Raw genomic sequence first — 115,343 nt, 5'->3', positions numbered from 1 at the left:
GAGTTCGCGGTCATCGGCGCCGTCATTCTGATCGGCGTCATCGCGGACGAGCTGGCCAAGCGCTACGCGGCGGCGCGGCGCAAGGTGGTTGGCTCGTGAGCGCCTGAGCACGCGGGCCTCACGCCGCCGAGAACACCGCGTCGACACGATGCGTAATGCGCATCGTCGCGGTCCTCGCCTGGAGCCCGGCATGGCGGGGCGCGAGGGCGCGTTGTTCGCGTGCTAAGCTGAAAAATTGCCGGCGTTCCACGCGGCGCAGGAGCGAGCAGAGCGCAGGGGGCCGCTGTAGCGGATCGCCTGCACCACGTGGAAACATCAATCAAGTCGCTGGCTTACGGCAGCCGTGGAGAGCCCTCACGCGGCGGCTGCCCGGGTGGAAAGGGGATGGCGTGATGCGGAACCGGATTTCTTGTGTTGCTATAATTTTTCATCTGACGCTGGGGCTCGCGGGCTGTGCTGTCGGCGCGGACGAGGCCTCGTTCGAGGCGTCGGCCGTCCCGTTCGAACAGGGCGGCGAGGCGCCGGCGAGCGATCTGAGAGCCGCCGGCGCCGGCCTCAGCGCCGCGGGCGCAGGGGCAGCGTCGGTGTGGGGGCCTGCCGAGAAGTCGTTCCTCGGCACGTCGACGACCTCGGCCTCGCGGGTTTACTTCACCGGGTACCGGGGCATCGTGTCCGAGGTGTTCTATCCGGTGCTCGACACGGTCAACACCGTCGACCTGCAGTTCATGGTGGGCGATACGGCCAAGACCTTCGTCGACGAGGAGAAGCAGCAGAGCTACACCGTCACCCAGCCGGACAAGCGCTCCATGCGGTGGCAGGCGGTCACCAGCAACAGCGCCCACAACTGGCGGATCACCAAGAGCATCTTCACCGACCCGGGGCGCAACGCGCTGATCCAGCGCGTCCAGTTCGACGCGCTGAACGGCAGGAACGTCACCCAGTTCAACCTCTACCTGCTCCACAACCCGGCCATGGATAACTCCGGGGGCGGCGACACGTCGAAGACCGTGACCGCGGGCGGGCGCACGATGCTCGTCGCCTCGGAGAACAGCCGCTTCTCGGCGCTCGCCGCCTCGCAACCGTGGAAGACGCTGACGAGCGGCGGCCTGCCGATGGTGTCGAGCGGCTTCGTCGGCGAGACCGACGGCTGGACCGACCTGCTCGGCGGCACCTCCGACAAGACGATGAGCTGGCGCAACGACCTCGCGAGCGGCGGCAACGTGGCGCAGATGGGCTGGGTCGACCTCGGCGCGAGCGCCGTCACCAGCGTCTCGTTCGACGTGGTGCTCGCCTTCGGCACCACCGAGGCGGAGGCGACGACCACCGCGAACGCGACGCTCGGCAGCAACCTGACCACCCTGCGAACGACCTACGACAGCGGGTGGAACGGCTACGCGAGCGGGCTCAACAACCAGGGCGGCACCGCCGACGACCAGTATTACCTCGCGGCGATGTCGCTGAAGACGATCCAGGACAAATCGAACGGCGCCATGATCGCCGGGATGGGCACGCCGTGGGGCGAGAGCAACGGCGACGCCAACAACGGCGGGTATCACCTGGTCTGGCCGCGCGATCTGTTCAAGTTCGCCAGCGCGCTGGTGACGGCCGGGGACACGGCGACCGCGACCTCGGTGGTCAATTACCTGTTCAACACGCTCCAGCAGTCGAGCGACTGCGGGATCGCCGAGTACAACGCGCCGAGCTGCCCGCAGGGCTACAGCCGCGTCGGCCGCTTCCCGCAGAACGCCTGGGTCAGCGGGTGGCAGTACTGGCAGGGCACGCAGATGGATGAGCAGGCGATGCCGATCATCCTCGCCTGGCGCCTCGGCCCGTCGGTGTACAATCCGCTGTGGTCGAAGATCAAGAAGACCGCCGACTACGTCGTCAACACCGGCCCCTGGACGCAGCAGGAGCGCTGGGAGGAGAACTCCGGGTACTCGCCGTCGACCATCGCCGCCGAGATCGCCGGCCTCGTCTGCGCCGCCGCGATCGCGCGCGACAACGGCGACACGACGAGCGCGGCCCGCTACATGGCCGCCGCCGACTACTGGCAGCAGAGCGTCGACCGCTGGACGTTCACGAACACCGGCTATCATGGCGACGGCAAGTATTACATCCGCATCAACCCGTCGGCGCGGGGTAACACCGGAACCGGGCCGCAGGTGTATAACCCAGTGTCCGGGCCGGACGCGGCGATCTCGTTCACGAACGGCAACGGCGGCGGCACGCACGACCAGCGCTACATCGTCGACGGCGGATTCCTCGAGCTCGTGCGGATGGGGGTGAAGCGCGCGGACGATCCGTCGATCCTCGCGACGCTGCCGGAGTACGACAGTATCCTGAAGCGAAACATCGCCGGCAAAGGCGACGCGTGGTTCCGCTACAACTACGATGGATACGGCGAGAAGAACGACGGCACCAACTTCGACGGCACGGGCGGCCGGGGCCGGCTGTGGCCCATCTTCACCGCCGAGCGCGGCATGTTCAAGATCGCCACCACGGGTGTCGGCGCCGACGGCAATCCGTTCCTGACCGCGGTGAAGGCGTTCTCGACGCCGCAGGGCTTCATCCCGGAGCAGGTGTGGAGCGAGACGACGAACGTCACCGGCTGGATCGTCGACAAGCCGGCGAACGCCACGGCGGGCACCCCGACGAGGTCGATGAGCCCGCTGAACTGGGCCATGGGCGAGTACATCAGCCTGCTGGCGTCGATCCGCGCGGGCAAGGTCGTCGACGTCCCGTCGGTGGTCTGCAGCCGCTACAACGCCTGCGTCGTGCCGCCCGCGTCCGGCCAGGCGAGCGTCGTGTTCAACGTGAACGCGAGCACCGTGGTTGGCCAGTACATGTACGTCACCGGCAACACCGCGGCGCTGGGCAGCTGGAATACCGATCTCGGCATCCCGGTCGATCCGCGCAGCTACCCGGTGTGGACGAACCGCGTCAATCTGCCGGCCAGCAGCGCCCTGCAGTACAAGTACTACCGCAAGAACGACAATGGCTCCGTCACCTGGGAGAACCTGCCCGGCGGGGGCAATCGCACGCTGAGCACCCCGGCGTCCGGCGGGACGCTCACGCGAAACGACACCGTGAGCTGGTAAGGCCAGGAGGTGCGGGCGATACCCCTCAGGGCTGCATGAGCCCGCGGATCACCTGCTCTGCCTGCTCGACGAGCGCCGCCACGAGCTCGGCCGCCGGCCGCGGCCTGGCGAGGGCGGCGCTCTGCCCGGCCCAGAGCGACAGGGTATCCTCGCGCCCCGCCGCCGCCGCGGCCCGGCGGATCGGCTGCGTGAGCCAGTTCTGGACCGGGTACTCCGGGATCTCGTGCTCGTGCGGCGTCAAGGCGTCGACGAACGCGTTGGGGATGCCCCGCGCGGTGCGGCCGGAGAACACGCGGGTGAGCACGGTCGTGCGCGCGCGCGGCGAGGCCAGCGCGCCGCGGTGGCCGGCGCTCGCCCCCGACTCCTCGCAGGCGAGGAACGCCGTCCCGATCTGCACCCCGCCGGCGCCGAGCGCGAGCGCCGCCGCGACGCCGCGGCCGTCGGCGATGCCGCCCGCGGCGACCACCGGGGCCCGCACCGCGTCCACCACCTGCGGGACGAGCGACAGCGTGCCGACCAGCGACTCCCGCACGGGCCGCAGGAACGCGCCCCGATGTCCGCCCGCGTCGCTGCCCGAGGCGACGATGACGTCGACGCCGGCCTGGTCGAGCGCGATCGCCTCGTCGACGGTGGTGGCGGTGCCGATGACGGCGATCCCCCGCGCCTTCGCCCCCTCGATGACCGAGGCGGGCGGGACCCCCATGACGAAGCTCAGGGCTTGCGGCCTCGCCTCGAGCGCGGCCTCGACCTGCTCCTCGAAGCGCGGGGCGAACGCGCTGGGCACCTCGGGGTCGGGCAGATCGAGCTGCCGCAGCATGGGGCGCAGGCGCGCCACGTGCCGCTCGAGCTCCGCCGCGTCGATGGTGGCGGGCTCGCCGGGCTGGGGCACCCAGAGGTTCACCGCGAACGGGTGCGGCGTGAGCCGCCGGAGCTCGGGGACGAGGTCGCCGATCTGCGATGGCGTCAGGGCGTGCGCCCCGAAGGAGCCGAGCCCGCCGGCGTTCGAGACGGCGGCCGCGAGGGCGGTGGTGGACAGGCCGCCCCCGAAGGGGCCCTGGATGATCGGGAGACGGAGGCCGAGCTGTCGGGTGAGGCGGGTATCGGTCCACATGGCAGCACTCTAGGTGGGGCAGAGGGTCGAGGCGTCAATCGGGCACTCCAGCGTGCGGAGCCACGCGGCGGCGAGCGCGTCGACCGCGGCGGCGCCGGCGCTGTCCGTCGCTGCCTTGATGACGTCGATGAGGTCCTGCGTTCGCGCTGCGGTCCCCACGTTCGCCCTGTAGAAGTCGCCGAGGGCCTGGTCGAGCGCGTCGACGCCGATGGCGCCGGCCACCTCGCGGAAGAAGAACGCGCCCTTCATGTAGGGCACGGACGACCAGAGCGGATCGTTCAGGATGTCGATCTCGTTGCAGGTGTCCGGCAGCGCGATGGTGTTCCTGGCGCCCGCGGGGTCGCAGACGTCCTTGAGATCGCACTCGTACGCGGGCCAGACCTCCACGCCGAGCTCCTCGAGCGCGCGGGCGGCCAGGTACGAGGCGGTGCCTTCGGAGAGGACGAAGTCCTCCCAGCAGGCGATGCGCACGCCGTTGCCGAACCAGCCGTGGGCGGCCTCGTGCGCGTTGACCTCCTCGCGGTCGAGGGAGCCGCTCGAGAGGTGCCAGAAGGGGTGATGTTCCATGCCGCCGTAGTCTCCGCCGCCCCAGTCGGCCGAGACGGTCCCCACGCGGTCTCCGAAGGGGTAGGGGCCATAGGTGGTCTCCAGGAAGTCGACGACGTCGACGAGGTGCTCCGTGCCGATCGCGGCGTCGACCTCCTGGTCGGGCAGGTGCCACACGCTGACCCGGGTGCCGGCGGTCGTGGCGCCGAGCTCCAGCTCGGTGAACGCGGCGACGGCGATCGCGGGCATGTACGAGGGCGCGTCGGTGGGAATGGTCTCCGGATAGATCGCGGTCATGCCCTCCGGCACCCCGGTCACGCGCATCGTGAACCGCACGCCGTCGGCAGGATCGGATTTGCACGGAAAGAGGTTGCCGCAGAAGTAGGGCCAGAGGAACGACACCCCCGCATCCGGCATCCACCCGTCGAAGCCGTCGTGGGGCTTGAACGCATAATCGATGATGACGGTGGCGTCGCTCCCGGTCGACGGCACGCCGACGTGGAGCGCGCCGGCGCCCACGGCGTAGTCGAGGTCGCCCGATGGAGCCGCGACCGACACGATGTCGAGGTCGCCGATCTCGAACGACGCGGCCGTGCTGTCCGACGCGGCGAGCACGATGGTCGCCCTGCCCGCGAGGCTGGCGAGGTCGAGCTCGAGGGCCGTCGAGAGGATGTCGCGCGTCCAGTCCTCGGCAGCATGGACGCCGCCGGAGCCGCCGGAGCCGCCGTCCGAGCCGCCGGAGCCGCCAGTACCGCCGCCGCCGGAGCCGCCGCCGGAGCCGCCAGTACCGCCGCCGCCGCCGGAGCCGCCAGTACCGCCGCCGCCGGAGCCGCCGGAGCCGCCAGTACCGCCGCCGCCGCCGGAGCCGCCAGTACCGCCGCCGCCGGAGCCGCCGTCCGAGCCGCCCGAACCGCCGTCGCCACCCGAGCCGCCGTCGCCGCCCGAACCGCCGTCGCCACCCGAGCCGCCGTCGCCGCCCGAACCGCCGTCGCCACCCGAGCCGCCGTCGCCGCCCGCGGTGCTCGAGCTGCTCGTCGCGCCAGCGCCGCCATCACCGCCGCTGCCGGCGCCGTCGTCGTCGCCGCAGGCCGCCGTCGTCGCGAGGGTCGCCGAGGTCACGATCCATAACCAGAGGGGAGTGCGCCGCATGCTTTCGCTCCTGGAGCAGGAGCGCGCATGCTAGGCGACCGCGAATCGCGCTCGAAGAAAGCTGCGTCGATTCAGCTCCTCTCGACCGAAAGCGGCAGCGTGAAGAACACCCGCGTTCCCCGGCCGAGCTCGCTCTCCACGCCGATCGTGCCGCCGTGGCGCTCGACGAGGTTCTTGCAGATCGAGAGGCCGAGCCCGGTGCTCTTCTCGCCGCCCGTCGTCCGGGTGCTCGTCCTCCGGAACTTGCGGAACAGGCCGTTGATCTCCTCCGGACGGATGCCGAGGCCCTGATCCTCGATCACCACCTCGACCGCCTGGCCGAGCCGCCGCGCGCGCACCGTCACCGTCGTGCCCGGATGAGAGAACTTGAAGGCGTTGCTGAGCAGGTTGCTCAAGACCTGCTCGATCCGCTCGGCGTCGCAGCGGACGGGCGGGAGATCGGCGGGCGCGTCGACGACCAGGGCGATCCCCTTGCGGCGGGCGCCGTGCTCGTTCAGCGATATCGCCGCCGCGATGAGGCCGCGCAGGTCGGCGTCCTGCAGGCGAAGCGCGACGTTCCCGTGCTCGAGCGTCGTGATGTCGAGCAGATCCTCGAGCAGCTGCAGCGCGAACTCGGCGTTGGCCTGGATCTTCGAAAGGTGGCGCCGCGCGTCCTCGCGCCCGGCGGAGGCGCCCCCGAGCTGCATCGTCGAGAACCACTGGATCGCCGCGATCGGATTGCGCAGATCGTGCGCGGCGATGCCCACGAGCTCATGGCTCCGCTGGCTCTGCTCGGCGAGCCGCTGGTTCTCCCGGCGGAGCACCTCGGCCCTCGCCTCGAGGCGATCGAGGCGCCGATTGCGGTCGCAGAGCCGATCGTGCTGGGCGAACGCGTCCCGCACGACGGCGGCGAGCGCCGGCGGATCCCACGGCTTGGAGATGAACCGGTACACGCCGCCGTCGTTGATGGCCTGGATCGCCGCATTCGTGTCCGCATAGGCCGTCATGAGGAGCCGGACGGTCTCCGGAAACTCGGCCTTCACCGCCGCGTAGAGCTCCGTGCCGGTCATGCCCGGCATCCGCTGATCGCTCAGGACGACGGGGATGGCCCGCGCGCGCAGGAGCGCATAACCCTCTTCGGCGCTCTCCGCGGTGAGGACCTCGTAGTCGCGCCGGAGCTCGCGGCGGAGCGCCTTCAGGGTCTCGCGCTCATCGTCGACGATGAGCAGGGCGCGGCGCTCGCCGGGCGCTCTCGTCATCGATCGAGCTCCTTCGGCAGCGTGATCGTGAACGTGCTCCCGGCCCCCGGGGTCGAGCGGACCGAGAGCGTGCCCCCGTGCTGATCCACGACGATCTTGTGCGAGATCGTGAGGCCGAGCCCCGTGCCCTGCCCGACAGGCTTTGTCGTGAAGAACGGATCGAAGATCCTGCCGAGGACGTCATCGGTCATCCCGGCGCCGTTGTCCTCGAACTCGAGGGCGATCTGGCGCCCTTCGTCCCGCGCGCGGATCGCGATGCGGCCGTTCCCCGGGCCGCGGCACTCGACCGCCTGGGCGGCGTTGATGAGCAGGTTCAGGAACACCTGGCTGAGCTCCGCCGGCTTGCACCGCACCTTCGGCAGGTCGGCCCACGCCACCATCACCTGGACGCCGCCGCCCCTCAGCGCTGGGCCCGCGATCGCGAGCGTGCTCTCCAGGCTCTCCCTCAGGTCGGAGCGCTCCACCTCCGCATGGTCGAGCCGCGCGAAGGTCCTGAGATCCTCGACGATCTTCTGCACGCGCGCGAGGCCGCCCAGGGTGCCTTTCACGAGATCGCCCGCGTCCTCGCGGAGAAATTCGAGGTCGGCGTCCTCGCGGAGCGCCTCGGCGACGCTCGCCACGTCGTCCGGGCGCCCGCGGAGGGCGGCCGCCTCGAGCGCCTCGTAGGCGGCGAACAGCCGCCCGAGCGACGCTCCCAGGGTGTGCACGTTGCTGCGGACGAAGGCGAGGGGGTTGTTGATCTCGTGGGCCACGCCGGCGGCGAGCTTGCCGAGGGCGTTCATCTTCTCCGAGTGGACGAGCATCGATTGCGTGGCGCGCAGCTGCCCGAGCGACCTCTCGAGCGCCTTCTGCTCGGACACGAGCCGCCGCTGGAGGCTCGTGATCCGCGAGTTGAGCGCGGACACCTCGGCGACCACACGCTCGAGCTCGACGACGTCGAACTCGGCGAGGATCAGCAGCGCATCGCCGAGCCGCCACACCTCCCCGCGGACGCTGTGCGCGATCGAGCGGAGATCCCCGAAGTGCAGGATACCGCGGTGGACCGGCGCGTCGCCGCCGCGCCCCGCCGCCGCGAGCTGCGCAAAGCTCGGGCTGACGAGGCGGGCCGGCTCTCCCGCGCTTCCGAGCAGCCTGCGCATGCCGCGGTTCGCGAGCCGGGGCGCGCCGTCCGTCGCGAACACGCCCACCGCCAGCGCGGTGGAGTCCATGAGGAAGGAGCCGGCGAGCTCTGCGAGCCTGCCGTCGAGCTGCCCTGTCGCCGGCAGGGCCAATCGCCGCTTTTCTTCGTTATCTCCTGTGCTTCGCGGCTCGCGCGGTGCCATCGGACTCCGGGCCTCACCTTCGATTCCGGCGGGGACGACCTGTTTTTGGCAGGCCGGCGCGAAGGTCGCTAGACGAAACGCACCGCTGGCGCCGTCGCTCGCCCGCGCCTTCGGGATCGGCGCGCGGATGCGCCGGGCAGGGTCATGCGCCGCGCGCGGCGAGGAGCTGCTCCGCCGCGCGGACGGCCCCCTCTGCGGTCGGCGCCGAGCCGTCGGCGCCGACCTGCCTCCAGAGGTCGGGAGCGGCGCAGAACGGCCGGCCGCCGACCAGGACGACGACCCCCTTGCACCGCTCGTCGCGGCGCGCGGCGGCGATGAGATCGCCGACGCTGGCGAGGTGCTCGCCGAGCGCGGCCGAGACGGCGAGGACGTCGGCCTCGCTGCGGACGACCTCGTCAATCACGTCCTGGGCCGGCGTGCTGGCCCCGAGATAGAAGGTGTCCCACCCCGCCATCTCGAAGAAATCGGCGACGAAGCGCGCGCCGATCTCGTGGAGGTTGCCGTCCACCGCGGTGGCCACGAGCCGCAGGCCGGCGCGATCGGAGCTCGGGACGAGCGGATAAAGCTGATTGATGACCATCTGGGTGACCGCCGTGCAGTAGTGCTCCTCGGCGATGCTGAGCTGATGGAGCTGCCAGAGCCGGCCCACCTCGTACTGGCACGGCTGCAGGACGTGAACATAGATGTCCCTGATGGGCGTGCTCGCCTTGACCGCCTCCCGGATGAGCTTCACGGCCCGGCGCCGGTCCCGCTGGAGGAGCGCGTCGAGGTAGCCGCACGCGAGCACGCCGAGCGGGGCCTCGGGCCGGACGAAGCTGGGAGGCTCGACGTGCGCCGAGGTGAGCCGAAGGGTCGCCGCGGACAGGTACCTCCGCGGCGCCTCGGCGAGGTGCTCCGGCAGCGCGATCGCGAGGACGTCGCCGAGCGCGCCGAGGTGGCCCACGAGCTCGGCGGGGTCGAGGCCGAAGCCGACCAGCAGCGCCTGCGCCCACTCCGCGTACGCCCCGAAGAGCTCGGGCGACGCCACCTCGACGGCCGCGGCGAGCTGCGCGAGGTGGCGCCGGGCGTCCTCCAGGCAGCGGGCGCGCCGCTCGCCGTGGGCGAGCGCGTCCCCCGGCCGCCGCGCGTAGCTGAGCGCCACGCTCAGCGCGGCGATGCGCGCCGCCGACATGCGGAGCGCCTCCGCCGCCGAGGCGGCCTCGCCGGGCGCGGGGCCGGCCGGCGGGATGGCCGCCAGCGCGGCCGGCGTCACGAGGGGCGCGTCGTCGAGGCGCCGCCGGCCGGCGGCGAGGACGTCCTGCGCCAGCGCGGCGAGCGCCGGGTCGAGCTGCTCGCCGATGCTCTCGCGGAGCGCGTCCAGCGCGGCGGCGAGCGCGCTCCGGGGCACGCCGAGCCCCTCGAGGAACACCGCCGCGAAGGCGCAGCGTTCGCCGAGCTCCTCGCCGCCCCCGGCGCGCAGCGCCGCCGCGAGCGCGTCGATGTGCGCGCCGAGGTCCAGGCGGCACCGCGCGAGGGCCTCGCGGGCGCCGGGGGAGGGCTGCGCGGCCGCCGCGCCCCGCAGGCGCGCGAGCGCGGCGGCCATCAGCGCTTCGCGGGAGGCGAGGAGTCGATCGGCCGCCCTGTCGCGCTCTGCGATCACCATATCGACCCATCTTGCGACGCGCGCTCGCCGGCGCACGCCCCGTATCGCACGAGCCCGCCCGGGGCGTTCCGGCGGGCGGCGGGCGCGGTCGCTCTCGCGCCGGCTGCCCGCCGGGCTTGAGCGGGCGTCCCGCTTCAAGGTACGGTATCTCCCGCATCGCGACGAAGCGTCGTTGCGCGGGCGCGGGAGCTGAAGAACGATGTCGATCTCCTTGGTGCGGAACAGCTACGGCAAATCGAGGGTGCGGCTCGTCAAGGTCCGCCGCGCGGACGGGCGGCACGAGCTCACCGACATCGACGTCGACATCGAGCTCGAGGGCGATTTCGACGACGCCTACACGCGGGGCGACAACAGCAAGGTGCTGCCCACGGACACGATGAAGAACACCGTGTACGCCCTCGCCAAGGGCCACCCGGTCGAGCCGATCGAGGACTTCGGCGTCCTGCTCGCCGAGCACTTCCTCGGAAAGGCCCATACCCGGCGGGCGCGCGTCGCCATCGCGGAGAACGTCTGGTCGCGCATCGACGCGGGCGGCGCGCCGCACCGGCACGCCTTCCTCCGCGCCGGGGCCGAGCGGCGGACCGCCGAGATCACGGCGGCGTCCGGCGGGGTCGAGATCGTGTCAGGCATCGCGGATCTGCTCGTCCTGAAGACCGGCGGCTCGGCGTTCTCGGGCTTCCCCCGCGACCAGTACACGACGCTCAAGGAGACGGACGACCGCATCCTCTCCACGCTCATCCTGGCGCGATGGCGCGCGGCGGCCCGCGACGAGGCCCCCACGGCGACGTGGGAGCGCGCCCGCCGCGCCCTGCTCGAGACGTTCGCCGAGCAACACAGCCTCTCGGTGCAGCACACCATGCACGCGCTCGGGGAGGCCGTGCTCGCGGCCTGCCCGGCCGTCGACGAGCTGAGCCTCTCGCTGCCGAACAAGCATTGCCTGCTCGTCGATCTCTCGCGCTTCGGGCTCGGCAACGACAACGAGATCTTCGTCCCCGTGGACGAGCCGCACGGGCTCATCCATGCCACGATGAAGCGCGGTGGATGACCGGCGCGCAGGGGGGCTATCCTCTCGCGCCCGATGGCTCGCGAAGCACCGCCCCCCGCCGCAGCGCCGGCCGACGAAGCCGCGCCGGCCGACGACGACGGCGCGTTCCTCCGCCGCATCCGGAGCCACCCGCTCCGCCGCTTCTTCGGCCCTCCGCGCGCGTACCTGCTGACGCGCTTCGTCCTGCTCCGCCTGCTCGGCTTCGTCTACTTCATCGCGTTCTTCTCGCTCGCCCGGCAGCTCGGCCCGCTCCTCGGCCCGGACGGGCTCCTGCCGGCGGACCGGTTCCTCGAGCGCCTCCTCGCCGTGACCGGCTCGCCCGGCGCCGCGTTCCGCCGGCTCCCCACGCTCTTCCTGTGGCTCGGCGCCTCCGAGGGCGTCCTCCTCGCCGCCGCGTGGGCCGGCGTCGCGCTGTCGCTCGCCGTGTGCGCCGGCGTCACCAACGCGATCGTGCAGCTCGCGCTGTGGGCGCTTTACCTCTCGTTCGTGCACATCGGGCAGGTCTTCTACGGTTACGGCTGGGAGCACCAGCTCGCCGAGACCGGCTTTCTGGCCATCTTCCTCTGTCCCGCGCGCGGCTTCCGCCCGTTCCGGTCGCCGCCGCCGCCGGTCGTGGTGATCTGGCTCTTCCGCTGGCTCATCTTCCGGATCATGCTCGGCGCCGGCCTCATCAAGCTCCGGGGCGACCCGTGCTGGCGCGACCTCTCGTGCCTTGTCTATCATTACGAGACGCAGCCGGTGCCGAGCCCGCTGAGCTATTACCTTCACCAGCTCCCGCGGCCGGCGCACGCGCTCGGCGTGCTGTTCAATCACCTCGTCGAGCTGGTCGTCCCCTGGTTCGCGTTCGGCCCCCGCCGCGCCCGGCACGCCGCCGGCGCGCTCCTCGTGCTCTTCCAGGTCCTGCTCATCGCGAGCGGCAACCTCTCCTTCCTCAACTGGCTCACCATCGTCCCGGCGCTCGCCTGCTTCGACGACGGCGCCCTCGGCCGGCTCTTCCCGGCGCGGCTCAGGGAGCGCGCCGCGGCCCTCTCCGAGCATCGCTCGCCGTCGCGCGCGCACCGCGCCGCCGCCGCCGTGCTCGCGGTCCTGGTGCTCTGCCTCAGCGTGAGCCCGGTCATGAACCTGCTCTCGCCGCGGCAGGCGATGAACGCCACGTTCGACAGCTTCGGTCTGGTGAACACCTACGGTGCGTTCGGCAGCGTCGGCCGCGAGCGCTACGAGGTGATCCTGGAGGGCACGAGCGACGAGGCGCTCGGGGAGGGGACGCGATGGCTCGAATACGAGCTGCCGTGCAAGCCGGGCGACGTGCGACGGCGCCCGTGCGTCATCACACCGTATCATTATCGCCTCGACTGGCAGATCTGGTTCGCCGCCTTCGGGAGCTACGAGAGCGAGCCGTGGCTCGTCCACTTCGTCTACAAGCTCCTCACGGGCGACCCGGGCGCGCAGCGCCTGCTCGGGACGAACCCGTTTCCCGGCGCGCCGCCCCGGTACATCCGCGCCGAGCTCTATCGGTACAGCTTCACCCGCATCGGCGACGGCAGCGGCGCGTGGTGGCGCCGCGAGCGCGTCGGAGAGTACCTGCCGCCGCTGTCCGCCGACGACCCGGCGCTGCGCCGCTTCCTCGCCGCGCACGGATGGCTGCGGCTGCCTGCCTCCCGCGCGGCCGCGCCCGCGAAGGATGGCAGGAGCGGAGTCGAGGACACCCCGTAATCCTTCGGAGCGCGCGCTCGTCGCGCCGCGCGCCGGCGCTCCCCCGGAGAGCAGCCCGGCGCCCGCGCGCGGTCGGATTTCTGGCGCGCTCGTGATCAAGGCGCCGCAGCGCGGGCATTCTGGGGATCGCGGTCCAGGTTTCGGCGCGGTGGCGCGGAGAGACACGATGGCTTCGGCGTGAGTGCAATTTTCTTGGCCCGAGTCGCCGAGATGGCGCGGTGCGATCTGCTGCGTTGACGCGGCCAGTCAATCGAGCCGATCGGGCCGCATCGAGGCAGGCTTTGAATCGCCGCTCGTGCTAGCGGTGAAGTCCGTCATCGATGATTTTACGACAAGCGCCGATCGAGCCTTGGGCGCCAGTTTCCGGATCCATCGTTGGCCGGAACAGCGCTTGACGCGTGCCGAAGCTTCACCGTAGGTTGTGAACGACGGTAGGAGGCCACGGTATGGCTGACTCAAGGTGTCGTCGCTGGCGAGGCTGTCTCGCGGCCACCGCGACGCTCGCGCTGACGCTCGCGGCCGGGTGCGACGGGAGGATCGGAGCGGCGGGCGCCGGGGACGGGGAGGACGTCCCCGGGTCCGGACAAGGCGGCCCGCAGGCGTGCGCGGGGACCGAGCGGCTCCTCGCGCCGCAGCGGCGCCTGACGCGATTCGAATACAACAACACGGTTCGAGATCTGCTCGGAACGTCGCTTACCCCTGCCGATCAATTCCCGGTGGACGAGGTCGCCGGCGGGTTCAACAACAACGCCTCGGTGCTGACGATATCGTCGCTGCACGCCGAGAAGTACCTGCTGGCCGCCGAGCAGCTCGCGGCCGAGGCCGTGGCGGGCGATCTGTCGAAGCTATTGCCGTGCGACCCGGCCGCCGTCGCGGGCCAGGCCGAGGCGGAGGCGGCGTGCGCGCGGAAGTTCATCGACACCTTCGGCCGCCGCGCGTTCCGCCGGCCGCTCGCGCCGCAGGACGTCGACCGGCTGATGCGCGCCTACGACGCGGGGCGCACGGGCGGGTCGCTGCGCGAGGGGATCGAGGTGGTCCTCCGGGCCGTGCTGCAGTCGCCGAAGTTCCTGTTCCGCCTGGAGCTGCGCCACGATCTCGACGACTCGGCGCCGAAGGTGCGCCTCGATCCGTACGAGATGGCGTCCCGCCTCTCCTACCTCGTCTGGGCGTCGGGGCCCGACGACGAGCTGCTCGCGGCCGCCGAGGCCGGCTTGCTCGAGACCCGCGAACAGCTCGCCGAGCGAACCCGCGAAATGCTCGAGAGCCCGCGGGCGCGCCTGGCCATTGCGGAATTTTACAAGCAATGGCTCAACCTCGGGAGGCTCCAGACCATCGTGAAGGAGAAGAGCGCCTTCCCCGGGTTCGACGATGAGCTCGTCGCGGGGATGCGCGCCGAGACGCCCGCGTTCATCGAGCACGTGCTGTGGTCGGGGGATCGAAAGCTGTCGAGCCTGCTCACGCTGCCCGTCGGCTTCGCCACCGAGCCGGTCGCCGAGCTGTACGGCGTGTCGGTCCCGCCCGGCACGACCACGCCCCAGCTCGTCGAGCTCCCGCCCGAGCAGCGCGCCGGGCTGCTCACGCAGCCTGCGTTCCTGGCCGTCCATGCGCACCCGGATCAGACGTCTCCGGTCCTGCGCGGCAAGGCGATCCGGCAGAAGTTCCTGTGTTACGATCCGCCGCCGCCCCCGGACAACGTCGACCTCACGCCGCCTACGAGCGAGGAGGGCGCCACGGCGCGCGAGCGGTTCCAGCAGCACTCCTCCGACCAGTCGTGCGCCGGCTGCCATCAGCTGATGGATCCCATCGGCTTCGCGTTCGAGAACTTCGATGCTGTCGGCGCCTACCGCACCGAGGAGGGCGGGCAGGTGATCGACAGCTCCGGCGAGATCTTCCGGTCCGCGGACGTGGATGGCCCGTTCGTCGGCGTCCGCGAGCTGGCGGAGCGGCTCGCCGGGAGCGAGCAGGTCCGCGAGTGCATCGCGACCCAGTGGTTCCGCTACGCGGCGGGTCGCTTCGAGACGGACGGCGACGGCTGCTCGCTCGACCAGCTGCGCGGCGGGTTCGACGCCTCCGAGGGCGATCTCGTGGAGCTCATCGTGGCCACCACGCAGACCGAGGCGTTCATGTTCCGCAGCGCGATCGCGGCAGAGGAGGAGTGAGATGAGACAGCGAATGATCTCGAGGCGGCGGATGCTCCAGGGCGCGCTGGCGGCGACGGCGACGATCCCGCTGCTCAACTCCGAGCTGGCCCGCGGGGACGAGACCACCGCGCCCAAGCGCTTCGTGGTGTTCTACACGCCGAACGGCACGCTCGAGTCGCAATGGATGCCCCAGGGCACCGAGACCAACTTCACGCTGAGCCCGCTCTTGCAGCCGCTCTCGCCGTACAAGGCGAAGCTGCTCCCGCTGCGCGGGATCAACATGAACGTCGTGGTCAACTCCAACATCGGCTCCGAGCACGCGCGGGGCATCGGCGGCCTGCTCACCGGGCGGGCGCTGCTCCGGGGCAATTTCCGGAGCTTCAACTCGAACAACGCCGGCTGGTCGTCGGGGATCTCGCTCGACCAGCACATCGCGAACAAGCTGAAGCCGCCGACGCTGTTTCGCACCCTGGAGCTCGGCGTCCAGGTCCGCGACGCGGAGGTGCGCGGCCGGCTCTGCTACGCCGGGCCCGACCAGCCGATCCCGCCGCGCGAGGATCCCTACGACACGTTCCAGCAGCTCTTCGGGGCCTCGGTGCCGGGCCAGGGCCAGGGCAGCTCCGACGCGCTCGATCGGCTCCGCGCGCAGCGGCGGACCGTGTTCGACATCCTGCGCGAGGACATCGCCGACGTGCGGCCCCGCATCGGCCGGGAAGATCGCGTCAAGCTCGACGCGCACCTGCAGTCGATCCAGGACATCGAGGCGCGCCTGGCCGGCGGCGGCTCGTCGAGCGGCGGCGGCCCGACCGCGAGCTGCCAGGGCCCGTCGCTCGGCGCTCGCATCGACCTCTCGGACGACGCGAACATGCCTGCCATCGGCAAGCTCCAGATGGATATGGCGGCCGCGGCGCTCGCGTGCGACCTCACCCGGATCTGCACGATCCAGTGGTCGTACGCCGAGAGCGAGCACCTCTATCCGTTCCTCGATCTCCAGGGGAACCACCACGCCATCTCCCACCAGTGGGACGCCGCGGGCAAGGCGCAGTACTCGAAGATCCACACGTGGTTCGCCGAGCAGCTCGCCTACTTGCTCGGCAAGCTCGACTCGTACGCGGAAGGGGATCGCACGCTCCTCGACAACACCGTCGTCCTGTGGGTCACCGAGATCAGCGAGTCGACGCAGCACGCGCTCACGAACATGCCGTTCCTGCTCGCCGGCAGCGCGGGTGGGGCCTTCCGCACCGGCCGCTTCGTGGATTACCTGGCGAACGGCGGCTCTCCCCGCCAGCACAACGATCTGCTGGTCTCGATCGCCAACGCGATGGGGACCGACGACACGACCTTCGGCGACCCCCAGTTCAGCACCGGGCCGCTCCCCGGCCTCACCTGACCGCGCCTCGCCGGCGGGACATACCCTCCCCGTAGCGTCGCGATCTGCCTCGGTCGCGGGCGTGCCTCGCCGGCGCCGCGCCCTCTCAGGTCTTGCATTTTTGCCGCCACCGCTTGCAGTTTCCGGGCGTTGTCTTGCGCCGTTGCAAGAACCATCCTGGGCTCATGGACAACGCATCGCCCGCCCCCAGCTCCTCTTCTCAGCTCCATGTCGTGCTCGGCGCCGGCCAGATCGGCCCGCGCGTCGCGGAGCTCCTGCTCGCGCGCGGCCATCGCGTGCGCCTGGTGCAGCGCACCCGCCGCGCTCCGGAGCGGCCGGGGCTCACGTCGGTGTGCGGCGACATCACCGAGCTCGCCTTCGCCGAGGAGGCCACGCGCGGCGCCAGCGTGGTCTACGATTGCATGAACCCGCCTTACCATCTCTGGCCCGCGCAGCTCTTGCCCATCGCGCGGGGCGCCGTGCACGGCGCGAGCAAGGCGGGCGCGAAGCTCGTGGCGCTCGATTGCCTCTACATGTACGGCGTGCCCGACGGGCCCATGCGCGAGGGCTCGCCGCGCCGCCCGTGCAGCAAGAAGGGCGCGCTGCGCGTCGACCTCGAGGAGATGCGCCTCGGGGCCCAGCGTCGCGGCGACGTGCGCGTCGCCATCGGGCGCGCCAGCGACTTCTTCGGCGCCAACGTGCCGCTGTCCGCCTGGGGCGAGCGCTTCTATACGCGCGCGCTCGCCGGAAAGGCCGTGGAATGCATGGGCGATCCCGACATGCCCCACTCCTATACATACGTGGAGGACGTGGCGCGCGGCCTCGTGACGCTGGGCGAGCGGGAAGAGGCCATGGGCCACATCTGGCACCTGCCGACGGCGCCCGCCGAGAGCACGCGCGCGCTCGCGCGGCGCCTCGGCCGCGCGCTCGGGGTCGAGGTGAAGGTCGCGCGGCTCCCGCGCCTCGTGCTGCGCGCGGTCGGCCTGTTCTCGCCGTTCGTGCGCGAGGCCGTCGAGATGGCGTACCAGTGGGACGTGCCTTATGTCATCGACGACACGCGATTCCGCGAGACCTTCGGCGTGTCGGCGACTCCCGTGGAGCGGCAGGTCGCGGACGTCGCGGCCTGGGCCCGGAACAGGTACGAGCTCGCCGCCCCGAGCGCCGCGGCGGGGATTCCGGCGCGCGCGCGCTGATCGGCCGGCGCGAGCGGCCGAGATCGCCGAGGCTGGCTGTTCGCACGAGAGCGGAACATCCCAGCGCTGCCACCGCGCGCGCGAGGGCCTTGACAAGCCCGGTTGAAGGCCTGGAGATGGTGCTCTTTCTGGAGGGCATCATGCGTCTCGATTCCTTGTCTCCGATGGTGTGCCTGCTGGTCGCGGGGGTCGGCCTCGCGGCCTGCGATGCCGGTACGGCCGAGGGCGCCGGGAGCGCGACACCCGGGGACGGCGTCACCTCGGGGGTCGGCGCCTCCGGCGCCTCCGGCGGCGGCGGCGCGCCCGGCAGCGGCGGCGCGCCCGGCGGCGGCGTCACCTCGGGGGTCGGCGCCCCTTCCGGCGGTGGGCCCGGAGACGGCGGCGCGCCCGGCGACGGCGGGTCTGCCGGCGAGGGCGGTGGCCCGGAGCCGCTCCCGCCGGTCGGGCCCCTGGTCAACGGCATTCAGTGGGCCGACACCTCGGGCAACCCCATCCAGGCGCACGGGGGCGGGGTGATCAAGGTGGGCTCCTATTACTACTGGTTCGGCGAGAACCGGAACCCGAACGGGACGTTCTATGCCGTGTCCGCTTACCGGTCGTCGGACCTGCGGCGCTGGGAGTTCAGGAACCATGTGCTGACCATGGACTCCGACGAGGACCTCGACCCGGCCAACATCGAGCGCCCGAAGGTGGTCTACAACGCCTCCACGGGCAAATACGTGATGTGGATGCACTGGGAGAACGGGGTGAACTACGGCGAGGCCCGGGCCGCGGTCGCGAGCTCGAGCACCGTGGACGGCGACTACACGTATCACGGCAGCTTCCGGCCGCTCGCGGGCACCGGGGTGACCGACCACGGCAAGCCCGGGTACATGTCCCGGGACTGCGGCCTCTTCGTCGACGAGGACGGCAAGGGCTACTTCATCTCGGCGTCGAACGAGAACTACGATCTCAACCTCTACGCGCTGACCCCCGACTACCTGGCCGTCGACCGGCTGGCGGCCGTGCTCTTCCCCGGCGGACACCGGGAGGCGCCGGCGCTTTTCAAGCGGAACGGCGTCTATTTCCTGCTGACCTCCGGGGCCACGGGCTGGGACCCCAATCAGGCCAAGTACGCGACGTCCCGCTCGCTCGAGCGCGGCTGGTCGACGATGACCAACGTCGCCGACGGCACGACCTACCACTCGCAGTCGACGTACGTGCTCCCGGTCCAGGGGAGCGCGGGGACGGCCTATCTGTACATGGGGGATCGCTGGGCGGGCGCCTGGGGCGGGCGGGTCAACGACTCGACCTATGTCTGGCAACCGATCTCGTTCCCCTCGGACACGACCATGAGCATGAGCTGGAACAACACGCTGACCATCGACACGACGGTGGGGAGCGTCACCGGGGCGACGAACCGCTTCAAGCTCATGAACGAGAAGAGCGGCAAGGTGATGACGGTCGCGGGCGCGTCGTCCGAGGACGGGGCCGCGGTGGTCCAGAGCGCGGACGACGGCGGAGACAACCAGAAGTGGAGCCTCAACTACAACGGCGCGGGCTACTTCCGGCTGACCAACGTCAAGAGCGGCAAGGTGCTGGACGTCCCCGACGAGTCGAAGAGCGACGGGATCGCGCTGAAGCAATGGACGGACCACGACGGCGACAACCAGGCGTGGCTCTTCATCGATCTGGGCGGCGGCGACTTCCAGATCAGGAACAAGAACAGCGGCAAGCTGGTCGGGGTCGTCCAGGGCTCGACCGAGGACGCTGCCGCGATCGAGCAGCGGGGGAGCAGCGGCGGCGAGGAGCAGCGGTGGCAGCTCGTCGTGGCGAATTGACGGCGAATCGACGGCGAATCGACGGGCGGGTGACCGGCGTCAGACCAGGATCGCGATGACGCCGGCGCCGATGAGCGCGGCAGCCCACGCCCGATCGAGGTTGAACCAGGCCGTGCGGAGGATCGCGACGCCGAGCCTGTGATAGACCACGAGCGCGACCGCCGCGGCCGCCGCCATCATGGCGGCCGTGTGCACGAGGACGGCGGCGAGGTAGCCCGCGGGGCTCGTCAGCGACAGGCCAGCTGCGTTGTGACACCCGGCGCCATGGCACGGCGCCGGGTTGTCAGCGCCGAGCAGGAAGACCGGGAGCAGCATGAGCCCGGCGCCGTGCGCGGTAGCCATCAGGAAGGACCACCAGGTCAGATCGCGGAAGCCGACGCGCATGCCGACCCACCTCGGGTGGCGCGGCCTCACGAGCTTGAGCGCGCCGAACGCGACGAGCGCGATCGCCGTGAACCAGCGGAGCGCCGCGGCGGGCACGCTCGCGAGCCCGAGCCCGAGCAGCGCGACCGTGAGCCCGATCGAGGCGGCGTGGCCGATCGCGATCGGCACGAGCGCCCGCCGCACCGCGCGGCCGCTCTTCTCCTGCAGGCCGAGCGCGACCGCGAACAGCCAGCCCATGCCCGGGTTGATGCCATGATAAGCGCCGAGGAGCGCCAGCGTGAGCCAGGGCGTCATGGCGAGCTAGGGATAGCAGAACGAATCCGACGACGCGTCGCCCCCCTCGAGCCGCACCTGGTGCGGGCGCAAGGGGCCGAAGTCGACGAAGAACTCGGGGTCGAGCGCGATGCCGCCGCCTTGGGCCGCGTCGACCTTGGCCATCCAGCCGCCGACGCCTTCGGGATAGAACTGCTCGTCCCACGAGGCGTAGAGCGAGTTCGTGAAGTAGATGCGCCGCCCGTCGCGGCTCACCTCGACCATCTGCGGCCCGCCGCGCAGCGGCCCGGAGCGGCGGTGCGCCGCCCTGCGGACCACGCCCCCGAGGTGCACCGAGCCGGTCAGCTTCGGGTGGAACGGGTCCGACACGTCGTACTGGCGGAGCTCGCCCGTGCCCCAGCAAGACACGTAGAGGAACCGGTCGTCGAGGGAGAGGTTGATGTCGGTGATGAGGGGCGGGACGGCCTTGAAGCCCTTGAGCAGCGGCGGCAAGAGATCGGGATCCGCCGGCTCGGCCGGCACCTCGATGACCTTGCGGATCGCCCACCGGTCGCCGTCGCGATGCCAGAGCCAGACCGAGGCGGAGAGGTCCTTGACGCTCACGACGACGCCGACGAAGCCATAGGCCTTGGTCGGGTCGTGCGCGGGGCGGAGCTCCAGCGCCATCTGGTGCTCGTCGCCGAGATCCAGCGCCTGGAGGTGCTTCCGCTTCCGGAGATCCCAGACATGGATCTTGTGGCCGTATTTCTTGCCGAGCAGGAGCTCCGGATTCACGCCGTCCTCGATCATCTTCGGCGTCCCCCACTCGCTCGTCAGCAGCGTGTCGTGGCCGAGGTGCCACCAGAAGTCGTAGTGGAGGAACTGCGGCCCGCGGTCGATCTCCCAGCGGCCGAGCACGTCGAAGCTCTCGCAGTCGAGCACGAAGATGCCCCCTGGCCCTTCGCCCTGGGGGTTGCCGAGCGCGCTCACGTAGATGCCGTCGGGCCCGCAGTGCAGCGTGTGCGGGCGCGAGTAGCCGGCCCGCTTCGCGATCTCCTCGGCCCGGACCGTGTGGACGAGCTCGGGGCGGCGCGGGTCCGGCTTGACGTCGAAGACGAAGATGTTCGACGAGCGGAGCGCGGGGAGCAGGAGGAAGCGGCGCTCCACGTGGGGGTGCGGCGCGTAAGGGCACAGCGAGGCGCTGCACGCGTTCCAGCCCGAGTGGTGGAGCTCGTCGCCGTAAGTCGGCAGCTCGTTGACCGAGACGAGGGTGCCATACGCGGGCGATCTCGGGTCGAGGTCGACGACCGTGAGCGCGTCGTGGCGGAGGCTGCCCGGGCGCTTCAGCGCGGCGCCCGCGTCGAGCGCCGTCACGTAGGCCAGCCGCTCGGGCGGCGCATCCATCGCCAGGCGCGGCGAAGGGTAGAAGGTGGGATCCGGACGAAAGCGCATGCGCTGCGTCTCCTTGGGTGCTGGGCGTTCGCGTGTTTTCCGGGGCGCCGCCGCCGTTCCCGGCGCGCGACGCTCGCGGCGTGAGGCGGTGATGGACGGTTCGTTGCCGGGTCGATGCGCTTCGTCCCACACGGCGGCGCTGCGCATCGGCGTGGACCCGATCGGAGCGTGGACGTGCGTCCGTTATAACAGACACCGCGGGCGGGATCTACGGTCGCGGTGAGTTTCCGGCGGCGCCAGGGCCCCGGGTCGGCGGCGAGGTGGCGCGGGGCGCGCTACGAGCGCGCGCGGCTGCGGCGCGCGAGCGCGAGGCCTGCGAGCGCCGCGGCGAGCGCGGCGGCGCCGCCGGCAGAGCCCGCCGGGCCCGAGGTGCTGCACCCCGCCCCGGCCGGCGCGATGTCGGCGCCGGTGTCCGTATCGACGTCGCCGAGCAGCTCGGCGCCGTCGGCCGACGCCGGCAGCGCGTCGGGCTCGTGCAGATCCCGAGCCCACACCGTCGCGTCGAGCGCCTCTCGCTCGGCGAACGACGTGGACAGCACCTCGCGCTCGCCGACGCCCTCGCCCCGCGCGAGCTCCTCGATCCCCGTCGCGGCGAGCCGCGCGGCGGCGCTGGCAGGGGTCGAGACCTGGAACAGCGTGTTGCCGATGGTCACATACCAGCTCCCGTCGAGCCAGCGGCCGTGCCCGAGCTCGGTGCTGATCGGCTCGGGGGCTCCCCCCGGCCGGCCGATATAGCGCTTGCCTTCGTACAGGAACAGGACCTCGCCGGCGTCGCTGATGCCGTCGTGGCCGACCCGGAGCTTCGCCTGGTCGAACCGGCTCGACTTCGGGAAATCGCTGATCTGGTGCTGCTCGCCGTCGGGGGTCCGCAGCCAGATCTGGTTGGCGTCGCCATCGCTCTTCAGGAAGGCGGCGTAGCCCGCGTGCGCCAGCAGCCCGGCCGAGGTGTTGGTGAGCGAGTCGCCGAGGAACACCTCCTCACCCTCTGCGGTGTAGAGATAGCTCGAGCTCGTCATTCCGTCCCACCACCGGCCGACGACGTTCGTTCCGTCGGTGATCGGCCGCTGCAGGTTGCCCGCGTGATCCCCGAGGAGCGCGTTGCCCGGCCCGACGATCGACGCGCTCTCGTAGGTGCCGAAGAAGACGCCGCCCGAGGCCGGGATGTCGGCCTGGAACGGCGATCGGCTCCCCGGGTTGTACCAGAGGGTCCGGTTCGTGCCCGTCGACAGCGAGTGCTCGTGCGCCCAGTCGTCGTTGTACGATGTCCACACGGCCGTATTGCCGTTCACGGCGTCGAGGCGCGGCGTTATCGTCGCGCTCGCGATCTGGCGCCGGACGCCATCGACCCAGGAGAGAATGTAGCCGGTCGCCGACTGGTACACGGACCCCGACGGCGTGAGCGCCCCGTAGACGGCGCCGAGCTGGGGGGCCGCCCATTCCGGGATGGCCTCGACCCACGTGATCTGGTGGGTGTTGCGATCGAAGATCCCGATGCGCCGGAGGTAATCCAGGAAGAGGAACCGCGTGGCGTCGAAATCGAGGATGGTGCCGGGAGCGCGCTGGACGGCGGTGAGCCTCGGGCTGCGGTCGACATGGATGGGGCCGACCGTCCTGGTGACGCCGGGGCCGACGCCGACGTTCGCCGAGACCGTGAGCGTGTACGTCTTGCCCGATGGGAGCCAGTAGCCACTCCCGCCATTGTCCTCCTTGACGTAGAGCCGTCCCGGCACGGGCTGCGGGTAGGGCGACCGCACGTCGTTGTAGAACTGGTAGCTTCCGCTCGGGCTGTCGAACCGCGCCGAGAGCTCCTTGCACTCGTAGGGCGGCGTCGGGATGCACTTCGCTTCGAAGCGCCAGCCGGCCGTGAGGGTGTCGTGCGGCAGCACGTTCCACGCCACGGTCGGGGGCGCATACTGGTGCACGATGCCCTCATCGCTCGCCCCCTCGCCGAACGTGTCGTACGCGTTGACCGTCACGACATAAGGGCCGTAGGGGAGCTCGCTGCCGAGCTCGCCAAGCTCGAATGCGCCCTCGTAGTAGCCGTCTCCCGTCGGCGTGAGCTCGATGGTGAGGCCCTCGAACTCCGCCTCCACATAGTAGATTTCGTCGAGGGACGACGCTTCGACGCGCACCGGGATCGTGCCGCCCTCGATGATCTCGTTGTGCGGGTGGACGATGTTGACCGTGACGGCGGCGTCAGCGGCCTGCGCCGCGAGGAGCACGGTAAGAGCAACGGCTGTGCCAGTATGCCGGTCGTAAGTTCTCATAGATCCTCCATATTTCTGGGACTTTGGTGCGCCCGCAGTTTCTAGCATTCACCCCCGTCGGCGTCCGGATGATGCTTCGCGGCGTGCGTGTGGGCGTGCGGCGGAGCGCCCGCGCGCCATCGTTGCGAGCGGACGTCGGCGAACGACGCGGAATCCCGTCATCGAGCGTTCATTCTCGACGTCAGCCGCGGCCGAACGCGCGCAACCTGAGGGAGTTGGTGAGCACCGACACGCTCGACAGCGACATCGCCGCGCTCGCGAGGACGGGCGAGAGGAGCCACCCGGTGAGCGGGTACAGGAGGCCCGCCGCGACAGGGATGCCGAGCACGTTGTAGATGAACGCCCAGAAGAGGTTCTGGCGGATCGTGCGCAGCGTGGCGCGCGCGAGCCCGAGCGCCACCGGCAGGCCGGCGATCCCGCCGCGGAGCAGCGCCACGTCGGCGGACGCGACCGCGACGTCCGCGCCGCTGCCGAGCGCGATCCCCACGTCCGCGCCGGCGAGCGCGGGCGCGTCGTTGATGCCGTCGCCGACCATGGCCACCCGGCGGCCGGCGGCCCGCTGCTCGCGGACGATCCTCGCCTTGTCCTCCGGCCTCACCTCCGCGAACACCGCGCGGATGCCGAGCTCCTCGGCGACGGCGCGCGCGGCGCCCGCCCGATCGCCGGTCACCATGGCCACCTCGACGCCGAGCTGCCGCAGGGCCGCGACGGCGCGGCGCGCCTCCTCGGTGGGCCGGTCGGCGACCGCCACGAGCCCCGCGAGCCGCCCGTCGACGGCCACGAACGACGGCGTGCGGCCCTGCGCGGCGAGCCGCTCGGCCTCGGCCTCCAGCGCGCCCGTGTCGATGCCCGCCCGGCGCAGCCACGCCGCGGTGCCGGCGCGCACGAGGCGTCCCGCGGCGCGCGCCTCGATGCCGTGGCCGATCTCCGCGCGGAAATCCGAGGCCGCCGGGAGGCCCACGCCGCGGCCGCGCGCGCCCTCGACGATCGCCCGCGCCACCGGGTGCTCGCTCTCGAGCTCCGCGGCCGCGGCGAGGCCGAGGAGCTCCGCCTCGCCGTGGCCCGCGAGGGCAACGACGTCGGTGAGCTCGGGCCGCCCCGAGGTGAGCGTCCCGGTCTTGTCGAGCAGCACCGTGTCGACGCGGCTCGCCGCCTCGAGCGCCGCGCCGCCCTTGACGAGGACGCCGAGCTCCGCGCCGCGCCCCGTCCCGACGGCCACGGCCGCCGGCGTGGCCAGGCCGAGCGCGCACGGGCAGGCGATCACGAGCACCGCGACGAACCGCTCGATCGCCGCGGCGAGGCCCGCCGCGGTCGGATCGACCGCGAGCCACGCGACGAAGGCGAGCGACGCGACGGCGGCGACGACGGGGACGAAGACGCCGCTCACCACGTCGGCGAGGCGGGCGATCGGCGCGCGCGACCCCTGCGCCTGCTCCACGGCCTCGACGATGCGCGCGAGCGCGGTGTCCGCGCCGGTCTTGGTGACGCGGAAGGTGAGGGCGCCGCTCTGGTTGAGCGTCCCGCCGAGCACGGCCGAGCCCGCGGTCTTGTCGACGGGCATGCTCTCGCCGGTGAGCATCGATTCGTCGACCGCGGACGCGCCGCGGACCACCTCGCCGTCGGTCGCGATGCGCTCGCCGGGCCGCACCAGCACGAGGTCGCCGGGCGCGAGCGCGGCGGCGGGCACCTCGTCCTCGGCGTCGCCGCGGAGGCGCCGCGCGGTCTTCGGCTGCAGCGCCACGAGCCCGCGCACGGCGTCGGCGAGCCGCTTCCGCGCGCGCGTCTCGAGCAGCCTGCCGATCAGCACGAAGGTGACGATCGCGGCCGCGGCCTCGAAGTAGACGGGCGGCAGGTGGCCGTGCTCGGCGTGCGGGAAGAGGCCGGGCGCCACGACCGCGGCGGTCGAGTAGAGCCAGGCGGCGCCGGCCCCGAGGCTCACGAGGGTGTTCATGTCGGCGGCGCGGTGCCGGAGCGCGCCGAAGGCCAGGCGGAAGAACCGGCGCCCCGGCCCGAGGACCACGACCGTGGCGAGCGCGAGCGAGAGCCAGCGCCCGAAGGCGCCGTCGAGCGCCGGGATCGCGCCGTGGGACATGGCCACGGCGAGCAGGGGGGCCGTGAACGCGGCGGCGATCGCGACGTCGCGCCGGAGCGCGCGCCGCTCCCGCTGCTCGGCCGCGTCCATGGCGGCGGCGCGCTCGGAGGCGGCCGGGTGCGAACGCGGCGCCGGAGCGGCCGCGGCGGCCGCGCGGGCGGCGGCGTCGGCGGATGCTGCGGTGTCGCCGGCGTCGGCGGGCGCTGAGGGGGCGCCGTCGACGGCGGAGGCGTCGGGCACCTCGGGCACCTCGTAGCCCGCCTCCTCGATGGCGTGGGCCAGCGCGGCCGGCGTGGTCGTCTGCGCGTCGTAGGCGATCGTCGCCCGCTGGGTCACGAGGTTGACCGTCGCCTCCGCGACGCCGGGCGTCGCGCGCAGCGCCTTCTCCACGCGGCGTACGCACGCCGCGCAGGTCATGCCCTGCACCGGGAGGTCCATCCGGGCGCGCTGCTCCACGGTCGCGGCGTTCGCTCCGGGCGCGGCCGTCGCCCGGGTCGGCTCCGCGAGCTGGGGGTTCGTCGTCATGGCCTCTCCATTCCGCGAGCGCGCGGCTCGCCTCCCGTCCGCCTGCGCAGGCGCAGCCGCTCCGGCCACGCTATCTACCCCGGAACGACCGGTACGGCTCCCGCGGCGCAGGGCCGAAGCCGCTCCGGCCGCGCCGAGCGGTGGCCGGCCGCGGGAGGTGCTACGCCCGCGGGCGCCATGCAGCAGATCCTTCCGGCGCTCGGGGTGAGCGTGGTCGTGTTCATCTCGACGAACATCGACGACATCCTCCTGCTGTCGGCCTTCTTCGCGGACTCCCGTTTCACCCCCCGCCAGGTCGTCGCCGGCCAGTTCCTCGGCATGGCGGCGCTCGTCCTGGCGAGCGTCGCGTGCGCGCTGCTCGCCGTCCGCGTGCCGGACGGGTGGATCGGCCTGCTCGGCCTTGCACCCCTCGCGCTCGGCCTGCGGGGCCTCTGGGCGCTCCGGCGGGGCCCCGGGGCCGGCGACGACGGCGACGGGAAGCCGCCCGGCGGCGCGGCGCGGTTCAAGGCGCTCGCGGTGGCGAGCGTGACCCTCGCGAACGGCGGGGACAACCTCGGCGCCTACATCCCGCTGTTCTCGAGCACCCCGGGGCACGTCCCGCTCCACGCGGCCGTGTTCGCGGTCATGACCGGCGCCTTCTGCGCGCTCGGCCACCTCCTCGTCCACCACCCGGTCCTGGGCAGCCGCATCCGGCGCCACGGCCGGGCGGCGCTGCCGTTCGTCCTGATCGGCCTGGGGCTCTGGATCCTGTCCGACGCCCTCGCGCTCGCCCGTCCAGCGGGCCCAGCGGGTTGACCGGCCGGCGGGGGCGGGCGCTCGTTGCCTGCGCCGGGCTGCACCTGCCGCCTGCTGCAGCCAGCACCCGGGCGCCGGGAGCGCCTCTGCCGCCGCCCGCCGCGCTCGCCGCCCACCGCGCGCGGGGGTCCCCGCACCCCCGCGGAAATCACCGCCCTCCGAGGCGGCGCTCGCCCACGCCTCGGCCCGCGCTGCGCGTGGCGCGATGCCTGCTTGAGAGCGCGCGGCGGCGGCAGGGCGCCATCCCCCCGTCCACCTCGCCCGCCGTCGAGTGTGACCACCATGTTTCAAGCAAGAATCGAATCATCCGTGACCACGCACGATCGCGAGCGCACAGGAGGCCACCTTGCCGGTCGCGCGATTTGACGCCGCAGGCAAGCTCGCCGTCGACGAGGCGCTCGCGCGCGGCGAGGCGGTCGTCCTGCCCACCCCGTCGCCGCTGGCCTACGTGGTCGCGGGGACGACGGCCGCGGCCGTGAACCGCGCGCGGGGCCGACCTCACAACCACCCCGTCGCCGCGTGGGAGCCGCGCCTCGACCGGCTCGCGCCGCACCTCGCGCTCGACGAGGCGGAGCGCCGCCGCCTCGGCTGGCTGCTCGCGGTCGAGCGCGTGACCGCCCTCGTGCCGCAGGCCCGCGACGTCGCCGCGCCGAGCTGGCTCGAGCCCGCCGCGAGCTACGGCATGGCGCTCCTCTTCGGCGTCACGTGGGAGCCCATCGCCTGGCTGCTCGAGCGCCACGCGCCGCTCTTCGTGAGCAGCGCCAACCGCGCCGGCGCGCTGCCCGCGGTCGACCTGCGGCAGGCCGTCGCCGCCTTCGGCCCCGAGGTGTGGGTGCTCGACGGCGACGCGCTGCGCGAGCGCGCGCGGCCGCACGCGTCCACGACGACGCTCCGCTTCGTCCCCGGTCGCGGCTGGGAGATGCACCGGCGCGGCATCCAGGACTCCCTCCGCGCGAACGCCGGGGGCAGCGACTACCTCGCGGACGTCCTGGCCCGCGCCGACGCCGCCCTCTTCCGGAGACCGTTCCCCCGGCGACAGGACGGACGCGCAGGGCGCCAGGCGCGGCGCTCGCCGCCAGCGGACCGCGACGGCCCGGTGCGCCTTCACGGTCCCAGGGGCCGTCGCCCGAGGCATCACGCAGCGTAGCTCGGCCGCCCAGCGGCGCGCCGCAGGAAGCCCTGGCAGGACGGTTCTGCGGGGGCGATCTGTCGCGATCCGTCGGGTCGAATGTGCGGTGCCCAACCATCACCCGCCAGTCCTCCCACCCCCGCTTCGGGCCGAGCCGTTCACATGTGATTCGCACTCGTTAACACGTGATTTTGCATGACGAGGTTTGGACGGGGCGGTACTCGAGGTTTGGACGGCGCAGTACTCGAGGTTTGGACGGCGCAGTACTCGAGGTTTGGACGGCGCAGTACTCGAGGTTTGGACGGCGCAGTATTCGAGGTTTGGACGGCGCAGTATTCGAGGTTTGGACGGCGCAGTACTCGAGGTTTGGACGGCGCAGTACTCGAGGTTTGGACGGCGCAGCACCAGGAGGGCCGCGGTCGAGTTGCACTCCGCCGTTACCAGGCGCGCACCACCGCAAGGATACCGCACCCTTCCACGACGCCCCGTACGAGCCATCGCCCGAGGAGATATATCGTCATGACAACGCTTCCCAAGAATCGCCATGCCATGTTCGGCTCGATCCTCGCCATCGCCACCGTGGGCCTCTTCGCGCTCGGTTCCGGGTGCAGCACGGCCCCGTCCGACTCCGCCGGCGCGGAGGAGGTCGGCGAGGCTGATGAGGACCTCTCCATCCTCCAGTGCCTGCTCTACGAGATCAACGGCAAGACCACCATCTGCCACGCCACCAACTCGACGACGCACCCGTACACGGTCGTCAAGACCAGCGTGGCGGCCTGCATCGCCGCGCACTCGCTGCACTCCGACGACTACATCGCCGTCGGCGACCCGACCTGCCAGGGCGGCGGCTGTCTGCCCCAGGGCGCCCCCTGCGACGCCACGCTGCCCTGTTGCAGCGGCGCGACGTGCGTGCTCGGCCTCTGTCTCCCGATCTGCAACCCGACCACGTGCGAGGCCCAGGGCGCGACCTGCGGCACCATCCCCGACGGCTGCGGCGATACGCTGAACTGCGGCTCCTGCACCGACCCCGAGACCTGCGGCGGCGGCGGCACGGCCAACGTCTGCGGCTGTACGCCGACCACGTGCGAGGCCCAGGGCGCGAACTGCGGCACCATCCCCGACGGCTGCGGCGGCACGCTGAGCTGCGGCGCGCCCTGCGGCCCCGTCTGCCCCTGCGCCGGGAACCCCGCCTGGGAGGCCGCGCTGGACGGGACGATCGTGAACGACGGACGGTGCACGAATTACTCCTTCCCCGCTCCCTGCCACACTTCGGGCAGCTTTTCCTGGGCAGTCTCCGACGAGGGCACGTCGGTCGTGGAGTTCATGGCCGGAACGGCGCCGGGGCCGGAGGGAGACGAAACCTTCTGTGGTGTGCAGGTGATGAACGTGAGCAGCCAATTCCCCGGTAATTGCAGCGGGGGTGCCTTCCCCGTCATGATGACGAACATCACTGCGGCGGAGGCCGCGTCGTGCAGGGCCGATATCGCGAACTTCGCGGCGGCCCAGAGCGTCACCTGCAACTGAGCCTCCATCTCCCACCTTCCAGGCGCGCCGCCCTCCTCGGGCGGCGCGCGCTGCCCGCGGCAACGTCGAGCGCCTCGTACTCGGGGATCAGCGCCCGCTCGACCCGGCGGACGTGGGCGCGGCCGAAGGGATCGAGCGGCGTGCCGCGCAGGCGGCGAAGCATGCGGAGCACCACGAGCAGCGCGACTGCCCAGACGCCGAGCGAGATCTCGCCGCGCATGCCCAGCGCCCGCAGGGCCGGCGGATACGCACCGGGTCCGCTTGCCTGACGAGCACCGCGACTTCGTCCTCCACATCGCCGACGGCGGCGCGGGCCCGAGCTACGGCCTGGCCCCTCGCGACGCCTGGACGCCGGACGCGCGGGAGGGACACCGCCGGGGATCACCGCCCGAAATGGCGCTTCGGTTCCTCCCCCGACTTCCGCAGCACCACGATCTTCCCCGTCGGTGTCCCCACGGTCTTCACGAAGGCGGCACGCTGTTGCCCGAGGACCCGGCTCGCCTCGGCGAGCTCCTCTTCGGCGCGCTGCCCCTTGACCAGAAGCACCATCCCGTCGGGCCGCACGAAGGGCACCGTCAGGGGGATCAGCACGACCAGGCGCCCCACCGCGCGCGCCGTCACCGCGTCGAACGCGCCGCGGAGATCGCCCTTGCCGAGCTGCTCGGCGCGCTCGGCGCGCACCGACACGTTGGTGAGCCCGAGGCCCGCGGCCACCGCGACGAGGAACGAAGCCTTCTTCTGCGTCGACTCCACCAGGGTCACCTCCAGATCGGGCCGGGCGATGGCGAGCGGAAGGCCGGGGAGGCCCCCGCCCGAGCCGATGTCGGCGAGGCTCGCCCCCGCGCTCAGCTCCTCCAGGAGAGGCACGAGCGTGAGCGAATCGAGGATGTGCTTCTCCCAGCCCTCGACCGGATCCGTGATCGCGGTGAGGTTCATCAGCTCGTTCATCGCGAGCAGGCGCGCGAGGTAATCGCCGAGCTTGGCGATCACCGCGGCGTCGAGGGTGACGCCGATCGCCGCGAGGCGCTCCGCGAAGCCCTCCGGAGGCGTGAGCGGAGCGGGGGCCGGCAGCGGGAGAGGGGCGCGTTCTTCAGGGATCATGGGGGTCCGTACACCCTAGCAAGCTCCCGCTTGGCGTTCGCGTCATCGATGGACGGGATGAGCACGTCGCTCCGCTGCGTGAGGCGAAAAGGGCACCCGACCGGGGGGCCACCGGGGGGCTGAAGCGAAAAGGGCACCCGACCGGGGGGCCACCGGGGCGCTGAAGCGAAAAGGGCACCCGACCGGGGGGCCACCGGGGGGCTGAAGCGAAAAGGGCAACGGTGGAGCGGTTCGGGGCAACGGTGGAGCGGTTCGGGGCAGCGGTGGAGCGGTTCGGGGCAGCGGTGGAGCGGTTCGGGGCAGCGGTGGAGCGGTTCGGGGCAGCGGTGGAGCGGTTCGGGGCAGCGGTGGAGCGGTTCGGGGCAGCGGTGGAGCGGTTCGGCGCCGGCGCGTTCACGAAACGCGCGGCGCCGCCCCCGGCGGAGCCTCCCGTTCAGGCGCACGAGGCGACCGCGAACCGCAGCCGCTCCACCCCGCTGCTCGACGCCGTCTATGACTCGGTCGCCGTGACCCCGTGCCGGCGCAGGAGCTCCCGCAGGTAGTTCCGGTCCATCCGGCCGGCGCGCGCGGCGTGGGAGAGGTTCCCCCCGTTGGCCCGGATCAGCGCCCTCACGTACGCCCGCTCCCAGCGCGCCACCGTGCGCTCCTTGGCCTGGCGGAACGAGAGCTCGAGGTCGTCCGGCCGGAGCGCCTGATCGTCGTCGCCGACCTCCCGCGCCGCGGCGCAGCCCTCTCCGATCGCGGGATCGCCGGTCAGCACGGCGCGCTCCACCGCGCTGCGCAGCTCGCGGACGTTGCCGGGCCAGTCGTGGTGGAGCAGCCGCTCCACGAGATCTGCCGGCGGATCCACCTTGTCGGCGAACTGCCGGTAGTAGTGCGCGACGAGCAGCGGGATGTCGTCCCGCCGCTCGCGCAGCGGCGGCACCCGGAGCCGGACCACGTTGAGCCGGTAGAACAGGTCCGAGCGGAAGGTGCCGCGGTTCACCTCCTGCCGGAGATCGCGGTTCGTGGCCGCGATGATCCGCACGTCGAGCGGGACGGTATCGAGGCTGCCGATGCGGCGGATCGAGCGCTCCTCGAGGGCGCGCAGCAGCTTCGGCTGGAGGTCGAGCCGGAGCTCGCCGATCTCGTCGAGCAGCACCGTGCCCCCGCGCGCCGCCTCGAAGGCGCCGGCGCGCGCCTGGTGCGCCCCCGTGAACGCGCCCTTCATGTACCCGAACAGCTCGGCCTCGATGAGCGTGGGCGGGATCGCGCCGCAGTCGATGACCACGAACGGCCCGCCCGCGCGCGGGCTCTTCTGGTGGATCACCTCGGCGAGCAGCCCCTTGCCGGACCCGGTCTCGCCCTCGAGGAGCACCGTGGCGTCCGCCGCGGCGATCCGCGGGACCATCGCGAAGAGCCGGCGCATGGCCGTGCTCTGCCCCAGCACCCGCCCGGAGAGCTCCGCGTCCCCGAGCGGCTCGTGGACCTCGTCGGGCAGGTGATCGAAGCGCAGCGACGTCTGGCCCACGCCGAACGTGGCGCCCGGGGTCAGGTACGCCGCCTCCACGCGGAAGCCCCCGAGCAGGACGCCGTTCGTGCTGCCGAGATCGCGCAGCTGATAGCCCTTGGGGGTCGCGGCGATGGCGCAGTGATGGCGCGACACCGACGGATCGGTGAGCACCAGGTGATTGCCGGCCGCGGTGCCGATCGCGAGCTCCGGCGCGTCGGCCACGTGCGAAGCGCCCTGATCCGGGCCGCTCACCACCTGCACGCTGAATCTGCCGAACGTCACCTCGCGCGGGTGGACCTTCAGCACGGTGGTCGCGTCCTCGCCTGGTGTGGGTATCGCAGTGCGGATCACACGCACCACCTTACCATGTCAAACGCGGCCCGAGCGGTGTCCCGGACATCGCATCTGCGGTGCAGACGCGGGCACGCAGCTGCTGATGGCTCTCGCAGGCAGCACCCGAGATGGACTTTTCCGGCGCGGTGCCGGAGCGCGCCGCTACCGCGCTGCGGTGGGCTCGGCCCCGGCGAGGACCAGCATCGTCCCCTCGAGCGCCAGCGGCCCGGCGACGATCCCGAGGCCTGCGACGACCTCGGGCGAGGCGAACACGCCCGCCTGCGCCCCTTCGGGCGCCCAGCCGCCGACCTCCGCGAGCTCGCCGCCGAGCAGCTCCCCCGAGGGGCCGAGGAGCAGCTCCCCCGTGTGGAGGCACAGGCGCACCTGCACCCTGGGATCGCGCCCGGGGCGGCCCTCGAGCCGCCGGAAGATCCGGAGCGCGGCGTCCACGGCGCGGCGGCGCGCCTCCGCGTCGGCGTCGGCGGGGCGCTCGGCGGTGAAGAGCAGGCTGCTGCCGGTCTCGGCCCCGGGCGACAGCCCGGCCTCGGTGAGCTCGGCGGCCACGAACGGCAGGATCGCCTCCAGATCCGCGAGCAGGCGATCGTCCGGCGCGTCGAGCGCCTCGGGCGCGGCGCCCACCTCGGCGTAGACCGCCACCCCGGGGCGCGCGCGCGCCCCGCTCGGCGCGTCGCTCGCGCCGCGCGAGGCCTCGAGCGCGCCGCGGAACTCCTCGAGGAACGCGCCGGGGCTCGGGGGGCGCGCCGCGGGATCCTTGGCGAGCGCGCGGAGGATGACCTCGTCGAAGCCCGGCGAGAGCCGCGCCTTCGCGCTCGGGCGCGGCGGGCTCGCGAACAGGTGCAGCTGGCGCAGGAGCGCGCCGATGTCCCCGCTGAAGAGCGGCTCGCCGACGAGCATGCGGTAGGTGAGGGCGCCGAGCGCGTAGACGTCCGCCCGGACGTCGACCGGCTGGCCGAGGAGCTGCTCGGGGGCGACGCTCGAGGGGCTCCCGAGGACCTCGCGCGAGGAGGTCAGCGACGGCCCGGGCGCGTCGAGCAGCTTGGCCACCCCGAAGTCGAGCAGGACGACGCGGCGGCGGTCACCGTCCTCCTCGAGGAAGACGTTCGACGCCTTGAGGTCGCGGTGCACGACGGCCTGCGCGTGCGCGGCCTCGAGCGCGTCGCAGAGCGGCTCCAGCACCGCGAGGGCCTCCTCGGGCGACAGCCGGCCGCGCGACCGCAGGTGCTGATCCAGGCTGACCCCGGCGAGCAGCTCCATGACGTAGTAAGGCCGCCCGTCCTCGAGCTGCCCCTGCTCGAAGACCCGGACGATGCCGGGGTGCTCCAGCCGCCGGACCGTCTCCACCTCTCGCTGGAAGCGGATCACAACGTCCGGCTGCGCGCTGAGCTCCGGGTGCAGCACCTTCACGGCCGCCGCCGTGCCGCGGTCCGCGTGCCGGGCGCGGTAGATCACGCTGAAGCCGCCCGCGCCGAGCGGGCCCTCGATCACCCAGTCGCCCGCCCGCTCCCCGGGCAGCAGGGCGTCCAGCACGAGGCCGGCGAGCGCCGCCGCCGGGGGGCGCGTGGCCGTGGCGGTCGGCGTCATCGGCGTGAACGTGATCGGCGCGGCCGGCGCGGCGGGTTCGGCCGAAGCCGGCTGCGCGGTCCGGACCGTGCGCTCGCTGGGGATCCCCGCGCTGGGGACGGTGTCGGGCTCTTCGCTCACCATGGACCGGCCGAGCGACGGTACCATAAGCGGCTGCGGCGAGCTGACGGCTCTCCGCCGGCCCCAGGGAGCAACGACGTGTCCCGCTGCCCACAGTGCCACCGCCGGCTCCCCCCGGCGGGGGCTTGCCCTCGAGACGGCGGGACGGCGCCGCCGTCGGCCGAGCGCACGCCCGCGCCGGGGCCGCCGCGCGTCCCGGGCTTCCAGGTCGGCGGCTTGCTGGGGCAGGGCGGCTTCTCCGCCGTGTGGTCCGCGCGGCGCGAGGCGGACGGCCTCCCCGTCGCCCTCAAGGTCGGCCGTTCCCCCCGGCCGACGGTCCAGGCGCGGTTCCGGCGCGAGGCGGGCGCGCTCCGGCTCATCGGTCCGCCGCACGTCCCGCGGGTCCACGCCGAGGGGCGGCTCGACGACGGCCGCCCCTGGTTCGCCATGGATCTCGTCCCCGGCGAGACGCTCGCCGAGGCGCTCGCGGCGCTGCCCGGGCCTCCCGAGCCGGCCTGGGCGGCGGCGCGCGGGGCCGCGCTGCTCGACGCGCTCGCGGCCGCGCACGCGCGGGGCGTCGTCCACCGGGACCTCAAGCCGGAGAACGTGATCCTCACGCCGCGGCGCGCGGGCGCCGCGGCGGGCGCGGCGCGCGCGGTGCTGCTCGACCTCGGCCTGGCGCGGCCCGCCGGGGCGCCCCACGACGACGACATCGAGATCACGCGCGGGGGCACGGTCGTCGGCACGCCCGAGTACATGGCGCCCGAGCAGCTCCGCGCGGAGGCCGACCTCGACGAGCGCGCGGATCTCTACGCCTTCGGCGCGATCCTGTTCGAGCTGCTCACCCTCAGGCCGCCGTTCGTGGGGGACACGGGCGCGGTGGAGCACGGGCACCTCACGTTGCGCCCGCCGCGGCCGGGAGAGCTCGCGCCGGTCCCCGAGGCCCTCGAGGAGCTCGTGCTCTCGTGCCTCGCCAAGGATCCCGGCCGCCGGCCTCCGAGCGCGGCCGCGCTCCGCCGCGCGCTCGACGAGGCCTGCGCGCTCGGCGCCGCCGCCGCCGAGCCCGGCGCGGCGGCGGAGCCCGGCGCCGCCGCGGAGCCCGGCGCCGCCGCGATCGCGGAGCCCGGCGCCGCCGCCGACGCGGCCGCGATCGCGGAGCGCGGCGCCGCCGCTGCCGCGGAGCCGACCTCGCGGCCCGCGATCGCGCCGGGGCCGCCCTCCGGCCGCGGAGGCGGCAGGCTCATCGCCGAGGGGCTCCAGCCGGCCGTCGTGCTTGTCGCGGAGACCGGCGCCGCCACGCCGGTCGTGGTCGCCGCGCTCGCGAGCCGCAGGGGGATCTGCGTCCGCCAGCGCCGGCGCCGCTACACCGCCGTCTTCTCGGCCCACGACGCCGAGGACCCGGTTCGGCTCGCGCTCGCCGCCGCGCGGGAGCTCGTCGAGCGGCACGGCGCCCGCGCCGCGCTCCACCTCGCGGGCGTCATCATCCGTCCGCGCGACAAGGCCCCGCCCGCCGTCTACGGCGCGGCCGTGGATCGCCCGGAGACCTGGATCCCTGCGGATCCCTGGTCGGGCGTCGCGCTCACCGAGGAGTTCGAGCGCGCCCTCGCCGAGGCCGAGGCGACCATGACCCCCACCTCGCCGCAGGGCGCGCCGGCGGCGGAGCTCGAGGCGCCGCCGCCGACCACGGTGGGGCGGGGCGACGTCGTCGCGGCGCTCGAGGCGAGCGCCGCCGCGGCGTTCAGCGGCGTCTGTCCCGCGCTCGTCACGGTGCTCGGCGACGACGGCCTCGGCAAGAGCCGGGTCGCGGCCGAGGCGGCCGCCGTGGCGCGGCACCTCCGCCCCGGCGCCGCGGCGCTCGTCGTGCGCGCGGCGCAGCCCCTGCCGGGCGAGGCGAGCAAGGACACCGCGGCGATCCTGCGCTTCGCGCTCGCCGCGCCCGCGGCCGCGCCGGCCGATCCTCGGGCCTTCTGCGAGGCGCGGCTCGGCCCGGAGATCGGCGCCTCGACCTTCGCGTCCGTGGCCGCGGCGCTCGGGTGGTCGCGCCCCGGTGCCGCGCCCGTCGCGACGCCGCACCACCTCGCGCGGGCGATCGCCGAGGGGCTGCGCCGCCGCGCGCGCCGCGCCCCCGTCGCGGTGATCGTGGACGACGCGCAGTGGGCGGACGTCCCCGTGCTCGACGCGCTCGAGGTCGCGACGCTCGACGGCGCCGGGGTGGCGCTCTGGGCGGCGGTCATCGCGCACCCGCGCTTCGAGCGTTTCCGCCCCGCGTGGGGCGCGCGCACGCAGCGCGCCGACCGGGTGACGCTCGCCCCGCTCGACGAGGCCGCCGCGGCGGACCTCGCGGCGCAGCTGCTCCTGCCGGCCGCGTACCCGCCCGCCGACGTGCTCCGGGGGCTCGCCCGCTGGGCCGGCGGCAACCCGGGTTGCCTCGCCGCGATCATCCGGTCGCTCAAGCAGGCCGGCCTCGTGCGCCGCCGCCCCGGGGGCGGCGACTACTGCGTCGAGGCGGCGGAGCTCGACGGCCTGCCGGTCTCTCCGGCATGGCAGTGGCTGGCGATGCGGCAGCTCGGGGGGCTGCCGCAGGAGGTCGCCGCGCTCGCGCGGCTCTGCGCCGTGCTCGGCGAGTCGTTCACGCGGGCCGAGCTGGAGTGGGTGCAGGACGCCGTGGATCGCGCCGGAGGCGCCGGGACGCCGGTCGACGCCGGGTACGGGCTCGGCGTGCTCGTCGAGCAGGGCATCATCGGGCGCCGCGCGCGGGGTGACGGCGAGCCCGCCGCGCACGGCGAGGGCGACGGTCGCCGCGCGCGGGGTGATGGCGAGCGGTGGTGGTTCCAGAGCGGCCTCTTTCGCGACGCGGTGTACGAGACGCTCGATCCCGAGCACCGCGCGCAGATCCACCGGCACGCGCTCGCCTTCTGGCGGGCGCGCGTCGAGCGGGGGCTCCCTCCCGCGTCCTCGGCGGCCCCGCGGGCCGACCCGGCCGCGCCGCCCCCGGAGCTCGCGGCGCAGCCGGGGCCGGAGGAGCTCGAGCCGCTCGCCCGGCACGCGGGCGCGTGCGGGGCGGGGGAGGAGGCGGCCGAGGCGCACCTCCGGCTCGGGGATCTCGCGTTCGCGCGGCACCGGCACGTCGAGGCGGAGCGCTGCTACACCGCCGCGCTCAAGCTCGCCGGCGAGGGCGATCGCCGCCGGCGCGCGCTCGCGCTGGCCGGCCGCGGCCGGATCCGTTACCGGCTCCACCTCATCGAGGAGGCCCTGGCCGACCTCTCCGCCGCGCTCGAGCTCGCGGACGACGAGCTCCGCGCCGACGTCCTGCTCGAGGAGGCCACGGCGCTCGACTGGACGGGCGCCTACGAGGCGTCGTCGCGGCGGGTCGAGCTGGCGCGGCCGCTCGTGGCGCGCGCGGGCTCGCCGCGGCTCTCGGCGCGCCTCTGCGTGGCCGAGGGGCGCACGCGCCTCAGGCGTGGCGAGGTCGCGGAGGCGATCGCGCTCCTCTCGGAGGGGGCGTCGCTGGCGGAGTCGGCGGGCGACGAGGAGGGCCGGATCATCGCGCTCGTGCTGCTGTCGACCGAGCTCGCGCACGCGGGCCGCTTCGCCGAGGCGGAGCGGCGGGCCGAGGACGCGATCTCGCTCTGCGAGCGGGCCGAGGATCTGCCGCACCTCTGCGTCGCGATCATGAACCGCGTCGTGCTCTGGGCGCTGAAGAAGGATCTCCCGCGCGCGACCGCGGATCTCCGGCGCGCGATCGCGCTCGCGCGGGAGATCGGCAACCCGTGGCTGGAGCGCGTCGCCACGTACAACGTCGCCGAGCTGCTCTACTGGAGCGATCAGCAGGACGAGGCGCTCTCGCTGGCGCGCCGCGCGCACACGCTCGAGCGGCGGTTCGTGGATCGCCCCGTGCCCGAGTGCTCGCTGCTGCTCGCGCGCATCCTCGCGGCGCGGGGCGAGCTCGGCGAGGCGCGGCGCCTCCTCGCGTGGATCGCCGCGTCGTGCCCGCCGGAGCCGTCCGCGAAGGCGGCGCACGGCTGCTACCTGATGCTGCGCTGCCTGCTCTCGGACGGCGGCGACGGCGTCGCGCCGCGCGACCTGCTCGGCGGCCTCGACGAGGCGGAGCTCGAGGCCGGCCCGTTCCAGTTCGCCGACGAGCTCCTCGAGGTCCTCTACTGGCGCGGCCGTGCGGCATTCCGCCACGGTGCTGTCGAGGTCGCTGTCGCGAGCCTGAGCAGGGCCCGCGCGCTGCTCTCGGAGCATCCGGCCTGGCGCTCGCGGTTCGACGGGCTCGCGCTCCGGCTCGACGCGTCGCAGGCCGCCGCGAGCCGCTGCTGATCGCGCCGCGCACCTCGCGGCTGAGCCCGGTTGCGGCGATCGCGGCGCGAGGACCGCCGGAGCGGACGACCGGCCGGCCGCGGCCGCGGATCAGGAATTGCTTAGGAGTGGCCGCTGAACCGGGTGTGATGCGCACGCACGTGCGCCTTAACTGGAGGATGGGGTCATGCTTCGCGTAAGGATCGATGCTGCCGGGGTGATCGGTTTCTGCGTGCTCGCGGTCGGGTGCGGAGCGGCGCCGGCCGACGACGCCGAGTCGGTCCTCGTCGCGGAGCAGGAGATCATCGTGATGAACGGCCTCGAGCCGGCCTATTTCTGGAAGCCGTCGACGCAGCAGGCGCTGCGGGCGCTCGCGCGGGCGCCGCTCCCGGACGGGCTGGACGGCGGTGGGGCGGCGCTCCTCGCGAGCGAGCAGGGCAGGCATCTTGTGGAGCGCGTGGTCGCCTGCGCCCTGCCTGCGGGGGCGGCGGTGGAGGCGCGCTTCGAGCGGTCGTTCGCCGGGTGGATCGGGCTCGCGCCGTCGTGGGCCACGTCACCGCTCTCGGACGGCGCGTCGCGGCGCTGGATGACGGCGTGCCTGCTGCAGTCGCTGAACGCGCTGGGGGCGCATATCGCCGTGCACCTGACCGGCGGCCACCCGGGGCTCGCCGACGCGTCGGACGGCGATGCGTCGGAGTACACGGTCCGGGACGCGATCATGTTCGGCGATCTCTTCGAGCCGGCCCACCCGACCGCGTTCGCCTGCGCCGACAACGCGCTGATCGACGACTGCGGTGTGGCGCTGAGCGCGAAGACCCTCGCGCGCGTCTGCGGGCAATCGCCCTCGTGCGGGCTCACCCTCCTCGGCCATTGCGATGCGGTCTGCGACCGGGACGACGCGGGCGCGCCGACCTGCTGGGCCCGCCGGAGCGGGGTTTACCCGGAGTCGATCGCCTCGCGCCTGGAGCCTCTCGTCGCGCTCTCCTCGGGGGGCCTGACATGCGGTGTCCTGGGGCTGGTCTCCGGGCTGCTCTAGGATGCTAGAACGCCGAACACGTTGAAGTTCGGCGACATCGATTCATGGGAAGAGGGCCGCGAGGGCGCGAGGGACGCGCGTCCGCCGCGCCCCCGGAAGGCGCCCCCGGCCCCCCGGAAAGGCGGCGGCTTCCGCCGGTGTCGGATCGATCTACCCTATGGCGCTGGACAGTATTGGGGCCTTGAGGCGCAGAGCCGATCCGTGAGACTTTCTGTGGGGGAGGCCCTAAGATGCGACGATCCAGACAGACCTGGTCCGGCGGCTTCGGTCGACCAATCGACTGTTGGTCGGGCCGAGCGGCGTGCCGGCTCGAGATGGAGGCATAGGAGCGCCATGAACGTTTTGGATTCTCCCTTCCCGCTGGGCTGGTATGCCGCGGGCTCGCACGAGAGCTTCTGGGGGCACGGCAACACCTACATGTTGATCCCCTACGATCAGCTTCCTGAGCTCGAGCAGCACCATTGGGATGGCTCGTTTCGGTGGCTCCCTGCCCCGCCTGAACGCGACACGGTTTTGGGCGTTCACGAGGAGAGCTGCGAAAAACAGCTAGATCTCAGCCAACTGTACGGGGAGGCACAGCAGGCAGGGATCAGGATTCCTGATGCCTTCGCCACGTTCCTGACGACGCCGGAGATTCATCGTCGAGTTCCGACGTGCACAGCGTGTTATCTCGAACTGTCCACGCGCCTCCTTGAACCTCCGAGCAACCAGCCGGGCCGCCTGCTTCGGTTCATGAACGACCAGCAGGCGTGTGTATTATGGTACCTGTACCTCCCGCCGGACGATGTGCCTGCCGTCGTCGCCGGAATGCCCGAATGGCTCGATGACGCCTCTGAAGGCTCGCTCGATGACGACGACGGCGTCGTATTCGAGCAGCTTGTGTTGTGCGCTCCAGACTTCGAGACCTTCATCTATCGCTTCTGGATCGAGAACGCGATTTGGTACGCGCTGGTCGAGCGAAGGCCGCTGACGAGCGCGCAGAGCGCATACCTCGACGCGGTTCAACGTGCCCGGCGGCAATCGAGGGCGTGACCCTGCTCCGTTGCGCGCAGGATGCAGCACCGTGCTGGGCCCGCCCAGCAGGGGCTTGTGGCCGACGGGTGGATGCGCTTCGCGCCCTTGCCCGCGGCACAGCCTCGAATCGTTGGGCCGTCGCGCCGTGGCGCGGGGAGTGGTCGCCGCCGCCTCCGCCATGGCGCCGCCACCCCCTGATCTGACCCTCTCCACGGGTTTTCCCGTCGTTTCGTGCCGGCATGGGGCGTGCTCGAGGCCGAGCGTCATGCCGACGCTCGAGCACAACGCCCTCGTCGAGATGTTCCGTGACCAGCCGGCGCTCGCGCCCCGCTTGCTCGCGACGCTCTTCCACGTCGAGGTGCCGGCGCACGCCTCCGCCGCGGTGGTCGAGTCGTCGCTCGACCAGCTCATCCCCGTGGAGTTCCGCGCTGACCTGGTGCTCGAGCTCCGGGACGCGAGCGGCGCGCTCGTGCTGGCGATCGTCATCGAGGTCCAGCGCGACATGGATCCGAACAAGAAGTTTTCGTGGCCGACGTATGTCACGGTCGTGCGCGCCAAGAGGCGCTGCCGCACGGTCGTGCTCGTGGTCGCGCCGGACGCCGGCGTCGCTGCCTGGGCGGCGGAGAGCATCGACCTCGGCCTGGGCCTCGGCCACGTCGAGCCGCTGGTGCTGGGCCCGGCCGTCGTCCCCGAGATCACCGATCCAGCCGACGCGGCGGCGGACACCGAGCTCGCCGTGCTCTCGGCGGTGGCGCACGGCAACGGGCCGAACGGGCTCGCCGTCGTCCAGGCGGCGCTCGTTGCCGTCGGCCAGCTCGACCAGGAGCACGCGATGGTCTACTTTCAGCTCATCTGGAACGCGTTGCGTGAGCCGATGCGGCAGGCTCTGGAGGCGTTGGTCATGGAACGACAGATCGAAGGCGAGGCGACTTTCCCCCCGTTCGTGAGGCAGCTCATCGATCGCGGCAAGCTCGAGGGCATCCGTGAGGGCAAGCTCGAGGGCATCCGTGAGGGCAAGAGGGATACGCTGCTGCGGCTGCTCGCGCGTGCGGGGATCGGGCTCACCGCGAACGAGAGCGCGCGCATCCAGGCATGCACCGACATCGCGACCCTCGACCGCTGGATCGATAACGTCCTTGGTGCGAAGACCGCCGCCGAAGTGCTCTCTTGACGGTGGACGGATGCGTCCCGACAAAGGCGATGAGTCACCGCTGATTATTGCCAGGCCGTTATACCTCGGGAGGTGATGGGCGTGGCTCGTCGAATGTCACCGGAAAGACAACGCGAGTGGCAACACAGCGTTCGGTTCTGGCTCCCGCAGCAGCGCGGCATCTCCCCCGCGCACCTGTCGAGCGCCGCTACGCTGGCTCCTCCTCCAGCGCCTGCGTGATGGTGACCCCCGCCTCCCGATAAGGAGCGAGCGCCTCCTTCGACACCCCGCGCTCGGTGAAGAGCCACGTCAGCTCGCCCAGCGGGGCGACCACGTACGGAGACACCGTGCCGAGCTTGTCCGCGGTCGCCAGCGCGACGACCTCCGCCGAGGCCTCGACCATCGCCCGCTTCACGTACGACTCGTCCAGATCCACCGTGGTGATGCCGAACGTCGGATCCAGCGTGCACACGCCGAGATAGCAGAGGTCCGCCCGGATCTGCCGCACCCCCGCGATGGTCACCGCGTCCGCGGCGGCCAGCGGATCCTTCCGCATGCGCCCGCCGAGCAGCACCACCTCGACGCGCGGGTGCTCGGACAGCGCGATCGCCACAGGAGGGCTGTTGGTGACGACCGTCGCCTCGAGATCGCGCGGCAGGTGGCGCGCCACGGCCACGTTCGTCGTGCCGCTGTCGATGAACACCACCTGACCCTTCTTGATCAACGTGGCCGCCGCCCGCGCGAGCTCGTCCTTCACGCGCGGCTGCTGCCGCTCGCGCGCAGGGAAGCTCGGGTTCACCCTGGCGAGCGGCAGGCCGCCGCCGTGCACCCGCTGCAGCAGCCCCTCGTTCGCCATCTCGCGCAGATCGCGCCGGATCGTGTCCTCCGAGACGCCGAACGCACGGCTCAACTCGGCCGCCACCACCTTCCCATCGCGTTCCAGTACGGCGAGAATATGCCGCCGCCGTTCGGCGACCATGAGCCCGGAGCTGTCTGCGTTGTTTTGCACGTTTGTTCCTATTTGTGCACGAACTTGCTTGCGAAGGCCGCGCCCGCCTGCAAGATTCTTCCTTGATGTTCACGAAATTGCACGAAGATTCTGGAACGCTTCCTGCTCACCCGGCCGCCTGCTGGACGGCCTTCCTCGATCAGCGCAGCGCCCGCGCCCCGTCCGGCCCGGCGCGGAGGGGGCCGTGATGCTCGCGTCCCCAGCACCCGACGGCGACATCGCGCGCGCCCGGCGCGCCGTCTCCGTGATGTTCGTGGCGAACGGCGTCGCCTTCGCCTCCTGGGCCGCGCGCGTCCCCGCGGTGCGCGAGCGGCTCGCGCTGCGCGACAGCGCGCTCGGCCTCGCCCTGCTGGGCGTCGCCGTCGGCGCGATGCTGGCCTTTCGCGCCGCCGGGCCGCTCATCGCCCGCTTCGGCAGCCGGCGCGTCACCCGCGTCTCGGCCGTGCTCCTCTGCGCGGCGCTGCCCCTGCCCGCGCTCGCGCCCTCCTTCGCCGCGCTCGTCGCCGCGCTCCTGCTGCTCGGCGCCAGCAACGGCCTCATGGACGTCGCCATGAACGCGCAGGCCGTCGAGGTCGAGCGGCGCCACCGCGGGCCGATCCTCGCCTCGTTCCACGGCATGTTCAGCCTCGGCGGCCTGATCGGCGCGTCCCTCGGCGCGCTCGCGGCGGACCGGGCGCTGTCCCCCGCGGCGCACCTCTTCGCGGTCGCCGCCGTCCTCGCCGTTGCCGTCACCGCCGCGGGCGGGGCGCTCTCGGCCGACGCGCGCCCCGAGGCCCCGGCCGCGGCGGCCGCGGGCGCCCCCGCGGAGCGCCGCTCGACCCGGCTCCTCCTGCTCGGCCTCATCGCGTTCTGCTCCTCCATCGGCGAGGGCGCGATGGCCAACTGGTCGGCGGTCTACCTCCGCGACGAGCTCCACACCACCGCGGCCGTGGCCGCGACCGGCTACGCCGTGTTCTCGCTGGCGATGCTCCTCGGGCGGTTCTCCGGGGACGGGCTGACGCAGCGGTTCGGCCCCGAGCGGCTCGTTCGCGCGGCCGCGCTCGTCGTCGCGGCCGGGCTGGGCGCGGCGCTGCTCGTCAACGTCCCGATCGCCCTGCTGGTGGGCTTCGGGTGCGTGGGCGCCGGCCTGTCCGTCGTGGTGCCGCTCGTCTTCCGCGCCGGGGCGAGCGCCCCCGGCGTGGCGCCGGGGAGGGCGCTTTCGACGCTCGCCACCCTGTCCTACGGCGGCTTCCTCGTCGGGCCGCCGGCGATCGGCCTCCTCGCCGATCTCCTCACCCTGCGCGGCGGGCTCGTCCTCGTCGTGGCGCTGGTCCTCGTGATCGTCGCCCTGGCCCCGGCGGTGGCCCGCGGCTCCGCCGCCGGCGCGCCCGCGGCGTGCCCGCCCGCGGCGTGCCCGCCCGCGCTCAGGGCCCACTGACGCGGGCGCCGTCGCCGCGGGCCGGAGCGCCCGGCCGGAGCGCCGGACCGGCGCTCGACGGCGCGCCGCCGCTCAGCGCTTGCGCCACACCGTCGCCAGCCACGGCTGCTGCTCGCGCGGCCGGCCCGCGGGGCGGTAGTAATGCTCGATCTCCTCGAACCCGGCGGCGCTCACGTGCTCCCGCCACCGCTCCAGCGACCAATAACAGCCGTAGCGGTCGCCCGACCACCCCTCGCGATCGTCGCCGCGCGGGTTCGAGCTGAAGAGCACGCCGCGCGGGCGGAGCGCGGCGTGGAGCTCGCGGAGCACGCGCGGCAGCTCGCGGCTCGGCACGTGGAACAGCGACGCGTTCGCGAAGATCCCGTCGAAGCGCTCGGCCCCGAGATCGAGGCGCAAAAAATCCTGGTGGAGCACCTCGCACCCCGCGTGCTGCCGCGCCATCTCGACGAACCGCGCCGATCCGTCGAGCCCGACCGGGATGTGCCCCGCGGCGCGGAACGCCGCGAGGTCGCGCCCGGGGCCGCAGCCGAGATCGAGGATCGTGAACGGGCCCGCCCCCTCCAGCGCCGTGAAGAGCGCCGCGCGGTTCTGCGAGACGTCGTGGTCCCGCGTGCCCTCCCAGAACGACAGGGCGTGATCGTCGTAGTGACCCAGGGTCCTCGCGGTGAGCCGGGAGAGGTCGTCCTCGCGCATGGCGGCAGTGTGCGCCGGGCGGGCCGCGCCGCAAGGCGGGGGGCGTCCCGTCAGGGGGCGTCGAGCCAGGCCTCGAGCGCCGCAGCGAACGCGGCCGGGGCGTCGAGCATCAGCCAGTGGCTGGTCCCCGGCAGCACGACGGACGTCAGCGCGGGCCGCAGCACGTGCAGGCTCAGCGGCCACGCGTTCGACGGGGCGAGGATGGCGTGGGCGCGGGCGCCCGGGGCCGCGAGGTAGCGGTCCAGCGCGCTTGCGGCTTCGAACTCGAGCAGGTGGCGGGACATGTCGAGCATCTGGTCGTGCGGCACGGCGGCGGCGCGCGAAAGCACCGTCTCCCGCGTCGCGGGCGTGCTGCCCGCGAGCGCCTCGTCGAAGGTGGCCACGGCGGTGTCCCGCCAGCCGTCCGACTCGAGCGCGGCGATGTAAGGCGTGAAATGCTGCGCCTTGCCGGCCGCCGGGACCTGCGAGAAGTCGCGGGGCGGGTCCGCGAGCACGAGACGCGCGACCCGCTCCGGATGGGAGGCCGCGGCGGCGAGCGCCACGAGCGCGCCGTAGCTGTGGCCGACGAGCGCCACGCGGGGGAGCGCCAGGGCGTCGAGGACCGCGAGCACGTCGGCCGCGCATGCGGAAGGAGCGTAGTCCGCGTGGGCGGGGGGCTCGGACGCGCCGTGTCCCCGGAGATCGATGGCCACGGCGCGGCGCCGGCCGGAGGCGTGCGCGAGCGGCGCCTCCCAGAAGCCGGCGTGGGCGACCATCCCGTGCACGAGCACGAGCGGCAGCGCCTCTCGCGAGGGATCCGCGAAAGCGACGGGACGAGCGCCCGCGGGGGAATCGGCGCCCACGGCGGGATGATCGACGACGTGGAGCGCGCCCGCAGGGCCCGCGACGGTCAGGGAACGCATGTGCGTCGGCTACCTCGGTGTGTGCGGCCGCGTGACGGCGACGCGAGGGCGGAGCGTAGGCGAGGGGCTCGTCCGAAGCAACGCCGCGGCCCTCCGGGTGCCTTCCGATTGACGGCGCCGGAGGGCCCATCGGATAAGCAGGGCCATGAAGAACGAAGCGGCATGGCGAGAGACGAAGTTCGTCCGGCGGGGCGGCAGGCTGCGCGCGTCGACCGACCTGCGGGAAGTCATCATGGGCTCCCGCCTGACCGGGGACTGCATCGCGAGGCTCTACGACGAGTACCTGCCCCGGTACGCGCACGGCGCCGCGGCGGACCTCGGTTGCGGGACGGTGCCGCTGTACGGGGCCTACCGGAGCCATGTCTCGTCCGTGATCTGCGTGGACTGGAGCAATTCGGCGTTCGAGACGCCGCACCTCGACTTCGAGTGCGATCTGAACGGCGCGCTGCCGCTGGAGGATGCCTCCCTCGATACGTTGATCCTGTCCGACGTGCTCGAGCACATCGCGCGGCCGGAATCGCTCTGGGCGGAGATGGCGCGGATCTTACGCCCTGGCGGCGTCGCCTTCGTGAACACGCCGTTCTTCTACTGGCTGCACGGAGAGCCCTACGACTACTACCGGTACACCGAGTTCGCGCACCGTCGTTTGGCAGAGCAGGCCGGGTTCGAGGTGCTCGTGATGGAGCGCATCGGCGGGCTGGTGGAGGTGGCGTGCGACGTCTTCGCGAAGAGCGCCTCCGCCGTCCCCGTGGTGGGGAATCCGATCGCGGCGCTGGCGCAGGGCGTGGTCAGCGCGTGGTCCCGGTCGTCGCCCGGCCGGAAGGTCGCGCACTGGAGCGGCAGGAAGTTCCCCTTGGGGTACTTCCTCGTCGCGCGCCGCCTCCCCGCGCCGCCGCAGGCCTAGGGAACGCCGAGATCTTGTTCTCTTCTTGGCGTCCTTGGCGGTTCATTTCTCGGTCGATCGACGAGACGGTGGTCTAGGCCTCGGCGCGGTGGAGCTCCTGCACGAGCGCGGCGAGCCCCGGCGGCGACGACGTGAAGTGGATGCGCACCACGTCGTCGGCGCGCGGGTCGAGCTCGATCACCTTCGCGTGCAGCTCGCCGCCGAGCTGCTCGGCGAGCGCGACGGACGGGTGGAGCTGGAGGTTCGTGAACGGCGCGGGCCGCGGGTGCAGCCGCAGCACGGCGCCGAAGGGGGAGAGCCCGAGGATGAACGCGGACTGCGGCTCGCCCTCGACGCGCTTGCCCGCGAGGCGCGCGCACACGACCGGCAGCGGCGACGAGAGCGCGAGGATCTCGACGCGCCGCTCGGGCAGGTAGAGCCGCTCGGGGTTGTCGAGGCCGAGGAGCTCGTGGACGAGCACGCGGTTCGAGAACCCCTTGACGGCCAGCGCGTGGCTCTGGCCGAGCAGGAGGCCGGCGCCGGCGGCCCGGCGCGTGGTGTCCGCGATGAGGATCTGGCGGCCCACCGTGCACGACTCGATGCGGGACGTCAGGTTCACCTGCGAGCCGACCACGCCGTATTTCGTGCGCGCCTCGGAGCCGATGTTGCCGACGACCACCGGGCCGGTGTTGAGCGCGATGCCCATCTGGAGCGTCGGCAGCCCCTCCGCGCTGTTCTTCTCGTTCACCGCGTCCATCGCGATCTGCATCTCGAGCGCGCAGGCGACCGCCCGGCGGGTGTCGTCGCCCGTGGCGAACGGCGCGCCGAAGAGCGCGAGGATCGCGTCGCCGATGAACTCGATGACCGTGCCGCCGCGCGCGATGATGATGCGCGCCATCTCGCCGAGGTAGCCGTTCAGGAGGCGCATCACGACCTCGGGCGGCATGTTCTCGGTCATCGTGGTGAAGCTGCGCAGGTCGGTCATCATGATGGTGACCTCGCGCTCCTCGCCGCCGAGGAGCTGGGCCTCGGGCGAGGAGAGCAGGCGGTTCACCACGTCGTCGCTCAGGTAGCGGCCGAACGTCTTGCGGATGAACTCGCTCTTGACCGACAGCTCCGCGGCGAGCTGCGACAGCTGCTCGCGCGAGCGCTTCAGCGTGAGCTGCGTGTCGAGGCGCCCGAGCAGGATGTCGAAGTCGATGGGCTTCGTCACGTGGTCGTTGGCGCCGAGCTTGAGCGACTCGACGACGTCCTCGCTCGCCCCCCGCGTGGTCACCATGATCACGGGCAGCTCCGCCGCCGACCGGCTCTGGCGCAGGGCGGAGAGCACGCCGAGGCCGCTGATGCCGGGCATGTTCACGTCGAGCAGCACGGCGTCGAAGCGCTCGCGCGCGGCGAGCCCGAGCGCGCGCGGCCCGTCCTCGGCGGCGACGGCGCGGTAGCCGTTGTTCTGCAGCACGCGGCAGAGCACGTCGCGGTTGCCCCGGCTGTCGTCGACCACGAGGATCGCGCCGCGCCCGCCGCCCTCGATCTCCGTGTGGAGCGCGGGCTCCTCGCGCGGGGAGGCGACGTTGACGTTCACGCTCGAGGGCGCGTCCTCCTCGCCGTTCTCCATCGCCTGCACGATGCCGAGCAGCTTTCGCGAGGCGAGCTCGATGTTGCGGATGTCCTCGATGTGCTGCGGCGCGACCTTGCCCTGCAGCGACGCGACGAGCAGCCGCGTGTAGCCGAGGATCTGGTTGATGGGCGTGTACGGGTCGTGCCCGCCGCCGTGCGGCTCGTGGAGCCGCTGCGGCTCGCGCGCCGCCGCCGGGCGGGCGGCCGGCTGGGGGGAAGGCGGCTGGGGCGAAGACGGCGAGGCGGGCGTGATGCGCCTGCCCGGCGACGAGGCCGGCGCGTGCCCGCGGCCCCCGTCCTCGTGGCGCGACAGCTCCGGCACGCGCGAGCTCGGCGGCTCGGGCGGCTGGGTCGCGGGCATGGTGGGCGGCCCCTCCGGCGGGTCCCACCGGTCGAACGGATCCTGCAAGGTGTGGCCGCTGCGCGCCGAGGCCGGGCCGAGCGGCCGATCGCGCCAGCGCGCGTCCGGCGAGGGGTGGCCGCCGTGCACCGCGCCCGTGGCGCTCGGCCGATCGCGCCGCACGCGCGCGTCGGTCGGGAAGTGGCTGCCGCGCGCCGGGGCGGCGGCCGGGTGCTGCGGGGGCGGGAGGGTGCTGCCGCCCCGGTTCGACGCCGGTGCCGGCGGCAGGCAGCTGCTGTTGTTGCGCGCCGGGGGCGGAGCCGGCGGCACGTAGCTTCCGCTGGTGTTGCCGCGCGACGGGATCGTCTCCGGCGGGGTCCCTCGCGACGACACTGGGCTGACCGGTGCCTTTTTGTTCGCGTCCTTGTCGGAGGGGGATCGGGTCATAGCTACGGCGATTCTACGCCTGCGCGCGTCCTGGCAACGATGGATGACACCTGGGCTTCAATTTTTATCGCACCTCGACACCGTGATCCACGGCGGGTGGATTTCCTCCGCCGGCGCAACGCGCGCGCTCCGAGGGCGTCCGGGCTGTCCTGGTGAACTCTTTCAGTGAGCCGGCATCCCGAAACCGAGAGAGGTGTTGGCCACCTCCCGGCTCAACTGGCCTGTCGCAGCGCGTGATCCTGGGCGCGGGCGCCGCGCCGGGCCGCGGGACCGGGCCAGTGGCCTCGCGGCCCCCAAAGGCGGCTTCGAGCGCGCCGCGCGCCACGTCGACGACACGCACGTCTCGGACGCCGAGCGCCCCATCGGAGTCGCTCGTTCCCCGCGACTCCTGCGCTGCATGACCGACGCGAGCGCCGCCGGTCGCGCGGCCTGGAGGCGATTCCCCTCGTGGTCTCTGCGCGATCCATCATGGCATCTCGAAGCCAAATGAAAGACTTTTTTTGAAGTCAAGCGTCTCCTGTCCTCCCGCGAGCCTCGCTTGCGGCTGCTGGGCGTCCGGGGGCGAGGGTCGTCGCCGCGGGGCGCGGGCGGCGGGCGAGCGCTGCAGTGTCGAGCGCCGTCCCGGCGAGCTCATCGTGCACGACGAGGTGAGCCGATGCGTGAAACCGCGGCGGATCGCGGGCCATGGCCGCACGACACCCATGTTCGTACCCTGCTTCCCCACCTGATCATCGGGTGGCGCACACGCGCGCGGGCAGGCGAAAGGCGGCGCGCGAAATTTCTCCGATCGCGCCTGCGCCATGTGGAGTAGCATCGCTCAACTCGTCGACGAAGGGGCAACATGCATAAGGCACGCAAGAACCTCACCCATTTCACGATGGATGGCTTCCACGGCTTCCGGAGCCGTTTTGATGACGTGAAGCTGGCGCAGGAGCTTCTGGAGGAGGTGCCCGGCGTGCTCCGGCTGAAGCCGGTGATGCCTCCCTTCATCCTCCCGTATTACAACGGCGTCGTGGCCGAGGACTGCGGCATCAGCGCCTTCGTGCTGCTGCTCGGGGGCCACCTCACGATCCACACCTTCAGCTTCCGCGAGTGCTTCTTCGCGGATCTGGTGTACCCGGGGGCCTTCGATCCCCAGCGCGTCCAGATGATGCTCCAGACGACGCTCCCGTGCCGCAGCGTGTTCACGCAGACGGTCGATCGCGGCGAGGGCGGAGATCTCGTGGAGCGCCGGGGGCACGAGGTGGTGAGCCCCGAGGCCGACTTCGGGCCCCACCTCTTCCTGCAGTTCAGCCCGTACCGCGGGCCCACGTCGCTGGACGCGCTCTTCGACATCTTCGATCACCTGCCCTCGAAGATCGGGATGACGCCGATCATGCGGCCCTTCGTGGTGAAGACCGCGACGAAGGACGGGGTGCCGGTGATCAGCGCGATGGTGATGATCGCCGAGTCGCACATCACGCTGCACATCTTCCCCGACAGCGACGAGGCGTTCTTCGATCTGTTCAGCTGCAAGTTCTTCGACGTGGAGCCGGTCGTGCGGGTGCTGGCCGAGCAGTTCGGCGGCAACGTGACCGAGCAGGTGCTCGTCCCCCGCGGCCAGCGCTACCTGCAGCTCAGGACCGAGCGCCCGCACGTGATGAGCCACGTGAACCAGTGGCTCGCCGCCTCGCACCCCGGCGTCTACGCGCGGATGCCGGGCGACGGGGGGCCGCTCGGGCCGAAGCCTTCGAAGGGCTGAGCCGAGGATAGGCCGCCCGGGCGCGAGCGCGGCGGTCTGGGCGCCAAGCGAAGCAAAAGGCAAGATTTCGACCGGAGGAGCGATATTTGCGCTCCTCTGCGCCCATGCGCCGACATCGGTGCATGCCCGATGCCCGTCCATGCCGTTAACCCCGCATTATCGCGCGGGAATCCTCGGTTGCCTCGGTTGCCTCGGGGTTGGAAGCGCGGCGGTGACTACGAGCGAGGCGCCGCGGGAGAGCACTTGTTTCTCTTGCGGAGCGTAGGAAGGCGTCGTAGTGATCTAGGTACGCGAGTTTTGGGCTAGAGCTGACACGAACCACCGGCTCTAGCTTCTTTGAGAAGGAGTAGCAGAGGTATGCCCCTGCACACCGGACAGATGGTGACCCCTGCGCTGCGGCTCGTACGCATCCTCCGGCGGGGCGGGATGGGGAGCATCTGGGTCGCCGAGCGCCTCCCGCTGAAGGCGCAGGTGGCCGTGAAGTTCATGTCGCCCGAGTTCGCGGACGACCCGGGCTACGTGGAGCGGTTCCGGCGAGAGGCGGTCGCGGCCGCGCAGATCACGAGCCCGCACGTCGCCCAGGTCCTCGATCACGGGCTCACGGCCGAGGGCATGCCGTACATCGCGATGGAGCTGCTCCGCGGCGAGGACCTCCGGGCCCGCATCCGCCGCCTGGGCCGGCTGCCGCTCGGCGAGGTGGCGCGCATCGTGACGCAGACGGCGAAGGCGCTGAGGCAGGCGCACCGGCTCGGCATCATCCACCGCGACATCAAGCCGGACAACCTGTTCCTGACCGAGGTGGACGGGGAGACCTTCGTCAAGGTGCTCGACTTCGGGATCGCCCGGCGGGCCCGGGACATGCGCGTCACCTCGACCGGGAACGTCGTTGGGACGCCGCTCTACATGAGCCCCGAGCAGCTCATCAGCTCGAAGGACCTCGATTTCCGCGCGGATCTCTGGTCGCTCGGCGTCGTCGCCTACCACGCGATCACCGGGCAGGCCCCGTTCGCCGGGGATTCGCTCGCGGCGCTGACGCTGCTCGTGCACACCGCCAAGTTCAAGCCGCCGAGCGCGCTCCGGCCCGAGGTGCCCCCCGCCCTCGACGACTGGATGCGCCAGGCGCTGCAGCTCGACCCGAGCGCGCGCTTCGGGTCCGCCAAGGAGATGGCCGACGCGCTGGATCGGGCGCTCTCGCCGCGCAAGCGCGGCGCCGAGGCGTGGGCCACGACCGGCGACTCGGGCGTGGAGAGCCCGATCACGATGCGCGTCGCGAGCGCGCCGGACACCGCGGTCACCCGGCGCCACCCCGCGCCGGCGCCCCCGGCGTTCGCGGTGGCGGAGACGGATCCTTGTGAGGCCGACGTCCCCGATCGCACGACGACGGTCATGATGACGACCTCGAGCCGCAAGAAGCTCAGGCCGCCCTCGGTGCGGCTCGCCACGGCCGCCGCCCTCGGCGCGATGCTCGCCGGCGCCGGCGTGTTCCTCGGCGCCCGCTACGGCGCGCCCGTGGCCGACGACGCCGCGCTCGCCGCCGTCGCCTCCCGCAGCGCCGCGTTGACCGGCCCGACCGAGGCGACGCTCCTCGCCAGCGTCGTGGAGACGCAGCGGCAGCTGCGCGCTCCGGAGATCCCGGAGCCCGCCCCGGCCACCGCCGCGGCGGCCCAGCCCGACGCCGCGCCGGCGATCGAGGCGACCCGACCGGCCGCGAAGAAGCCCGCCGCGCGCCCCGCGCGGACCCCGGGGCGGGCCAAGCCTGCCCCGTCGACGGGGCGGGTCAACCGGCGCATCAAGCCCTTCCCGCGCAACGACATCGCCATGCACCGATAGAGCGCCGATCACGTTGATCGCCCATCAGCGCGCGCGCAGCGCGTCCGCGGTCGCCTGGTCCGCAGGGAAGAACGACTCGACCGCGAGCTCGGACAGGGTGACGTCGACCGGCGTGCCGAAGACCATCGTCGTGCTGAGGAAGCTCAGGACGCCGTGCTCCGTCCGGAGCCTGAGCGGGACCGCGATCGCCACCGGGCTCGGCTCGCGGCCGGGCTCCGGGCGCCGCGCGCCCTCGGGCGGCGGCGGATAGCGGCTGAGATCCTCGAGGAGCTTCACCAGGACGGGGTCGGCGCTCACCTCGATCTGGCGGCGCAGGCGGGCGAGGAGGTGCGCGCGCCACTCGGCGGCGTTCTCGATGCGCGGCGCGAGGCCCTGGGGGTGCAAGCTCAGGTGCAGCACATTGATCGGGGGCCGGAGCAGGGCAGGGGCGGCGCCGGCCAGCAGCGGGCCGATCGCGCCGTTCGCGGCGACGAGGGTCCAGTGCCGATCGATGGCGACCGCCGGATAGGGCTCGTGGCCCGCGAGCACGAGATCGACCGCCCTGCGGGCCGCCGCGAGCGCGGGATCGTCGAGGCTGCGCTCGGGATAGAGCGGCGCGAACCCCGCGGCCACGAGGAGCTGGTTGCGGTCGCGCAGGGGCACGTCGAGGCGCTCCGCCAGGTGGAGCACCATCTCGCGGCTCGGCTGCGCGCGGCCGGTCTCGAGGAAGCTCAGGTGGCGCGTCGAGATGTCGGCCTGGCACGCGAGCTCCAGCTGGCTCATGCGGCGACGCTGGCGCCACTCGCGCAAGAGACCCCCGATCGGTGGATGGGCGCTCATCATCGAGGGCGACCCTAGCACGCCGGAAAATGACGCCCATTACCTGGGAGGTAATCGACCCCGGTCCCGGCGCCGCGCATCGTAGGCCGTGTCGGAGCACGACTCTCAGCGAAAGGAACTCGCCATGTCGTTCATGACCTCTCCTCGTTTCCTGCGCCGCGCCCTCCTCGCCGATGCCATCGTCAGCGGCGCCACTGGCCTGCTCATGGTCGCAGCCGCGGCGCCGCTCGCCGGCCTCACCGGCCTCCCCGAGGCGCTGTTCCGCTGGGCCGGAGCGAGCCTGCTGCCGTTCGCGGGCCTCGTGGCCTGGCTCGGCACGCGGGAGAAGCCGGCCCGCGGGGCGGTCCTCGCCGTCGTCGTCACGAACGCGCTCTGGGTCATCGACAGCGTGCTCCTCCTCGCGCTCGGGTGGTTCGAGCCGACGGCGCTCGGCTACGCGTTCGTCGCGGTGCAGGCGCTCGCCGTGGCGCTCTTCGCCGAGGCGCAGGCGATCGGGCTGCGCCGCGCGCAGGCGCTGGCCTGAGCGGCAGGGCGAGCACGTGTCGAGGAGCGCGAGGGCGGCGCGCTTGCGCGTCGAGGTGGCCCGGGGGGCGCGCGTTACTTGCCCTTCTCGGCCGCGATGGCGGCCTGCACGGCGGGCCGGGCGCCGACGCGGTCCTTGAACCGGCCGAGGACGGGCCAGGCGCCGAGATCGACGCCGGCGAACTTCGTCCAGGTGAGCACGGTGAAGAGGTAGCCGTCCGCCACCGTGAACTGCTCGCCGAGGAGGTACGTGGCGCCGTCGAGCCGCTGCGCCACGTAGCCGAAGCGCCGGCCCAGGGTTGCCCGCGCCGCGCTCTTCTGCTCGTCGGGAAGCCTCGGCTTGAAGAGGGGCGCGAACTGCTTGTGCAGCTCGGTGCCGATGAAGTTGAGCCACTCCTGGAGCCGGTAGCGACCGAGGGTGCCTGCAGGCGGCGCGAGCCCGGACTCGGGCCTCCGATCGGCGATGTACTGGATGATCGCCGGCCCCTCGGTGAGCACCTCGCCGCTCTCGATCTCGAGCGCGGGGACGTAGCCCTTGGGGTTGATCAGGGTGAAGTCGGCGCCCGATCTCGTCTTCTTCGTGCCGAGGTGGACGCGCTCGAGGTCGAACTCCAGGCCAGCCTCGCGCAGCGCGATGTGGGGAGACAGCGAGCACGTGCCGGGGCTGAAATAGAGCTTCATCGGGGCCTCCGTGACGAGGGGGGCGTCAGCGCGGCGGCTCCGGGCCGCTGCGCGGGGCGGGGTCGGTCAGCGGATCGGCGTAGACGCCGGGGGTGGAGTCGGGGATGAGCGTCGCGCCGACCGTGCGCGCGTAGAACTCGGCGGGCCCGACGCCGCCGATGATGCCGTACGCATAGCCCATCTGCGCGAGGCCGTGCAGCGAGGCGAGGAGCAGCGCCTTGCCGACCCCCCGGCCGCGCTCGCTGTCGGCGACGCCGGTCGGGCCGAAGAAGCCGCGGCGGGTGCACTCGTAGGCGGAGAAGCCGATGACCTCGCCGCCGCGGATGGCGAGATAGACGCTGACGGGCTTGTTCGCGTAACCGACGCTGATCTCATCGGCCCAGTACGTCGTGAAGTGCTGCTCGACGAACCGCCGGACGCGCGTGATCTCGTAAGGCGCCGCCCGCCGGACGACCACGGAGGCCCGCCGCATGGCCTCGAGCGCCGGTTCGAGCGGCGGCAGCTTGAGCAGATTGACGAGCATGTCGGACATGGGCCCTCCCGAGCGACGAGATGACGAGCGCGGAGAGCGGCCCGGAAAGCGGGCCCGCTCCGGCCGGCGTTCTACCAGGATCGGGGCGAGCAGGCGATGCGACGGCGCGCGCCCCGCGCTGCGGCGGGGCGCGCGGGCCGCGCTCGCTACTTCAACGTGTCGGGATCGACGCCGAGCTCCCTGAGCTTCTCCGCCAGCCGCGCCGCCCGCTGCTCGGCGGACTTGGCCCGCTCAGCGAGCTCCTTGCCCGCCGGCACGAGCTCGCCCTCGCGGGTGAAGAAGCGGAGCTGCCCCTGCTCGACGCCCAGGAACAGCTCGAGCTGCGCGCTCCAGAGGCGGCCCGAGGCGTCGGGAGAGAGCGGCTCGTACTGCCCGTCGACGAGGTGGAAACCCGAGAGCTCGAGCGTCTCCGGATGGAACCAGAAGTAGTCCGGCGTCCGGAAGACGTCCTGGTACGTCTGCTTCTTGAGGCCGCGATCGATGCTCTCGGTGCTGTCCGAGAGCACCTCCACGATCACGTTCGGATACCGGCCGTCCTCCTCCCAGACGACCCAGCTCTTGCGCGGCCTCCGCTCGGTGCCGAGCACGACGAAGAAATCCGGACCCCGGAAGTGCTCGGACTTGAGCTGACGAGGGCTGAAGTAGATCGTCAGGTTGCCGGCCGCGAAGAAATCCGTCCGCTCCTTCCAGAAGAGCTCCAGGCTCTCGAGCAGCAGGAGCATCTGGACGAGGTGGACGTAGCTCTCCATGGGCGGCTCGTTGCTGTACAGATCGCCCGGAGGAGCGACGACGTTCGGGTCGACGATCTCCGCCGGCATCGAGAAGGCCAGGGACGTCATGCCTCCAGCCTGCCGGAGGATCCACACCGCAGCAAGGTCCGTGGCGCCTCTTCACGAGCCGATCGGGCTCACGGATCTGGGGCATCGCTCATTTCGAAATCGGCATCCGGCCGCGTCCCCGTCGGGCGCCCGCGTCCGTCCTGCCCGCCGCGCGCAGCGCTCGCCGCCGCCGCGCGCCGCCCGCCCGGCAGCGCCGCGCCCGGCAGCGCCGCTCAGCGCGGCGGCGCGTCCGGCGTCGAAGGCCACGACCCCGCCTGCCCGGCGACGAGCAGCCGCGCTTCGGGCGCCCTCCAGTCGCGCGCGCCCGTGAACCGGAGCGCCAGCGTGCCGTCCGGGCGCACGAGGAACGTGTCGGGCAGCGTCGAGACCCCGAGCCGCCGCCCGAGGGCGGGCGAGCCGGCCCGCGCGACCTCGGGCGGCACCTCGCCGTCGAAGAAGGCGCGCACGACCTCCCAGCTCTCGTCGACGCTCACGGCCACGAGCTCGACGCCTCCGTCCCGCCGGAGCTCCCGGCCGAGATCGAGCAGGGCGGGGAGCTCGGCGCGGCACGGCGCGCACCACGTCGCCCAGAGGTGGAGCAGCACGGCCCGGCCGCGCAGCGCGCTCAGGCGAAGCTCGCTGCCGTCCGGCCGCGTGAGGACCTCGTCCGGCGCCAGCTCGGCCCCGGAGAGCTGCTCGTGCGCGAAGGGGCGCCCCGGCCGCCCCGCGTCGCGGCGGTGCTCCACCGCCCAGTAAAGGCCCACCGCGAGCGCCTGGAGGAGCATCAGGACGCCGGCGGCGCGGGAGGCAGCGCGGAGGTGCGGGTGCGCGCCCATGGGCCTACTCCGCGGCCGGCGGCAGGGCCGCCGCGGCGCCCGGCGGGGAGCCGGCGGCGCCCGGCGCGGCGAGAGGGCCCGGGGCGGCCGCCGCCCCCGCGCGCGCCGTGCCCACGACGCTGTAGAGCACCGGCAGGACGAGCAGCGTGAGCAGCGTGGAGGAGATCACGCCGCCGATCACGACCGTCGCCAGAGGGCGCTGGACCTCGGCGCCGACGCCCGTGTTCAGCGCCATCGGCACGAAGCCGAGCGACGCGACGAGCGCCGTCATCAGGACCGGACGGAGGCGCCGCTCGGCCGCGAGCTCAATGGCCGCCGGCACCGGCATCCCGGCCGCGGTGAGCTGCCGGATGGTGGAGACGAGCACCATGTCGCCGAGCACCGCGACGCCCGACAGCGCCACGAACCCGACGCCGGCGGAGATGCTGAACGGCAGGTCGCGAAGCCAGAGCGCGACGACGCCGCCGATCGCGGCGAACGGGACGCCCGTGAAGACGCGGACCGCGTCGAGCAGCCGCCCGTACGTGAGGTAGAGCAGGAGCAGGATCAGCCCCAGCGCCGCCGGCACCACGACGAGCAGCCGCGCCTGCGCCCGCTCGAGGTGCTCGAACTGCCCGCCGAAGCGGACGTAGTAGCCGGGCGGCAGCTCGACCTCCCGATCGAGCCGCGCGCGCGCCTCCTCGACGTAGGTGCCCACGTCGCGGCCCCGGACGTTCGCCTGCACGACGATCCGGCGCTTCGCCCACTCGCGGTTGATCGCGGCCGGCCCCTCGGTCGTGCGGATCTTCGCGAGCCGCGCGAGCGGGATGCGCTCGCCGCCGGCCGACGTGACCAGGATGCGGCCGATCGACGCGGGGTCCTCCCGGTAGCGATCGTCGATGCGCAGCGTCACGGGGAAGCGGCGCTCGCCCTCCTGGAGCTGCCCCACCTCGCGCGCGCCGAGCGCCTCGACGACATCCAGGACGTCGGCGGCCGCGATGCCGTGCCGGGCGATGGCGGCCCGGTCGACCTGGATCTCGAGCACGGGCTGCCCCGTGACCTGCTCGGTCACGACGTCCGCGGCGCCGGGGATCTTCTTGAGGACGGCCTCGATCTCGCGCGCCTTCTGCTTCAGCGTGTCGAAGTCGTCGCCGAACAGCTTCACCCCCAGATCGGCCCGGATCCCGGCGACCATCTCGTTGACCCGCATCTCGATCGGCTGCGTGTAGATGACGCGCATGCCCGGCATCCCCGCGAGCTCCGACTCCATCGCCTGGACGAGCTCGTCCTGCGTCGCGGCGCGCTTCCATGCCTCTCGCGGCTTCAGCGTGATGAACACGTCGGACAGCTCGAGCCCCATCGGGTCCGTCGCCACCTCCGCGGTGCCCGTGCGGGTCCAGACGCGCTCGATCTCGTCCGGGAATCGCTCGAGCAGGACCCGCTCGAGCCGGGTGCCGTAGCGGATCGACTCGCCCGCCGAGACCCCCGAGAGCCGCACGGTGTTGGCGACGATGGTGCCCTCGCGGAGCCGCGGCACGAACTCGGCGCCGAGCCGCGTCGCGAGGAAGACCGCGTTGCCGAGGAGCAGCACGGCGCCGGCGAGCACCGCCCAGCGCCACCGCAGCGCGAGCTGCAGCACGGGCCGGTAGGCCCGCTTGAGGAGGCGCACGAGCGCGTTCTCGCGCTCCTTCATGCGGCGCGGCAGGAGCAGGCTCGCGAGCACCGGCATGAGCGTGAGCGACAGGATCATCGAGCCGACGAGCGCGAAGATGACGGTGAGCGCCATCGGCCGGAACAGCTTCCCCTCCGCCCCCTCGAGGGCGAGGATCGGCAGGTAGACGATCATGATGATGAGCTCGCCGAACATGGTCGGCTTGCGCACCTCGATCGACGCGTCGCGCACCACGTCCGTCGCGCTCCGGTCGCTCGCGTCCTCCGAGAGCCGCCGGACCGAGTTCTCGACCATGATCACCGAGCTGTCGACGACGAGGCCGAAGTCGATCGCGCCGAGGCTCATCAGGCTCCCGGCCACGCCGGCGCGCAGCATCAGATCGAACGCGAAGAGCATCGACAGCGGGATGGCCGAGGCCACGATCAGCCCTGCGCGGAGGTTGCCGAGGAAGGCGAAGAGCACCGCGACCACGAGGAGCGCGCCCTCGAGCAGGTTCCTCCTTACGGTGCCGAGCACCTTGTCGATGAGCTCGGTGCGATCGTAGACGACCGCGACGTCGACCCCGGCCGGGAGGCTCTTCTCGACCTCCGCAAGGCGCGCCTTGAGCCGGGTCGTGACGTCATGGCTGTTCTCGCCCATCAGCATGAAGCCGAGGCCGAGCACGACCTCGCCCTGGCCGTCCGCGGTGACCGCGCCCCGCCGGATCTCGCGCCCCTCGACCACCCGGGCGACGTCGCGCACGCGGATGGGCGCCCCGCCCCTGGCGGCGACCACGATGTCCTCGATGTCGCTCACGCGCGTGGCGATGCCGATGCCCTGGATGAGGCTGGACTCGCCGGCCTGGTCCAGGGTGCCCCCACCCACGTTGGCGTTGTTGCGCTCCAGCGCCTCGGAGAGGTCGTGGAGCGAGAGCCCCCGCGCCGTGAGCTCCGCGGGGTCGACGAGGACCTGGATCTGCCGCTCGTCGCCGCCCCAGGCGTTGACCTCGGCCACGCCGCGCACCGAGCGGAGCTGCGGCGCGATGACCCAGTCGTGGACCGTGCGCAGCTCGCTCAGCGACTTGCCCTTGCCGGTGACCACGTAGTGGAACACCTCGCCGAGCCCGGTGGCGACCGGGCCGAGCTCGGGGCGGTCGATGCCCGGCGGCAGCGCCACGGTCTGAAGGCGTTCCATGACGACCTGGCGGGCCAGGTAGATGTCCGTGTCGTCCTCGAACCGGGCCGTGACCTGGGAGAGGCCGAAGCGGGACAGCGAGCGGACCTCCTCGAGCCTGGGCAGCCCCGAGATCGCCTGCTCGACGGGCGCCGTGATCTGGCGCTCGATCTCGACGGGCGAGAGGGCAGGGGCGACGGTGTTGATCTGCACCTGCACCGGCGTCGTGTCCGGGAAGGCGTCGATCGGCAGGCGGCGGAACGCGAGGATGCCCGCCAGGGAGAGGCCGATCGAGGCCAGGATCACGAGCAGCCGGTGGCGGAGCGACCACGCGATGACGGCGTTCAGCATGATCGCGCCTCAGTCCTCGCCGCAGCAGCCGGCGCCGATGCTCTCCTTGAGGGTCTCGGTCTTGAGCAGGAAGCTCCCCTCGGTCGCGACCTCCTCGCCCGGGCGCACGCCCTTCGTCACCTCGACGAGATCGCCCTCGATCGCCCCGATCTCGACCCGCCGCGCCTCGAACTGGTCGTCGGCGAGCCGCACGAACACGAGCTTCACCGTCTTCGCGCGCTGGACGGCGGCGCGGGGCACCATGACCGCGGCGCGCGCCGGGGCGAGGATGCGCGCCCGGCCGAACATGTTGGCCCGCAGCGCGCCGCCCGGGTTCGCGAGCGGGACGCGCGCCTTGGCCGTGCGCGTCGCCGGATCGATGGCCGGCGCCACGTACGTGATCTCCCCCTTGAGCTCGCGCCCCTCGAGGCCGTCGACCTCGACGACCACCGGCTGCTTCAGCGAGACGGCCGGGAGCTCGGTCTCCGGCACGTCGAGCTCGGCCCACATGCTCGAGACGTCGACCACCTCGAACAGGGTCTCCTCGACGCCGACGAGCCGGCCCACGGTCGCCCTGCGCTGGGTCACGACGCCGGCGAGCGGGGTCGTGAGCGTGTAGCCCCCGCTCCCGCCCGCGCTCGCGCCCACGACGGCCAGGGAGGCCGCGAGCGAGGCGCGCTCGGCGCGGGCGGCGTCGAGCTCCTGCTGCGCGACGAGGACGCTCTTGCGCGCGGCGAGCCCTTCCTTCTCGAGCTGCTCCTCGCGCTTCAGGTTCTCCTCGGCGACCTTGAGGCGCGCCACCGCGCCGGCCAGCCGCGATCGATCCGCCCCCACGTCGGCGCTGTCGATGACGGCGAGCGGCGCGCCCTGCTTGACCTCCGAGCCCACGTCCACGAAGAGCTTCTGGACGACGCCCGGCGCGCGCGCGTTGAGCTCGGCGACCTTGAGCGCGTCGTAGGCGATCCGGGCGGTGACGGGGATCCCTCCGCCGCCCTGCCGCTCGACGGCCCTCGCCGTGAGGATGCCGGCGAGCCGGGCCGTGTCCTTGGTCTTGAGCTTGACCTTGGTCCCGTCGGCGGGCGCGCCGTCGCTCGGCACGTCGGCCGCCGGCTTGCCGCCGCGCTCGGGGTGGCAGAGGGGGCAGATGGACTCCGGGAGCTCGTGCTCCTCGCACCAGTCCCCCTTCGCCTGGAAGACCGGGGCGAGCTTCGGATTGCACTTCGTGCAGAGCGCCGCGAGCACGCCGTGCTCCTTGCACAGCGCGCCCTCGGCGACATGCCCCGCCGCGGGCTTCGCGCCGGCCTTCGCCTGCTCCTCGGCCGGAGCGGCGTTGTCGGCCTCCCGGCGCCCGCACGCCGCCCCGCACGAAAGGAGCGCGGCGAGGATCAGGACCAGGGCGGCGTGGGCGTGGGTGCGGCCGGCCATGTCAGCTTTCTTTCGGCGGTCTCACGATCTTGAGATCGGGGTTGCACTTCAGGCACTGCGACTCGGGCAGGCCGTGCTCGGCGCACCAGTCGCCGGTGGCCTTGAAGGCCGGGATCAGCTCCGGGTTGCAGCGGCTGCACTGCGACTCGGGCACGCCGTGCTCTCCGCACCAGTCCTCGTGGGAGCCGGGCTTCACGTCCTTCGGCGCGTGCGCCGCGTTCGCGGGCGCCTGCGCGGCCCCGGCCGCCTGCTCGGTCGCGCCCTTTCCGGCGCCCGGCGCCTCCTTGGAGCACGCGGCGCCGCCGAGGGCGAGGGCGCCGATCACGAGCGAGATGAGATGGATCTTCATGCGTTTCTCCGCCTGATCTTCGTACTGCCGCTCAGCGCGCGCCGCCGCTCCCGCGCGTCGCTGGGGCCAACCCGGCCCCGCGTACGCGCGCTCTGCCGCCGGGGAGCGAGGCAGCTGCCTGGGGCGCCGGAGCACGTGCCGGCGGAGCGTACCATGGGATGTTCGGCGCGGCGATCCTGCTGTGGCCGCGGGCGCCGCGACGCTAGCGCCACGCCGCTCGGATCCCGCTGCTGGGTCCGACGTGGAGAAGTTGAACCACAGAGGGCACGGAGGGCACAGAGGGGAGAAGATAGGGATTCATTTCTGGGACTCCGTGACTCCGTGGCTATTCCATTCATGACATCGGGGACGAGCCTGGGCGGCGCGGTGCTGGCAATTCGCTCCTCGACTCCTCACCTCGAAACATCCTTCGCAAGGTCCCCTGCGCCCGGGCCTCGTGACGGCGGTCGGGTGGATAGACGCGATCAGACTCATCAACGCCGTCACTGCGCGCCTGCAGCGCTCCGAGCTGCAGGCGCGGCGCTCGGCGGACCCTGGCGCAAAGCCCTGGATCAATCCGTCGAGGGTGCCAAGGGTGCGAGAAGACCAGCGAATTTCGAAATTTCCTGCCTCGCGGTGCTCTGCGCGCCCTGGCGCCGCCACGTAAAGATTCTTCTCCAGACGTCCTGATCGCCTCGGCGTTCCTCGGACGGCTCGTATCCTCGCGGTCCAGCCACCGCGCCGGAGGACCAGCCAGCCTGGATTTCTGAAGCCGCTGGGGCACGCGACGACCTGGTCGCTGGCGGATCCATTTGGCCGCGTTAACGTTCTCATTTCGAACGAGGCTCAAGCAGTTCAATCTCACGGGCGGTAGAGCCCGTTTGAGCTTCGGTTGATGTCGGATATTGCGCTACCCAACATCACCTAAAAATGCGGTTGTTGTGACTTCGGAATAGTCACGTCGGCTCGCAAAACACCGCGAAACGCAGGTTCGGCTTGACGGGCTAGCCAACATGAAACAATAACTATCCTCGTCGCAGTGCCTGACCGAACACGGACCGAGCCCACTCGCTCCGTGGACCTCGAGAGCGAGATTCACCGGAGGGCAACCGCGGCAGTGCCTCGGCAGCCTTCACCGCGCGGCGAGCGCACCCGATCAACGAAGGGCAGCGTCGAGCTGTATACAGATCGGCTTTTTACCTGGTTAACATAATTAGGAGAATCACATGAGATTCGCATCCAGGCAATTCTTGCTTGCCGCCGCGACGGGCCTTCTCGCCGTGTCCTGCGTCGGCCTGGCGGAGGACTACGAGGACGAGGAAGGCGGCGCGCTCGACGAGGGCCTCACGATCGACCCGAGCGCGGCCTACACGCTGGTCGGCGTGCAGAGCAACAAGTGCGTGGAGATCCGCGGCGGGAGCACGGCGAGCTCGGCGGCCGCGCAGATCGCCTCGTGCCGCAGCGGCGACACGAGCCAGCAGTTTCGGGTGGAGTCTGCGGGGAGCAACTACTACCGGCTGCGCAACGTGAAGAGCGGACTCTGCCTCGGGGTCAACGGCTCGTCGACATCGAACGGCGCCACCATCGTCCAGTCCAGCTGCGGCAACGCCACGAGCCAGCAATTTTCTATCGCGGACGTCTCCTCGACCGTCCAGCGGCTCACGAACCGCGCCAGCAACAAGGTGCTCGACGTCATGGGGCGGTCGACGTCGGACGGGGCGAGCCTCCAGCAGTGGGGCTGGGCCAACGGAGACAACCAGAAGTTCTCGCTCAAGTCGGTGGGGGGCTCCTCGAGCTCCTCGAGCTCGACGACGACGTCGAGCTCCTCCAGCTCGTCGAGCTCGTCGAGCTCGTCGACCACGGGGACCGGCGGCGCGGGCGGCGCTGGGGGCGCGGGCGGCGCGGGCGGCACCGGCGGTGCCGGGGGGACCGGCGGCGGCGGCGCCGGCGGTTCGGGCGACCTCGGCGTCGCCCCGACGTCCGGCTGCGGGCTCGGCTACAGCCAGCTCCCGAACGGCAAGGGCGGCGTCAACGTCGAGCCCGTCTGCCTCCCGAAAGAGATGAACTTCAACATGGCCGCGTCGCTGGAAGCCTTCAAGACGACGGTCTATCCGCTGCTGCAGACCAACTGCTCGGGCTGCCACAGCTCGACGGGCAAGGCCCAGGCGCCCCTCCACTCCGACGTCGATCCGGCGCTGGCCCACGAGTACGCGCTCACGCGCGTGAACTTCAAGAAGCCGGCGGACTCCAAGCTCGTCGTCCGGATGGGCATCGACCGGCACAACTGCTTCGGATCGAGCTGCAGGGACGCGAACACGCAGATGCTCGCCGCCGTCACGGCGTGGGCCAACGCCGTCGCGCCGAGCCTGCCGACGACCCCGCGCCCCGTCGCGGCCGGCGAGCAGGTCACCGAGGCCCAGGTCAAGTCGTGGATCGCGACGGACAAGGCCACCATCCCCGCGGCGGACGCGGAGTTCATCAAGTACGCCTCGCTGCACGAGATCCACAACAAGGGCGCCTCGGCGGAGGAGATGAACGTGGCCCGCGTCGGCCTGTCGAAGGCGCTGAACTCGACGGCGCGCTGGGCTCCCAGGATCGTGAACCCGGTCGACATCAACGGAAAGGGCATCGTCTACCGCTTCGATACCCGCAGCTACTGGGGCTACAACAAGGGCGTCACGAAGCTCCACTTCGGCGGGTCGGACGACGATGTCTTCTTCGGGAGGACCAGCGTCAACTACCTGGGCGAGCCGGTCGGCTCCGACGTCACCTTCCGGGAGAAGTACCGGTACACGTCGGACGTCCAGGTGGATCCGAGCTTCGCGCGGCTGGTCTGGGGGCGCGTCCTCGCCGGCAACGTGGAGGGCGCGACGGACGGCGGCGTGCTGCCGCCCTACGTCGACGGCTTCAAGACGGATTACATCGAGGCGAGCCAGCTCGTCTACACGCTGACCCGTCCGGACGTCTACAACGCGATCATGGCGATCCCCTGGTATGCGCACGACCTCGAGACCGAGCTCGGCGTCATCAAGGACCAGGGGATGAAGTCGTACGAATACATGCTCACGAAACAGGCCATCACGGTCGACTCCCGCATGTACTTCAGGGCCAAGACGCGGCGCGGCGGGTACTACTGGAAGACCTGGGACGTCTTCACCGGGCAGCTCGACGGCGGCGTGAACACGATCGAGCAGGCGTGGGAGACGGGCCAGATCCGGTTCCCCTTCTGGGCGCACCCGATCCCGAAGTTCATCAGCGGGACCGGCATCGGCGGCTCGGCGAACAACTGGAGCTTCATCGCGACGCTGGCTCAGCCGCAGGGCACCGAGCCGCCGGGGTGCGATGGGCAGCCGAGCTACGCGGGCGGCGGCTACGTGAACTGCCGCTACTACACCGGGACCGACGGGCTGCAGCAGTCGGCGGAGGAGGTCATCTGGGATCTGCCGAACGGCCTGCAGGGGTACTCGCTGTGGGGCGGCTTCAACCAGCGCCGCGTGGACGCCTTCGTCAACATCGTGCGTGATCCGCGCATCCAGCGGAACGCGACGGACGCGCAGATCAACAGCAACGTGGGCTTCGCCACCCAGGATCGCCGCCTGAACACCGGCAGCTCCTGCATCGGCTGCCACGCGGACGGCATGAACCGCGGCAACAACGATCTGCGCGACTGGCTGGACGCCGGCGGCGAGCGCCTGCCGAAGGGCGAGCACGGGGTCGACGGGTGGATCAACGACACGGCGGTCGTGTCGCAGGTCAAGGAGCTGTACCCGCCCTCGAGCGTCATGCGGTCGCGCATGGAGGACGACCGCCGCGTCTTCCTCGCGGCGATGGCGAAGATCAAGAGCGAGATGGTCCTCGGCGCGGACAAGAACGTGTACGTGGAGCCGACGATCTGGACCATCGAGTGGGCGCAGAACTTCTACAAGTACGCGCCGACCCGCTCCAACTGACGCAGCGCCAGGCTCTGTCGGACGGCCGCCGCCCGGCGGCTCGTCCGGCAGGGCCCAGCCCGCCCCCCCGCTGCATCCCTGGCAGGACTTCGGGCGGGCGGAGCTAGAGCGTCAGGTCGGGCTCGATCCTGTGCCGGGTCGCCAGCTCGTAGTCATACGCATACCCCAGCAGGCGGGGCTCGCTCCAGAGGGGGCCGACGAAGATCAAGCCGAAGGGGGCCCCGTTCTCGTACTGGCCAGCAGGCACGACGACCCCGGGCAAACCGGCGATGTTGATCGTCGACTCCGTGGTCGCCGCGTAGGTGTCCGTGCTGAAGAGCTCCGGGTTCACCTCGTAGGTCTGCGGAAACGCCAGGGCATCCAGATCGTGCTCGGCCATCACGGCGTCGAAGACGCTCAGGTACTGGCCCCGAAGGGCCCAGAAGCTCGATAGATCGGGCGGAGCCTCCGGGTGAAGCAGCGAATCCGCGAGGACGGGGAGCTTCTCGACGTACCAGAACAGCGGGCCGCCGTCCTCTTGAAACGGAGATACCCCCGTGATGAGCGAGAGCTCGTCGATCGAGCCGACCACGCCCCCGTCGAACGTCAATCCCTCGAGATATCGCTGAAAGTCATGGGCGAGCGACTCCGTTCCTCGCATGTCGTAGGGCTCGCCGGGCAAGGCCAGCTCGGCGAAGCCGCTGCCGGCGAACGGATCGTCGACGACCGTCGCGCCCTGGCGCTCGAGCTCCAGGGTGGCGCGCGCGTAGAGATCCTGCGTCTCCGGCGACAGGGCACTGAGGCGAAAGCCCGGGCCGTACAGCCCGATCCGCTTCCCGCAGAGGGCGGTCTTGCTGAGCTCGCTCGTGTACCCGTGCGGGGGCAGCCGGCCATCGGAGGCGCTCGTCTTGGGGTCCTCCGGGCTGTAGCCGGCGAGCACGTCCATCACCAGGGCGGCGTCGAGCACCGTCTTCGCGATCGGCCCTGCGACGTCCCTCGTGCTGGCGGCCAGCGGCACGATGCCCGCCGTCGGGACCAGGGCGAACGTCGGCTTGACGCCGACGAGGCTCTGCGCTGCCGCGGGGTTCTGGATCGAGCCCCCCGTCTCCTCCGCGAGGCCCAGCACCGCGAAGCTGGCGGCCACCGCCGTGGCGGTCCCGCTGCTGCTCGCGCCGGGCGAAAGGTCCCTGTCGACGGCGTTGTACGTGGGACCTGCCCAGCTGCTGTTGGCCCGGGTCCCGTCGTCGCTGAAGGCCGGGATGTTGGTCTTCCCGAGGATGATGGCGCCCGCTCGAATCAGCCGCTCGACGACGACGGCGTTCTCGATCGGGAACAGATCGACGCCGCCTGCCTCGGAGCTGAGGGGCGCCCAGCCCGCCGTCGACGGCAGTCCGACGACGTCCATCGATTCCTTGATGACCACGGGGATCCCCGCCAGCGGGCCGAGCGGCTCGCCGTTCCGCCGCTTCCTGTCGATCGCGCGCGCCGCTTCGAGCGCGCCCGGGTTCAAGGAGGTGAAGGCGTTGTAGGACGGCTCGTACTGCTCGATCCTGTCGAGGTAGGCCTGGGTCAGCGCCTCTGCCGTGTAACGCCTGCTCCTGTACGCCTTCCGGATCTTCGAGATCGTGAGCTCGGTCACGTCGATGTGGTGGGCGCGGACGGGGCCCGCCGCCGCGTCGGCGGCGCCAGGGGCCCCCAGGACGACCCCAAGCAACATGGCGGCGATCCGCTCGCCGCCTGGACGTTTGTGCTTCTTCATGAAGAATCGCTCGCTCTCGCTTCGAGACGCAGGTTCGGCGTCAATTGATGATGGCCGGATCCTCGATCGTGAAACACTCGACCGACGACGCCGCGTATTTGATCGCGTTGTACCAGAACTGCGAGATCTGGAAGACCTGCGACGCCGATCGCTCGTAGCAGGGGCTGTTCGGGTCCGTGTACATCTGGGGATTGAGGCACGCCGCCGTCCCGAGCCACTGGCCCGAATAGGTCACCCACTCGTCGCCATAGGCGACGACGTGGCCTTTGCCGACCTCCTTGTGCACCGCGAAGTTGTTCGTGCCGTCGGTGCAGTCGACGGTCGCTGTCGTCGATTTGATCGAGCGCGCGATGTAGGCGCCGACGCTCCGGATGTCCTTGCCGATCGGCGTGTCCTGGTTCCAGGTGCCCACGCTCCCGGGGAGGGGGCCGCCGAGCGGCACCGGGCCGCCCCAACAGTTGCAGTTCGCGCAACCGGTCCGCGCAGGATCGAGCACGCCGTCGGCGTTGAACTGGATGTCCGTGAATGAAAGCAGCTGGTTGGTCGCCGTGACGTCGTGGATCGTGCACCCCTGTCCATTGCACTGATAGCCGCTCAGCGCGATGAGACCACCTCCGCCGTTGACCCAGTCCTCGAGCGCCTTCACCTCGTCAGGCGTGAACTGCCATGGCTGCCCGTCGTCGTTCTGCGCGCCCTTCGTCACCATCCACTGGAGGAGGATCACGTCGTACTTGGCGAGGAACTCCGGCGTGAGCGTGGGCTTCTCCCTGTTGTAGTTGTCGACCTGGGCCGTGCTCTGCGTGTTGAGCCAGTTCTGGAGCGCCGTGGTGCTGTCGCTGCTGCACGGGCCCCAGACGCCTTCATGGCCGATCGACGCGATGCTGATGCAGGTGCAGTTGCCCGCGTCATCGCAGGTCGTCTGATGCCCGGCGTCAGCCGGCGGCCCGCCGCCCGGACCCGAGCTCGTCAGCCCGATGTCGCCGCCAAAGTCGTCGCCGCTGCTGCTGCTGCTCCCGGCGCCGGCGCCGGTCGCGCTCTGCCCGCCCTCGCCATTTACCGTGGTGTTGCCGTTGCCGTCGCCGCTCGCCGAACAAGCGATGACGGGCAGCCAGAAGGCTGCGAGCGCGGCGCAGAAGCGAGTCACGAAACGAAGTCTTGTCATGATCCACAGACTATCATTCCCGAGACGGGCCGGAGGTCTGAAAGAGTAAGGAAGCCCTCTGCCCGCAGGCGCAACAGGGGCCTCGACCCCGCCGCGCCAGCCCCCCGGCGCGACAGATCCGGCGTGAGCGCTGTCCCTTCCTCTACCGGCCGGAGTTGAATATCAGCAGCGACACGAACAGGCCTATCGGCCTGCGCGGCGCGTCAGACGAAGAGTTGCGCGCGGGTGGTGCGGGTGAAAGAAATCGACGCGAGAGGAACGGTCGGAGCGCGTGCTCGCCATCTCTACGCAGATGGGGCCGAGAGGGGCCGGGGAGAATTGAATTCAGCCCGTAGGCTGCCGAGAGGGTCCGGGAGAATTGAAATGAATCCCGACGCCGCCCCGCGGCGGGACGCTGGCCGCCCGCCTGGTCGAAACGCGCGCGAGGGCGCCCCGCGTATAGCGCCAATAAGTTAATAATTTCAATTGCTTGCGACGCTCCCAGGGCCGCCGCGGCCCGCGCCGGGTTCCGGGGGCGCCGCCGCAGCCTACACTGCCGTCGCATGTCCCCCGCATCGCCCACGCCGCCCGCCGGGGCCGACGCGCTCGCGCTGGTCGAGCGCGCCCGAGAGCTCGCGGCGCTCGTGCTCGCGCCGGCGGCGAACGCCACGGATCAGGCCGATAGCGTCCCGCGCGAGCACCTCCGCGCGCTCGCGGACGCCGGTCTCCTCGGGATCGCGACGCCCGCGCGCTACGGCGGCCTCGGGGCGCCCGCGCGGGTCGCGCGCGAGGTCCTGGAGATCCTCGCCGGCGCCTGCGGGGTGACCGCGTTCGTCCAGATGCAGCACGCCACCGCCGCGTGCCCGCTCATCGCGCGCGGCGACAACGAGGCGCTCAAGGAGCGCGCCCTGCCTCGCCTGGCCTCCGGCGAGCGCCTCTGCACCGTGGGCTTCTCCCACGTCCGCCGCCCGGGCCCGCCGATGGTCCGGATCGAGCCCGACGGCGACCACGTCCGCCTCCACGGCACCGTGCCGTGGTTGACCGGCCACGGGATCGCCGACGACGCGGTCATCGCCGGTACGCTCCCCGACGGCCGCCTGATGTACGTGCTGACGCCGCTCTCGGCCGGCGACTCCATCGAGCCGTCGCCGCCGCTCCGCCTCAGCGCGATGAACGCCTCGGCCACGGTGTCGCTGACGCTGCGCGCGCTGCGCGTCGGCCCCGAGCAGGTGATCGCCACCGTGACGCGCGAGCAGCAGGCCGCTCGCGACGTGGCGGGCCTGCTGACGCCGGCGGCGCTGTCCCTGGGCGCGGCCGGCGCCGCCGCCGCCCTGCTCGCGTCGCTGGCCGAGCGCCGCGGCGACGCGCAGCTGGCCGGCGCCGCGCGGGCGCTCGAGGACGAGCGGGAGGCCGCCCGCGCCGAGGTGAACGCATGGGCGGACCGGCCGGAGGCGGAGGGCTACGCCGAGCACGCGGTCCGCGCCCGCGCCTGGTGCGTCGAGCTTGGCGTCCGCGCCGCGCACGCGGCGGTCGCCGCGACCGGCGGCAGCGCGAACCGCCTCGACCACGCCGCGCAGCGCCTCTTCCGCGAGGCGATGCTCTACTCGCTCACGGCCCAGACGCGCGATCTGCAGGCGGAGACGGTGCAGCGGCTGCTCGGCCGCGGTCGCGGGGCGACGGACGGCGCGCGGCCGTGAGGGCGGGGCCCGCCCGGCGGCCCGCCCGGCGCTCTACGCCGGTTCCTGGGGAGCCGCGCGATCATCGACGTGGTCCGCGCCGCCCGCGGCGTACGCGCCGACGAACTCCCGCAGCTTCCGGGTCTGGTAGCCGCGCGCGAGCGCCGTGAGCTGCTCGATCCAGGGCGTGAGCCGCGGATCGTGCAGCCTGAGCCGCTCCGCCTCGTCCAGGATCCTGTGGACGAGCCCCTTGCTCGCGAGCGCCGACAGCGTGGCCAGGTCTTCGGCCGAGGGCGGCGTGAGGCGCCCGCCGTCGCCGTCCGTGGTCCGCTCGGCCGGCGAGCCCTGCGCGGGCGCCTCGTCGCGGCGGAGCCACTCGATGCCCAGGAGGCGCGATATCTTGTCGAGGAGCGCGCTCGCCTGGACGGGCTTGGGGAGGAAGTCATCGCAGCCGGCAGCGGCGCACTTCTGCTGCTCGGCCTCGGAGACGCTCGCCGACGAGGCCAGGATGACGACGCCCCGGAGCTCGGGCATGCGCTTGAGGCGGCGCGTGGCCTCGCAGCCGTCCATGCCCCGCATGTACACGTCCATCAGGATGAGCGCCGGCGCGCGCTGGGCGGCCATGCGCAGCGCCGCCTCGCCGCCGTCGGCTTCGCACAGCTCGAAGCCGAGCGGGCCGAGGAGCCCGCGCACCACCGCGCGATTCTGGGGGTTGTCGTCGACGATGAGGATCGTGCGGCGCTCCCCCCGATAGCCGACGATCGCGTCCCACCTCCGGGCCTCGCCCGGGCTCGCCGCCTGCTCCGCCGGTCGCGCCTCGGCGAGCGGGAGCGTCACGGTGAACGCGCTGCCCGCGCCGACCTCGCTCTGCACCTCGATCGCCCCGCCGAGCTGCTCCACGAGCTTCTTCGTGATGGCGAGGCCGAGCCCGGTGCCCTCGCTCCTCGCGCCCTGCTCGCCCACCTGCTCGAAGGGCTCGAAGATGCGCGACAGGTGCTCCGCGGCGATCCCAGGACCGGTGTCCTCGACGCGGAAGCGCACCATCCGCCCCGCAGGGACGCTCTCCTCCAGCACCTCGACCCGGAAGAGCACGCGTCCACGCTCGGTGAACTTGATGGCATTGCCGAGGAGGTTCAAGAGCACCTGCGTCAGCCGCTTCTCGTCGGCGCGGACGGCCTCGAGCGCTGGGCCGCGCAGCTCGTGGGTGAACGCGATCCCCTTCGCCTCGGCGCGCACCCGGCACAGATCGACGACCATCTGCACGAGCGCAGGCAACCGGACCACCGTCACGACGGCGTCCATCTTGCCCGCCTCGATCTTGGCCAGCTGCAGCAGGTCGTTGATGAGCGAGAGCAGGTGGTGGCTCGATTTGTGGATGACGCTCAGCCCATCCCGCCACGCCGGCGGGAGCTCGGGCGTCCGCTCCAGGATCTGCGCGTAGCCGATGATCCCGTTGAGCGGCGTGCGCAGCTCGTGGCTCATGCTGGAGAGGAAGTCGCTCTTGGCCTGGCTGGCGCGCTCCGCCGCCTCCTTGGCGACGCGGAGCTCGGCGGTGCGCTCCTTGATCTTGGCCTCGAGGTCCCGGTAGAGGAGGGCGTTCTCCACGGCGATCGCGGCCTGCGCGGCGAGCATCGACAGGAGCTCGACCCGCCGCTCGGGGAACGCCGCGGGGACCTCGCGGTGCTCGAGGTAGAGCACGCCGAGGAGGCGCCCTCGATGCGAGAGCGGCAGCGAGAGGAGCGAGAGGACGGGGTGCGCGGCGACGTATGGATCGGCGGCGAAGCGCGCGTCGGCGCGGGCGTCGTCGGCCACGACCGGCTCGCTCGTGCGCGCGACGTAGTTCACGACCGTCCTCGCGACATCCGCGCACTGCGAGAGCGGCTCGGACAGGCCCGTCTCGATCCGGCCTCCGTGCACCGAGAGCCGCGCCACCACCGAGAGCTCCTCGCCTTCGCCCAGCAAGAGGGCGCCGCGCTGCGCCCCGGCGCTCTCCAGCACGAGCTCCATCAGCCGGCCGACGACCCGCTCGGGGTCGAGCTCGCTCGACAGCGCCCGCGCCGCGCGCACCGCGGTGTTCACGTCGAGCTGCGCGCCGCCGGCGACGCCGGTGGTGGTCAGCGTGGAGACGCCCGTCGCGAGGCGGCGCTCCGCGGCCGAGAGCTGGGCCGGCGCGCGCAGCAGGGCGGGCCACCGCGCCTCCAGGTGGGCGACCACGGCGTGCGCGCCCCAGCGGAGATAGGCGTCCCGGGCCTCGCGCAGGTACAGCGCGCCGATGCGGCGCCTGCCCGCCTCCAGGTGGAACTCGGCGCAGAGCTGGGCGGCGAGGGCCTCGATGTGCAGGAAGCGCTGCCCGCGCGCGAGCTCGATGGCCTCGTCGTACCTGGCCATGGCCTCGTCGGTCTTGCCGTGCACGCGGGCGTGCTCCGCCTCGAGGAGGCGCAGCTTGTGCAGGAAGTTGTCGGCGCTCCCCTCGGCGAAATACCGGAGGCGCGCGAGGCCTTGCTCGATGTGATCGCGGAGCCTGGCCCGCTCCTCCGCGTCCGTGACCTCCGGCCAGCACCTCGCGGCCGCGAGCGCGAGCCAGAGGGGCACGTCGGTCACCGGCGGAAAGCCGAAGATGGACATGCGGAACTGCTCGGCCTCCCGAGCCCGCGAGAGCGCCATCGGATACGCGCCGGCGGCGAGGAACAGGTGGGCCTCGAGGATGCGCGCGAGCTCGGCCGCCATCACGTCCCCGTCGGCCAGGAGGGAGCGGGACCCTCGTGAAAACGGCTCTTCCGAGCGGAGCCTCGCCGCGCCGTCCGCGGTCGACAGGAGGCCGCACCACGAGGCGGCCGCCTCGAAATAGTGGGTCCCGAGCGCGGTCCCCGCGCGCTGCATCAGCCCCCAGCGGGCCGCGCGGTGCGCCTCGATCTGGCCGAGCGGCTGGCCGCGCCACACCCGGTAATAGAACAGGTCGCCTTCGAGCCCCCAGCTCGCCCCCTGGAACGAGCCGACCTTCAGGCCGGTCGCGCAGGTCCGCTCGAAGATGGGCGCCATCTCGTCCGCGGGGCGGGCGTAGGCCGTGTACTGGCCCTCGAAGGACAGGCACTCTGCCAGGAAGGGGGACGCCACGCGCTCGGCCGCGCGCACGCCCGGCCCGACCCAGCTCGCGGCGCGACGATAGAGCCCGGTGGTGAGCGACCAGACGTTGGCGAAACAGACGATGATGAAGGGGGAGACCGGCGTGAGCACGCCTTGCCGCCGCACGCGGAGCACGGCGCGGACGATCACGAGCGCGGACAGGATCGGCTGGCCGCCGATTGCCGCGCAGACCATCAGGTGCATCGTCAGCGCGTCGACGAGCACGTGCGCCGGCGATGGATCGGAGGGCATCCGGTCGAACGCCTCCGCATCGCCCTCGAACCATCGATCCAGCTCGGCGGACTCCTCGAGGAGCGCGGCGCGGCGGGCGTCGTCGGTGTCCGGAAACACGATGTCCTGCTCCGCGAGCGCGGCGAGCCCCAGCTCCACCCCGCGCGCGAACTGGCCTGCTGCCTGGATGCAGCGGACGCGGAGCTCGTGCACCGAGAGCCTGGCGAGCGCCGGCAAGGGCATCGCGAGCAGCCGCACGGACCGCGCCTCGACGTCGTCGAACTCCCGCATCAGAAAGGCGGCCTCGAGGCGCTCCAGCGCGAGCTCTGCCGACAGCGCGGGGTGCTCGCGCCACGCGTCGTCGCCGAGCAAGGCCTGCCCCGCCTCGGCGAGGCTGGCGAGGAGCCGGTGCGAGCTCGCCGCCTTCGCGGCGCGCGCGGCCTCGAGGTTCAGGCGCGCGAGCGACTCGCGCTCGTCCGCGGCGTCCATCCGCGCCGAGCCCAGGTTCAGGTGCCGCACGAGCTCCAGGAGCTGCTGCGGTGTGCCGCCCTGCGCCCGGTGCCGCGCCCAGAGCCGCCGGCCGATCTCCAGGTGCGCCAGGACGCGCTGCTCCGGCGAGGCGCGCTCGTAGCTCGCCTGTTGCACGCGGTCGTGCAAGAAGCGGTATTCCGCGTCCAGCGCGCCCTCTCCGCTCTGCCCCAGCGCCTGCGCGGTCCGGTAGGCTCCGTCGACCGGCACGAGGAGCTCCTCCTGCAGCGCGGGCCACAGCGCCCCGGTCACCCGGGCGCGCTCCCACCCGCTGAGCCGCTCCAGATCGTGGAGGTGGAACGTGTGCCCCGCGCACGCCGCGAGCCCGAGGAGCTGCTGGGTCGCCTCGGGCATCTCGAGCACCTTGTCGGTCAGGAAGGCCACGACGTTGTCGGTGATCTGCGCCTGCGCCAGATCCTTTCGATCCCAGCGCCACGCGCCGCTCTCCGGGTCCCGGACCACCTTGCCCTGCTTGTGCAGCGAGAGCAGCAGTTGCTCCATGAAGAACGGGTTTCCTCGGGTCTTGTGCCACAGCGCCCGCGCGAGCGGCTCGACCCGCGTCGCCTCGCCGTCGAGCGCCCGCGCCGCCCACGCCAGCACGTGCTCTTCCGACAGGGGGCGCACCGACATCCTCGACACCCGCGCTCCGCTCTCTTCCACCGACGAGACGAGCCTCCACAGCGGGTGCTCGGGGGGCGCCTCGTTGTCGCGGTAGGCCGCGATCACCAGGAGATCTCTGCGCTCCGCGTCGGTGAGCAGCGTCTTCAGGATCTCCAGCGTGGCGCTGTCGGCCCATTGCATGTCGTCGAGGAAGATCACGAGCGGCGCGTTCGGCGCCGTGACCGCCCGCACGAAGTCGAGCCAGGTGATCCGCTGGCGGGCGAGCACCTGATCGCCCTGCACCGGCGGCACCGGCGCGAGCTTGCCCATGATCCGGTCGAGCTCCGGCACCACGTCGGCGATGAGCCGCGCGTTCTCCCCGACGTCGGCCTCGATTCGCGCCTGCCATGCGCGGAGCACCGGCTTCGGGCTCGCCAGCCACTGCTGCATGAGCGCCCCGAATGCTTGCGCCATGGCCGCGTACGGCGTCGACCGCGCGAGCTGGTCGTGCTTGCCGGAGATCAAGAGGCCGCGCCCTCGGGCCGCGATGTCCCCGTAGACGGTGCGCACCAGCGCCGTCTTGCCGATGCCGGACGGACCGCCGAGGAGGACGAGCTCCGCCGCGCCCTCGGCGGCGCGGGCGAAGCACGCGCCGAGGAGCTCGCGCTCGCGCTCTCGTCCGACGAGGACGTCGGGCAGCCGCAGCTTGCGCGAGAAATCCCTGCTTCCGAGCGGGAATCGCTCCACCGTGCCGCGCTCGCGCCACAGGTGGAGCGCGCGCTCCAGGTCTTCCGCTGCGCCCCGGGCCGTCTGGTATCGCCGGTCGGGGTTCTTCGCCAGGAGCCTTCCCGCGATCGCCGCGAGGCCCGGGGGCACCTCCGGGGCGACCTCGTCGAGGGCGGGCGGCTCTCTGGCCAGGTGCGCGTGCACCAGCGAGAGGGGGTCGCGGTCGGTGAACGGCAGCCGGCCCGAGAGCGCCTCGAAGAGGGTCACGCCGAGCGAGTACAGGTCGGTGCGCGCGTCGATCGCCCGCGCCGTGCGGCCCGTCTGCTCCGGCGACATATACGCGAGCGTCCCCTCGAGCCCTTCGGGGATGCTCGCCGCCGTCGCCTCCAGCGGCAGCGACGAGGCGATTCCGAAGTCGAGCAGCTTGACCTGCGAGTACGTCGCATCGACCAGCACGTTCTGGGGTTTGACGTCCTTGTGCGTCACCCCCGCCGCGTGCACGGCCTCGAGGACCCGCGCGAGGAGCGCGCCGAGCCTCAGCCCCGCCTCCACCGGCAAGCGCCCTCGCTCGGCGAGGACGCGATCCAGCGACCGGAGGCCGGGGTCCTCGAGCGCCAGCCCGACCGTGCCGCCCTGCTCCAGGAGCTCCCGCGCCCGCGGTATCCCGGGCACCGCCCCGAGCTGCGTCAGGATCTGATGCTCGTGCAGGAGGCGCCCCGTCACGCGCGAGCTCGGCTCGGGCGCCGCAGGGAGCTTGAGCACCACCCTGTCGCCCGAGGGGCGATGGACCGCGCGGCACACGCGGGTCTCGGTCCCTTCGTGCAGCACCTCCCCCACGGCGTAGTCTCTGAGATCCATCCCGGTTCAGCTCCTCTTCGGGTCCGGCGGAGATGCCGGGGAACGACGATTCATCCGGACGTCAGAGCTCGCCCTCGCGCCGGCGACGGCCGCGCGTCCGCAGCGCGTGCTCCACGCCCGACTGCAGGGTGGCCTTCGTCACGACGTGATCGAGGTGCAGGTCGAGCCGCACGAGCGTCTGCGCCGCCTCGGCGCGGATGCCGGTGACGACCGTTCGCGTGCCGAGCAGCGACAGCGCCGTCGCCGCCTGCACGAGCATGCGCGCGACCGTCTCATCTACCGATCTGACGCCGGTGATGTCAATGATGAGGTGGTCCGCCCCGCGCTCGCTCGCGCCGTGCAGCGCGGTCTCGACCGCTTGCCTGGCGCGCTCGACGTCGACCGTGCCGACGAGGGGCATCACGAGGATGCCATCGATGATCGGGATGAGCGGGGCGGAGAGCTCGAGGAGCCGCTCCCGCTGGGCCGCGATGATCTGATCTTGCAGCGCGGCCCTCGCCGCTTCGGCGCGCTCGCTCTGGAGCAGCTGGTCGGAGAGCCGAGCGTTCGTGTCGCGCAGCGTTTGCACGGCCTCCGCCAGCGCCTCCTCGGCCCTGACGCGCTCCCGGATCTCCTCCGAGAGCCTCCGATTCTGCTCCTCGATGGCCCGCGTCGCGCGCCGGAGGGAGATCTGCGTGTGCACCCGCGCGAGGAGCTCGGTCTTCTCGAACGGCTTGGTCACGTAGTCCACGGCGCCCACGCGGAAGCCCTGGATCCTGAACTTCGCTTCGGCGAGCGCCGTCATGAAGATGACGGGAATGCTCCGCGTCGCCGGGTCGGCCTTGATCCGCTGGCACGTCTCGAACCCGCTGAGGCCGGGCATCAGCGCGTCGAGCAAGATGAGATCCGGCAGAGTCAGGCCGGCCAGCTCGATCGCCTCCTCGCCGTCGCACGCGACGGCGACCTCCAGCCCATCGGAGATGAGCGCGTCCGACAGCACGTTGAGGTTGTCCGCGCTGTCGTCCACGATGAGGACGAGCCCGGTGGGCCGAGATTCTTGCGCTTGCATAGGTGTCTGCCAGTCTCAGGAGGCCCGAAGGCGCCTCCCGGGCTTGGCCGGCGTGTCCCGCCGGGCGGCGAGCGAGCAGGCGCACGCGCGGTGAGCTGGCATCTCTGTCACGGAAGGCGTCACGGAAGGCATCCCTCTGGCATCGTAACGTTCGTACCATGGGATGGCCGGCGTTAACACGTCTTTTGTAGGCGGTAGAGGAAAGGGGGTAGGCTGAGTCACACCGGGCGTCCTATCATTGACGTAGGCAGTATGCGCGTACGCACGTACGCGCACGCCGGCGCGCTTGCTGGCTGACCTCGGCGCAGTCCGTGTCGAGGCGGTTCGGACGCCCAGCGCGGCGCCATGGCTGTCGCGTGTGGCCGCTGCAAATCGACCTATTGCCGCCGCAGCCGCCTATCGACCTCGGAGGCGGCCCGCTCCCATGGGACAACGCCTCGCAGCTCGCCGCCTTCTTGGTCAAGCTCGATCCGGACGGGGACCACCTCTTCAGCCGCGGACATCTCTCCGGGGACGACAGGACGATCGCTCTGCGAGACATCGCGGTAGGCGAGGCGGGCAACTCCGCTGCGATGCTCGCCTACCCGGGCTTCTTCGACGTTCGCATCGATTTGATGACATACAATGCGGCGGGCGATTCCATGTGGAGCTTCTCCCATCGGACGGTCCAGGGCGCAGGCGGGGTCGCCATGGACAGCGCCGGTAATGTCCTGGTGGCCATGGGGCGCGCCGAGGGCGAAGAATCATGTTGGTTCCGGAGCGGCGCTCTGGCGCCGCACGTTCACGGACGCGATCACCGCGTTTGGAGAGCTGACGATCGATCACGACGACGGTGTCGCGCTCGTCGGCGCCTTCCTGGGTACGGTCGACTTCGGCGCCGGCCCGCTCACCGCTGAACGCACACACGGCTTTGTGACGCTCTTCGCTCCCTGACGTACGCGATCGCGCGTACGCCAAGGGCGCCGGCCGCCGATGTCCGCGAGCTTCCGCCACGCCGGGCCGGCGCTCGCTTGCGCCATCCCAGCCCGCGCCGCCCGGCCAACCTGGGTCGGTTCGCGCAACCTGGGTCGGTTCGCGGCACCGCGGGACGGCTCGCCCGCAGCGCGGGCGCACCCCTCCGCTGCACACTTCCAGCCTGACCAAGCTGGCGACCCGCGAGCCCCGCGCATCCCGAGAAAGCGTGGACTTCGAGCGCGCGCCGAGGAGCCCTCCAGGCAGACCAGACGCCGCTCGGCCGGGGGAGGGAGGGCAGGGTGAGCGAAAGGGCGCGCTTCTTGACGAAGTGGGTTAGAGTGCGCCCCATGCCTGATTTCGCCAAGCTCGCCGCCGCGTGCACGATGGCCCGCGGCCTCGCCATGGACGCCGTCCACGCCTGCTCCTCCGGTCACCTCGGCCTGCCGCTCGGGGCCGCCGAGATCGGGGCCGCTCTCTATGGCGACCTCCTCCGTCACGACCCGAGCGAACCGCACTGGCTGAACCGCGACCGCTTCGTCCTGTCCGCCGGCCACGGCAGCATGTTCCTGTACGCCTGGCTGCACCTCTCGGGCTACCCGGTGTCCATCGACGACATCCGCCGCTTCCGGCAGTGGGAGTCGAAGACGCCCGGCCATCCGGAGTACCACTACACCGAGGGCGTCGAGGCGACGACGGGCCCGCTCGGTCAGGGCGTGGGCAACGCGGTGGGGCACGCGGTGGCCGCCAAGATGATGGCCGCCCGCTACAATACCCAGGAGCACACGATCTTCGACCACACCGTCTGGTGCCTCGCCGGCGACGGCTGCCTCCAGGAGGGCGTGGCCGCCGAGGCGGCCGCCTTCGCGGGGCACTTCAAGCTCGACAACCTGATCCTCATCTACGACGCCAACGACGTCACCCTCGACGCGATGGCCGCCAAGACCCAGAGCGAGGACACGGCCAAGCGCTTCGAGGCCTACGGCTTCGAGGTGCTCCACATCGAGCAGGGCAACGATCTGCAGGCCGTCCACCGGGTGCTCAGCCAGGCGCGGGCGTCGAAGAGCGGCAAGCCGAAGTTCGTCGTGGCCCACACCCTGATCGGCAAGGGGATCCCCGAGGTCGCCGGCACGCAGAAGGCGCACGGCGAGGGCGGCGCCAAGTTCGTGGACCAGGCGCGCAAGAACCTGGGGCTGCCGCCGGAGCACTTCTACGTGAGCGAGGAGGTCAAGCAGTTCTTCGCGAAGCGCAAGGAAGAGCTCGGCAAGGTGCGCGCGGCGTGGGAGTCGACCTTCCAGGCCTGGCGCGCGAAGAACCCGGAGCTCGCGCAGAAGCTCGACGAGGGCACCTCGAGGAAGGTGCCCGCCGATCTCGACGCGCGCGTCCCCGCCTTCGCCGCCGGCACCAAGGTCGCCACGCGCAAGGCCGGCGAGACCGTGCTGCAGGCCGTCGCCGAGGCGGTGCCCGCGCTCATCGGGTCGAGCGCGGATCTCTACGGCTCGACGTTCAACTACATCGCGTCGAGCACCGACTTCGATCCGGAGCACCCCGGCGGCCGGAACATCCGCGCGGGCATCCGCGAGCACGGCATGGGGGCGATCCTGAACGGCATCGCTTACCACGGCGGCCTGCGCCCGAGCGGCGCCACGTTCCTCGTGTTCGCGGACTACCTGCGGCCGAGCATCCGCCTGGCCGCGCTGTCGCACCTGCCGGTCATCTACATCTTCACGCACGACTCGGTGGGCGTGGGCGAGGACGGGCCGACGCACCAGCCCGTCGAGACCGTCGCCGGGCTGCGCGCCATCGTCGATCTCGACGTCATCCGGCCGGCGGACGCCGAGGAGACGGCCGGCGCCTGGATCGCCGCGCTGGAGCGCACCGACGGGCCGACGGTCCTCGCGCTCACGCGGCAGGCCGTCCCGATGCTGCCGGGCGACGCCGCCCTGAAGCGCGAGGGCGTCCGGCGCGGCGCCTACGTCCTCGTCAAGGAGACGGCGGCGCTCGAGACGATCATCATCGCGACGGGCAGCGAGGTGCAGCACGCGGTCGAGGCCGCCAAGCGGATCGGCCCCGGCGTCCGCGTCGTCTCCATGCCGTGCGTCGAGCGGTTCGCGCGCCAGGACCGCGGCTACCGCGAGGCCGTGCTGCCCGCGGCGTGCACCCGGCGCGTGTCCATCGAGGCCGGCGTCACCTTCGGCTGGCACCAGTGGGTGGGCTCCAAGGGGCTCGCCCTCGGCATCGACCGCTACGGCACGAGCGCCCCCGGCGACATCGTGATGGACCGGCTGGGCATGAACCCGCAGGCCGTCGTGCAGGCGGTGCAGGACCTCGTGCCCTGAGGCTCGGAAGAGCCGCCCGCCCATACGCCGAGGACGTCGGGGAGCAGCGCGCTCCCGGCGTCCTTGGCGCCCTTTCCGCCGCTGTTCCGGCGGGCGCCGGCCGGCTATAGTCCGCCGCGGTGCGCTGCCGGCTCTGCGCTTCACCGCTCGCCTATATCCATGGCCACGCCGCGTGCGTGAACGGCCGCTGCCCGATGTTCGGCGCCAACCAGGCCGAGTGCTGCAGCGGCGAGACCGCGGAGAGCTGCCCTGCCGCGGCCGACGACGGCGCTGCGCCACGGTCGCCCGCCGGCAGGCCGGGAGGGCGCGCGCCGTGACGCGGGCCGCTCGATCGACGAGAGCCTTGGCGACGAGAGCGCTGGCGACGAGAGCGCTGGACGCCGCGCGCCGCGGAGCTACATGCCGCCCGTGCCGTCGGGCGACCTGATCTCGCAGCTCCTGGCCCTCTTCGCGGTGCTCGGGGTCGGCGTGCTGCTGCGCGCGCTCGGCCGCGGCGGCCAGGCGGACGCGGCCGCGCTGAACCGGCTCGTCATCGACGTGACCACGCCGGCGCTGATCGTCTCCGTGCTGCGTCGCTCCGGCATCGGCCACGGCGCGTGGGGCGCCGTCGCCGCCTCGGCGATCGCGCTCTTCGCGTGCGCCCTGGCGGGCATCGCGGTCGCGCGCGCCCTCGGGCTCCCGCGCGCCGCGCAGGGCGCCGCGGGCCTCGTCGGCAGCTTCTCCAACACCGGGTTCCTCGGCGTGCCCGTCGTGCTCGCCCTCTACGGGCGGGCGGGCGACGCGGCGGGGACCGCGATCCTCGTCGACAGCATCGTCACGACGCTGATGCTCTGGACCTTCGGCGTCGCGCTCGCCGCGCGCATGGGCGCGGGCGGCGACGCGGACGCGCGGAGCTTGCTCCGGGTGATCCTGCACCCCAACGTGCTGTCGATCGCCGCCGGGCTCGCGCTCTACGCGCTGCCGATCCCCTTGCCGACGTGGGTGGAGCGCGCGCTCGACGCGCTCGGGAGCGCGACCCCGACGCTCGTGTTCCTCGCGCTCGGCCTGAGCCTCGACCTGCGCTCGCTGCGCGGCCGCGTGCGGCCGCTCGTCGCCGTCGCCGCGGTGAAGCTGCTCGTCGCCCCGGCGGTCGCGCTCGGCGCCGCGGTCGCGCTCGGCCTCCGGCGGCCGGTGTCCGAGGTGGCGGTGCTGCAGTCGGCCATGCCGACCTCCATGGTGTCCGTGATCGTCGCGGCGCGGTACGGCTGCGACGGCGAGTTCGCCGCGGCCACCGCGGTCGTGACGACGCTCGGGGCGCTGGCGACCCTGCCGGCCGTGGTCGAGGCGTTGCGCCGGCTCCTCGCGTGACGCGCGCGACGCCGGAGGATCGCGGGCGAGGCCGCTTCACCTGGCGATCATCGCCCGGGGCGCGTCGCCCGAGGCGCCGCCCCGCCAGCGCGGAGCCATCAAGCCCGCCACGAGCGCGACGAGCGCGTTCACCGTGCGGGCCTCGATGAAGGCGCCGTCGGGGATCGAGACGCCGAGCTCGTCCTCCAGGGAGACGAGCAGCACCAGCGCCGCGGGCAGGCTGATGCCCATCGTCGTGAACAGGTCGGCATGGGCCGGCAAGGCCTCGGGGTGCTCCGCCCTCACCAGCCGCGCGACGATCGCGCGCACGCGGGCCTCGGCGCGCCGCGCCGCGGTCTCGGGATTGTGCATGATCCTGCCCCCCAGCAGGACAAGCGCAGCAAGCCACGCTCGCCGGAAACAGCGCAGAGTATGGTCGGCCTGAAGGATGCCGCAAGCGCGGGCTGCCTCCGCCGGCCGCGCCCGGCCGCGCGCGGCGCGACTGCGTCCGCGACGCTGCCGTCCAGCGAGGGCGCGGCGCGCGCGGCCGGGAGCGGCGCGGAGGCATCCGGGCCCGCGGCCGGCGCGCTCACGCGCCGACTTGATAGACGCGCTGGTAGCCCGCCTCGACGTCGGTGATCGTCACCTCGACGATGCCGTGCGAGGTGATCGCGTACTGCTCCTCGATCAGCGGCCCCTCGTCGCTCATGCGCTGCACGGGCACCGCGCCGAGCTCGGCGGCGCGCTCGCGGAGCCGCCGGTCGAAGGGGAACACGACCTCGTTGAACGCCGTGATGTCGCCGTGGGGCACGCCGAGCCGGTCGAGCGCGGCGCACTCGACGAACCGGTAGCGGCCGACGTTGTGCGCCGCCCGGTACACGCGCCGCGAGACCACCGGCGCCTCGTGGCTCGACGGGACGCGCGCCTCCCGGTCGAAGATCGGGTCGAACACCACCTCCTCCCCGCCGCTGCTCTCCCGGAACACCCCGAAGTGGCGCGACAGCCGGTCGGACAGCTCGAAGCCCGCGTCCTCGTCGACGGCGATGGCGAGCCCCATCGCGATCGCCGCCGAGGGGTAGGGGGAGCGATGGACGCGGCGCCCGAAGCGGTCGCGCAGCGTCCGCGCGACGATGGGCAGCGAGCTCGCGCCGCCGACGACGTAGATCCCCGCGATGTCGGCGAGCGCCTCTCCCGCGCCGGCGTCGAGGCGCGCGATCACCGGATCCATCGCGGTGATCGTCGCCTCCACGAGCGGCACGCACCGGTCGTAGAAGTCGGAGGCCGAGATCGTCACCTCGTGGGCGGGCGCGAGGTCGCCGAGGCACGCCTCCAGGTCGATCACGATCCGCCGGGAGTTCGGGTTGAGCCGCTCCTTCGCCTCGCGGCACTGGTCCGCGAGCGCCGCGAGCGCGCGCGCCGGCAGCGCCTCGCGCTCGATCTTGGCCGCGGCGAGCGCCATCTCGCTCAGCGCGGCGTCGAAGTCGTCGCCGCCGAGGTGGTTCAGCCCCGCGGTCGCCACGGCGTCGTGGCTCCGCCCGGTCATGTGGACCAGGGAGGCGTCGAACGTGCCGCCCCCGAGGTCGTACACGACGATGTGCTCGCGCTTCGACGTGATGGTGCTGCGGTAGCGGTGCGTGTACTCGAAGCCGGCGGCCGAGGGCTCGTTCAGGAGCGCGATGACCTCGAAGCCGGCGCGGCGGAAGGCGTCGAGCGTCACGAAGCGCTGCGTCCCGTGCGCGTTCGCCGGGGTCGCCACGACGCAGATGAGGCGCCCATCGTCGTCCTTCTTCTTGGGCCGGTTCGACCGGTGCAGCACCGCGTCCCGGAGCGACCGCAGGAACAGGGTGAGGAGATCGAGCACCCGGAGCTTCGTCCCGCCGATCTCGACCTCGAAGTCGGGCGACGCGCGCGGGCCCGAGAGCACGCGCTTGAACGAGCGGAGCACGGTCCACTCCGGGTCCGAGGCGACCGCGAGGGCGTCGAAGCCGAACCGGAGCTCCCCCCGGCGCTCGGCCGCCACGGAGGGGTAGAAATCCACGGGGTCCCCCGCCGTGTCCTGGAAGCTGATGACGGGGTAGTTCCCCCGGTCGCAGCACGCGACCACGGTCCGCGTGGTCCCAAAATCGATCCCGAGTCGCAAGGCGGGTCTCCTCCGGCCCGCATGCTGCCACACTCGGCCTCCCGCGGTGCAGATCGCTGCACGCGGCCCGCGGGAATGTCGGGGAAGCGCTTTTCCAGTACACTGCCCGCGTGGACCCCTCCGGCCTGAACCTCCCGACGCCGCCGGATCAGGGCAAGCAGTCGCAGCTCCTCGGCGGCGTGATCAGCACCTCGATCGGCGTCGTCCTGCTCGCGGTGGGCCTGATCCAGCTCCTTTTCTTCTATCTCCCCGGCAAGACGCCGCGCCTGACCATCGAGCTGATCCTGATCCCGATGGGGCTCCTCTTCGGGATCCCGGGCGCGCTCGATCTGCGGCGCTCGCTCCTGAACCGCTGGGTGATGCGCCACGGCGTCCCCGCCCAGGCGGAGGTCCTGCGCCGCGACTTCACGAAGAAGCAGTACAACGGCAACCCCGTCAGCCGGCTGCGCCTCCGCGTCCTGCCGCGCGACGGGGAGCCTTACGTGGTCACGATCGAATGGATCGCCCACACCGAGCTCATGATGCTGACCCCCGGGCGCGTCGTGCCGGTGAAGGTGCACCCGACGAAGCCCCGGGCGGTCGTGATCGCCGCCTGATCGCGCGGCGCCGCGCGCCGGATCAGGGCCCGAGGCTGAGCACCGTCGGCTGGCTCGGGGCGATCCGCATGCCGGGGCAGTTCGTGTTGTTCTGGAGCGACACGCTCGTCAGCTTGGTGACGGGCATGCCCCCGATCAGCACCGAGAACGAGCCGGTCACGTGCCGGACCGGCCCCATCACCGTCCCCGAGGCCACGCCCGTCGCGACGCCCGCGTTGTCCCCGTTCGACAGCGGGATCGTGGTCCCGAGGTTGTGCGTCGGGGCGCCCATCGTGAGAACCGTGTAGACCGCCGACACGCCCATCGGACCGACGCCGACGTTCGGGTACGGCACCGGCACGGGCGCAGGCGCCGGCGGCGCCGGCGTCAGGCAGACGTCCGGGAAACCCATGGACATGCCGCCCATCTGCGTGTTCACAAACATCGCCGCTCCTCCTTCAGTTCAGGTGGACCTGCTCCGCGCTGATCTTGACCACGTCGGTCGCGGTCACGAGCGCGTTCTCGCCGCGGATCTGCGCGTTGCCCTCGGCCGCGTAGTCGAGCTGCCGCGCGCGGACCTGGTCGATCTCCTCGACCGCGCGGTAGACGCGCTTGGCGCGCTGGCTGAGCCGGTCGAGCACCGCGTCGAAGGTCGACGCGACGAGCTTCACCTTGCCGAGCTCCGCCTTCACCGCGGCGCCGAAGACCTCGATCCGCTCGAGCGTGACGCGCCCGCTCAGGGCGGCGATCTCGAGCGCGGAGGACGTCACGCGCACCGCGGCGCCCGAGGCGAGGTCGACCCCCTCCTGGGCGGCGATCCCGACCTTGCCGCGGCGGGACCGGAGGACGAGATCCCCGTCGGCCGTGAGCACCGTGGGCGCCGGCGCGGGCCGCTCCAGGACCGACAGCACGAAGCTCTCGCCGCCCTCCTCGGTCGCGACGAGCACGCGATCGCCCGCCTGCGGCTCGACGAGGCAGCCCACGGCCCGCCGCGCCGCGAGCTCGGCCAGGGCCGTGCGGACGCGGACGCCGTCCGGGCCCGCCGAGATCACCTCCCCGAACTCCTGGTAGACCGCCCGCGCCTCCAGCTTGGGCGCCGCGCTATGCATCGCTGTCTCCTTTCCAGACCGTCTTGTGCCGCTCCCACCACAGCTCGGCCTCGGCGAGATCGGCGTCGTCGCCGAGCGCGCCGGCCCGCAGGAGGGGGTAGATCGCGCCGGCGTCCTTCACCCGGTGCAGGCGCGCCCGGAGCATCGTCGCGCCCGAGAGATCCGCCCCGTCCAGGATCGCGTTCGAGAAATCGGCGTACGTGAGATCGCTGCCCCGGAACACCGCGCCGGCGCACTGCGCCCGGTGCCAGATGCTCTGCGCGAGATCGCACTCGTCGAAGCGCGCCCCGGCCGCGCTCGCCTCCACGAAGAGCGCCTGGAACAGGCGCGCCGCGCGCAGATCGGCCTCGTCGAGCCGCGCCTTGACGAACTGGGCGTTCGTCGCCTCGGCGCCGGCCATCCGGGCGCGCCTCAGGTTCGCGCCCTTGAAGTTCGTCTGGACGAGCCGCGCCCGCTCGAAATCGCACCCCTCGACGTTCGCGTCGATGAGCTGGGCCATGGAAAGGTCGGCCCCCGCGAACACGTGGCCGGCGAGGTTCGCCTCGGTGAGCACCGCGGCCTGAAGGCGCGCCCCGACGAGGCGGGCGCTCGCGAGATCGGCGCGGAAGAGCGCCGCCCGCCGGAGGTTCGCGCCCGAGAGATCCGCGCCCTTCAGGGTGCACTCGAGGAGCGAGGCGCGCTCGAGGTCGGCCTGCGCGAGCGTCGCCTCGTCGAGGCACGCCTTCGTGAGCGTCGCGAGCACGAGCTCCGCGCCGGCGAGCGACGCCGCCGTGAGGTCGCAGTCGGACCAGGTCGCCGCGCCCAGGTCGGCGCGGTCGAGCCTCGCCATCGTGAACCGGCTCCGCAGCGCGACGGTGTGGCGCAGCTTCGCCCCCTCGAGCGCCGCGTTCGCGAAGTCGCACGCGGTCAGCGTCGCCTCGCGCAGGGTCGCGCCCGCGAGGTTCGCGCTCCGGAACGAGGTGTTCGCGAAGCACGCGCCCCGGAGATCGGCCCCGGACAGGTCGAGCCCGCCGAGATCCTCGCCGTCGAACAGCTCCCCCTCGCGGACGCGCCGCTCGAGCTCAGCTTTGTCCATCGTCGCCCCGTTCCTGCACGTAGCGGAGGTGCTTCACGTTCGCGTCGCGGAAGCTCGTGCGCGCGTCCCCGACCATCCTCGCGCCGTCCGCGCGGAAGAGGCTCGCCTGCTCGAAGCTCGCGCCGGACACGTCGGCCCGGCCGAGCAGCGCGTCGCGCAGGTCCGCGCCCCGCACGTCCGCGCCCGTCAGGCTCGCCCGCTCGAAGCGCGCCCCCACCGCGCGCACCCCCGCGAGCTCCGCGCCGGTCAGATCGGTCTCGCTGAGGTCGGCGGCGGTCAGGAGGGCGCCGGCGAAGCGCGCGCCCGCGAGGTTCGCGCCGCGCAGGTTCGCGGTCGTCAGATCGGCGTCGCGGAAGTCGGCCCGCGCGAAGCTCGACCCCCGCTCGGCCTTGACGACCCGCAGGTTGACGAGGCTCGCCCCGCGGAAGATCGCCCCGTCGCCCTGCGCGTCGACGAACGCCGACGCGTCGAGCCGCGCCCCGGTGAAGTCGGCTCGGCTGCAGTCGACCTCGAAGAAGTCGCACTTCACGAGCGTCGCGCCCGAGAGGTCCGCGCCGGCCAGGGAGACCTTCGAGAAGAGGAGCTGCTCGGCCCGGCAGCCGCGCAGGCCGGCCCCGTCGAGGAGCGCCTCGCCGAGGTCGGCCCCGTCGAGCGTGGCGCCCTCGAACCCGGCGCCCGACAGCGCCGCCCGCGCGAGCACCGCCCGGCCGAGATCCGCGCCCGCGAAGTCGACCCCCGCGAGGTCGGCGCCGCCGAGGTTCGCGCCGGCGAGCGACGCCCCCCTGAACCGCGCGCCCCGCGCCCGCGCATGGGCGAGCACCGCCCGGTCGAGGCGCGCGCGGTCGAAGCAGCACGCCTCGACGCGCGCTGCCTCGAGGAACGCCTCGGAGAGATCGGCCCCCGTGAAATCGAGCCCCGACAGGTCGATCCCGGAGAGATCCCGGCCGGCCAGGCTCTCGCCGCGCCGGAGCGCCGCCTCGACCTCCTCGCGCGCGCGCCGCGCGTCCTCGGCGTCGAGCGGCGGCATCGGCTCGTTCTGGTGCACCGACTGCCGGTACGCCTCCTTGAGCTGCTCCTCGATGGCAGCGAGCTTCGCCGCGAGATCGGGGTCCTCGAGCTTGCGGTGCACCTCCTCGGGCATCTCGACCCCGGTCCGCTCGGACAGCTCCCGGAGGCCGCGGAGCGTCGCGAGCTCCTGCTCGGCGCTCCACTTCGGCGGCCCGAGCGACCGCCGGCGCGCGCTCTCCAGCGCCGCGTCCGCGTCGACCCCCGCGGCGCGGCACTGCTCGCGGAGCTCGTCCATCGCCTGCGCGCGCCGCGCCTCGGCCTCCTTCAGGATCGCGGCGGTGCGCCGGTCGACCTCGTCCATGAGCTCCGCGAGATCGCCGGTCTCCATCGCCTCGTCCAGCGGGGGCTCCTCGGGGAGCGCGGCGCCGGGGTCGACCCCGAGCGCGCGCACCTGCTCCCGGGCGCGCTCGAGCTCGAGCTTGATCCGCCGCTCGAGGTTCGCCTCGAGCGACCCCTCGCGCTCGAGCAGGAGCGCCACGTCCTTGCCGCTGCTCGGCTTGAGCACCGCGAGCCCCTCGGGCAAGAGGTCGCGGTCGCGCAGCGCGTGGAGCGGCCCGCGCTGCTTGTCGAGCCGCTTCTCTCGCACCTCCTCGTAGCGCTCGCGCGGGGCGGGGCGCCCGATCCGGTCGAGGCCGACGAGGACCTCGGTCACCTCGAGCTCGTCGTCGGTCGCGACCGGGAACACGCCGCGCCACACCAGGGCGACGCGCTCGACATGCGGGAACAGCCAGACCGTGTCGCAGTGCATCGGGACGTCGGCGAGCCGGTCGTCGGACCGCGTCCTGACGAACGCGCGCGCGGCCAGGCCGGGGAGCGACCCCTCGAGCCGCGGCTGGTCCGGGTGCATGTGCTCGACGACGAACGCCTCGTCGCCGCGGAAGTACCCGGGCAGCCACTGATCCTCGGGCGCCATGCTGAAGAAGCGCGGGTCGAAGTCGTCCGGGAGCTCGGGGTAGCGCGCCTTCAGCCAGCGCTGGCCATACGTGCCGGCGCGCCCGATCCGGGGCTCCCAGGTGAGGTCGACGGGCCCGAAGCCGGCCGGCGGCGGCGCGTCGCCGGGCGACGTGACGAGCTTCCCGGGCCACTCGACGTTGGGCAGCGGGTGGATCGCCTGGCCGCCCGCGGCCACGGGCCTCGCCCCCTTGCCGGCGGGGTTGCGCGGGTCGCCCTCGCCGCCGAACGCGTTCGCCCAGGAGATCCGCATCTTCCGGAAGGGGACCGGCTCCGACGGGCCGGTGGTCTGCCAGACGCGGTCGCCGATCACGTAGAGGCGCTTGTCGATCGGGCCGAGCGCGACCCGGACCTGCCGGGCGATCACCGGCTCGGGCGAGAAGGCGTAGCCCTCGACGAGCACCTCGCCGCTGACCTTGGGCAGGCCCGGGTCGAACGTGCTCGATCCTTCCTCGGCGAAGGTCCTGGCGAGGTCGGCGTCGTTGAGCAGGCTGGGGCCGTCGTCGCCGAGCTGGAAGGCGGCGGTCACCGACAGGCAGCCCCGGCCGGGGAGGCCGATCGCCTGGACCCGGATCATCGGCAGGAGGCCTGCGGGCTTGAGGGTGCGCACGGGGAGAGCCTCCGGGGGTCAGTTGATGAGCTGGATCGCGGACCGGGACAGGAGCGCGTTGCTCATGAGGACGATCGTCGGCGTCTGCACCATGAAGGTGGTGCCCGCGCTGAACATGAAGCCGACGTCGGCCTTCTGGATGTTCATCGCTGCCTTCCGGAGATCGGTGACCTTGTTGATCTCGGCCTTCCAGCCGTTCGTGTACGAGAAGTTCCCCGAGAAGGCCCCGCTGATGAAGAGCCCCGCCTTGAGGTCGAGCTGCGCGGCGAGGGTGATGCTCGCCGAGGCGGCGAGGCTGAGCTTGAGGTCGCCCGAGATGTTGATGACCTTGGTGATGCCGTGGGTGAACTCGGTCTTGTCGGCGTTCACGTTCTTGAACGACGCGCCGAGGATGTTGACCGTCTCGGTCGCGCCCCGCGTCGTGAGCGGCCCCTCGGCGATGATGTTCATCGCCCCGTGGGCGAGCACGTCGACGGTCGACGCCTCGCTCTGGAAGACGGCCGGCCCGGCGCTCTTGAGCTCCATGCCCTCGTCGGTCTGCACCTTGACGTCGCCGCCGGTCACGAGGACCTTGTAGCTGCCGGCCTTGACCGTCGTCGTGGTGTCACCCTGGACAGTGGTCTGCAGGGTGCCCGTGTCGACGTCGGTGAAGAGGTTGCCGCTCGTCACGTGGAGCCACGTGTCGCCCTTGACCTCGGTGTACGAGGAGCCGGACTCGACGTAGAGCTCGTGGATCCCGCTCTGGACGTGGGTGATCCAGTTGTCCTTGACGGTGATGTTCCAGGAGCCGCCGCCGCGCAGGCCCACGTTGAGATCGAAGGTCTTGCCGGAGTCGAGGAGCGCGTTGTCGTCGGTCTTGGCGATGAGCTCGTGGCCCTCGTTCGGCGAGCCCATGCGCAGGTACGTGTTCGAGTAGGGCGTCGACATGGTGACGCGCTGCTGGCCGGCCATGTCCTCGAGCTCGATCCGGTTGCGGCCTCCGGTCTGGATGACGTTCTTCGTGTGGTTTCCGCTGGTGACCGGGCTCGGCGTGAGCGCGTTGGGCACGACGCCCGAGATGACGGGGCGGTCGGGGTCGCCGCCGAGGAAGCTGAGCACCACCTCGGTCCCCTTGCGCAGCGGGAAGTGGAAGCCCTCGATGCCGCCGCCGTGGGGCTGCATCATCCGCACGAGCGTGGAGGCCTTGCCGCCCTTCAGGTTGCTCTCGTCGAAGTTGAACTTGACCTTGTAGCGGCCCTGGTCGTCGAGCTGCGCGTACTCGGTGTCCGCCTCGCCGTCGACGACGCCGTTCTCGTAGCCGTAGATGCGGGGCCAGGGCGTGCGGCTCTGGGGCCGGAGCTGCGTGGTGGCCGGGATGGCGACGATCTCGACGAAGTAGACCTCGTCGTGCGCGAGGTCGACGAGCTCCTTGAAGAGCGGGTCGCCCATGGCCTGGTTGCCGTGGTGGTGCGCCTCGACGGTGAGGTGCTTGCCGTTGAGCGTGGCGCGCGGGTGGTCTTCGAGCTCGAACGTGTATCCCGGCCGCAGGTGCGTCCGGGTGCCCGAGGCGTGGGAGAGCACCTGCTGCGCGAGCATCTCCTCGGCGCGGATCCTGGCGAGGCGAGCGCCGGCGGCCGGCGTGAAGAAGCGCTCGCCGTAGAGGCTCACCTCGCCGACCCCGTTCGGCGCGACGCTCGCGGCGCCGGCGACGTCGAGGTTGGGTCGGGCGTAGTCGTAGTCCTTGAGCTTGATCTTGGCCGGGAGGGTCTTGTGCCTGCAGGTGAAGCTGCGGAACGACGCCCCCGCGCTGTGGTCGTGGCCGATCCGCGGGTGGTAGCGGACCGGCTGGCCGACCGGATCGTCCGGGTACGATTTGCCGTCGCAGACGATGAGCTTCTCGCCTTCGGGGCGGTGCTCGAAGTAGTAGTAGATGCCTTCGCGCTCCATCCACCGCGAGAGGAAGTCGAGGTCGCTCTCGCGGTATTGCGTGATGTGCTCCTCGACCTCGTACTTGCCGAGCCTGAGCTCGAACTCGTTCGTGCTGAGCCCGTTGTCCTCGAGGACCGCCTTGATGACGTCGGGCAGCGTCATCTTGGTGAAGACGCGGCTGTGCCTGGAGAGGCCGAGCTGCCAGATCTCCGGGACGAGGAGGGCGCGGACGAGCGCGCGGCCGTCGAGCTCGTGGAGCAGCTCCACGCTGGCGAAGAGCCCGGCGAACACGAAGGGGGGGAGCAGATCCGTCGCGCGATCGATGACGAGCGCCGCCTTGCCGCCGATCGCGTCGCCGAGGTCGAAGCCCTCGCCCTCGGCGTCCTGGAGGGCGAGGAAGATCTCGATCTCGTAGGGGGTCGAGATCGCCTCGACGCCGCGGAAGCCGACGACGCGCGCGGACGAGGGGAGCACGCTCGAGGAGATGGAGATGAGGTCTTTCATGCCCGGTGTGCGGCGCGCGGCGAAGGGCGCCGAGCCTCGGAACCTACCACCGACCGGATCGTTCTCGGAAGAGGACGCGCCATGTGGCACAAAGCTTGCTAATTCTGTTAAAGCAAAATTTGCTGAATGACCGCGGGCGTCGGCCAGGCGTCACAGGCAGGGGGCTGGATCGTCGTCAGGTGGAGGGGCTTGCGGGCCCAGGACAAGGAGAACCACTGTGAGCGACAGAACCGCTGTGAAGTATGAGCAGGAGATCCCGGACGTGCTGCAGGCGCTGGCCGGCGTGCACCAGGCGATGGGCAGGCACGGCTTCGACAGGAAGATCATCCACCTCGTGCAGCTGCGCGCGTCGCAGATCAACCAGTGCGCCTTCTGCGTGAAGATGCACACGCGGGAGGCGCGCCAGGACGGCGAGACGAACGAGCGGCTGGACCGGGTAATCGTGTGGGAGCACGTCAGCGATTTCAGCGAGCGCGAGCGGGCCGCGCTCGCCTGGACCGAAGCGCTGACCGTCCTCGACCGGCGGACCGACTATGCGGCCTTGCGCACGCGGCTGCGGGAGCACTTCTCGGAGCAGGAGATCGGCGTCCTGACCTCCGCCGTCGCCATGATCAACCTGTGGAACCGCATCCAGGTGTCGAGGCACTGAGATGGCGCACGAGGACGACGTCTCGGCGTTCGAGGCCACGAGGCCCATGCTCCTCGGCCTCGCTTACCGCATCCTCGGCTCGCGCGCGGAGGCCGAGGACGCGGTGCAGGACACGTACCTGAAATGGCGGAGCGCCGACAGGAGCGCGATCGAGAACCCGGCCTCGTGGCTCACGACCCTGTGCACGCGCCGGTGCATCGATCTCCTGCGGGCCGCCCGAAACGCGCGTGTCGACTACGTGGGGGCCTGGCTGCCAGAGCCGATCCACGCGTCGACCGAGGGCGAGCCCGGCGAGCGGCTGTCGCTCGCGGCGTCGCTCCAGACGGCGTTCCTGCTGGTGCTCGAGCGCCTCACCCCGAAGGAGCGAGCGGCGTACCTGCTCCACGAGGTCTTCGACGTGTCCTATCCCGAGATCGCGGCGACGCTCGGTCTCCAGGAGACCACGTGCCGCAAGCTGGTGTCGCGGGCGCGCGCCAACGTGGCGCAATCGAAGGTGCGGCACACCACCCCGCTGGACCGGCAGGAGCAGTTGCTCGCCGCCTTCCAGACGGCCGTGGCGAGCGGCGGCACGGAGCAGCTGTCGGCGCTGCTCTCGGACGAGGTCGAGCTCTGCGCCGACGGGGGGGGCAAGGTGCCGACCGTGCGCGAGGTCGTGCGGGGCAAGGCCGAGGTGCTCGAGTTCGTCGGCCGCGCCCTCCACGCGTACTGGGGCGACTACACGTGGGAGGCGACGGACATCAACGGGGGCCGGGGCGTCGTTCTGTGGAAGGACGGCGCGGCCGTGGCCTGCGTGTCGTTCGCCTACGACGAGCAAGGCGCGGCGACGAACGTCTACATCGTGCGCAATCCTGACAAGCTGGCCCGCCTGGGCGAGGGCGGAGGCGTCGCGCGGGGCGAGGGCGGAGGCGTCGCGCGGGGCGGAGGTGCGGTCGCGGGGTGACGGCGTCAGCGTCACCTGACCTGGGTTGACCCGCCTCACCGGGTTAACCCGCGGACCCGGGTTGACCCGCACCCCACCCCACCCGACCCAGGTTGACCCTCATCCGGCCCCGACCCAGCTTGGTGCGCGTCACCCGACCGGGGTTACCCCGCGGGCGAAACTCCCGGCGCCGGCGCGATCGACCCAGGTTGAGCCATCAATCCGGGTGCTTCGACCGGCGACGGAACAGTCGCGGTCGGTCAAGCAGAGACTCGGCGGCCTGGCTCCGCGCCATGCGCGCTCGGCGTGGCGTGACGCATGCGAAGCCATTCGCGGAATGCTGCATCGCGGACCCGCCACCCGCTCCGCCCCCGCCACCCGCAGTTTCCCAGGACCGTGCGGAGAGGTGTCCCCCTCCTACCCGTCTCGCTCTCTCGCTCCGCGTGCGGTGCTATCCCGTGAGCACCGCGTCATTGACGCAGGCGCCGTGAAATGTGCGCATCCACCACGTGCCCACCGGGAATAAAACGCTGCGCACGCCAGCACGCCATCGTTCGAGCGCAGTACGGTACGACGCGCGAAACGCACGTACGGCGGCAGCAGCGGTTCGCCAGGCGTCGCCCTGGTCACGGCCGACGGCGAACGTCGGATTGCGCCCGCGCAGGTCCTCGGAGCTTGTGGCTCGCTCATAGGGGGAGTTCTTGGTGACTTGCTCGGCGCCCAAGAAGCGGAGCCCTCTCCGCTCCACGTCCGCATGCGCCAGCTCTTCTTGGCGCTCGAGCTCAGCAGCGACCTGACGGCGAAGGCTCTCCGCTTCCTCCGGCGCAATGTCCGGCGGCAGCGCCAGCGGGAGCGTCGCTTCCTCGACCCACTGCGGGTTCGCCGGATCGAGATACACCGAGGGACGTGTCGCGCGCAGCACGCCACAGCCGAGCTCACCCACATGCACCTTGACACCCGGCCATTCCGTCGCATGCCGGACCAGACCAGCGGCCACTGGGTTCGCGAGCACGTAAGCAATCTTTTCCACCACCGCCGCCGGCGTCATCAGCCGTACCACGCTCGTGGCCTCGTGGTCCCATACGGGACCTTCCCACTTGCGCAGCACCTTCGTCCCCAGAGCGACGAGGCGGTGAAAATACTGCAAGAAGCGCGGCAGTACGCCCTGTACATCGGTCACCACGAGGTGCAGATGCGTCGACATTGCGCAAAGAGCGTGAACCTCGACGCCGTAGCGGCGGGTTGAGACTGCGAGGGCGTAGACCAAGAGCTGGTTGATGGCCGCATCGGGGCGCAACAGGAAATGACGGCGTAGGATGCGACGGGTGACCAGGTAGGTTGCGCCGGCAGCGATCTCGCGAGGCTGGCTCATGGTCGGAGTGCAGAGGCAAGCGCGGTGCCGTGAGTCGCTGTGAATCATTTCAATGGGTTACCATCGCGCGGTGGGTGGCGGCCGCGGATTCCGCCGCTTTCCGCCACCCTGGGCTGAAGCGCGGCACCGTGCCTATCCGTGCTGCGTCGTGTTTCGCAATCTGCACGCGCTAGGCGTCGCCAACCTGGATCGCGTCGACGATTGGGCGGACGTTGCCAACCTGGGTTGGGTGGTCGTGGCCAACCCGGGTCAAGTCGCCGACCCGGGGCGGAGCGCCACAACGCGAGGTCAACCCGGGGCGGACCGCCGGTGGTCGTGGCCAACCCGGGTCAAGTGGCCGACGCGAGGTCAACCCGGGTCGGAGCGCAGCGCCAACCCGGGTCGGAGCGCCGGTCGGAGCGCCAACCGGCTCGGAGCGGAGCGCCCAACCCGGGTCGGGTCCCGGGTCCACCCGGGTCAGGTCCCGGGTCCCGCGCTATTTCCTCTCGCCCGGCTTGTCGCTCTTGGCATCGCCGCCACCGCTCTCCTGGATGGAGGGCGGCGGGTCCGACTGGACTGTCTTCGCGTCGCCGGGCTCCAGCGTCACCATCATCGTCCGGTTGCCGCGCTCCGGGTCCACGAACGTCACCTCGTGTGTCCCCGGCGCGACCTTGCGCCCCGTGATCGGCGTCGTCCCGATGGGCTTACCGTCCAGCAGGATCTCGGTCGGCTGCGCCGAGACCACGTCGAGCATCGGCGCGTCGTCCAGCGGAGGCTCGGGCTCAGGCTCAGGCTGGGCCGCGATCGGCGCGGGCTGCGGAGGCTCCGGCGGGGGCTTCGGTGCCCCGCCGCAGCCGGCGAGCGGGATGACGAGGAGAAGAGCGGCAACACGGAGCATGCGCCGGAGGCTAGACACGAAATCTCGCGCGAGGAAATGGCCCGTCGCCATCGCGCACGCGCCGCGAGCGCCTGGAGCCCGAACGTTGCCTTGTGCGACCGGCCCAGGTACCCCTGGTCGCCATGTCGACCGTGGCGATCCGCGGAACGGGGAACCCGCGACAGCCGACGGAGCACGTCGACTGCGCGTCGACGGCGAACCCCAGCAGGACCCGCGAGCACGCCGCGGACGCCAGTATCCCGTTTTCTGATGAGGCGGTACATTTCGACAAATTCTGCCGAGGACACGTCGCCCTACGCGCGCTCGTGGCCTCCTGCATCGAGTGGTCTCTCGACCCCCTGTCCCTGGAGGGGCGCGCCCTTGCGCTCGAGGAGCGCCTCCGTATCGACGAGGGCCTCGTGACGACCGCGTTCCTCCACGCCCTCATGGCCGTGCGCGACGTCGAGGTCGACCGCATCAAGACGCGCTGCACCCGCTGCGCGCTCCCCGAAGGGCGGCTGATGTCTGGCTGCGCGTACCACAACCTCGACCGCGACAGCGGCCCGCGCACCACGACCTCGGTGATCCGCGCGCGGCGCCTTGCGCTCGAGCCCGCCTACGTCACCGGCCAGACGACGAGGGGCGACGGAGGGCGCTGATGGCAGCGCCGTCCTCGTCGCGGCTCCGGGTGATGGGCGGCCTCGCCGCGATGGCGTTCGTCGTCCACGGCGGCAACCACGTGCGGCGGGGCTCACCGCACGACCTGCTCTGGATGTGCAACATCGCGCCGCTCCTGCTCGCGGTCGGCTGCTTCCTCGCCAAGCCGGATCTCGCCGCGATCGCAGCGCTGTGGCTCGCCTTCGGCACGCCCATCTGGCTGCTCGACATCGCGACGGGCAGCGGGCTCATCCTGACCACGTTCCTGCCGCACGTGCTCTGCCCGATCCTCGCCGTCCTCGCGGTGCGGGAGTTGGGGCTCCCGCACCGCGCCTGGCTCAAGGCCACCGCGGCGCTGCTCGCCTTGATAGGGCTCACGCGCGCGCTCACGCCGGCCGAGACGAACGTCAACCTCTCCCGCCGCGTCTGGGCGGGCTGGGAGGCGCTGTTCCCGCGCTACGATCTGTACTTCGCCCTCGTTGCAGCCGCGGCGGCGCTCACCTTCCTCGCGATCGACCGCGCGCTCGCGGCGTGGCTCGGCCCGCCGCGCCGGGGCGCCGCGGGCGGCACGACCCGCGGGGCGAGCACCACCTGACGCGCGATCTCCTCACGCGACCGAATCACGTCCGGCGAACCCAGCCGCAGCGCGCGAGCTGAAGACGGCGACCCTGCGCGACGAGGTCCCGCACGATGACCCCCGGACGCGTCGCTGCGCGAGCGCGAACTTCCTCAAGACGACGCCGCGCGCGGACTGCGGCGCCCCGGCCTGAGCGCGATGCTCCACCGATGACGTGCTCATCCGCGAGGTCTTCATGAACAGCGACACCCAGCTCGCCGATGCCTTCGCTCGAGACCCACGGCCCGCGGCCCCGCCGGGACATGCTGCGGCTGCTCGATGTCACGGGCGGCCTGCGGCACTGGCGGCGAGGCCTGCGCGCGGCGCGCAACGCGCTCGCGCCGCACGAGCGGCTGCGCGCGTCGAGCCCTCTTCGCGACGTGTCCCCGGATGCGGCGCCGGATTTCTGGTGGTGCGTTCGGAGCCCGAGCGAGCGGGCCCGGCAGCTCAGGGCTCGTACGCCTGCGCGATGGTCTCGATCATCCGCGGGATCGCGACGGAGATGAGGATCCCGAGGTTCGCCCGCTTGTTGTCCACCAGCATGCCCTGGAGCAGCTTGCCGTGGTTGACCACCACCACGGTGTGGTTGCCCGCCATGTCGAGCATGTAATACCGCCCGAGGGGCGGGAAATTCGAGTCGCGCAGCGAGCTGTCCAGCTCCTCGGTGATGCGCGTGAAGAGGGCCACCGCCACGGGCTGCTGGTTGAAGCCGGCGAGCGACAGGCCCGCCGTGCGCTCCCAGATGTCGCTGGCGAGCAGCCCGTCGCGAAGGATGTTGCGGAGGTCGTGGACTGCCGCCTCGAGGACTTTGGTGTCGATCATCGTGCTTCCGTCGCTCCTGGGCGCGCGCGCCCGCATTGAAAATTCGGATGTATCACAGCCCGCGCACGGTCGTCTCGAGCGCCTCCTTCAGCTGCTCGAGCGCCCGCGTGGAGAGAGCCTCGTCGCCCACGGTCCCGAGGCAGAAGCCGCCGCGCGCCGTGCGCGTCTCGACCCAGGACATCATCTGCGCGCCCAGCCAGAGCGCGCCCGCCGTGGCGTCGACGCCAGGGACGGTGCGCACGCCGACCAGCGCCGAGAGCAGCGGGCCCACGAGCGACACGTGCGCCTCCGAGATGCCGTGCGCCGCCAGCGTGAGGCCGTTGTCGTCGGCGACGAACGCGCCCGCGCACGCGTGGTGGGCGAGCGTCCATGCGACGAGCGCGTCGAGCCGGTCGGCCGGGTTGTCGGAGGTCTGCACGAGGCGCGGCACCTCCTTCGCCTTCGGCGCCGCCTTCACCGGCGCGGGCGCCGCCTTCGCGGGCGCGCCGGCGCGCGTCGACCTCATGGCGCTCACGAGCGCCGCGGGCTCGCGCGCAGGCGTCGCTGACACCCGCGCGAGCAGCGAGCTCACCCGCTGCGCGTCAGTCCACGAGACGGATCGGACCGTCATCCTCGCCTCCTGCCGTGGTGCCGAGGCGCTCCTCGATCTCGGCCACCAGCTTGTCGAACACCGCAGAGACCGCCGGCGGGCGGCGGCTGAGCAGGCCGAGCGGCACGCCCGCGCGGCTCGCCTGGAGGAACGTGCTGTCGCGCGGGACCGCGGTGTCGAAGACCTGGTCGCGGTAGAGCGACCACAGCTCCTCCAGCGAGGCCAGCAACACCGGATCGCGGAACGAGCTCATGGTGCCGACCACGCCGAGCAGCGAGCACGCGGAGCCGATGTCGCGGAGCCGCGCCAGGAGCTCGAGCAGCCGGGGCATGGCCCGCAGCGCGAGCGGCTCGCACTGCGCCACGGCGATGACGTTGTCCACCTCTTCCAGCGTGAGGCGCGACATCCCGCCGAGGCCGGCCGGCGTGTCGAAGAGGATCAGGTCGAAGTCGCGCTGGCTCTGCTCCAGGATGCGCCCGACGAGGTTGGCCTCGCGCGCGTTGATGGAGAAGCGATCCTCGTCGAGCGCGTCGACGGGGCCCATGGGCAGGAGACAGAGCTCCGGGAGCCGCGTCTTCACGAGCCCCTCGAGCGGGGGGCCGCCGCGCGCGAGGCTCGCGGCCAGGCCAGGGCGGTCGCTGACGCCGTCGAGCGACATGCCGATGGCGCCCTGCAGATCCGTGTCGACGAGGAGGGTCCGCGCGCCTCGGCGCGCGAAGGCGAAGGCGCAGTTGAGCGCCACGGTGGTCTTTCCGACTCCGCCCTTCAGGCTGGCGAATGCGATGGATCGGGTCATTTGGGGTATCCGAGCTTGCGTAGCTGTTCCAGGTTAGCGCGCACGAGACTCGATGCGGGGTCGAGGGTGGAGAGGTCGGTGAGCACGCGGGCCGCGTCGCTGTAGCTGCGTTCCATGAGGAGGCGCCGCGCGTCGGCGTTGAGCTGCTTGATGCGGGCCGCGCGCTGCTCGGGCGAGAAGAGCGCGACCTCGATCCGCCTCGAGGAGATCGGCGGCGGCATCTCCACGCAGCCCTCGTCGATCCGGCGGAGCGAGTCGAGCACGAGCTCCGCGAGATCCTTGAAGATGGTGCGCTCCTTCGTCGAGCCGACGGTCGGGTTGACGCGCACGCGCATCTCCGGCCGGATGAGCCGCGCGAACGCCTCCTCGCCCACGCCGAGGCCGTCGAACGCCGTCCACAGCTGGCCGCGCCGCACCTCGATGAGGCCCACGTCGCCGCTCTCGTTGCTGACCACGAGGACGTGCGAGTCGCCGGACATGCAGATCATCTGCAAGAAGTCGACGGGCACGAAGTTCATCCCGATCGGCGCCGACTGCGCGCCCGCGGCGTGCCCCATGAGGACGAGCGTCTCCTCGGCGATGGGCCACGTCACGCGCGTGACGTTCATCGCGCCCGGGACCTCAACGCCCTCGTTCACGGCGAGCACCAGGCGCGCCGTGCGGCGGAGCAGCTGCGCGACGGCGTCCTCCGGCCCGCCCGGGAGCGACGGCGCGTAGATGATGAGCTCCGCGCTCTCGGCGACCTCGAGCGCCTGCTCCAGCTCCTCCCACGTGGCGGCGCCGATGGCGCTCACCGGCGTCTGCCCCGCGATGACGCGGATGCACCGCATGCGTTCGCGCAGATCGGGATCCGCGACCACGACGATCGGCATCAGCCTCCGAGGTCGCGCCGCGCTCGGCGCAGCATGACCGACGACGCCGTGTCGCCTGGGCGCATGCGCGCGCAGGCCTCGAAGGCCGCGATCGCCTCGTCGTAGCGGCGCTGCACGAACGCGGCGGTGCCGCGGGCGAACTCCTCGCGGTAGCGCCGATCCTCCTCCGTCTCGTAAACCCGCGGCGTGAACGGCGCGCTGGTGGGGGCGGGCGGCTCCGGCGCTCGCCGCACGAGCCCGCGCTCCGGCATGGTCGGCGGCGCCGGATCCGCGCTGCCCGCGGACGGCAGCGTGTCCATCTGCCGGCGCCAGGACTGCGGCGTCTTCTCGCTGAACGGCGACGCCACCTCCCGCCCCGTATAGAGGCCGACGAGCACCTGCAGCGTGCGGAGCCGCCCGAGCGGGCACATTTGCACGATGTCGTCGAACGTCGACGAGCCATCGATGTACCGCGCCACCAGGAGCGCGTCGGGCGAGCGACCCGCCGACACAGGGATGGGCCCTGCCACCTGATCGAGGCCACCGAGCCGCTTGGCGTAGGCGCCGGCGAGGAACTCCTTGATCCGCTCGATGCTGGTCTGCAGCTCGCGATCGTCGGGGGACTCCGAGCGCGCGCGGTAAAGCACCGCCAGCGCCTCCTCGTAGCGCTTCTCACGGACCAGCCGCACGACCTCCGCCCGCACGGGTGCGCTCTTCGGGACCTCGCGGCTTTCGGGTTCCATCATCAAGGCCGATTCGTGTTGGTCTTTCACGGCACAACTCGGCAAGTTACATGCCTCGACCGCCGACCTTCAAGCGGTTTGGTTGCGCCTCCGTGCCCGCCGCCCCGCGGGCGCTGTCCACACCGGGATCGCCGTCGTTCAGGTGCGAGCGTGTGGGACCAGCCAGCGCCCCACTCTGAGAACATGGGTGCTGCGGCATGGGCCCATGTGGAGGCCATGGAGACACGCACCCGGCGACGACTCTGCCCATTTCTTTAATGGGTGGCGGGTCGGCCCGCCGGCGCTGTCGGACGCCGGCCGAATAAATCGCCGGGCGATCACGATAATCGGAATGGGTGTCGCACCTTGGCGCCCATTCGACCACCCAGCTACCGAGCTTGATTTCGATGGAGATCCCTGAAGATACTGGATGCAGCTTACGCGGAACTTGCGCTAGAGTGGTCTCACCGAGTGGAAGCACCCCCCAACGTTTCATAAACGTCTGAGGTGGTTCGTGGGAAATTCCAAAAATCAAGCTCGGAATGCGACGAGGGGGGGTCGTGCAGGATTTTAACCAAGGTGAGATCCAGCCGCAGCGTCCATTGGGGGTACGCCGTGGTCTTGTCTTGTTGCCTCACGAAGCGCGTACGACGCTTGACTTACGCAAACAGAGGGATCGCTCGATCAACTGACACCACCAGCCGAAAGGAGATCGCTTATGCGGCAGGTCTTGCGGCACATTTTTCAGAAGAAGCAGGCATACGCTCGTCTACCCCTGTTCGAGCGGATGCGTGACGAGCGGCTCGACCCGAGCGAGCGGCTCGCATTCTATCCGTGCATGGCTTACTTCATCATGAGCTTCGGTGATCTGAACAAATTCGTACTGAGACAGGAGCCCGCGGCGGACGAATACCAGGAAATGGTGAACGTCCACAGCCGCGAGGACGACCATCACTGGCCGTGGTACCTGGAGGATTTGGCCAAGCTGGGCTACGACGTCGAGGGGCGGAGCTCGGACCTGTTGCACTTCCTCTGGGGCGAGGAGACGATCGAGAATCGGATCCTCACTGCGCGGCTCACCGAGCTCATCAAGGGCACGACGGGCCTCGAACGGCTGGTCATCATCGAAGCGATCGAGGAGACAGGCAACGTCCTCTTCGGGGCGATGCTTCCCCTGGCGGAGGCGCTGGAGAAGCGGCTCGGAACGCAGCTGCGCTACTGCGGCCCGTTCCATTTCGAGCGCGAGTCGGGGCACACGGTGGACGCCGATCACGCGGCGCTCGCGAGCATCTCCCTCGACGCGGAGACGCGCGCGCGCTACAAGGCGCTCGCGGACGAGGTGTTCGCGCTCTTCGAGCCGTGGACGCATGAGCTCCTGCGCTATGCCATCGCCCACCCCGCGGCCGTCCCCGTGGCCGACCCCGAGACGGACGGCGTGAGCCAGATCATGACCCGCTCGTCAATCCTCGCCGCGTGAAGCAGCGCGGTTGAGCTCTCCAGCTTCGCCTTCGCGGCCCCCTCCACGATATCCATCCCATCGCGCTCGCCACGCGCCGCGCTCTCTGCACAAGACGCTGCGCATGGCGATGACGTCCTCGTTCATCCATGGCGGTGAACGCTGTCCGACGAACGTCGCGAGCGGCCCGAGCCCAGGGAGAGCGAGCGAGGAATGCTGCACGATTCGAGCCGCCTCGATCGGCCGCTCGGGGGCGCGGCGAGAGCCTGCGTACGCCGCGCACGCCCTGATCGACGTCGAGCGCCGCCGTCGTAGCTTCGGCGCGATCGGCGCGGCCCATGGGACGGACGGCGCGCCGGGATCAGCCGCCGCTGCCGTAAGGACGGGTGATGATCTCGAGGTAGTGCCCGGCGGGGTCGGGGAAGTACACGCCGCGCCCGCCGTCGTGATGGTTGATCTCGCCGGGGCGCTGCGCTCTGGGATCGGCCCAGTACGGCAGCTTCCGCTCGCGGATCCGGCCGAAGATCTCGTCGAACTCGGCCTCGCTGACCAGGAACGCGTAGTGCTGGGGGCGGACCTCGTCTGGGGTGTCGATGAAGTCGAGCGTGACGTCGTTGTCGAGCCGCACCGTGAGGAAATGTCCGAACGGCTCCGGGGCGGGGAGGCCCAGGATCTCCGTCATGAAGGTGGCGGACACCTTCTTGTCCTTCGCGGCGACGATGGTGTGGTTCAGCCGGACGGTCATGCGCGGGTCTCCCTTCCGCGGCGCCCGAGCCGGCCTCGTGGCCGCTCGGCCGTGGCCATCATTTCACCCGTCGGCCTGGTGTCGTTCATCTCTGTACCCTCCATCCGGCCGAGCCCCGCCCAGCGAGAGCCGCTGTACGACGCTCGCCGCGCGTGACCGCCCGGGAACAGGGCGAGCGTGCCATGGTGGGCTCATGCGAGCAACCATGCCGGCCGGGGCACGCCGACCGGCGTGCCATCCCGCCTGTGCTGCTCTCCTCGCCCGATCGCGCGCGAGATGGTCTCGCGATACGCCGGATCGGGGCGAGTTCTTCCTCACGCGCGTCGTCGCCCATCGCGCGATCACCCGCGTGCTCGCGGCGGCCGCCTCACGTGCGGTCCGGGGAGGGGAGGGCGAGACGGCTGCAGGGGCGGTTGGGAATACGGTGGTGGCGCTCGTGGTAGCCGAGGCTCAGCACCGGCCCTGTCGGCGGTCGACGTGCGAGTTCTGGCCGGAGGATCCGCGGTCGCTGTTCCGCCGCGGGGTCGGGATCTGGCCCTATCGGGCCGTGGGAGATGGGGTCAGGAGCGAGCGCCTCGAAGCCGCGCGCCGACCCAGGCGCACGGCAGCGCGATCGCGATGTTCGCGAGAGAGTACCAGGCGGGGCCGTGCTCCCACATCATGACGGCGCCCAGGGTAGCGAGAGCGAGGCCGACGGAGCCGAGGGCGAGCGCGTGGCGCATCGGGCGAGCCGGAGCGAGCCGGGCCGCGATGTAGCAGCCGGCGGCGTTCAGCGGGATTCGGTAGGCGAGCGCGAGCACGAACAGCAAGTCGGCCATCCGTTCGCCGTGCGGCGGGAAGATGCCGGATGCATGCAACGCCAGGTCCACGGCGGTGGTGAGGATGGCCGTCGAGATGAGACCGCAGAGCACCGCGCCGACGCTGCGGAGCGCGGTTTTAGCTGGGGCGGAATCTGTCGTGACGATGAGCGTTTCTTGAAGAGCTTCGCTGGTGTTCATGGGGTCCCCGTCCGCGTGATGGAACGCCGTCCTCGGCGCTACACGGAGACGTCGGAGCCGCCGACGCGTCCTCGACATCGGCAGTGACGATTTTTTGCGGACGACCTCGGACGACCGACGACCCGACCCGGGTTGACGGGTCGGGGGGTCGGGTTGGGACGACCCGACCCGGGTTGGCAGCGATCCGACCCAGGTTGAGGTGAGCCTGAGCGGCGGGGGACGACCCGACCCGGGTTGGACGACCCGACCCAGGTTGAGGTGAGCCTGAGCGGCGAGACGACCCGACCCAGGTTGAGGTGGGCCACCGGGCCGCCCGACCCAGGTTGGGACGACCCGACCCAGGTTGGGACGACCCGACCCGGGTTGAGGTGGGCCGAGGTGGGCCACCGGGCAGCGATCTGACCCAGGTTGAGGTGAGCCTGAGCGGAGACGACCCGACCCAGGTTGAGGGGCCGAGGGGCCGAGACGACCCGACCCAGGTTGAGGTGGGCCACCGGGCCGCCCGACCCAGGTTGAGGTGGGCCACCGGGCCGGGCCGCCCGACCCAGGTTGAGGTGGGCCAGGTGGGCCGCACCTTGGGGCGACCGACCGACCCAGTTGGGGCGACCCGACCTGACCCGGGTTGGGGACCGGCCGAGGGGGCGCCCTGCGGCTGGCTCATCTCTGGACGACCTTGGGCGATGTCGTGGCGAGGGGCCATCCTCCAGGCTGACGTGACGGCGCGAAAGGAGCGGAGTTTGCCGCATCTCGGCCCCTCGCGAGGGGCCCCCCCCGAGGATTGCTCGAGCGGCCGAGCGGCCTTAGAGCCCCACCAGGATCGCGGCGCCGAAGCGCACCCCGCGCCCTCTGCGCGTCCGGGGTGGACGGACCCTTGCACGCCGGAGCTGCCCGCGATCGAGGAGCGGCGGGAAATGGTGCGCATCGTTCCGGTGTTGGTCGTCGCCTTGCCGTGCGGCGCGCTCGCGCTCACGGCGGCCTGCTCCGATCCCACCCCTCCGCCGCGCCCGCGGCCCGCCTCACAGCCTGCGGCGGAGGAGGCCCAGAGATTCATCGAACAAGCGGAATCGGAGCTCCACGAGCTCAGCACCCAGAACAACCGGGCCGCCTGGGTCGCGTCGACGTACATCACGGGCGATACGCAGATCCTCGCGGCCGCGGCGAGCGCGAAGCTGCTCGGCGCGCAGACCGACTACGCCAAGCGCGCGGCCCGCTACCGCGACCTCGATCTGCCCTACGACGTCCGCCGGCGGCTCGATCTCCTGCGCACCTCGCTCACCCTCTACGCGCCCGCCGACCCGGCGAAGACGCAGGAGCTCGCGACCATCGCGGCGAGGTTGGAGGCCACGTACGGCGCGGGCAAATACTGCCCCTCGGCCGGCCAGTGCCTCGATCTCGAGGAGCTCGGCAGGATCCTCGCGAAGAGCCGCGATCCCGAGGAGCTCAAGCGAGCGTGGGTCGGCTGGCGCACGGTCTCCGCGCCGATGCGCGGCGACTTCACGCGGCTCGTGGCGCTGGCGAACGAGGGCGCCCGCGAGCTCGGATTCAAGGACACCGGCGACGCCTGGCGCTCGAAATACGAGATGCCGCTAGAGGCGCTGCCCCGGGAGGTCGACCGCCTCTTCGGTCAGGTCAAGCCGCTCTACGACGCCCTCCACTGCTACGTGCGCGGCCGCCTCGCCGCGCGCTACGGCGAGGACGTCGTGCCCGGCGCGCGCCCGATCCGGGCCGATCTGCTCGGCGACATGTGGGCCCAGGACTGGAGCAACATCCACGATCTCGTCGCGCCCGAGGGGGTCGCGCCGATCTACGATCTCGACGCGGCGCTCCGCGCGAAGGGGTTCACGCCGATCGAGATGGTGAAGACGGGCGAGCGCTTCTTCGTCTCGCTCGGCTTCGAGCCGCTCCCGGCCACCTTCTGGGAGCGATCGCTCTTCGTCAAGCCGGCCGATCGCGACGTCGTCTGCCACGCGAGCGCGTGGAACATCGACGACGAGGACGATCTGCGCATCAAGATGTGCATCGACATCACGGCGGACGACTTCCAGACGATCCACCACGAGCTCGGCCACAACTTCTATCAGAGGGCGTATAACCACCTGCCGTGGCTGTACCGCGACAGCCCGAACCCGGCGTTCCACGAGGCCCTCGGCGACACCATCGGGCTGTCGGTCACGCCGGCGTACCTCCAGCGGATCGGGCTCGTGGACGCGCTGCCCCCGCCGTCGAGCGATGTCTCGCTCCTCCTCCGCGAGGCCCTCGCCAAGGTGGCTTTCCTGCCGTTCGCGGTCCTCGTCGACCGGTGGCGCTGGGGGGTCTTCTCCGGGGACATCCCGCCGGCGGAGTACAACAAGGCCTGGTGGGATCTCCGGAGGAGATACCAGGGCGTGACGCCGCCGGTGCCCCGCTCCGAGGCGGACTTCGATCCCGGCGCGAAATACCATGTGGCGGCGAGCGTCCCGTACCTCCGGTATTTCTTCGCGCATATCCTCCAGTTCCAGCTCCACCGCGCGCTCTGCGAGGAGGCGGGGCACAAGGGGCCGCTCCACCGCTGCACGATCTACGGCAGCGAGCAGGCCGGCGAGCGGCTCCGGCGGATGATGGAGATGGGGCGGAGCCGGCCGTGGCCGGAGGCGCTCGAGGCCGTGACCGGATCGCGGCGGATGGATGCGTCGGCGATGCTCGACTACTTCGCGCCGCTCAGGGGCTGGCTCGATCGGCAGAACCGCGGCAGGACGTGCGGATGGTAGGCGGCGGCCGACGCGGGACGCGCGCGCGCCGACCCGGGCTTCAGGCCTGCGGCGGCGCGTAGAAGGCGAAGCGCGTGACCGCGCGGTAGCCCATCCCTTCGTACACGGGCCGCCCCATGTCCGTCGCGTGGAGGACGGTCCTCTGGATACCCGTTCCGCTCAGCGCGTCGTCGAGGCAGCCGCGCATCACCGCCTCGGCGTACCCTTTGCGCCGGTGCTCGGGCGCGGTGACGACGAAGCCCACGTAGCGGATCCCCTCCACGATGAACGTCGCCGCGGAGCACACGGGCTTTTCGTCCACGTAGCCGACCCGGCCGAACGCCCGGTCGCCCCACATCGCCTCGTGGGCCACGGAGGCGCGCCCCGCGGGGATCGGGACGCTGTAGGCCGCCGCGTTGAGATCCGCGATGGCGGTGCGCGTCTCGGCGTCGGCCACGCGCCGCAGATCGAGGCCGGAAGGTGCGCGCCGCGGCGGGGTGATCGCGTCGGCCACCATGCCCAGGAGCGACACGGCCGGCTTGAAGCCGAGCCGGCCGAGGAGCTCGGCGGTCGCGCCCCCGTCGCCGCCGGGCGACCAGCTGTCGGACAGCGCGAAGAGCCACGGCACGCCGCCGGCTCTGGCGAGCTCGACGGCCCTGAGCGCCCGGCGCTCGAGATCCTGGAGGTCGGTGGCCGGCGAGGAGAGCGTGGCCATGTTGAGCAGGACCATGTCCGTGCCCGAGAGGACGACGGTGACGCCGTCGGTGCCCTCGATCCGATGGCCGGGGAGACCCTGGCTGAAATAGATCCAGGCGGCCAGCAACTGAGCGTTGGACTCTTCGATCTCGATCGGGTCGGGCATGCGAAACCTCCTCGGCGCCGAGAGTAGCCGGAACTGGGTGTCCGGGGATCGGGCCGTCGCCGTCGCGCCGCGTGCGGCGCGATGGTGCCGGGCCGCTGGTCGCGGCGGGGCTCCGTCGGAGCAGATGAGGTGGACTGCCCGGGAAGAGCTCTGAAAGGAGGCGGCTCGGCACGCCGACGCCGAGCCGCAGGGGGCGCAAACCAGGGGAGAGCGCGGCGCTGGCGGGCGAGGGCGCCGCGAGGCCCGCTCGCGCCCCGGGGCCGCGTCACGGCTCGACGTCCTCCACGGTGTGGCAGTTGGCGCAGGAGAACTCGCCGGTCATCGTCGTCGGGTCGAACCTGGCGACCTGGAGCAGGTCGGCCATCTCGGGCACGACCTGGTTGAACATGAAGTCGGTCCACTCCATGCGCTCCGGGTGCTCCGGATCCTGCACCCACTCGGGGAACACTTCCTCGTTGGGGAGCGCGGCGATCTGCCCGCTGGGCATGGCGTAGGCGCGCTCGACCGCGTCGTCGCCGTGGCACGTCGTGCAATCCATCGCCTCGTACTTCGCGTCGTACGCGACGAAGACCTCCTTCATCCGGGGCATGACGACGTCGGTCATGTGCGCGGTGCGCTCTTCGAAGGTCATGTCCTTCCACGCGACCGGCTCGGGCTCGCCGTCGTCCGCGCCGCCGCACGCGGCGACGAACAGGCACGCCGCCATCGAGATGCGCCCCATGACCGTGCGGCCCCTCCTCGTCCAGCGAGCGGACGGTGTCGCATGAGCCGGCTGCTGCGCGCCCGTCCTCGCCTCGTTCGTCGCCGGTTCCTCGGTGTGCATGGATCGCATCGTCGTGTCTCCTTGGGTTCGAAGCAGGCCGTCCGGCCGTTCCCGACCGGATGCGCCCTGGTTCTATCGTCACGACGAACGGGCGGACCCAGGATCGACACGCCCCTCGACCTTTTTTACATTCTAGATAAGTATAAGAATTTATTGATTTTTTTGCGGGAGCTCGGCGCGCGGTTGCGGTGGGGCGGGCGCGGCGATCCCGGGATCGCGGCGTCTCCGCCGCCCCCTAGCCTTGGGGCGACGGCAGGGTCGCCTCGATCTCGCGCTGCAGCGAGCGATCGAAGACGAACGTCCCGAAGGGGACGATCGACGACACGAAGGCGAGCAGCGAACGCCCGAGCGGCCACCGGCGCCGGACGGCGGCGTGGACGAGCGCGGCGAGGAACAGCACGAAGAGGAGGCCGTGGGCGCTGCCGACGACGCGAACGGCGAGCGGCTGGCCGGCGAGGTACTTGAGCGGCATCGCGATGAAGAGCAGGAGGAGGTACGACAGTCCTTCGAGGATCGCGATGAGGCGGAGCTGGCGAAGCGCGGTCATGACGGGAAGATAGGGAAGGGGCAGGGAGCTCGTGGAGTTCTTCTCGGGCGCCGGCGTCGTGCCCGCGTCTCGACGTAGGCGCGGCCGGGCGCGGGATCCAGGGGGAGACTACGCCGGGGCGTCCAGGCCGGCGATGGCCGTGGGGGCCGCGGGCGGCGCGGACAAGAGCGCCTCTGCGCACGGCGCGATGACCTCGCGCACGGCGTCGAGGAGGCAGCGCGCCCGCTCCGCCTCGGTGAGCCGGCCGTGGTCGTGCCACGCGGCGGCGTCGATCCCGGCGCGCTCCGGGCCCCGGGCGGCGCGCACGCCGGCGAGCGCCTCCTCGAACGCGCGGGCCACGGCGGCGCGCACCGGCTCGCCGCCCCGCGCGACGGCCCAGCGCACGAAGGCCCACGCGAGCTCGGCGTGGGCGGCCTCGTCGGCGGCGATCCTGTCGAGGGCGCGGCGCACCTCGGGGTCGCGGGCGCGGCTCCGCTGCGCGCCGGCCTGGAGCGCGGCGAGCGTCTCGCCCACGCAGCCCTCGCGCACCGCGCTGGCCGCGGCGCCGGCGAGCGTGGGCGCGTCGAGCGCGCCGTTCAGCGCGAGCATCCCCGGGCCGAGCGACCGGCCGGCGTAGCGGCTCGCGAGGGTGAAGCAGGCCCGGGCGTGATGCAGCTCGTCCGAGAGGGCGCGCTGCGCGGCGTCGAGCAGGGCGGGCGGCGCGCCGAGGGCGAGCAGATCGAGGGTGAAGCGCGCGAAGGACGCCACGGACGCGTGCTCGAGGCGCGCGTCGGCGAGCCACGCTTCGGTGAGGGCGGCGCGCGTCGTGGGGTCGAGCGCGAGCGGCTCGTCCGCCGCGTCGGCGAGCACCCAGTCGGCCCGCGCCTCGACGCCCGCGAGGCGCGGCTCGCCGCCCACGAAGAATGGGCGGCCACAGGCGCCGACGCCCAGGTTGTTGGTGTCGTAGCAGCACTGGCCGTCCTCCAGCCGGCCATTTTCGTAGACCACGCAGGACACGGGGTTCGGGTGGTACTGGCTGGGGCAGGTCGCGGCGCTTCCCCCCGCGCCGCCGGTCCCGCCAGCGCCGGCGTTGGCGCGGACCTCCTCCGGCGGGAAGCACCTCGTCTCACCGACGCCGCCTTGACCGCCGGAGCCGCCCTGACCGGCGGCGCCGCCCTGCTCGCCGGCGCCGCCGGTTCCTCCCGCGCCGCCGGTCCCACCTGCGGTCCCCGCGCCGCCGGAGCCGTCCTGGCAGCCGAGCGCCAGCGAGAGGCCTGTGAACACGCCAGCTCCCACGATATGCATGATGCGCGCGCGCAGCTCTCTGTTCATGGCGCTGTGCCTCCCTGCGACGTGCCGTCGATCGGCATCGGAACCCTCCTATACCCCGGATCCATCGATGATGGAGGGGCGAGGATGAGGAGCATTCTCGACGAGGACACGTCCCCTTTGAGATAGACCGAGAGCAGCGTCCTCGAGGCCTCGGCTGCTGGGAACCTGAAAGGACTCGGCTCCTTCGTGCGCGGAGCAGCGTCCAGCGCATCATCGCCGGTGTGCAAGATAGACGAGTAATGAGCGCCGGCCGTTCCCCGGCGTCGGGTCGCCATACCAGCACGCATGACGAGGCCGCGCGCGCCGCCGGAGGGCGCGCGGGCGATCGGCGCGTGGCCTGCCCTTTACGACACGTACGTGAGCGGTGAGGCGAGCCCGGTGAGCGGCGGCATCTGACCGGCGCGCGCCAGCGCCGCGTCGCTCTCGGCGCCTCCGCTGCGCAGATCGCCGAGCCGGCGCGGCGTGAAGCGGATGTCGTCGAAGACGGCCGTGCAGCCGTCGCCTGCGGGCGACTGGGCCGAGAAGCCGACGGCGAGCTCGGTCGTGCTGCCGAGCGAGAAGCTGCGGAGCAGGTGCCAGCTCGTCGCGTCGGTGGAGGCGTGGAACGCGCACAGGCGCCCGAGCCGCGAGACGCGCAGCCAGACGTGGTCGCCGTCCACCTCGAAGGATCTGCGATCGTCCGACAGGCCGCGGGTCACCACGGAGGCGACCGTCGGCGCGCGCTCGGGCGACAGCTCGAAGCAGAGCTTGGCCCACGCGCGCTCGTGCGCCCAGAGCAGCAGCACGCCCGCGTCGTGCGCCGCCGCGAAGCCCACGGTCACCCGCGCGCTGGCGAGGAAGTCCCCCTGCGGCGTCCCGAGCAGGCGCGGCGCGTTCAGGAGGCCGGTGGCGCGCTCCGGATCGAGGAACAGGTCGGTCTTGCCGCCCGCCGTGACGGTCAGGCTCGATGCCTTGCCGGTGCTCCAGCTCCTGGGCGGTACCTCCCAGCGGAGCGGCGTCGGCAACGGCGCTAGGTGCACGGGCTCACTCACCTTGTATGCCTCCCCCCTTCATGGCGACTATCCTACCGGAGTCTGCTCCTGTCTTGTCATTGAATCGTTCCGGTGTGTATGCAGGATCTCAGGTTCATGCGAATTACCGCCCTTCTGGTGTCCTGCTGTATGGCTGTAAGCCTGTCCGGTTGCTTGAAGGCGAGGCGCGGTCCGCCCGAGTTCCTGGTGGGCGCGCGGCCCGTGCCGTCGGCGGGGGGCGCCTCCTATGCGGACGCCGCGGCGGTGCTCGTCGCCGCGGCCGGGGCGGCGGCCGTGAACCGCGAGGTGTACGACACCTGCTACACGATGTGTGAGCCCGGGACGGCGTGCGATCCTGCGACGGGGCTGTGCGTGCGGCTGCCGTGCGGCGGGAAGTGCCCCGCCGATCGCCGCTGCAAGGTGGTGGAGGGGAAGGAGGCCTGCGTCCTCGGGGAGCCCGACCGCGGCGTCGTGCCTGTGCCGGCCGATCCGGGGGCAGGGCACGCAGGGCCGGGCGAGGCGGCGGGGGGAGCGGCAGGCGACGCCGAGGGGGCCGGAGCGAACTGACGAGAGGGGCGCGGGAGCGCGGCTCGTCGGGCGGTGATCACCGTCGCGACAGATCGAGCAGCGCCCTCGCGCGCGAGTACGCGATGTACGGGTTGTCTCCGGAGCCGCCCAGATCGTCGCTGTCCTCGCCCGCGCCCTGCGGCCTCACCGGCATCCAGAGGAAGTCCGGGTGCATGGCCTTGCCGTTCACGCCGTTGGCGAGAGCGGGGTTCTTGATCCACTCGCCGCCGAGCACCGTCAGCCGATCGTCGAGCTCGAGCACGTAGTGGAGCTCCGAGGTGAGGAGCGGGACGTTGCGCAGCGCAGGCGGCCGGAGGAGGTCGGCGGCGCTCACCTCGTCCGAGATCATCCCGTAGCGCGCCCCGACGCGGACGAAGCGCCTGGCGTTCGGGTTGAACACGTAATTGTAGCAGTCGGCCCCCTGGTACCCGCCGTTACAGACGAGCCGCGCCGCCTCCTGCGCGCTCACCTCCGCCATCGTGTCGATGGTGAACGAGGTGACCGGGTAGCTCCACACCTCGCGGTGCCACGTGTAGTCGACGATGAACGAGCGCTGCGCTCGCCCGCTCGACGCGGAGCTGATGGAGCTCGCGCCCAGCCCGAGCAGGCCGGTCATGGCCACGTGCATCGTCCCCGGGTTCAGGTCGCGGCACGCCGGATCGACCGGCCTGCCGTAGACGTCGCGCTGGATGAGGTCTTCCCGCGTCTCGCAGCGCCGCCCCGACATCGTGGCGGAGTCGTTGTGGTACACCTCGGTCATGAGCGCCTCGATGTCCGCCGTGCGGAACAGGACGCACCCGCGCTCGACCGACGCGCACTCGACCAGCGTGCTGCCGGAGAGCTTCACCCGGATGTCGCGCCGCGGCGGGCCGCCGCCCTCGGCGACGACGTAGGCCGCCCAGCCGTTGCAGTGTCCCCACCAGTACTCCGGGGTCACGCCCTGGTACAGGCCGTGGTGCGTCAGCTCCCAGTACGTCGTCGGTCCCACCACCCGCGCCACCCGCGGCGCCGCGCGCGCGCCCTCCGGCAGGCCCGCCTCGCCGGCGACGGCGCCCTCGGGCGGCTCCAGCGACCGCGCCTGCCCCGCGTAGAACAGGAGATCATACTTCTCCGCCGGCGAGAGGTTGTCCGGATCCGACGTCAGATCGCCGTAGTCCTTGACCGCGGAGTTCCAGCGGTCGGCGATGCCGTTCCTGCTCTGGGGCCACCACTGCGAGGCGAAGGGGCCCGTGGACTGGCCTTGCAGCAGCGTCGAGTTCAGCGCCGCGTAGGTGCCCCGGAGCTCCGGGTGCAGGTTCGTGGGGAGGTTCGCGGCGTCCATGGGCTCGCGCGTCCCCGTCAGGGGGATGAGGAGCGTGTGCGAGCCGCCGAGGATCTGCCCGGTCTCCTGCGAGAACCCGAGCACGTACGGCACCGAGCCGCCCTCGATGAAGCGCGCCGCTGCCGGCTCCGCGCCGCTCTGGAGAGCGGCCGCGCCGTCGCGCAGCGGTTCTTGTCGATCTTGATCCATACAGCCCAGCGCGAGAACCGCCGAGCTCACCGCCACCGCCCCGATGCGCATTGTCATGGCCGCTTCCCCCCTCTGACGCCTACCTTCTGCCACCTGCGTCGCCGATGTCTGCAGAGGTCAGGCCAGCGGCGAGGTGGACGCGTCGCGCAATCGATGCACGCGCGGCCAGAGCACCGGTCACGTCGATCGACCGAGAAATGAACCGCCAAGGGCGCCAAGAACACCAAGAAGAGAACAAGATTCCGCACGCTCGATTTCGCCATCGAGGGCGCGGCGTGCCCCTGACGGAGATGGCGCCGCGTGCCGGTCGGAAAGGGCGAGAGCGCCCGAGGGGAAGTCCGCGCCGCGCGTGCTGGTCGGAAAGGGCGAGAGCGCCCGAGGAAGGCCGCGCCGCGCGCGGCGTACGGGCGCCTCGCCGACGCGGCTCAGCGCCGGGTCGGCGCAGCGCTCCGCCGCTGCACGGATGCGCCCGAGCGAGCACGCGTCCGTCCTGGGCCCGAACGGACGTGATGGGCGGCAGGGCAGGGGGCGACGTCGACCGTCCTGGCGGCTATCGTCCGACGCGACGTCGAGCTCTGCGGGCGTGGGCGGCACCGAGGGCTATAGATCGCAGATGGAGCATGCCTCCGTGACGGTGCCAGTCGGGGTGATCGAGGGCTCTGCGTACGAGCTCATCGAGATACCCTCGGATCAGGTGGACACGGAGATGCTCGTCGCCGGTCCGTCGAGCGGGATCCCGGAGGCGCTCCAGGGTCTCTTCTGGATGGATGGGAACCCGCTCCCCGACGAGGTGGTGTCGCTCGGCGGGTCGACCTGGGACGCCGCGACCAGCACGACCCGGATCCATGTCTACGGCGAGCGGGTCTGGAGCTGGCACGCCGATCTCTGGGGGCGCGGGCTCTACGCGCTGGTGCGCGCGGCGCGCCTCGTCTACGAGCTCCGGCTCAACCCCGAGCTGACCTTCGGCGAGATTGTCCCGTTCGTCCGCCTGGCCGGTCGGCGGGTCCGCGTCCCGGAGCAGCTCGCACGGCTCACGATGCGCCGGGTGAGCGATGGCCACTGGCTGCGCGAGAGCTGGTTCTTCGGCTTTTTTCATCACGTCTACGATCTGCGCCGGATCGTCTGCGGCGATGGATCGAGGACGGACGCGTTCGTCGCGTACGCGAGCTCGGCGCCCGCCCGGTCGGCCCTCGCGGTGCGACGCCCCGCCGCAGCCGCGCGCGCCGCCGCGGCGTGACCGACCGGACACATGGGCGGTCGCTCGCTCGGGCACGCTGACGCAACCGACGCAGACGATGCGCGGGCCGACCCCTCGAAAGAGGTTCAAAAGAGAGTTGACAGGTACGAGGCAGGCCGATAGAAAGCCCGCCCCGAACGGCGAACCGGAGAGCTGAGCAGCGAAGGCGCTGCAACTCCGGGTCGCCCGGTCGGCGGGTCAGCCTCCCCAAAAAGGAGGTTGACAGGTACGAGGCAGGCCGATAGAAAGCCCGCCCCGAACGGCGGACCGGAGAGCTGAGCAGCGAAGGCTGCTGCGACTCCGGGCTGCCTTGTCAGCTGGGCTGTGCCTGGTTGGCAGCTTCAACCTTCTCGAAAGAAAAGGTTGACAGATTCGAGGCAGGGCGCTAGAAAGCCCGCCCCCGAACGACGGATCCGGAGGATCGGCAAGCGCGAGCTTGCGACTCTCTGGCCCGATCGAGGCCGGTTCTCATACGAGGCGAACGCGCGCAGAGGTGCCACCCCAGAAGGGTAGCCCCTCTACGAGGCGGCTCCTCCGAAGGCCGGCGCGGATTGCAGATTGTCGAGGCGAACTGACCCGCGGAAGCGGGCTGATCTCTCCTCCTCGGTCCTTGAAAAC

Annotated in this window: 85 protein-coding genes (1 of these 85 cut by a window edge); 34 read left to right on the top strand and 51 right to left on the bottom strand. The window is 72.0% G+C overall.

Features of this window, described 5'->3' with window-relative positions:
* On the top strand, positions 1 to 99 hold the final stretch of the coding sequence (locus NQZ70_RS25075) for an ABC transporter permease (protein WP_129576447.1). It extends 1,035 nt beyond the left edge of the window; 99 of the gene's 1,134 nt are visible here — the last part of the coding sequence; its start codon lies beyond the left edge, outside the window; its stop codon occupies positions 97 to 99.
* A 434-nt stretch (positions 100 to 533) separates the two neighbouring features.
* Positions 534 to 3,098, top strand: a complete 2,565-nt coding sequence (locus NQZ70_RS25070) for a glycoside hydrolase family 15 protein (protein WP_129581560.1) — start codon at positions 534 to 536, stop codon at positions 3,096 to 3,098.
* A 25-nt stretch (positions 3,099 to 3,123) separates the two neighbouring features.
* Here NQZ70_RS25070 and NQZ70_RS25065 read toward each other — a convergent pair whose 3' ends face one another.
* The 5 genes from NQZ70_RS25065 to NQZ70_RS25045 form a co-directional block, all read right to left on the bottom strand.
* A complete protein-coding gene (locus tag NQZ70_RS25065) occupies positions 3,124 to 4,209 on the bottom strand; it encodes a nitronate monooxygenase family protein (RefSeq protein WP_129576446.1) in 1,086 nt (361 codons plus the stop codon).
* 9 nt (positions 4,210 to 4,218) lie between these two features.
* Complete coding sequence (locus tag NQZ70_RS25060; protein ID WP_129576445.1) at positions 4,219 to 5,904, bottom strand: M1 family metallopeptidase; 1,686 nt, start codon at positions 5,902 to 5,904, stop codon at positions 4,219 to 4,221.
* 71 nt (positions 5,905 to 5,975) lie between these two features.
* On the bottom strand, positions 5,976 to 7,142 hold the full coding sequence (locus tag NQZ70_RS25055; protein ID WP_129576444.1) for a hybrid sensor histidine kinase/response regulator: 1,167 nt from the start codon (positions 7,140 to 7,142) through the stop codon (positions 5,976 to 5,978).
* Positions 7,139 to 8,413 (bottom strand): sensor histidine kinase, encoded by a 1,275-nt coding sequence (locus tag NQZ70_RS25050; RefSeq protein WP_129576443.1) that lies wholly within the window; start codon positions 8,411 to 8,413, stop codon positions 7,139 to 7,141. The genes NQZ70_RS25055 and NQZ70_RS25050 overlap by 4 nt, the downstream gene beginning before the upstream one ends.
* A 193-nt stretch (positions 8,414 to 8,606) precedes the next feature.
* A complete protein-coding gene (locus tag NQZ70_RS25045; protein WP_129576442.1) occupies positions 8,607 to 10,106 on the bottom strand; it encodes a cobalamin-dependent protein in 1,500 nt (499 codons plus the stop codon).
* A gap of 199 nt (positions 10,107 to 10,305) precedes the next feature.
* On the opposite strand from NQZ70_RS25045, the gene pucL reads away from it, so the two are divergent.
* From pucL to NQZ70_RS25015, 6 genes are all read left to right on the top strand, one after another.
* Positions 10,306 to 11,151 (top strand): factor-independent urate hydroxylase, encoded by an 846-nt coding sequence (gene pucL / locus NQZ70_RS25040; protein ID WP_129576441.1) that lies wholly within the window; start codon positions 10,306 to 10,308, stop codon positions 11,149 to 11,151.
* Positions 11,152 to 11,184: 33 nt separating this feature from the next.
* A complete protein-coding gene (locus NQZ70_RS25035; RefSeq protein ID WP_129576440.1) occupies positions 11,185 to 12,864 on the top strand; it encodes a lipase maturation factor family protein in 1,680 nt (559 codons plus the stop codon).
* A 446-nt stretch (positions 12,865 to 13,310) separates the two neighbouring features.
* Positions 13,311 to 15,023, top strand: a complete 1,713-nt coding sequence (locus NQZ70_RS25030) for a DUF1592 domain-containing protein (RefSeq protein WP_129576439.1) — start codon at positions 13,311 to 13,313, stop codon at positions 15,021 to 15,023.
* A 1-nt stretch (position 15,024) separates the two neighbouring features.
* A complete protein-coding gene (locus NQZ70_RS25025; RefSeq protein WP_237245586.1) occupies positions 15,025 to 16,395 on the top strand; it encodes a DUF1552 domain-containing protein in 1,371 nt (456 codons plus the stop codon).
* 164 nt (positions 16,396 to 16,559) lie between these two features.
* Positions 16,560 to 17,567 (top strand): NAD-dependent epimerase/dehydratase family protein, encoded by a 1,008-nt coding sequence (locus NQZ70_RS25020; protein WP_129576438.1) that lies wholly within the window; start codon positions 16,560 to 16,562, stop codon positions 17,565 to 17,567.
* A gap of 140 nt (positions 17,568 to 17,707) precedes the next feature.
* Positions 17,708 to 19,387 carry an RICIN domain-containing protein gene (locus NQZ70_RS25015; RefSeq protein ID WP_237245585.1) on the top strand — a complete coding sequence of 560 codons (1,680 nt, stop codon included), beginning with the start codon at positions 17,708 to 17,710 and terminating at the stop codon, positions 19,385 to 19,387.
* A gap of 39 nt (positions 19,388 to 19,426) precedes the next feature.
* On the opposite strand, the gene NQZ70_RS25010 is transcribed toward NQZ70_RS25015, so the two are convergent.
* The 4 genes from NQZ70_RS25010 to NQZ70_RS24995 form a co-directional block, all read right to left on the bottom strand.
* Complete coding sequence (locus NQZ70_RS25010) at positions 19,427 to 20,065, bottom strand: hypothetical protein (RefSeq protein WP_129576436.1); 639 nt, start codon at positions 20,063 to 20,065, stop codon at positions 19,427 to 19,429.
* Between the two features lie 6 nt (positions 20,066 to 20,071).
* Positions 20,072 to 21,475: a selenium-binding family protein gene (locus NQZ70_RS25005; protein WP_129576435.1), complete on the bottom strand. Its 1,404-nt coding sequence runs from the start codon at positions 21,473 to 21,475 to the stop codon at positions 20,072 to 20,074.
* Positions 21,476 to 21,750: 275 nt separating this feature from the next.
* Positions 21,751 to 23,742, bottom strand: coding sequence for a hypothetical protein (locus NQZ70_RS25000; RefSeq protein ID WP_237245584.1), 1,992 nt, complete (start codon positions 23,740 to 23,742; stop codon positions 21,751 to 21,753).
* A gap of 181 nt (positions 23,743 to 23,923) precedes the next feature.
* Positions 23,924 to 26,359 carry a heavy metal translocating P-type ATPase gene (locus NQZ70_RS24995; protein ID WP_129576434.1) on the bottom strand — a complete coding sequence of 812 codons (2,436 nt, stop codon included), beginning with the start codon at positions 26,357 to 26,359 and terminating at the stop codon, positions 23,924 to 23,926.
* A gap of 177 nt (positions 26,360 to 26,536) precedes the next feature.
* On the opposite strand from NQZ70_RS24995, the gene NQZ70_RS24990 reads away from it, so the two are divergent.
* The 3 genes from NQZ70_RS24990 to NQZ70_RS53085 all read left to right on the top strand — a co-directional run bounded on the left by NQZ70_RS24990 (position 26,537) and on the right by NQZ70_RS53085 (position 29,807).
* A complete protein-coding gene (locus tag NQZ70_RS24990; protein WP_129576433.1) occupies positions 26,537 to 27,154 on the top strand; it encodes a cadmium resistance transporter in 618 nt (205 codons plus the stop codon).
* Between the two features lie 346 nt (positions 27,155 to 27,500).
* Complete coding sequence (locus NQZ70_RS24985; protein WP_165374143.1) at positions 27,501 to 28,301, top strand: Sua5/YciO/YrdC/YwlC family protein; 801 nt, start codon at positions 27,501 to 27,503, stop codon at positions 28,299 to 28,301.
* A 501-nt stretch (positions 28,302 to 28,802) separates the two neighbouring features.
* The gene (locus tag NQZ70_RS53085) at positions 28,803 to 29,807 is read left to right on the top strand and encodes a hypothetical protein (RefSeq protein WP_129576431.1); all 1,005 of its coding nucleotides are present in this window, start codon (positions 28,803 to 28,805) and stop codon (positions 29,805 to 29,807) included.
* On the opposite strand, the gene NQZ70_RS53140 is transcribed toward NQZ70_RS53085, so the two are convergent.
* Positions 29,794 to 30,192, bottom strand: coding sequence for a DUF6537 domain-containing protein (locus NQZ70_RS53140; protein WP_129576430.1), 399 nt, complete (start codon positions 30,190 to 30,192; stop codon positions 29,794 to 29,796). The genes NQZ70_RS53085 and NQZ70_RS53140 overlap by 14 nt on opposite strands.
* Complete coding sequence (gene rsmG / locus NQZ70_RS24970; protein WP_129576429.1) at positions 30,189 to 30,908, bottom strand: 16S rRNA (guanine(527)-N(7))-methyltransferase RsmG; 720 nt, start codon at positions 30,906 to 30,908, stop codon at positions 30,189 to 30,191. Before rsmG ends, NQZ70_RS53140 begins: the two co-directional genes overlap by 4 nt.
* Positions 30,909 to 31,129: 221 nt before the next feature.
* Between rsmG and NQZ70_RS24965 the strand changes: the two genes are divergently transcribed.
* Positions 31,130 to 31,450, top strand: coding sequence for a hypothetical protein (locus tag NQZ70_RS24965; RefSeq protein WP_129576428.1), 321 nt, complete (start codon positions 31,130 to 31,132; stop codon positions 31,448 to 31,450).
* Here NQZ70_RS24965 and NQZ70_RS24960 read toward each other — a convergent pair.
* Entirely contained in the window at positions 31,399 to 32,751 is a 1,353-nt protein-coding gene (locus NQZ70_RS24960) for a sigma 54-interacting transcriptional regulator (RefSeq protein ID WP_237245583.1), read from the bottom strand. The genes NQZ70_RS24965 and NQZ70_RS24960 overlap by 52 nt on opposite strands.
* A gap of 144 nt (positions 32,752 to 32,895) precedes the next feature.
* The gene (locus NQZ70_RS24955; RefSeq protein WP_237245582.1) at positions 32,896 to 34,458 is read right to left on the bottom strand and encodes a serine/threonine-protein kinase; all 1,563 of its coding nucleotides are present in this window, start codon (positions 34,456 to 34,458) and stop codon (positions 32,896 to 32,898) included.
* A 75-nt stretch (positions 34,459 to 34,533) separates the two neighbouring features.
* Between NQZ70_RS24955 and NQZ70_RS24950 the strand changes: the two genes are divergently transcribed.
* The 4 genes from NQZ70_RS24950 to NQZ70_RS24935 all read left to right on the top strand — a co-directional run bounded on the left by NQZ70_RS24950 (position 34,534) and on the right by NQZ70_RS24935 (position 41,957).
* Entirely contained in the window at positions 34,534 to 38,757 is a 4,224-nt protein-coding gene (locus tag NQZ70_RS24950; RefSeq protein WP_129576426.1) for a serine/threonine-protein kinase, read from the top strand.
* A gap of 166 nt (positions 38,758 to 38,923) precedes the next feature.
* The gene (locus tag NQZ70_RS24945; RefSeq protein ID WP_129576425.1) at positions 38,924 to 39,772 is read left to right on the top strand and encodes a hypothetical protein; all 849 of its coding nucleotides are present in this window, start codon (positions 38,924 to 38,926) and stop codon (positions 39,770 to 39,772) included.
* Between the two features lie 333 nt (positions 39,773 to 40,105).
* Positions 40,106 to 40,804 (top strand): hypothetical protein, encoded by a 699-nt coding sequence (locus NQZ70_RS24940; protein ID WP_129576424.1) that lies wholly within the window; start codon positions 40,106 to 40,108, stop codon positions 40,802 to 40,804.
* A gap of 247 nt (positions 40,805 to 41,051) precedes the next feature.
* Entirely contained in the window at positions 41,052 to 41,957 is a 906-nt protein-coding gene (locus NQZ70_RS24935; protein ID WP_129576423.1) for a hypothetical protein, read from the top strand.
* A 187-nt stretch (positions 41,958 to 42,144) separates the two neighbouring features.
* Here NQZ70_RS24935 and NQZ70_RS24930 read toward each other — a convergent pair whose 3' ends face one another.
* A complete protein-coding gene (locus tag NQZ70_RS24930; protein WP_237245581.1) occupies positions 42,145 to 42,945 on the bottom strand; it encodes a DeoR/GlpR family DNA-binding transcription regulator in 801 nt (266 codons plus the stop codon).
* Between the two features lie 187 nt (positions 42,946 to 43,132).
* On the opposite strand from NQZ70_RS24930, the gene NQZ70_RS24925 reads away from it, so the two are divergent.
* Positions 43,133 to 44,362, top strand: coding sequence for an MFS transporter (locus tag NQZ70_RS24925; RefSeq protein WP_129581556.1), 1,230 nt, complete (start codon positions 43,133 to 43,135; stop codon positions 44,360 to 44,362).
* A 72-nt stretch (positions 44,363 to 44,434) separates the two neighbouring features.
* On the opposite strand, the gene NQZ70_RS24920 is transcribed toward NQZ70_RS24925, so the two are convergent.
* A complete protein-coding gene (locus NQZ70_RS24920) occupies positions 44,435 to 45,055 on the bottom strand; it encodes a bifunctional 2-polyprenyl-6-hydroxyphenol methylase/3-demethylubiquinol 3-O-methyltransferase UbiG (RefSeq protein WP_129576422.1) in 621 nt (206 codons plus the stop codon).
* 50 nt (positions 45,056 to 45,105) lie between these two features.
* A complete protein-coding gene (locus tag NQZ70_RS24915) occupies positions 45,106 to 45,957 on the bottom strand; it encodes an alpha/beta fold hydrolase (protein WP_129576421.1) in 852 nt (283 codons plus the stop codon).
* 145 nt (positions 45,958 to 46,102) lie between these two features.
* Between NQZ70_RS24915 and NQZ70_RS24910 the strand changes: the two genes are divergently transcribed.
* Complete coding sequence (locus NQZ70_RS24910) at positions 46,103 to 46,861, top strand: class I SAM-dependent methyltransferase (RefSeq protein WP_129576420.1); 759 nt, start codon at positions 46,103 to 46,105, stop codon at positions 46,859 to 46,861.
* A gap of 73 nt (positions 46,862 to 46,934) precedes the next feature.
* Here the strand turns inward: NQZ70_RS24910 and NQZ70_RS24905 are convergent, their stop codons facing one another.
* The gene (locus tag NQZ70_RS24905) at positions 46,935 to 49,244 is read right to left on the bottom strand and encodes an adenylate/guanylate cyclase domain-containing protein (protein WP_129576419.1); all 2,310 of its coding nucleotides are present in this window, start codon (positions 49,242 to 49,244) and stop codon (positions 46,935 to 46,937) included.
* Positions 49,245 to 50,085: 841 nt separating this feature from the next.
* On the opposite strand from NQZ70_RS24905, the gene NQZ70_RS24900 reads away from it, so the two are divergent.
* Positions 50,086 to 50,985 (top strand): S-adenosylmethionine decarboxylase, encoded by a 900-nt coding sequence (locus NQZ70_RS24900; protein ID WP_129576418.1) that lies wholly within the window; start codon positions 50,086 to 50,088, stop codon positions 50,983 to 50,985.
* A gap of 357 nt (positions 50,986 to 51,342) precedes the next feature.
* Positions 51,343 to 52,815, top strand: coding sequence for a serine/threonine-protein kinase (locus tag NQZ70_RS24895; protein WP_237245580.1), 1,473 nt, complete (start codon positions 51,343 to 51,345; stop codon positions 52,813 to 52,815).
* 24 nt (positions 52,816 to 52,839) lie between these two features.
* Here the strand turns inward: NQZ70_RS24895 and NQZ70_RS24890 are convergent, their stop codons facing one another.
* On the bottom strand, positions 52,840 to 53,637 hold the full coding sequence (locus NQZ70_RS24890; protein WP_129576417.1) for a helix-turn-helix domain-containing protein: 798 nt from the start codon (positions 53,635 to 53,637) through the stop codon (positions 52,840 to 52,842).
* Between the two features lie 121 nt (positions 53,638 to 53,758).
* Here NQZ70_RS24890 and NQZ70_RS24885 point away from each other — a divergent pair, with 121 nt between their 5' ends.
* Positions 53,759 to 54,157 carry a hypothetical protein gene (locus NQZ70_RS24885; RefSeq protein WP_129576416.1) on the top strand — a complete coding sequence of 133 codons (399 nt, stop codon included), beginning with the start codon at positions 53,759 to 53,761 and terminating at the stop codon, positions 54,155 to 54,157.
* Positions 54,158 to 54,231: 74 nt separating this feature from the next.
* Here NQZ70_RS24885 and gstA read toward each other — a convergent pair whose 3' ends face one another.
* The 7 genes from gstA to NQZ70_RS24850 all read right to left on the bottom strand — a co-directional run bounded on the left by gstA (position 54,232) and on the right by NQZ70_RS24850 (position 61,930).
* Positions 54,232 to 54,837 (bottom strand): glutathione transferase GstA, encoded by a 606-nt coding sequence (gene gstA / locus NQZ70_RS24880; RefSeq protein ID WP_129576415.1) that lies wholly within the window; start codon positions 54,835 to 54,837, stop codon positions 54,232 to 54,234.
* A gap of 25 nt (positions 54,838 to 54,862) precedes the next feature.
* Positions 54,863 to 55,369 carry a GNAT family N-acetyltransferase gene (locus NQZ70_RS24875; protein ID WP_129576414.1) on the bottom strand — a complete coding sequence of 169 codons (507 nt, stop codon included), beginning with the start codon at positions 55,367 to 55,369 and terminating at the stop codon, positions 54,863 to 54,865.
* A 146-nt stretch (positions 55,370 to 55,515) separates the two neighbouring features.
* The gene (locus tag NQZ70_RS24870; RefSeq protein WP_129576413.1) at positions 55,516 to 56,208 is read right to left on the bottom strand and encodes a Uma2 family endonuclease; all 693 of its coding nucleotides are present in this window, start codon (positions 56,206 to 56,208) and stop codon (positions 55,516 to 55,518) included.
* Positions 56,209 to 56,420: 212 nt separating this feature from the next.
* Positions 56,421 to 57,023, bottom strand: a complete 603-nt coding sequence (locus NQZ70_RS24865) for a TlpA disulfide reductase family protein (protein WP_129576412.1) — start codon at positions 57,021 to 57,023, stop codon at positions 56,421 to 56,423.
* 4 nt (positions 57,024 to 57,027) lie between these two features.
* On the bottom strand, positions 57,028 to 60,177 hold the full coding sequence (locus NQZ70_RS24860) for an efflux RND transporter permease subunit (RefSeq protein ID WP_129576411.1): 3,150 nt from the start codon (positions 60,175 to 60,177) through the stop codon (positions 57,028 to 57,030).
* A 9-nt stretch (positions 60,178 to 60,186) separates the two neighbouring features.
* Positions 60,187 to 61,581, bottom strand: a complete 1,395-nt coding sequence (locus NQZ70_RS24855; RefSeq protein ID WP_129576410.1) for an efflux RND transporter periplasmic adaptor subunit — start codon at positions 61,579 to 61,581, stop codon at positions 60,187 to 60,189.
* Between the two features lies 1 nt (position 61,582).
* Positions 61,583 to 61,930, bottom strand: coding sequence for a hypothetical protein (locus NQZ70_RS24850; RefSeq protein WP_129576409.1), 348 nt, complete (start codon positions 61,928 to 61,930; stop codon positions 61,583 to 61,585).
* A 1,205-nt stretch (positions 61,931 to 63,135) separates the two neighbouring features.
* Between NQZ70_RS24850 and NQZ70_RS24845 the strand changes: the two genes are divergently transcribed.
* Positions 63,136 to 65,859, top strand: coding sequence for an RICIN domain-containing protein (locus NQZ70_RS24845; RefSeq protein WP_129576408.1), 2,724 nt, complete (start codon positions 63,136 to 63,138; stop codon positions 65,857 to 65,859).
* Positions 65,860 to 65,962: 103 nt separating this feature from the next.
* Here NQZ70_RS24845 and NQZ70_RS24840 read toward each other — a convergent pair whose 3' ends face one another.
* On the bottom strand, positions 65,963 to 67,597 hold the full coding sequence (locus NQZ70_RS24840; protein WP_129576407.1) for an amidase: 1,635 nt from the start codon (positions 67,595 to 67,597) through the stop codon (positions 65,963 to 65,965).
* Between the two features lie 40 nt (positions 67,598 to 67,637).
* A complete protein-coding gene (locus NQZ70_RS24835; RefSeq protein WP_129576406.1) occupies positions 67,638 to 68,759 on the bottom strand; it encodes a hypothetical protein in 1,122 nt (373 codons plus the stop codon).
* 542 nt (positions 68,760 to 69,301) lie between these two features.
* Here NQZ70_RS24835 and NQZ70_RS24830 point away from each other — a divergent pair.
* On the top strand, positions 69,302 to 70,435 hold the full coding sequence (locus NQZ70_RS24830) for an acyl-CoA dehydrogenase family protein (protein WP_129576405.1): 1,134 nt from the start codon (positions 69,302 to 69,304) through the stop codon (positions 70,433 to 70,435).
* Positions 70,436 to 70,468: 33 nt separating this feature from the next.
* On the opposite strand, the gene NQZ70_RS24825 is transcribed toward NQZ70_RS24830, so the two are convergent.
* Both NQZ70_RS24825 and NQZ70_RS24820 read right to left on the bottom strand, forming a co-directional pair.
* Positions 70,469 to 76,480, bottom strand: a complete 6,012-nt coding sequence (locus NQZ70_RS24825) for an AAA family ATPase (RefSeq protein ID WP_129576404.1) — start codon at positions 76,478 to 76,480, stop codon at positions 70,469 to 70,471.
* Positions 76,481 to 76,541: 61 nt separating this feature from the next.
* Positions 76,542 to 77,528 carry a response regulator gene (locus tag NQZ70_RS24820; protein ID WP_129576403.1) on the bottom strand — a complete coding sequence of 329 codons (987 nt, stop codon included), beginning with the start codon at positions 77,526 to 77,528 and terminating at the stop codon, positions 76,542 to 76,544.
* A gap of 1,301 nt (positions 77,529 to 78,829) precedes the next feature.
* Between NQZ70_RS24820 and tkt the strand changes: the two genes are divergently transcribed.
* Positions 78,830 to 80,818, top strand: coding sequence for a transketolase (gene tkt / locus NQZ70_RS24815; protein WP_129576402.1), 1,989 nt, complete (start codon positions 78,830 to 78,832; stop codon positions 80,816 to 80,818).
* Between the two features lie 399 nt (positions 80,819 to 81,217).
* Positions 81,218 to 82,165 (top strand): AEC family transporter, encoded by a 948-nt coding sequence (locus tag NQZ70_RS24810; protein WP_129576400.1) that lies wholly within the window; start codon positions 81,218 to 81,220, stop codon positions 82,163 to 82,165.
* A gap of 36 nt (positions 82,166 to 82,201) precedes the next feature.
* On the opposite strand, the gene NQZ70_RS24805 is transcribed toward NQZ70_RS24810, so the two are convergent.
* Together NQZ70_RS24805 and NQZ70_RS24800 are read right to left on the bottom strand one after the other, a co-directional pair.
* Complete coding sequence (locus NQZ70_RS24805; RefSeq protein WP_129576399.1) at positions 82,202 to 82,516, bottom strand: acyl carrier protein; 315 nt, start codon at positions 82,514 to 82,516, stop codon at positions 82,202 to 82,204.
* Between the two features lie 217 nt (positions 82,517 to 82,733).
* Positions 82,734 to 84,284: an Hsp70 family protein gene (locus NQZ70_RS24800; protein WP_129576398.1), complete on the bottom strand. Its 1,551-nt coding sequence runs from the start codon at positions 84,282 to 84,284 to the stop codon at positions 82,734 to 82,736.
* A 110-nt stretch (positions 84,285 to 84,394) separates the two neighbouring features.
* On the opposite strand from NQZ70_RS24800, the gene NQZ70_RS24795 reads away from it, so the two are divergent.
* Positions 84,395 to 84,880 (top strand): hypothetical protein, encoded by a 486-nt coding sequence (locus tag NQZ70_RS24795; RefSeq protein WP_129576397.1) that lies wholly within the window; start codon positions 84,395 to 84,397, stop codon positions 84,878 to 84,880.
* A gap of 22 nt (positions 84,881 to 84,902) precedes the next feature.
* Here NQZ70_RS24795 and NQZ70_RS24790 read toward each other — a convergent pair whose 3' ends face one another.
* From NQZ70_RS24790 to NQZ70_RS24770, 5 genes are read right to left on the bottom strand one after another with little or no spacing between them, the layout of a single operon-like run.
* Entirely contained in the window at positions 84,903 to 85,304 is a 402-nt protein-coding gene (locus NQZ70_RS24790; protein WP_129576396.1) for a DUF4150 domain-containing protein, read from the bottom strand.
* 13 nt (positions 85,305 to 85,317) lie between these two features.
* A complete protein-coding gene (locus NQZ70_RS24785) occupies positions 85,318 to 85,968 on the bottom strand; it encodes a DUF3540 domain-containing protein (protein WP_129576395.1) in 651 nt (216 codons plus the stop codon).
* Positions 85,961 to 87,043: a pentapeptide repeat-containing protein gene (locus NQZ70_RS24780; protein WP_129576394.1), complete on the bottom strand. Its 1,083-nt coding sequence runs from the start codon at positions 87,041 to 87,043 to the stop codon at positions 85,961 to 85,963. Before NQZ70_RS24780 ends, NQZ70_RS24785 begins: the two co-directional genes overlap by 8 nt.
* A complete protein-coding gene (locus NQZ70_RS24775; RefSeq protein WP_129576393.1) occupies positions 87,030 to 89,672 on the bottom strand; it encodes a DUF2169 domain-containing protein in 2,643 nt (880 codons plus the stop codon). Before NQZ70_RS24775 ends, NQZ70_RS24780 begins: the two co-directional genes overlap by 14 nt.
* A gap of 18 nt (positions 89,673 to 89,690) precedes the next feature.
* The gene (locus tag NQZ70_RS24770; protein ID WP_129576392.1) at positions 89,691 to 92,084 is read right to left on the bottom strand and encodes a type VI secretion system Vgr family protein; all 2,394 of its coding nucleotides are present in this window, start codon (positions 92,082 to 92,084) and stop codon (positions 89,691 to 89,693) included.
* A 217-nt stretch (positions 92,085 to 92,301) separates the two neighbouring features.
* On the opposite strand from NQZ70_RS24770, the gene NQZ70_RS24765 reads away from it, so the two are divergent.
* Positions 92,302 to 92,733, top strand: coding sequence for a carboxymuconolactone decarboxylase family protein (locus NQZ70_RS24765; RefSeq protein WP_237245578.1), 432 nt, complete (start codon positions 92,302 to 92,304; stop codon positions 92,731 to 92,733).
* A 1-nt stretch (position 92,734) separates the two neighbouring features.
* Positions 92,735 to 93,673, top strand: a complete 939-nt coding sequence (gene sigJ / locus NQZ70_RS24760; protein WP_129576391.1) for an RNA polymerase sigma factor SigJ — start codon at positions 92,735 to 92,737, stop codon at positions 93,671 to 93,673.
* A 430-nt stretch (positions 93,674 to 94,103) separates the two neighbouring features.
* Here sigJ and NQZ70_RS24755 read toward each other — a convergent pair whose 3' ends face one another.
* Together NQZ70_RS24755 and NQZ70_RS24750 are read right to left on the bottom strand one after the other, a co-directional pair.
* Positions 94,104 to 95,024 (bottom strand): transposase, encoded by a 921-nt coding sequence (locus NQZ70_RS24755; protein ID WP_129576390.1) that lies wholly within the window; start codon positions 95,022 to 95,024, stop codon positions 94,104 to 94,106.
* A 475-nt stretch (positions 95,025 to 95,499) separates the two neighbouring features.
* A complete protein-coding gene (locus tag NQZ70_RS24750; protein WP_129576389.1) occupies positions 95,500 to 95,901 on the bottom strand; it encodes a PEGA domain-containing protein in 402 nt (133 codons plus the stop codon).
* Between the two features lie 305 nt (positions 95,902 to 96,206).
* On the opposite strand from NQZ70_RS24750, the gene NQZ70_RS24745 reads away from it, so the two are divergent.
* Positions 96,207 to 96,539 (top strand): hypothetical protein, encoded by a 333-nt coding sequence (locus NQZ70_RS24745; protein WP_207217938.1) that lies wholly within the window; start codon positions 96,207 to 96,209, stop codon positions 96,537 to 96,539.
* Complete coding sequence (locus NQZ70_RS24740) at positions 96,539 to 97,132, top strand: hypothetical protein (RefSeq protein ID WP_129576387.1); 594 nt, start codon at positions 96,539 to 96,541, stop codon at positions 97,130 to 97,132. Before NQZ70_RS24745 ends, NQZ70_RS24740 begins: the two co-directional genes overlap by 1 nt.
* A gap of 468 nt (positions 97,133 to 97,600) precedes the next feature.
* Here NQZ70_RS24740 and NQZ70_RS24735 read toward each other — a convergent pair whose 3' ends face one another.
* The 5 genes from NQZ70_RS24735 to NQZ70_RS24715 are packed head-to-tail and all read right to left on the bottom strand — an operon-like array spanning position 97,601 to position 100,957.
* Positions 97,601 to 97,975 (bottom strand): hypothetical protein, encoded by a 375-nt coding sequence (locus tag NQZ70_RS24735; protein WP_020736711.1) that lies wholly within the window; start codon positions 97,973 to 97,975, stop codon positions 97,601 to 97,603.
* A gap of 52 nt (positions 97,976 to 98,027) precedes the next feature.
* The gene (locus NQZ70_RS24730) at positions 98,028 to 98,585 is read right to left on the bottom strand and encodes a hypothetical protein (protein ID WP_129576386.1); all 558 of its coding nucleotides are present in this window, start codon (positions 98,583 to 98,585) and stop codon (positions 98,028 to 98,030) included.
* Entirely contained in the window at positions 98,557 to 99,360 is an 804-nt protein-coding gene (locus NQZ70_RS24725) for a ParA family protein (RefSeq protein ID WP_129576385.1), read from the bottom strand. Before NQZ70_RS24725 ends, NQZ70_RS24730 begins: the two co-directional genes overlap by 29 nt.
* A complete protein-coding gene (locus NQZ70_RS24720) occupies positions 99,357 to 100,232 on the bottom strand; it encodes a DUF4388 domain-containing protein (protein ID WP_129576384.1) in 876 nt (291 codons plus the stop codon). Before NQZ70_RS24720 ends, NQZ70_RS24725 begins: the two co-directional genes overlap by 4 nt.
* Positions 100,232 to 100,957 (bottom strand): tetratricopeptide repeat protein, encoded by a 726-nt coding sequence (locus NQZ70_RS24715; RefSeq protein ID WP_129576383.1) that lies wholly within the window; start codon positions 100,955 to 100,957, stop codon positions 100,232 to 100,234. The genes NQZ70_RS24720 and NQZ70_RS24715 overlap by 1 nt, the downstream gene beginning before the upstream one ends.
* 694 nt (positions 100,958 to 101,651) lie before the next feature.
* Here NQZ70_RS24715 and NQZ70_RS24710 point away from each other — a divergent pair.
* Positions 101,652 to 102,410, top strand: coding sequence for a hypothetical protein (locus NQZ70_RS24710; RefSeq protein WP_129576382.1), 759 nt, complete (start codon positions 101,652 to 101,654; stop codon positions 102,408 to 102,410).
* A gap of 340 nt (positions 102,411 to 102,750) precedes the next feature.
* On the opposite strand, the gene NQZ70_RS24705 is transcribed toward NQZ70_RS24710, so the two are convergent.
* Positions 102,751 to 103,134: a VOC family protein gene (locus tag NQZ70_RS24705; protein WP_020736704.1), complete on the bottom strand. Its 384-nt coding sequence runs from the start codon at positions 103,132 to 103,134 to the stop codon at positions 102,751 to 102,753.
* A gap of 560 nt (positions 103,135 to 103,694) precedes the next feature.
* Positions 103,695 to 104,045: a hypothetical protein gene (locus tag NQZ70_RS24700; RefSeq protein ID WP_129581553.1), complete on the bottom strand. Its 351-nt coding sequence runs from the start codon at positions 104,043 to 104,045 to the stop codon at positions 103,695 to 103,697.
* Between the two features lie 998 nt (positions 104,046 to 105,043).
* On the opposite strand from NQZ70_RS24700, the gene NQZ70_RS24695 reads away from it, so the two are divergent.
* Positions 105,044 to 106,879 carry a M2 family metallopeptidase gene (locus tag NQZ70_RS24695; protein ID WP_129576381.1) on the top strand — a complete coding sequence of 612 codons (1,836 nt, stop codon included), beginning with the start codon at positions 105,044 to 105,046 and terminating at the stop codon, positions 106,877 to 106,879.
* 40 nt (positions 106,880 to 106,919) lie between these two features.
* Here the strand turns inward: NQZ70_RS24695 and NQZ70_RS24690 are convergent, their stop codons facing one another.
* From NQZ70_RS24690 to NQZ70_RS24670, 5 genes are all read right to left on the bottom strand, one after another.
* Complete coding sequence (locus NQZ70_RS24690; RefSeq protein WP_129576380.1) at positions 106,920 to 107,720, bottom strand: GNAT family N-acetyltransferase; 801 nt, start codon at positions 107,718 to 107,720, stop codon at positions 106,920 to 106,922.
* 265 nt (positions 107,721 to 107,985) lie between these two features.
* The gene (locus NQZ70_RS24685) at positions 107,986 to 108,543 is read right to left on the bottom strand and encodes a hypothetical protein (protein ID WP_129581552.1); all 558 of its coding nucleotides are present in this window, start codon (positions 108,541 to 108,543) and stop codon (positions 107,986 to 107,988) included.
* 235 nt (positions 108,544 to 108,778) lie between these two features.
* On the bottom strand, positions 108,779 to 109,090 hold the full coding sequence (locus NQZ70_RS24680) for a DUF3817 domain-containing protein (RefSeq protein ID WP_129576379.1): 312 nt from the start codon (positions 109,088 to 109,090) through the stop codon (positions 108,779 to 108,781).
* Positions 109,091 to 109,198: 108 nt separating this feature from the next.
* Positions 109,199 to 110,401: a ferritin-like domain-containing protein gene (locus tag NQZ70_RS24675; protein WP_165374142.1), complete on the bottom strand. Its 1,203-nt coding sequence runs from the start codon at positions 110,399 to 110,401 to the stop codon at positions 109,199 to 109,201.
* Positions 110,402 to 110,745: 344 nt separating this feature from the next.
* Entirely contained in the window at positions 110,746 to 111,420 is a 675-nt protein-coding gene (locus tag NQZ70_RS24670) for a DUF1349 domain-containing protein (RefSeq protein ID WP_237245576.1), read from the bottom strand.
* Between the two features lie 165 nt (positions 111,421 to 111,585).
* Between NQZ70_RS24670 and NQZ70_RS24665 the strand changes: the two genes are divergently transcribed.
* Positions 111,586 to 111,978, top strand: a complete 393-nt coding sequence (locus NQZ70_RS24665; RefSeq protein ID WP_237245575.1) for a hypothetical protein — start codon at positions 111,586 to 111,588, stop codon at positions 111,976 to 111,978.
* 37 nt (positions 111,979 to 112,015) lie between these two features.
* Here NQZ70_RS24665 and NQZ70_RS24660 read toward each other — a convergent pair whose 3' ends face one another.
* Positions 112,016 to 113,545 carry a hypothetical protein gene (locus NQZ70_RS24660; protein WP_165374141.1) on the bottom strand — a complete coding sequence of 510 codons (1,530 nt, stop codon included), beginning with the start codon at positions 113,543 to 113,545 and terminating at the stop codon, positions 112,016 to 112,018.
* Between the two features lie 571 nt (positions 113,546 to 114,116).
* Here NQZ70_RS24660 and NQZ70_RS24655 point away from each other — a divergent pair.
* Positions 114,117 to 114,725 (top strand): hypothetical protein, encoded by a 609-nt coding sequence (locus NQZ70_RS24655; RefSeq protein WP_207217937.1) that lies wholly within the window; start codon positions 114,117 to 114,119, stop codon positions 114,723 to 114,725.
* Positions 114,726 to 115,343 lie beyond the last annotated feature (618 nt).

This window comes from Sorangium sp. So ce836 (assembly GCF_028553905.1).
Taxonomy (GTDB): Bacteria; Myxococcota_A; Polyangia; order Polyangiales; family Polyangiaceae; genus Sorangium; species Sorangium cellulosum_D.
This window is presented reverse-complemented; position numbering and strand designations above follow the sequence as displayed.

Bases quoted from the DNA above. Each gene is read 5' to 3' on its own strand.
- NQZ70_RS25020 (WP_129576438.1), top strand. From the start codon at position 16,560: ATGGACAACGCATCGCCCGCCCCCAGCTCCTCTTCTCAGCTCCATGTC.
- NQZ70_RS24820 (WP_129576403.1), bottom strand. From the start codon at position 77,528: ATGCAAGCGCAAGAATCTCGGCCCACCGGGCTCGTCCTCATCGTGGAC.
- NQZ70_RS24925 (WP_129581556.1), top strand. From the start codon at position 43,133: ATGCTCGCGTCCCCAGCACCCGACGGCGACATCGCGCGCGCCCGGCGC.
- NQZ70_RS24915 (WP_129576421.1), bottom strand. From the start codon at position 45,957: ATGCGTTCCCTGACCGTCGCGGGCCCTGCGGGCGCGCTCCACGTCGTC.
- NQZ70_RS24805 (WP_129576399.1), bottom strand. From the start codon at position 82,516: ATGCACAATCCCGAGACCGCGGCGCGGCGCGCCGAGGCCCGCGTGCGC.
- NQZ70_RS25045 (WP_129576442.1), bottom strand. From the start codon at position 10,106: ATGGTGATCGCAGAGCGCGACAGGGCGGCCGATCGACTCCTCGCCTCC.
- NQZ70_RS24770 (WP_129576392.1), bottom strand. From the start codon at position 92,084: ATGAAAGACCTCATCTCCATCTCCTCGAGCGTGCTCCCCTCGTCCGCG.
- NQZ70_RS24940 (WP_129576424.1), top strand. From the start codon at position 40,106: ATGAACGTTTTGGATTCTCCCTTCCCGCTGGGCTGGTATGCCGCGGGC.
- NQZ70_RS24685 (WP_129581552.1), bottom strand. From the start codon at position 108,543: ATGCACACCGAGGAACCGGCGACGAACGAGGCGAGGACGGGCGCGCAG.
- NQZ70_RS24920 (WP_129576422.1), bottom strand. From the start codon at position 45,055: ATGCGCGAGGACGACCTCTCCCGGCTCACCGCGAGGACCCTGGGTCAC.
- NQZ70_RS24715 (WP_129576383.1), bottom strand. From the start codon at position 100,957: ATGATGGAACCCGAAAGCCGCGAGGTCCCGAAGAGCGCACCCGTGCGG.
- NQZ70_RS24835 (WP_129576406.1), bottom strand. From the start codon at position 68,759: ATGACAAGACTTCGTTTCGTGACTCGCTTCTGCGCCGCGCTCGCAGCC.
- NQZ70_RS25030 (WP_129576439.1), top strand. From the start codon at position 13,311: ATGGCTGACTCAAGGTGTCGTCGCTGGCGAGGCTGTCTCGCGGCCACC.
- sigJ (WP_129576391.1), top strand. From the start codon at position 92,735: ATGGCGCACGAGGACGACGTCTCGGCGTTCGAGGCCACGAGGCCCATG.
- NQZ70_RS24845 (WP_129576408.1), top strand. From the start codon at position 63,136: ATGAGATTCGCATCCAGGCAATTCTTGCTTGCCGCCGCGACGGGCCTT.
- NQZ70_RS25055 (WP_129576444.1), bottom strand. From the start codon at position 7,142: ATGACGAGAGCGCCCGGCGAGCGCCGCGCCCTGCTCATCGTCGACGAT.
- NQZ70_RS53085 (WP_129576431.1), top strand. From the start codon at position 28,803: ATGACAACGCTTCCCAAGAATCGCCATGCCATGTTCGGCTCGATCCTC.
- NQZ70_RS24660 (WP_165374141.1), bottom strand. From the start codon at position 113,545: ATGACAATGCGCATCGGGGCGGTGGCGGTGAGCTCGGCGGTTCTCGCG.
- NQZ70_RS24840 (WP_129576407.1), bottom strand. From the start codon at position 67,597: ATGAAGAAGCACAAACGTCCAGGCGGCGAGCGGATCGCCGCCATGTTG.
- NQZ70_RS24690 (WP_129576380.1), bottom strand. From the start codon at position 107,720: ATGCCCGACCCGATCGAGATCGAAGAGTCCAACGCTCAGTTGCTGGCC.
- NQZ70_RS24860 (WP_129576411.1), bottom strand. From the start codon at position 60,177: ATGCTGAACGCCGTCATCGCGTGGTCGCTCCGCCACCGGCTGCTCGTG.
- rsmG (WP_129576429.1), bottom strand. From the start codon at position 30,908: ATGATCCCTGAAGAACGCGCCCCTCTCCCGCTGCCGGCCCCCGCTCCG.
- NQZ70_RS24855 (WP_129576410.1), bottom strand. From the start codon at position 61,581: ATGGCCGGCCGCACCCACGCCCACGCCGCCCTGGTCCTGATCCTCGCC.
- NQZ70_RS24785 (WP_129576395.1), bottom strand. From the start codon at position 85,968: ATGCATAGCGCGGCGCCCAAGCTGGAGGCGCGGGCGGTCTACCAGGAG.
- NQZ70_RS25000 (WP_237245584.1), bottom strand. From the start codon at position 23,742: ATGAGAACTTACGACCGGCATACTGGCACAGCCGTTGCTCTTACCGTG.
- NQZ70_RS24990 (WP_129576433.1), top strand. From the start codon at position 26,537: ATGCAGCAGATCCTTCCGGCGCTCGGGGTGAGCGTGGTCGTGTTCATC.
- NQZ70_RS24680 (WP_129576379.1), bottom strand. From the start codon at position 109,090: ATGACCGCGCTTCGCCAGCTCCGCCTCATCGCGATCCTCGAAGGACTG.
- NQZ70_RS24935 (WP_129576423.1), top strand. From the start codon at position 41,052: ATGCCGACGCTCGAGCACAACGCCCTCGTCGAGATGTTCCGTGACCAG.
- NQZ70_RS24850 (WP_129576409.1), bottom strand. From the start codon at position 61,930: ATGAAGATCCATCTCATCTCGCTCGTGATCGGCGCCCTCGCCCTCGGC.
- NQZ70_RS24790 (WP_129576396.1), bottom strand. From the start codon at position 85,304: ATGTTTGTGAACACGCAGATGGGCGGCATGTCCATGGGTTTCCCGGAC.
- NQZ70_RS24905 (WP_129576419.1), bottom strand. From the start codon at position 49,244: ATGACCCGATCCCCCTCCGACAAGGACGCGAACAAAAAGGCACCGGTC.
- NQZ70_RS24755 (WP_129576390.1), bottom strand. From the start codon at position 95,024: ATGAGCCAGCCTCGCGAGATCGCTGCCGGCGCAACCTACCTGGTCACC.
- NQZ70_RS25010 (WP_129576436.1), bottom strand. From the start codon at position 20,065: ATGACGCCCTGGCTCACGCTGGCGCTCCTCGGCGCTTATCATGGCATC.
- NQZ70_RS24910 (WP_129576420.1), top strand. From the start codon at position 46,103: ATGAAGAACGAAGCGGCATGGCGAGAGACGAAGTTCGTCCGGCGGGGC.
- NQZ70_RS24955 (WP_237245582.1), bottom strand. From the start codon at position 34,458: ATGGTGAGCGAAGAGCCCGACACCGTCCCCAGCGCGGGGATCCCCAGC.
- NQZ70_RS24865 (WP_129576412.1), bottom strand. From the start codon at position 57,023: ATGGGCGCGCACCCGCACCTCCGCGCTGCCTCCCGCGCCGCCGGCGTC.
- NQZ70_RS24870 (WP_129576413.1), bottom strand. From the start codon at position 56,208: ATGACGTCCCTGGCCTTCTCGATGCCGGCGGAGATCGTCGACCCGAAC.
- NQZ70_RS24780 (WP_129576394.1), bottom strand. From the start codon at position 87,043: ATGGACAAAGCTGAGCTCGAGCGGCGCGTCCGCGAGGGGGAGCTGTTC.
- NQZ70_RS24875 (WP_129576414.1), bottom strand. From the start codon at position 55,369: ATGTCCGACATGCTCGTCAATCTGCTCAAGCTGCCGCCGCTCGAACCG.
- NQZ70_RS25035 (WP_129576440.1), top strand. From the start codon at position 11,185: ATGGCTCGCGAAGCACCGCCCCCCGCCGCAGCGCCGGCCGACGAAGCC.
- NQZ70_RS24995 (WP_129576434.1), bottom strand. From the start codon at position 26,359: ATGACGACGAACCCCCAGCTCGCGGAGCCGACCCGGGCGACGGCCGCG.
- NQZ70_RS24675 (WP_165374142.1), bottom strand. From the start codon at position 110,401: ATGAACAGAGAGCTGCGCGCGCGCATCATGCATATCGTGGGAGCTGGC.
- NQZ70_RS24705 (WP_020736704.1), bottom strand. From the start codon at position 103,134: ATGACCGTCCGGCTGAACCACACCATCGTCGCCGCGAAGGACAAGAAG.
- NQZ70_RS24710 (WP_129576382.1), top strand. From the start codon at position 101,652: ATGCGGCAGGTCTTGCGGCACATTTTTCAGAAGAAGCAGGCATACGCT.
- NQZ70_RS24810 (WP_129576400.1), top strand. From the start codon at position 81,218: ATGCCGCCCGTGCCGTCGGGCGACCTGATCTCGCAGCTCCTGGCCCTC.
- NQZ70_RS24695 (WP_129576381.1), top strand. From the start codon at position 105,044: ATGGTGCGCATCGTTCCGGTGTTGGTCGTCGCCTTGCCGTGCGGCGCG.
- NQZ70_RS24750 (WP_129576389.1), bottom strand. From the start codon at position 95,901: ATGCTCCGTGTTGCCGCTCTTCTCCTCGTCATCCCGCTCGCCGGCTGC.
- gstA (WP_129576415.1), bottom strand. From the start codon at position 54,837: ATGAAGCTCTATTTCAGCCCCGGCACGTGCTCGCTGTCTCCCCACATC.
- NQZ70_RS24890 (WP_129576417.1), bottom strand. From the start codon at position 53,637: ATGATGAGCGCCCATCCACCGATCGGGGGTCTCTTGCGCGAGTGGCGC.
- pucL (WP_129576441.1), top strand. From the start codon at position 10,306: ATGTCGATCTCCTTGGTGCGGAACAGCTACGGCAAATCGAGGGTGCGG.
- NQZ70_RS24740 (WP_129576387.1), top strand. From the start codon at position 96,539: ATGGCAGCGCCGTCCTCGTCGCGGCTCCGGGTGATGGGCGGCCTCGCC.
- NQZ70_RS24825 (WP_129576404.1), bottom strand. From the start codon at position 76,480: ATGGATCTCAGAGACTACGCCGTGGGGGAGGTGCTGCACGAAGGGACC.
- NQZ70_RS24735 (WP_020736711.1), bottom strand. From the start codon at position 97,975: ATGATCGACACCAAAGTCCTCGAGGCGGCAGTCCACGACCTCCGCAAC.
- NQZ70_RS25060 (WP_129576445.1), bottom strand. From the start codon at position 5,904: ATGCGGCGCACTCCCCTCTGGTTATGGATCGTGACCTCGGCGACCCTC.
- NQZ70_RS24895 (WP_237245580.1), top strand. From the start codon at position 51,343: ATGCCCCTGCACACCGGACAGATGGTGACCCCTGCGCTGCGGCTCGTA.
- NQZ70_RS24885 (WP_129576416.1), top strand. From the start codon at position 53,759: ATGTCGTTCATGACCTCTCCTCGTTTCCTGCGCCGCGCCCTCCTCGCC.
- NQZ70_RS25065 (WP_129576446.1), bottom strand. From the start codon at position 4,209: ATGTGGACCGATACCCGCCTCACCCGACAGCTCGGCCTCCGTCTCCCG.
- NQZ70_RS24900 (WP_129576418.1), top strand. From the start codon at position 50,086: ATGCATAAGGCACGCAAGAACCTCACCCATTTCACGATGGATGGCTTC.
- NQZ70_RS24830 (WP_129576405.1), top strand. From the start codon at position 69,302: ATGTCCCCCGCATCGCCCACGCCGCCCGCCGGGGCCGACGCGCTCGCG.
- NQZ70_RS24720 (WP_129576384.1), bottom strand. From the start codon at position 100,232: ATGCCGATCGTCGTGGTCGCGGATCCCGATCTGCGCGAACGCATGCGG.
- NQZ70_RS25015 (WP_237245585.1), top strand. From the start codon at position 17,708: ATGCGTCTCGATTCCTTGTCTCCGATGGTGTGCCTGCTGGTCGCGGGG.
- NQZ70_RS24945 (WP_129576425.1), top strand. From the start codon at position 38,924: ATGCTTCGCGTAAGGATCGATGCTGCCGGGGTGATCGGTTTCTGCGTG.
- tkt (WP_129576402.1), top strand. From the start codon at position 78,830: ATGCCTGATTTCGCCAAGCTCGCCGCCGCGTGCACGATGGCCCGCGGC.
- NQZ70_RS25025 (WP_237245586.1), top strand. From the start codon at position 15,025: ATGAGACAGCGAATGATCTCGAGGCGGCGGATGCTCCAGGGCGCGCTG.
- NQZ70_RS24730 (WP_129576386.1), bottom strand. From the start codon at position 98,585: ATGACGGTCCGATCCGTCTCGTGGACTGACGCGCAGCGGGTGAGCTCG.
- NQZ70_RS25005 (WP_129576435.1), bottom strand. From the start codon at position 21,475: ATGCGCTTTCGTCCGGATCCCACCTTCTACCCTTCGCCGCGCCTGGCG.
- NQZ70_RS24725 (WP_129576385.1), bottom strand. From the start codon at position 99,360: ATGACCCGATCCATCGCATTCGCCAGCCTGAAGGGCGGAGTCGGAAAG.